114 protein-coding genes (2 of these 114 cut by a window edge) are annotated in these 113,482 nt (G+C 70.3%); 33 read left to right on the top strand and 81 right to left on the bottom strand.

Annotation, left to right across the window (positions count from 1 at the left end; translation table 11 throughout):
* On the bottom strand, nt 1-340 hold the 5' portion of the coding sequence (locus ORV05_RS24595; RefSeq protein ID WP_268754377.1) for a TetR/AcrR family transcriptional regulator. The gene continues 257 nt to the left of window position 1, outside the view; 340 of the gene's 597 nt are visible here — the first part of the coding sequence; the start codon lies at nt 338-340; its stop codon lies beyond the left edge, outside the window.
* 90 nt (nt 341-430) lie between these two features.
* On the opposite strand from ORV05_RS24595, the gene ORV05_RS24600 reads away from it, so the two are divergent.
* Nucleotides 431-1,423: an amidohydrolase family protein gene (locus ORV05_RS24600; protein ID WP_268754378.1), complete on the top strand. Its 993-nt coding sequence runs from the start codon at nt 431-433 to the stop codon at nt 1,421-1,423.
* Nucleotides 1,424-1,433: 10 nt separating this feature from the next.
* Here ORV05_RS24600 and ORV05_RS24605 read toward each other — a convergent pair whose 3' ends face one another.
* The 4 genes from ORV05_RS24605 to ORV05_RS24620 form a co-directional block, all read right to left on the bottom strand.
* Nucleotides 1,434-1,667 carry a hypothetical protein gene (locus tag ORV05_RS24605; protein ID WP_268754379.1) on the bottom strand — a complete coding sequence of 78 codons (234 nt, stop codon included), beginning with the start codon at nt 1,665-1,667 and terminating at the stop codon, nt 1,434-1,436.
* Between the two features lie 85 nt (nt 1,668-1,752).
* A complete protein-coding gene (locus tag ORV05_RS24610) occupies nt 1,753-2,199 on the bottom strand; it encodes a nuclear transport factor 2 family protein (RefSeq protein WP_268754380.1) in 447 nt (148 codons plus the stop codon).
* Nucleotides 2,200-2,209: 10 nt separating this feature from the next.
* Nucleotides 2,210-3,079: a TIGR03619 family F420-dependent LLM class oxidoreductase gene (locus tag ORV05_RS24615; protein WP_268754382.1), complete on the bottom strand. Its 870-nt coding sequence runs from the start codon at nt 3,077-3,079 to the stop codon at nt 2,210-2,212.
* Between the two features lie 112 nt (nt 3,080-3,191).
* Nucleotides 3,192-3,779, bottom strand: coding sequence for a DinB family protein (locus ORV05_RS24620; RefSeq protein WP_268754383.1), 588 nt, complete (start codon nt 3,777-3,779; stop codon nt 3,192-3,194).
* 165 nt (nt 3,780-3,944) lie between these two features.
* Here ORV05_RS24620 and ORV05_RS24625 point away from each other — a divergent pair, with 165 nt between their 5' ends.
* Nucleotides 3,945-4,748, top strand: a complete 804-nt coding sequence (locus tag ORV05_RS24625) for a hypothetical protein (RefSeq protein ID WP_268754384.1) — start codon at nt 3,945-3,947, stop codon at nt 4,746-4,748.
* 102 nt (nt 4,749-4,850) lie between these two features.
* Here the strand turns inward: ORV05_RS24625 and ORV05_RS24630 are convergent, their stop codons facing one another.
* On the bottom strand, nt 4,851-5,657 hold the full coding sequence (locus ORV05_RS24630) for an Fpg/Nei family DNA glycosylase (protein ID WP_268754385.1): 807 nt from the start codon (nt 5,655-5,657) through the stop codon (nt 4,851-4,853).
* Nucleotides 5,657-6,127 (bottom strand): ribose-5-phosphate isomerase, encoded by a 471-nt coding sequence (locus ORV05_RS24635; RefSeq protein WP_268754386.1) that lies wholly within the window; start codon nt 6,125-6,127, stop codon nt 5,657-5,659. Before ORV05_RS24635 ends, ORV05_RS24630 begins: the two co-directional genes overlap by 1 nt.
* An 88-nt stretch (nt 6,128-6,215) precedes the next feature.
* Here ORV05_RS24635 and ORV05_RS24640 point away from each other — a divergent pair, with 88 nt between their 5' ends.
* Nucleotides 6,216-6,911, top strand: a complete 696-nt coding sequence (locus ORV05_RS24640) for an MBL fold metallo-hydrolase (RefSeq protein ID WP_268754387.1) — start codon at nt 6,216-6,218, stop codon at nt 6,909-6,911.
* 18 nt (nt 6,912-6,929) lie between these two features.
* Here the strand turns inward: ORV05_RS24640 and ORV05_RS24645 are convergent, their stop codons facing one another.
* Together ORV05_RS24645 and ORV05_RS24650 are read right to left on the bottom strand one after the other, a co-directional pair.
* A complete protein-coding gene (locus ORV05_RS24645) occupies nt 6,930-7,379 on the bottom strand; it encodes a GNAT family N-acetyltransferase (protein ID WP_268754388.1) in 450 nt (149 codons plus the stop codon).
* 77 nt (nt 7,380-7,456) lie between these two features.
* Nucleotides 7,457-8,068, bottom strand: coding sequence for a mycothiol-dependent nitroreductase Rv2466c family protein (locus ORV05_RS24650; protein ID WP_268754389.1), 612 nt, complete (start codon nt 8,066-8,068; stop codon nt 7,457-7,459).
* Nucleotides 8,069-8,218: 150 nt separating this feature from the next.
* Here ORV05_RS24650 and pepN point away from each other — a divergent pair, with 150 nt between their 5' ends.
* Entirely contained in the window at nt 8,219-10,795 is a 2,577-nt protein-coding gene (gene pepN / locus ORV05_RS24655; RefSeq protein WP_268754390.1) for an aminopeptidase N, read from the top strand.
* 78 nt (nt 10,796-10,873) lie between these two features.
* On the opposite strand, the gene ORV05_RS24660 is transcribed toward pepN, so the two are convergent.
* The 3 genes from ORV05_RS24660 to ORV05_RS24670 all read right to left on the bottom strand — a co-directional run bounded on the left by ORV05_RS24660 (nt 10,874) and on the right by ORV05_RS24670 (nt 12,662).
* The gene (locus tag ORV05_RS24660; RefSeq protein ID WP_268754391.1) at nt 10,874-11,347 is read right to left on the bottom strand and encodes a DUF5130 family protein; all 474 of its coding nucleotides are present in this window, start codon (nt 11,345-11,347) and stop codon (nt 10,874-10,876) included.
* Nucleotides 11,334-11,573, bottom strand: a complete 240-nt coding sequence (gene ctaJ / locus ORV05_RS24665; protein WP_144586100.1) for an aa3-type cytochrome oxidase subunit CtaJ — start codon at nt 11,571-11,573, stop codon at nt 11,334-11,336. The genes ORV05_RS24660 and ctaJ overlap by 14 nt, the downstream gene beginning before the upstream one ends.
* Before the next feature lie 660 nt (nt 11,574-12,233).
* Nucleotides 12,234-12,662 carry an HNH endonuclease gene (locus ORV05_RS24670; RefSeq protein ID WP_456062020.1) on the bottom strand — a complete coding sequence of 143 codons (429 nt, stop codon included), beginning with the start codon at nt 12,660-12,662 and terminating at the stop codon, nt 12,234-12,236.
* A 433-nt stretch (nt 12,663-13,095) separates the two neighbouring features.
* Here ORV05_RS24670 and ORV05_RS24675 point away from each other — a divergent pair, with 433 nt between their 5' ends.
* The 5 genes from ORV05_RS24675 (at nt 13,096) to ORV05_RS24695 (ending at nt 17,547) form a co-directional block, all read left to right on the top strand.
* Nucleotides 13,096-14,085: a mechanosensitive ion channel family protein gene (locus tag ORV05_RS24675; protein ID WP_144586098.1), complete on the top strand. Its 990-nt coding sequence runs from the start codon at nt 13,096-13,098 to the stop codon at nt 14,083-14,085.
* Nucleotides 14,086-14,098: 13 nt separating this feature from the next.
* Entirely contained in the window at nt 14,099-14,488 is a 390-nt protein-coding gene (locus tag ORV05_RS24680; protein ID WP_144586109.1) for a globin, read from the top strand.
* A gap of 356 nt (nt 14,489-14,844) precedes the next feature.
* A complete protein-coding gene (locus ORV05_RS24685; RefSeq protein ID WP_268754393.1) occupies nt 14,845-16,005 on the top strand; it encodes a CDP-glycerol glycerophosphotransferase family protein in 1,161 nt (386 codons plus the stop codon).
* On the top strand, nt 16,002-16,727 hold the full coding sequence (locus tag ORV05_RS24690) for a phosphocholine cytidylyltransferase family protein (protein WP_144586096.1): 726 nt from the start codon (nt 16,002-16,004) through the stop codon (nt 16,725-16,727). The genes ORV05_RS24685 and ORV05_RS24690 overlap by 4 nt, the downstream gene beginning before the upstream one ends.
* A gap of 40 nt (nt 16,728-16,767) precedes the next feature.
* Nucleotides 16,768-17,547 (top strand): glycerophosphodiester phosphodiesterase, encoded by a 780-nt coding sequence (locus tag ORV05_RS24695; protein ID WP_268754394.1) that lies wholly within the window; start codon nt 16,768-16,770, stop codon nt 17,545-17,547.
* Between the two features lie 60 nt (nt 17,548-17,607).
* On the opposite strand, the gene ORV05_RS24700 is transcribed toward ORV05_RS24695, so the two are convergent.
* The 8 genes from ORV05_RS24700 to ORV05_RS24735 form a co-directional block, all read right to left on the bottom strand.
* The gene (locus ORV05_RS24700; protein WP_268754395.1) at nt 17,608-18,264 is read right to left on the bottom strand and encodes a hypothetical protein; all 657 of its coding nucleotides are present in this window, start codon (nt 18,262-18,264) and stop codon (nt 17,608-17,610) included.
* Nucleotides 18,257-18,682, bottom strand: coding sequence for an acyl-CoA thioesterase (locus ORV05_RS24705; protein WP_268754397.1), 426 nt, complete (start codon nt 18,680-18,682; stop codon nt 18,257-18,259). Before ORV05_RS24705 ends, ORV05_RS24700 begins: the two co-directional genes overlap by 8 nt.
* Nucleotides 18,683-18,686: 4 nt before the next feature.
* On the bottom strand, nt 18,687-23,663 hold the full coding sequence (locus ORV05_RS24710) for an NAD-glutamate dehydrogenase (protein ID WP_268754398.1): 4,977 nt from the start codon (nt 23,661-23,663) through the stop codon (nt 18,687-18,689).
* Between the two features lie 146 nt (nt 23,664-23,809).
* Nucleotides 23,810-27,055 (bottom strand): hypothetical protein, encoded by a 3,246-nt coding sequence (locus tag ORV05_RS24715; RefSeq protein ID WP_268754399.1) that lies wholly within the window; start codon nt 27,053-27,055, stop codon nt 23,810-23,812.
* Nucleotides 27,056-27,105: 50 nt separating this feature from the next.
* Nucleotides 27,106-28,782 carry an energy-dependent translational throttle protein EttA gene (gene ettA / locus ORV05_RS24720; RefSeq protein WP_268754400.1) on the bottom strand — a complete coding sequence of 559 codons (1,677 nt, stop codon included), beginning with the start codon at nt 28,780-28,782 and terminating at the stop codon, nt 27,106-27,108.
* Nucleotides 28,783-28,902: 120 nt separating this feature from the next.
* On the bottom strand, nt 28,903-29,325 hold the full coding sequence (locus ORV05_RS24725) for a single-stranded DNA-binding protein (protein WP_268754401.1): 423 nt from the start codon (nt 29,323-29,325) through the stop codon (nt 28,903-28,905).
* 159 nt (nt 29,326-29,484) lie between these two features.
* A complete protein-coding gene (locus ORV05_RS24730; protein ID WP_268754402.1) occupies nt 29,485-31,494 on the bottom strand; it encodes a cytochrome c oxidase assembly protein in 2,010 nt (669 codons plus the stop codon).
* 20 nt (nt 31,495-31,514) lie between these two features.
* On the bottom strand, nt 31,515-32,690 hold the full coding sequence (locus ORV05_RS24735) for an MFS transporter (RefSeq protein WP_268754403.1): 1,176 nt from the start codon (nt 32,688-32,690) through the stop codon (nt 31,515-31,517).
* Nucleotides 32,691-32,778: 88 nt separating this feature from the next.
* Between ORV05_RS24735 and ORV05_RS24740 the strand changes: the two genes are divergently transcribed.
* Both ORV05_RS24740 and ORV05_RS24745 read left to right on the top strand, forming a co-directional pair.
* Complete coding sequence (locus ORV05_RS24740; RefSeq protein ID WP_268759881.1) at nt 32,779-33,828, top strand: LacI family DNA-binding transcriptional regulator; 1,050 nt, start codon at nt 32,779-32,781, stop codon at nt 33,826-33,828.
* A gap of 196 nt (nt 33,829-34,024) precedes the next feature.
* Nucleotides 34,025-34,408, top strand: coding sequence for a peptidase inhibitor family I36 protein (locus tag ORV05_RS24745; protein ID WP_268754404.1), 384 nt, complete (start codon nt 34,025-34,027; stop codon nt 34,406-34,408).
* Between the two features lie 161 nt (nt 34,409-34,569).
* On the opposite strand, the gene ORV05_RS24750 is transcribed toward ORV05_RS24745, so the two are convergent.
* The gene (locus tag ORV05_RS24750) at nt 34,570-36,414 is read right to left on the bottom strand and encodes a glycoside hydrolase family 2 protein (protein ID WP_268759882.1); all 1,845 of its coding nucleotides are present in this window, start codon (nt 36,412-36,414) and stop codon (nt 34,570-34,572) included.
* A gap of 132 nt (nt 36,415-36,546) precedes the next feature.
* Complete coding sequence (locus tag ORV05_RS24755; RefSeq protein ID WP_268754405.1) at nt 36,547-37,287, bottom strand: PP2C family protein-serine/threonine phosphatase; 741 nt, start codon at nt 37,285-37,287, stop codon at nt 36,547-36,549.
* Between the two features lie 364 nt (nt 37,288-37,651).
* Between ORV05_RS24755 and yaaA the strand changes: the two genes are divergently transcribed.
* The 4 genes from yaaA to ORV05_RS24775 all read left to right on the top strand — a co-directional run bounded on the left by yaaA (nt 37,652) and on the right by ORV05_RS24775 (nt 42,455).
* Nucleotides 37,652-38,383, top strand: a complete 732-nt coding sequence (gene yaaA / locus ORV05_RS24760; RefSeq protein WP_268754406.1) for a peroxide stress protein YaaA — start codon at nt 37,652-37,654, stop codon at nt 38,381-38,383.
* 297 nt (nt 38,384-38,680) lie between these two features.
* Nucleotides 38,681-39,604, top strand: coding sequence for a serine protein kinase RIO (locus ORV05_RS24765; protein ID WP_268754407.1), 924 nt, complete (start codon nt 38,681-38,683; stop codon nt 39,602-39,604).
* Between the two features lie 217 nt (nt 39,605-39,821).
* A complete protein-coding gene (locus ORV05_RS24770) occupies nt 39,822-41,177 on the top strand; it encodes a DEAD/DEAH box helicase (RefSeq protein WP_268754408.1) in 1,356 nt (451 codons plus the stop codon).
* 105 nt (nt 41,178-41,282) lie between these two features.
* Nucleotides 41,283-42,455, top strand: a complete 1,173-nt coding sequence (locus tag ORV05_RS24775) for an 8-amino-7-oxononanoate synthase (protein WP_268754409.1) — start codon at nt 41,283-41,285, stop codon at nt 42,453-42,455.
* On the opposite strand, the gene ORV05_RS24780 is transcribed toward ORV05_RS24775, so the two are convergent.
* Both ORV05_RS24780 and ORV05_RS24785 read right to left on the bottom strand, forming a co-directional pair.
* Complete coding sequence (locus tag ORV05_RS24780; RefSeq protein ID WP_268754410.1) at nt 42,421-42,855, bottom strand: GNAT family N-acetyltransferase; 435 nt, start codon at nt 42,853-42,855, stop codon at nt 42,421-42,423. The two genes, ORV05_RS24775 and ORV05_RS24780, sit on opposite strands and share 35 nt — an antisense overlap.
* Nucleotides 42,856-42,867: 12 nt before the next feature.
* Nucleotides 42,868-43,698, bottom strand: a complete 831-nt coding sequence (locus ORV05_RS24785; protein WP_268754411.1) for a S1 family serine peptidase — start codon at nt 43,696-43,698, stop codon at nt 42,868-42,870.
* 151 nt (nt 43,699-43,849) lie between these two features.
* Here ORV05_RS24785 and ORV05_RS24790 point away from each other — a divergent pair, with 151 nt between their 5' ends.
* On the top strand, nt 43,850-44,716 hold the full coding sequence (locus ORV05_RS24790; protein WP_268754412.1) for a M15 family metallopeptidase: 867 nt from the start codon (nt 43,850-43,852) through the stop codon (nt 44,714-44,716).
* Nucleotides 44,717-44,781: 65 nt separating this feature from the next.
* Entirely contained in the window at nt 44,782-46,170 is a 1,389-nt protein-coding gene (locus tag ORV05_RS24795; RefSeq protein WP_268759883.1) for a mycothione reductase, read from the top strand.
* Here the strand turns inward: ORV05_RS24795 and ORV05_RS24800 are convergent.
* On the bottom strand, nt 46,161-47,381 hold the full coding sequence (locus ORV05_RS24800) for a CynX/NimT family MFS transporter (RefSeq protein ID WP_268754413.1): 1,221 nt from the start codon (nt 47,379-47,381) through the stop codon (nt 46,161-46,163). The two genes, ORV05_RS24795 and ORV05_RS24800, sit on opposite strands and share 10 nt — an antisense overlap.
* Before the next feature lie 26 nt (nt 47,382-47,407).
* On the opposite strand from ORV05_RS24800, the gene ORV05_RS24805 reads away from it, so the two are divergent.
* Nucleotides 47,408-48,103, top strand: coding sequence for a FadR/GntR family transcriptional regulator (locus ORV05_RS24805; protein WP_268754414.1), 696 nt, complete (start codon nt 47,408-47,410; stop codon nt 48,101-48,103).
* On the opposite strand, the gene map is transcribed toward ORV05_RS24805, so the two are convergent.
* The 6 genes from map to dxr all read right to left on the bottom strand — a co-directional run bounded on the left by map (nt 48,066) and on the right by dxr (nt 54,156).
* Complete coding sequence (gene map, locus ORV05_RS24810; RefSeq protein ID WP_144591542.1) at nt 48,066-48,923, bottom strand: type I methionyl aminopeptidase; 858 nt, start codon at nt 48,921-48,923, stop codon at nt 48,066-48,068. The genes ORV05_RS24805 and map overlap by 38 nt on opposite strands.
* 28 nt (nt 48,924-48,951) lie before the next feature.
* Nucleotides 48,952-49,806, bottom strand: coding sequence for a GNAT family N-acetyltransferase (locus ORV05_RS24815; protein ID WP_268754415.1), 855 nt, complete (start codon nt 49,804-49,806; stop codon nt 48,952-48,954).
* A 66-nt stretch (nt 49,807-49,872) separates the two neighbouring features.
* Entirely contained in the window at nt 49,873-50,442 is a 570-nt protein-coding gene (locus ORV05_RS24820; protein ID WP_268754416.1) for a Uma2 family endonuclease, read from the bottom strand.
* Nucleotides 50,443-50,525: 83 nt separating this feature from the next.
* Nucleotides 50,526-51,677, bottom strand: a complete 1,152-nt coding sequence (gene ispG, locus ORV05_RS24825) for a flavodoxin-dependent (E)-4-hydroxy-3-methylbut-2-enyl-diphosphate synthase (RefSeq protein ID WP_268754417.1) — start codon at nt 51,675-51,677, stop codon at nt 50,526-50,528.
* Nucleotides 51,678-51,723: 46 nt separating this feature from the next.
* Nucleotides 51,724-52,947 (bottom strand): M50 family metallopeptidase, encoded by a 1,224-nt coding sequence (locus ORV05_RS24830; protein ID WP_268754418.1) that lies wholly within the window; start codon nt 52,945-52,947, stop codon nt 51,724-51,726.
* Nucleotides 52,948-52,950: 3 nt separating this feature from the next.
* Nucleotides 52,951-54,156: a 1-deoxy-D-xylulose-5-phosphate reductoisomerase gene (gene dxr / locus ORV05_RS24835; protein ID WP_407652548.1), complete on the bottom strand. Its 1,206-nt coding sequence runs from the start codon at nt 54,154-54,156 to the stop codon at nt 52,951-52,953.
* Nucleotides 54,157-54,248: 92 nt separating this feature from the next.
* Between dxr and ORV05_RS24840 the strand changes: the two genes are divergently transcribed.
* The gene (locus ORV05_RS24840; RefSeq protein ID WP_268754420.1) at nt 54,249-54,518 is read left to right on the top strand and encodes a DUF2631 domain-containing protein; all 270 of its coding nucleotides are present in this window, start codon (nt 54,249-54,251) and stop codon (nt 54,516-54,518) included.
* Nucleotides 54,519-54,542: 24 nt separating this feature from the next.
* Here the strand turns inward: ORV05_RS24840 and rlmN are convergent, their stop codons facing one another.
* Complete coding sequence (rlmN, locus tag ORV05_RS24845; protein WP_268754421.1) at nt 54,543-55,664, bottom strand: 23S rRNA (adenine(2503)-C(2))-methyltransferase RlmN; 1,122 nt, start codon at nt 55,662-55,664, stop codon at nt 54,543-54,545.
* Between the two features lie 95 nt (nt 55,665-55,759).
* On the opposite strand from rlmN, the gene ORV05_RS24850 reads away from it, so the two are divergent.
* The gene (locus ORV05_RS24850) at nt 55,760-56,368 is read left to right on the top strand and encodes a PadR family transcriptional regulator (protein ID WP_268754422.1); all 609 of its coding nucleotides are present in this window, start codon (nt 55,760-55,762) and stop codon (nt 56,366-56,368) included.
* Here the strand turns inward: ORV05_RS24850 and ORV05_RS24855 are convergent.
* On the bottom strand, nt 56,326-57,141 hold the full coding sequence (locus ORV05_RS24855) for a class I SAM-dependent methyltransferase (protein WP_268754423.1): 816 nt from the start codon (nt 57,139-57,141) through the stop codon (nt 56,326-56,328). The two genes, ORV05_RS24850 and ORV05_RS24855, sit on opposite strands and share 43 nt — an antisense overlap.
* A gap of 82 nt (nt 57,142-57,223) precedes the next feature.
* On the opposite strand from ORV05_RS24855, the gene ORV05_RS24860 reads away from it, so the two are divergent.
* On the top strand, nt 57,224-58,069 hold the full coding sequence (locus ORV05_RS24860; protein WP_268754424.1) for a VOC family protein: 846 nt from the start codon (nt 57,224-57,226) through the stop codon (nt 58,067-58,069).
* A 13-nt stretch (nt 58,070-58,082) separates the two neighbouring features.
* Here ORV05_RS24860 and ORV05_RS24865 read toward each other — a convergent pair whose 3' ends face one another.
* The 5 genes from ORV05_RS24865 to rpsB form a co-directional block, all read right to left on the bottom strand.
* Nucleotides 58,083-58,973: a phosphatidate cytidylyltransferase gene (locus ORV05_RS24865; RefSeq protein WP_268754425.1), complete on the bottom strand. Its 891-nt coding sequence runs from the start codon at nt 58,971-58,973 to the stop codon at nt 58,083-58,085.
* Nucleotides 58,973-59,530 (bottom strand): ribosome recycling factor, encoded by a 558-nt coding sequence (frr, locus tag ORV05_RS24870; protein WP_268754426.1) that lies wholly within the window; start codon nt 59,528-59,530, stop codon nt 58,973-58,975. Before frr ends, ORV05_RS24865 begins: the two co-directional genes overlap by 1 nt.
* A 46-nt stretch (nt 59,531-59,576) precedes the next feature.
* Complete coding sequence (gene pyrH / locus ORV05_RS24875) at nt 59,577-60,317, bottom strand: UMP kinase (protein ID WP_268754427.1); 741 nt, start codon at nt 60,315-60,317, stop codon at nt 59,577-59,579.
* A gap of 155 nt (nt 60,318-60,472) precedes the next feature.
* Entirely contained in the window at nt 60,473-61,291 is an 819-nt protein-coding gene (tsf, locus tag ORV05_RS24880) for a translation elongation factor Ts (RefSeq protein ID WP_144590528.1), read from the bottom strand.
* Between the two features lie 71 nt (nt 61,292-61,362).
* Nucleotides 61,363-62,193: a 30S ribosomal protein S2 gene (rpsB, locus tag ORV05_RS24885; RefSeq protein WP_144590527.1), complete on the bottom strand. Its 831-nt coding sequence runs from the start codon at nt 62,191-62,193 to the stop codon at nt 61,363-61,365.
* A 388-nt stretch (nt 62,194-62,581) separates the two neighbouring features.
* On the opposite strand from rpsB, the gene ORV05_RS24890 reads away from it, so the two are divergent.
* Complete coding sequence (locus tag ORV05_RS24890) at nt 62,582-63,106, top strand: M23 family metallopeptidase (protein ID WP_407652550.1); 525 nt, start codon at nt 62,582-62,584, stop codon at nt 63,104-63,106.
* Nucleotides 63,107-63,136: 30 nt separating this feature from the next.
* On the opposite strand, the gene ORV05_RS24895 is transcribed toward ORV05_RS24890, so the two are convergent.
* From ORV05_RS24895 to ORV05_RS25000, 22 genes are all read right to left on the bottom strand, one after another.
* Nucleotides 63,137-64,051, bottom strand: coding sequence for a FliA/WhiG family RNA polymerase sigma factor (locus ORV05_RS24895; protein ID WP_407652796.1), 915 nt, complete (start codon nt 64,049-64,051; stop codon nt 63,137-63,139).
* Between the two features lie 369 nt (nt 64,052-64,420).
* Nucleotides 64,421-65,515 carry a tyrosine recombinase XerC gene (locus ORV05_RS24900; RefSeq protein ID WP_268754428.1) on the bottom strand — a complete coding sequence of 365 codons (1,095 nt, stop codon included), beginning with the start codon at nt 65,513-65,515 and terminating at the stop codon, nt 64,421-64,423.
* A gap of 142 nt (nt 65,516-65,657) precedes the next feature.
* A complete protein-coding gene (gene dprA / locus ORV05_RS24905; protein ID WP_268754429.1) occupies nt 65,658-66,884 on the bottom strand; it encodes a DNA-processing protein DprA in 1,227 nt (408 codons plus the stop codon).
* 85 nt (nt 66,885-66,969) lie between these two features.
* Complete coding sequence (locus ORV05_RS24910) at nt 66,970-68,481, bottom strand: YifB family Mg chelatase-like AAA ATPase (RefSeq protein ID WP_268754430.1); 1,512 nt, start codon at nt 68,479-68,481, stop codon at nt 66,970-66,972.
* Nucleotides 68,481-68,861 (bottom strand): YraN family protein, encoded by a 381-nt coding sequence (locus tag ORV05_RS24915; RefSeq protein ID WP_268754431.1) that lies wholly within the window; start codon nt 68,859-68,861, stop codon nt 68,481-68,483. The genes ORV05_RS24910 and ORV05_RS24915 overlap by 1 nt, the downstream gene beginning before the upstream one ends.
* A gap of 129 nt (nt 68,862-68,990) precedes the next feature.
* On the bottom strand, nt 68,991-69,314 hold the full coding sequence (locus ORV05_RS24920; protein WP_027946358.1) for a DUF2469 domain-containing protein: 324 nt from the start codon (nt 69,312-69,314) through the stop codon (nt 68,991-68,993).
* Nucleotides 69,311-70,075 (bottom strand): ribonuclease HII, encoded by a 765-nt coding sequence (locus ORV05_RS24925; RefSeq protein WP_407652797.1) that lies wholly within the window; start codon nt 70,073-70,075, stop codon nt 69,311-69,313. The genes ORV05_RS24920 and ORV05_RS24925 overlap by 4 nt, the downstream gene beginning before the upstream one ends.
* Nucleotides 70,076-70,141: 66 nt before the next feature.
* Nucleotides 70,142-71,074 carry a signal peptidase I gene (gene lepB, locus ORV05_RS24930; protein WP_268754432.1) on the bottom strand — a complete coding sequence of 311 codons (933 nt, stop codon included), beginning with the start codon at nt 71,072-71,074 and terminating at the stop codon, nt 70,142-70,144.
* Between the two features lie 24 nt (nt 71,075-71,098).
* Nucleotides 71,099-71,458 carry a 50S ribosomal protein L19 gene (gene rplS, locus ORV05_RS24935; RefSeq protein ID WP_268754433.1) on the bottom strand — a complete coding sequence of 120 codons (360 nt, stop codon included), beginning with the start codon at nt 71,456-71,458 and terminating at the stop codon, nt 71,099-71,101.
* A gap of 152 nt (nt 71,459-71,610) precedes the next feature.
* A complete protein-coding gene (gene trmD / locus ORV05_RS24940; protein WP_268754434.1) occupies nt 71,611-72,366 on the bottom strand; it encodes a tRNA (guanosine(37)-N1)-methyltransferase TrmD in 756 nt (251 codons plus the stop codon).
* A gap of 34 nt (nt 72,367-72,400) precedes the next feature.
* Complete coding sequence (gene rimM / locus ORV05_RS24945) at nt 72,401-72,919, bottom strand: ribosome maturation factor RimM (protein ID WP_268754435.1); 519 nt, start codon at nt 72,917-72,919, stop codon at nt 72,401-72,403.
* Nucleotides 72,920-72,929: 10 nt separating this feature from the next.
* Entirely contained in the window at nt 72,930-73,169 is a 240-nt protein-coding gene (locus ORV05_RS24950) for an RNA-binding protein (protein ID WP_017987579.1), read from the bottom strand.
* Nucleotides 73,166-73,588, bottom strand: a complete 423-nt coding sequence (gene rpsP, locus ORV05_RS24955; protein ID WP_268754436.1) for a 30S ribosomal protein S16 — start codon at nt 73,586-73,588, stop codon at nt 73,166-73,168. Before rpsP ends, ORV05_RS24950 begins: the two co-directional genes overlap by 4 nt.
* 164 nt (nt 73,589-73,752) lie before the next feature.
* The gene (locus ORV05_RS24960) at nt 73,753-74,538 is read right to left on the bottom strand and encodes a CPBP family intramembrane glutamic endopeptidase (RefSeq protein ID WP_407652552.1); all 786 of its coding nucleotides are present in this window, start codon (nt 74,536-74,538) and stop codon (nt 73,753-73,755) included.
* A 63-nt stretch (nt 74,539-74,601) separates the two neighbouring features.
* A complete protein-coding gene (locus tag ORV05_RS24965; RefSeq protein ID WP_268754437.1) occupies nt 74,602-75,330 on the bottom strand; it encodes a CPBP family intramembrane glutamic endopeptidase in 729 nt (242 codons plus the stop codon).
* Nucleotides 75,331-75,416: 86 nt separating this feature from the next.
* Nucleotides 75,417-76,481 (bottom strand): amidohydrolase family protein, encoded by a 1,065-nt coding sequence (locus ORV05_RS24970; protein WP_268754438.1) that lies wholly within the window; start codon nt 76,479-76,481, stop codon nt 75,417-75,419.
* Nucleotides 76,482-76,485: 4 nt separating this feature from the next.
* Nucleotides 76,486-78,015 (bottom strand): signal recognition particle protein, encoded by a 1,530-nt coding sequence (gene ffh, locus ORV05_RS24975; protein ID WP_268754439.1) that lies wholly within the window; start codon nt 78,013-78,015, stop codon nt 76,486-76,488.
* A gap of 373 nt (nt 78,016-78,388) precedes the next feature.
* The gene (gene ku / locus ORV05_RS24980; protein WP_268754440.1) at nt 78,389-79,306 is read right to left on the bottom strand and encodes a non-homologous end joining protein Ku; all 918 of its coding nucleotides are present in this window, start codon (nt 79,304-79,306) and stop codon (nt 78,389-78,391) included.
* A 37-nt stretch (nt 79,307-79,343) separates the two neighbouring features.
* On the bottom strand, nt 79,344-79,700 hold the full coding sequence (locus ORV05_RS24985) for a hypothetical protein (RefSeq protein WP_268754441.1): 357 nt from the start codon (nt 79,698-79,700) through the stop codon (nt 79,344-79,346).
* An 86-nt stretch (nt 79,701-79,786) separates the two neighbouring features.
* Entirely contained in the window at nt 79,787-82,102 is a 2,316-nt protein-coding gene (locus tag ORV05_RS24990; protein WP_268759888.1) for a [protein-PII] uridylyltransferase, read from the bottom strand.
* 9 nt (nt 82,103-82,111) lie between these two features.
* Complete coding sequence (locus ORV05_RS24995; protein ID WP_144592253.1) at nt 82,112-82,450, bottom strand: P-II family nitrogen regulator; 339 nt, start codon at nt 82,448-82,450, stop codon at nt 82,112-82,114.
* Entirely contained in the window at nt 82,447-83,832 is a 1,386-nt protein-coding gene (locus ORV05_RS25000) for an ammonium transporter (protein ID WP_268754442.1), read from the bottom strand. The genes ORV05_RS24995 and ORV05_RS25000 overlap by 4 nt, the downstream gene beginning before the upstream one ends.
* Nucleotides 83,833-84,114: 282 nt before the next feature.
* On the opposite strand from ORV05_RS25000, the gene ORV05_RS25005 reads away from it, so the two are divergent.
* The 5 genes from ORV05_RS25005 (at nt 84,115) to ORV05_RS25025 (ending at nt 88,343) form a co-directional block, all read left to right on the top strand.
* On the top strand, nt 84,115-84,972 hold the full coding sequence (locus ORV05_RS25005) for a putative RNA methyltransferase (RefSeq protein ID WP_268754443.1): 858 nt from the start codon (nt 84,115-84,117) through the stop codon (nt 84,970-84,972).
* Nucleotides 84,969-85,577 carry a (2Fe-2S)-binding protein gene (locus ORV05_RS25010; protein ID WP_268754444.1) on the top strand — a complete coding sequence of 203 codons (609 nt, stop codon included), beginning with the start codon at nt 84,969-84,971 and terminating at the stop codon, nt 85,575-85,577. The genes ORV05_RS25005 and ORV05_RS25010 overlap by 4 nt, the downstream gene beginning before the upstream one ends.
* Nucleotides 85,578-85,669: 92 nt before the next feature.
* Entirely contained in the window at nt 85,670-86,968 is a 1,299-nt protein-coding gene (locus tag ORV05_RS25015) for an O-acetylhomoserine aminocarboxypropyltransferase/cysteine synthase family protein (protein WP_268754445.1), read from the top strand.
* Nucleotides 86,965-87,450 carry a CoA-binding protein gene (locus tag ORV05_RS25020; protein WP_268754446.1) on the top strand — a complete coding sequence of 162 codons (486 nt, stop codon included), beginning with the start codon at nt 86,965-86,967 and terminating at the stop codon, nt 87,448-87,450. Before ORV05_RS25015 ends, ORV05_RS25020 begins: the two co-directional genes overlap by 4 nt.
* A gap of 71 nt (nt 87,451-87,521) precedes the next feature.
* Nucleotides 87,522-88,343, top strand: a complete 822-nt coding sequence (locus tag ORV05_RS25025) for an MBL fold metallo-hydrolase (RefSeq protein WP_407652554.1) — start codon at nt 87,522-87,524, stop codon at nt 88,341-88,343.
* Here the strand turns inward: ORV05_RS25025 and alc are convergent.
* From alc to ORV05_RS25045, 4 genes are all read right to left on the bottom strand, one after another.
* Nucleotides 88,279-89,322 carry an allantoicase gene (gene alc, locus ORV05_RS25030; RefSeq protein WP_268754448.1) on the bottom strand — a complete coding sequence of 348 codons (1,044 nt, stop codon included), beginning with the start codon at nt 89,320-89,322 and terminating at the stop codon, nt 88,279-88,281. The genes ORV05_RS25025 and alc overlap by 65 nt on opposite strands.
* Nucleotides 89,322-90,650 carry an allantoinase AllB gene (gene allB, locus ORV05_RS25035; RefSeq protein WP_268754449.1) on the bottom strand — a complete coding sequence of 443 codons (1,329 nt, stop codon included), beginning with the start codon at nt 90,648-90,650 and terminating at the stop codon, nt 89,322-89,324. The genes alc and allB overlap by 1 nt, the downstream gene beginning before the upstream one ends.
* Before the next feature lie 109 nt (nt 90,651-90,759).
* Nucleotides 90,760-91,638: a 2-hydroxy-3-oxopropionate reductase gene (locus ORV05_RS25040; RefSeq protein ID WP_268754450.1), complete on the bottom strand. Its 879-nt coding sequence runs from the start codon at nt 91,636-91,638 to the stop codon at nt 90,760-90,762.
* The gene (locus tag ORV05_RS25045; protein ID WP_268754451.1) at nt 91,635-92,420 is read right to left on the bottom strand and encodes a hydroxypyruvate isomerase family protein; all 786 of its coding nucleotides are present in this window, start codon (nt 92,418-92,420) and stop codon (nt 91,635-91,637) included. The genes ORV05_RS25040 and ORV05_RS25045 overlap by 4 nt, the downstream gene beginning before the upstream one ends.
* A 106-nt stretch (nt 92,421-92,526) precedes the next feature.
* Here ORV05_RS25045 and ORV05_RS25050 point away from each other — a divergent pair, with 106 nt between their 5' ends.
* From ORV05_RS25050 to pucL, 4 genes are read left to right on the top strand one after another with little or no spacing between them, the layout of a single operon-like run.
* Nucleotides 92,527-92,994: a helix-turn-helix domain-containing protein gene (locus ORV05_RS25050; RefSeq protein ID WP_268754452.1), complete on the top strand. Its 468-nt coding sequence runs from the start codon at nt 92,527-92,529 to the stop codon at nt 92,992-92,994.
* A 31-nt stretch (nt 92,995-93,025) separates the two neighbouring features.
* Nucleotides 93,026-93,496: a 2-oxo-4-hydroxy-4-carboxy-5-ureidoimidazoline decarboxylase gene (gene uraD / locus ORV05_RS25055; RefSeq protein ID WP_268754453.1), complete on the top strand. Its 471-nt coding sequence runs from the start codon at nt 93,026-93,028 to the stop codon at nt 93,494-93,496.
* Nucleotides 93,493-93,807: a hydroxyisourate hydrolase gene (gene uraH, locus ORV05_RS25060; protein WP_268754454.1), complete on the top strand. Its 315-nt coding sequence runs from the start codon at nt 93,493-93,495 to the stop codon at nt 93,805-93,807. Before uraD ends, uraH begins: the two co-directional genes overlap by 4 nt.
* Nucleotides 93,808-93,812: 5 nt before the next feature.
* Entirely contained in the window at nt 93,813-94,706 is an 894-nt protein-coding gene (gene pucL, locus ORV05_RS25065; RefSeq protein ID WP_268754455.1) for a factor-independent urate hydroxylase, read from the top strand.
* Between the two features lie 178 nt (nt 94,707-94,884).
* Here the strand turns inward: pucL and ORV05_RS25070 are convergent, their stop codons facing one another.
* From ORV05_RS25070 to ORV05_RS25100, 7 genes are all read right to left on the bottom strand, one after another.
* Nucleotides 94,885-96,246 carry a hypothetical protein gene (locus ORV05_RS25070; RefSeq protein WP_268754456.1) on the bottom strand — a complete coding sequence of 454 codons (1,362 nt, stop codon included), beginning with the start codon at nt 96,244-96,246 and terminating at the stop codon, nt 94,885-94,887.
* 41 nt (nt 96,247-96,287) lie between these two features.
* Nucleotides 96,288-96,845 carry a DUF3558 domain-containing protein gene (locus ORV05_RS25075; RefSeq protein WP_326938083.1) on the bottom strand — a complete coding sequence of 186 codons (558 nt, stop codon included), beginning with the start codon at nt 96,843-96,845 and terminating at the stop codon, nt 96,288-96,290.
* Nucleotides 96,846-96,882: 37 nt separating this feature from the next.
* Nucleotides 96,883-97,326, bottom strand: a complete 444-nt coding sequence (locus tag ORV05_RS25080; protein WP_268754458.1) for a hypothetical protein — start codon at nt 97,324-97,326, stop codon at nt 96,883-96,885.
* A 122-nt stretch (nt 97,327-97,448) separates the two neighbouring features.
* Nucleotides 97,449-99,737 (bottom strand): xanthine dehydrogenase subunit D, encoded by a 2,289-nt coding sequence (gene pucD / locus ORV05_RS25085; RefSeq protein WP_268754459.1) that lies wholly within the window; start codon nt 99,735-99,737, stop codon nt 97,449-97,451.
* The gene (locus ORV05_RS25090; RefSeq protein WP_268754460.1) at nt 99,734-101,065 is read right to left on the bottom strand and encodes an 8-oxoguanine deaminase; all 1,332 of its coding nucleotides are present in this window, start codon (nt 101,063-101,065) and stop codon (nt 99,734-99,736) included. Before ORV05_RS25090 ends, pucD begins: the two co-directional genes overlap by 4 nt.
* The gene (locus tag ORV05_RS25095; RefSeq protein WP_268754461.1) at nt 101,062-101,520 is read right to left on the bottom strand and encodes a (2Fe-2S)-binding protein; all 459 of its coding nucleotides are present in this window, start codon (nt 101,518-101,520) and stop codon (nt 101,062-101,064) included. The genes ORV05_RS25090 and ORV05_RS25095 overlap by 4 nt, the downstream gene beginning before the upstream one ends.
* The gene (locus ORV05_RS25100; RefSeq protein ID WP_268754462.1) at nt 101,511-102,374 is read right to left on the bottom strand and encodes an FAD binding domain-containing protein; all 864 of its coding nucleotides are present in this window, start codon (nt 102,372-102,374) and stop codon (nt 101,511-101,513) included. The genes ORV05_RS25095 and ORV05_RS25100 overlap by 10 nt, the downstream gene beginning before the upstream one ends.
* Nucleotides 102,375-102,710: 336 nt before the next feature.
* On the opposite strand from ORV05_RS25100, the gene ORV05_RS25105 reads away from it, so the two are divergent.
* Nucleotides 102,711-104,159 (top strand): PucR family transcriptional regulator, encoded by a 1,449-nt coding sequence (locus ORV05_RS25105; RefSeq protein ID WP_268754463.1) that lies wholly within the window; start codon nt 102,711-102,713, stop codon nt 104,157-104,159.
* Between the two features lie 50 nt (nt 104,160-104,209).
* On the opposite strand, the gene ORV05_RS25110 is transcribed toward ORV05_RS25105, so the two are convergent.
* The 3 genes from ORV05_RS25110 to aceB all read right to left on the bottom strand — a co-directional run bounded on the left by ORV05_RS25110 (nt 104,210) and on the right by aceB (nt 107,513).
* Complete coding sequence (locus tag ORV05_RS25110) at nt 104,210-104,659, bottom strand: hypothetical protein (RefSeq protein ID WP_268754464.1); 450 nt, start codon at nt 104,657-104,659, stop codon at nt 104,210-104,212.
* A gap of 63 nt (nt 104,660-104,722) precedes the next feature.
* Nucleotides 104,723-105,928, bottom strand: a complete 1,206-nt coding sequence (locus tag ORV05_RS25115; RefSeq protein WP_268754465.1) for a DUF6986 family protein — start codon at nt 105,926-105,928, stop codon at nt 104,723-104,725.
* 1 nt (nt 105,929) lies between these two features.
* Entirely contained in the window at nt 105,930-107,513 is a 1,584-nt protein-coding gene (gene aceB, locus ORV05_RS25120) for a malate synthase A (RefSeq protein ID WP_268754466.1), read from the bottom strand.
* A gap of 107 nt (nt 107,514-107,620) precedes the next feature.
* On the opposite strand from aceB, the gene ORV05_RS25125 reads away from it, so the two are divergent.
* Complete coding sequence (locus tag ORV05_RS25125) at nt 107,621-108,418, top strand: IclR family transcriptional regulator (RefSeq protein ID WP_268754467.1); 798 nt, start codon at nt 107,621-107,623, stop codon at nt 108,416-108,418.
* A 9-nt stretch (nt 108,419-108,427) separates the two neighbouring features.
* Here ORV05_RS25125 and ORV05_RS25130 read toward each other — a convergent pair whose 3' ends face one another.
* The 7 genes from ORV05_RS25130 to ftsY form a co-directional block, all read right to left on the bottom strand.
* Nucleotides 108,428-108,751, bottom strand: a complete 324-nt coding sequence (locus tag ORV05_RS25130) for a DUF4333 domain-containing protein (protein ID WP_268754468.1) — start codon at nt 108,749-108,751, stop codon at nt 108,428-108,430.
* A 58-nt stretch (nt 108,752-108,809) separates the two neighbouring features.
* Nucleotides 108,810-109,526 (bottom strand): hypothetical protein, encoded by a 717-nt coding sequence (locus ORV05_RS25135; RefSeq protein WP_268754469.1) that lies wholly within the window; start codon nt 109,524-109,526, stop codon nt 108,810-108,812.
* Nucleotides 109,523-110,038 (bottom strand): YbaB/EbfC family nucleoid-associated protein, encoded by a 516-nt coding sequence (locus tag ORV05_RS25140; RefSeq protein WP_268754470.1) that lies wholly within the window; start codon nt 110,036-110,038, stop codon nt 109,523-109,525. The genes ORV05_RS25135 and ORV05_RS25140 overlap by 4 nt, the downstream gene beginning before the upstream one ends.
* Nucleotides 110,035-110,529 carry a hypothetical protein gene (locus ORV05_RS25145; protein WP_268754471.1) on the bottom strand — a complete coding sequence of 165 codons (495 nt, stop codon included), beginning with the start codon at nt 110,527-110,529 and terminating at the stop codon, nt 110,035-110,037. Before ORV05_RS25145 ends, ORV05_RS25140 begins: the two co-directional genes overlap by 4 nt.
* Nucleotides 110,530-110,551: 22 nt before the next feature.
* Nucleotides 110,552-111,988: a putative T7SS-secreted protein gene (locus tag ORV05_RS25150; protein ID WP_268754472.1), complete on the bottom strand. Its 1,437-nt coding sequence runs from the start codon at nt 111,986-111,988 to the stop codon at nt 110,552-110,554.
* The gene (locus tag ORV05_RS25155) at nt 111,988-112,527 is read right to left on the bottom strand and encodes a hypothetical protein (RefSeq protein WP_268754473.1); all 540 of its coding nucleotides are present in this window, start codon (nt 112,525-112,527) and stop codon (nt 111,988-111,990) included. Before ORV05_RS25155 ends, ORV05_RS25150 begins: the two co-directional genes overlap by 1 nt.
* 125 nt (nt 112,528-112,652) lie before the next feature.
* Nucleotides 112,653-113,482, bottom strand: partial view of a signal recognition particle-docking protein FtsY gene (gene ftsY / locus ORV05_RS25160; RefSeq protein ID WP_268754474.1) — the 3' portion only. Its footprint extends 562 nt past the window's final position; the window shows 830 of its 1,392 coding nt (coding positions 563-1,392); its start codon lies off the right edge, out of view; its stop codon occupies nt 112,653-112,655.

The following is a 113,482-nucleotide window of genomic DNA, read 5'->3' on the forward strand; positions in this document are numbered from 1 at the left end:
GGAGCAGGGCCAGGAACGGGGCGGATGCCTGCCCGCCCCGAAGCGCGGTGAGCAGGTGCCCGGCGAGCCCGTCGAGATCCCGCGTGCCAGTGCCAGCGGTGTCGGTGATGTCGGCCGGGTCCGCGCCCTGGCTCAGCGACGCCAGGAACAGGGCGCGTTTGGTGCCGAAGTGGCGAAGGACCAGACCGTTTGCCGTGTCGGCGCGTCGGGCGATCTCGCGGATGGTCGCGCGGTCGTAGCCCTTCTCGGCGAACGTCGTCCGCGCGGCGGCCAGGATCGCCTCGCGGGAGGCCGCGGCGTTGTGGGCTCGCCTGCTCCGGGGCGGCGTGTCGGGCGTCACAGGCAAAAGTGTACCGGCGTCCAAAACTTCGGCGTAGAACAGCCTGGTAGCCAATGTGTACAGGCGTTCATTTCTGTGGGGTGATCGATCATGGTTCACACGGTTGTCGATGTGCACTCGCATCCGATCGTGGATTTCGGTGACGGCACGGATGCGGGTCTGGGCCTGCCGATCGGCGATCTGCCGCCCTGGAGCGCACACCGTCTGCTGGAGCTGATGGACGAGCACGGCATCGCCGCGACAGTGCTGTCGATACCGGACGCGGCCAACCGGATCACCGATCGGTCCCGGGCCGCCGAGCGGGCGCGCCGGTCGAACGAGTATCTCGCCGGGCTCATCGCGGAGCATCCGGCCCGGCTCGGCGGGCTGGCCGTGCTGCCCGGCCGCTCGACCGACGACAGCCTCGAGGAGATCGCCTACGCCCTCGACGTGTTGCACCTCGACGGCGTGTCCTTCTCGACCTCCGTAGCGGACGAGTATCTGGGGAGCCCGCGCTTCGATCCCCTCCTCGCCGAACTGTCGGCCAGGGAAGCCACCCTGTTCGTCCACCCGGTCGAGGCAGTGGCCGCCCGGCGGATCGACGGGGGGCTGAACCCGTCGATCTTCGAGTTCGTCTTCGACACCACCCGGATGATCGCCACCATGGTGGTGCACCGCGTCCACGAGCGCTTTCCCCGCCTGCGCGTGATCGCCACGCATGGCGGTGGGGCCATGCCGTACCTGGTTCGCCGCTTCCAGGTGCTGCAGAACGTGTTCGGTGCCGGCGAGGGGCGTGCGACCTTGACCGAGCAGGAACTCACCGACGGGTTGCGGTGGTTCTACTACGACCTCACCGCCGCCACCAGCCCGGCTCAGCTGCCCGCCATCCTCGACCTGCTGCCCGCGTCCCATCTGCTGGCCGGATTCGACCACCCGTTCATGCCGTCCTCGACCTACGCGGAGTCCCTCCGGCAACTGCGGCGCAGCCCGCTACTGACGCCAGAGGACCTCGGCCGCATCGCCCACGGCAATGCCGCCGCGTTGTTCCCTGCCCTGGCGGCCCGGTCCGCGATCGCGCCGACCTCCTCCGGCTCGACGGACTGACGCGGCTGCTTCACCGCAGCGCGGCCTCACATTCCCCGCACCGCGGCAATTTGCGCCAGTGGTGGGTGCGTTCCGAAGGGAGGCACCGCCTGCCGCAGCGCGAGCGCAGGCCGGTGCTCGGGTGGTAGTCGAGGGCAGGCGGCACCCAGTGCGTCGACACCGCCTCGGTGTCCGGCAGCCAGCCCCAATAACGCCCGAGAGAAACGGCGTCCGCGCGGGATGCCGTGGGAAACCTGCCATGCATGTCCGGCATGGTCGAGCCGGCGCTGCCGCGACGGACCATCGACGCACCGGTGGTAACACGGCGCTTACGCACGCGCGCGGATTGTTTACCCTTCGACGCGCCGTGCGGTGGCCATCGCGCGTTCCACCTCCCAGAAGGCGCGCATCGAGGTGACGAGCCCGTCGTCGCCGACCCGGTAGACGAACACGCCATCGGTGTCGACGCGGTAGCCGCCCGGCAGGAAGGTGGTGATGGTGCCGACGTTCGCCACCTCGCTGCCCGCCGCGTGCGAATCACGGATGACGAACCGGAAGCGCTCCACCTTGGCGATCGCGAGGTCCCAGAAGGCCGAAATGCCTTCGCGGCCGTGGTGCCCCTTGCCCTCCGGGTCGAAGCCCGAGGGACCGACGGGATCTTCGATCACGGCGTCTTCGGCGAACAGCGCCAGCCATTCGTCCTTCGCCCCGCGCACCACCGCGTTCATCGACCGCCACGCCGCCATCCGTGCGGGCGGTTGTTCGGCGGTGGCGTCCCAGCAGACTTCGATCGACATGCCCGCGCTCCTACAGGTTGGAGATGATCTCGTCGGCGAACTTCTTGATGGCGTCCTTCTTCGGACCGAGGGGGTCGCCGAACCCGACCCCCTCGAACACCCACGGCTGGGTGATCACGTCGGTCACCCCGATCTCGGCCTGCTGCCGGTAACCGTCCAGCCCGAACCGGTCGACGCACACGGCCTGGAACTCGAACTGCTCCTCGGCTCGCCCGTACTCGGCGCGCAGCGCGTTCAGCCGGGTGATCGTGTCCCGCAGTTCGTCGAACTTCATCATCGCGCTGGACCAGCCGTCGCCCACACGCGCCGCGCGCCGCAGCGCGACCTCGGTGTGCCCGCCGATGTAGAACGGCACGCGCTCGCTCGGCGCGGGGCTCATCTGCAGCTTGTCGAAGTCGAAGAACCGGCCGTGGTATTCGGCCATCCCGCCGTCGAGGATCAGCCGCAGCACCTCGATGGCCTCGTCGACCCGCTTGCCCCGGTTCGCGTACGGCGCTCCGCACCATTCGAACTCCTCCGGGGTCCAGCCCACGCCAAGGCCGAGCCCAAACCGGTTGCCGGTGAACGCGGCGACCGACCCCACCTGCCGCGCCAGCAGCACCGGGTTGCGGGAACCCAGCTTCAGTACCGAGGTGTAGAAGCGGATCCGCTCGGTGACCGCCCCCATCGAGGCGACCGCGATCAAGGGATCCGCCCACGGCGTCTCGGCATTCCAGAACCTGTTGCCATCCGGGGTATAGGGGTAGTCGGCCGACACCTTCTCCGAATAGAAGAGCGAGTCGGGCAGCACGACCGAGGAGAAACCGTTCTCCTCCGCCGTTCGCGCCAGCTCTCCGAATTGTTCGAGCGGGTTCATGGCGACCGAGACGCTGAACTTCATCCCCCGAGGCTATAACGTGTTCTAGTTTACGTCGAGAGCGAAAACAGCGGACCGGCTCCATGGCGGAGACGAAGCTACGGACATGGCGGACTCCTTTACCGGCCCGATCGCATCAGTGGCCGGCTTCGCGCGCCACGCGCTCCAGCCGGTCCCGGTAGCTGTCCCACCAGGCCTGATCGCCCGGCGGCAGGTTGTCGTTGCCCTGCTGCATCCCGGCGGCCCCGTCGATCAACTCCCGGACGACGTCGGCGTGCCCGGCGTGCCGCTGCGTCTCGGCGATCATGTGCACCAGGATCCGGTGCAGCGTGACCTCGCGCCGGTCGGCCGGCCACCAGGGCACCTGGCCGGTCGCGTCCAGCGCCAGCGCTTCGATGGTCGCGTCCGCATGGGCCCACGCCCGGCGGTACAACCCGATGATCTCGGTGCGAGACTCGTCGGCGGTGGCCCACATGTCGGCATTCGGTTCGGCGTCCTCGCCGAGCCAGGGCAGCGGCTGGTCGAACGGCCGTCCGAAGACCACGCCGAAGTACCCCAGTTCCGTACTGGCCGCATGCTTGACCAGTCCCAGCAGGTTGGTTCCCGTCGGTGTCAACGGGCGGCGCACGTCGTACTCCGGCAGTCCGTCAAGCTTCCACAGCAACGCTTCGCGGGCGGCCCGCAGGTAGCGGTGAAGATCCGCCTTAGGATCCGATTCGATCACGACCGGCAGTCTCCCACCGGCCACCGACAGAACCCGCGGGTGTCCGCAAAGGAACCATCCCTCGTCCCGGTACGTTGGCGCTATGTCCGGTTCGGCGTCGTGATGGGTGTGTTCACTGGCATTCGACGCCGTCCGGTTCGAGACACCAACCCGGGAGAGTGACCGATGGGCACCGCGATCACCCTGATCGTGCTCCTTCTCGTCATCGTTGGCGCCGTCGCCTACTTCGTGAAGTCGCAGGCACAGAACCGCCAGCGCCAACTGGACGACGCCAAGGCGGACGCGCGGCGGCTGGTCGAGCGCCTGGGCGGCCAGGTGCTCAACCTCACCGGCACCGACACCGCCTCACAGCAGGCCATGGCCGATGCGGCCGAGCGGTACACCGCGGCCGGATCGCAACTGGAGCAGGCCAGGACGATCGAGCAGGCCAGGCTGGTCAAGGAGACCGCACTCGAAGGGCTGTACTACGTGCGGGCCGCCCGGACCGCGATGGGCATGGATCCCGGCCCGAAGCTGCCCGAGGAAACCGAGCGGGAGCGCGCGGGCAAGGTGACCGAGCACCGCCAGGTCCAGATGGAAGGACACACCTACGAGGCCTCGCCGGAACCCGGCGCGAACACGCCCTACTACTACCCGGGTGGCCGCGTGGCCGGGCGCCCGGTGCCGCAGGGCTGGTACAGCGAGCCGTGGTGGAAGCCCGCGCTGGTCGCGGGCGCGTGGGGCCTGGGCTCGATGCTGCTGTTCAGCACCCTGTTCTCCGGCATGGGCGGGATCGCCAGCGCCGCGGCCTGGGAGTCCGGTTACGACGCGGGCCAGGAGGCGGCCCTGGACGACGCCGGTGGCGATTTCGGGGGCGACGGCGGCGACTACGGCGGCGGCGACTTCGGTGACCAGGGCGGCAACGACTTCGGCGACTTCGGTGGTGGAGATTTCGGTGGTGGGGACTTCGGCGGCGGGGACTTCTTCTGACCGGCGAAGTCGCACTTTTCGGTGAAAGTGCGGCGCTGGGCACGCCCAGCTGACGCCCTCAAGGTCGCCCCCGAGGGACCGTGAGACGTCCGGTCACGGCGGTCACGCCGGTTGGCAGACCGGGCACCAGTAGAGGTTCCGCCCGGCGAGTTCCCGGTGCGCCACCGGCGTGCCGCAGACCAGGCAGGGCTCCCCGGTCCGACGGTAGACGTAGACCTCGCCGCCGTGCCGGTCCCGGCGCGGCGCCCGGCCGGTCACCTCGGGCAGGTGCTCGGCGGCGACCGTGTCGATCCGGCCCGAGCGCACCCCGGCCCGCATCAGGCCGGCCAGGTCCGTCCAGATTTCCTTCCACTGCACGGCGTCGAGCTCGCGACCGGGCAGCATCGGCGAGATCCCGTGCCGGAACAGCACTTCCGCGCGGTACACGTTGCCGACCCCGGCCAGCACCGACTGGTCCATCAGCAGGGCCGCCACCGACGTCCGGGACACCGAGATCCGTTCCCAGGCCAGCTCCGGACGGGCGTCGCGGCGCAGCGGGTCGGGACCGAGCCGCGCCTTGATCGCGTCGACCTGGTCCGGGGTCAGCAGCTCGCACCGGTTCGGGCCCCGCAGATCCGTCCAGTGGGTGCGACCCACGAGCCGCATCCGCACCTGCCCCACGGGGAGCGCGACGGGCAGCGCCGCTTCGGTGAAGGTGCCGTACAGGCCGAGATGGACGTGGACGGCACCGAGATCGCCGTAGTGGTGGAACAGGTGTTTGCCGTGCGCCTCCGCCCGGACGAGCACGTGGCCGTCCACCCGCGGCGCGTCGGCGAACTTGCCCTGCGGGCTCGTCACCGCGACCGGCGCGCCCGCGTAGCGCCGCTGGTGCAGGCGGGCGAGCCGGTGGAGGGTGTGCCCCTCCGGCATCAGGCGGGCAGCGGCGGCGGGGTACCGGTGCGCTCGTAGTCGAGCATCTGCTGCACCCGGCGGCCGTGCCGCTCGTCGGGCGAGGGCGGGGTGTTCAGGAAGGCGTCGACGATGGCCTCGGCCTCTTCGACCGTGTGCATCCGCGCACCGATGCCGATCAGCTGGGCGTGGTTGTGCTCACGGGCCAGCTGCGCGATCTCCGGCTTCCAGGCCAGCGCCGCACGGGCGCCCTCCACCTTGTTGGCCGCGATCTGCTCGCCGTTGCCGGAACCGCCGAGCACGATGCCGAGGCTGCCCTCGTCGGCCACCACCCGCCGCGCCGTCTCGATGCAGAACGCCGGGTAGTCGTCGGCGGCGTCGTAGACGAACGGTCCGATGTCGGTCACCTCGTGGCCCTGCCCCTGGAGGTAGGCCACCAGATGGTTCTTCAGTTCGAAACCGGCATGGTCGGATCCCAAGTAGACACGCACGGCGTGGAGTCTGCCATCCCGCCCCCGGCCCGGCTCGCCGCGGGTACGGGCGGGACGGATGCCCGCACCGCCGCTACCGTCGGTGACCATGAGCTGGATCACGATCGCCAACGGGGTTTTCGCCCGCCGCTACGAACACCTCGACCAGACCCTCGGGCTCGTCGTCGGCGAGGATCGCTGCCTGGTGATCGACACCGGCGGCGACGAACTCCAGGGCGAGCGGCTCGCCGCGGCCGTACGCGAGCTGACACCCCTGCCCTGGCTGGTGGTGCTCACGCACGCGCATTTCGACCACTACTTCGGCACCACGGCGTTCCTGCCGTGCCCGGTGTGGGCGCACGAGCGATGCCGCACGGCGTTGCTGCGCGACGCCGAGGACGACCGGAGGGCGTGGGCACGGCGATTCCACGACGAACACAAGCCCGAGCTGGCCGAGCGGCTGCTCCAGGCCGAACTGGTGCTGCCCACCGAGTTGTTCACCGGCGAGGCCGGACTGGATCTCGGCGGCCGCCGGGTGCGGTTGATCCATCCGGGACCCGGCCACACCGATCACGACGTGGCCGTCTGGGTGCCGGATGCGGAGGTGCTCTTCGCCGGTGACCTGGTCGAGCAGGGTGCCCCACCCGCGGTGGGGCCCGACGCGGACCTGGCGGCCTGGCCCCGCGCGCTCGACGAACTGCTGGCCCTGTCCCCTCGCGTCATCGTGCCGGGACACGGGGAACCGGTGGACGCCGCCTTCGTCCGGGCGCAGCGGGACGAACTCGCGGCACGATCGGGCGACTAGGCTCCAGGCCAGCCCGGATCAGTCGCCCAGTGCCCGCTCGTAGCGCACGAAACCGCTGAACTTCGCGACCTTGTCGTAGAGGGCGCGTGCGGTGGCGTTGTCCTGTTGCGTGTGCCAGTACAGCCGGGGAAGCCCGCGCCCGCGCGCTTCGTCCGCCACGTACTCGATCAGTGCCCGCGCCGCGCCCCGGCCGCGCGCCGCCTCGTCCACGTACAGGTCCTGCAGGTAGCACGCTCCCTGGGACCAGAACTTGGCATGGAACAGGTAATGGGCGATTCCGACGACCTGTCCGCCGAGCCGCGCGACCGCGCCGTGCACCTCCTCGTCCCGCACCAGCCGCCGCCAGGTCTCGTCGTACCCGGCCTGCGCGGTCGGGGTGCGGTAGAAGTCCTTGTAGGCGCGGGCGAGCACCTCCCACCGTGCCCGGTCCCCGGCCCGCACCGGGCCGATCTCCAGCGCACCCTCCATGCCGCGGCTCCCTCCCGTTGCCCCGGCGACACCGCCGGGGACGGGCCGCGTCCGAAGAGGCGGCCCGTCACCGTTTCCTAGTCGAACTTCAGCTCACCCGTACGGGTTCGCTTCAGCTCGAAGAAGTCGGGGTAGCTCGCCAGCGCACGAGCGCCGTCGAACACCTTCACCGCGTCCTCGCCCCGCGGGATCGAAGTGAGCACCGGGCCGAAGAACGCGACCCCGTCGATGTGGATGGTCGGAGTGCCCACGTCCATCCCGACCGGGTCCATGCCCTCGTGGTGGCTCTTGCGGAGCGCCTCGTCGTATTCGGTGGACTCCGCGGCCGCGGCCAGCTCTTCCGGTGCGCCCACCGCCCGCAGTGCCTCCTTGATCACCGCGGGGATGTCCTTGTTGCCCTGGTTGTGGTGGCGGGTGCCGAACTCGGTGTAGTAGTCGCGCAGCGCCTCTTCGCCCTGGGCCTGGGCCAGCGCGATCGCGACGCGCACCGGACCCCACGCCTTGTCCAACAGCGCCCGGTAGTCCTCCGGCAGGTCCCGCCCCTCGTTCAGCACGGCCAGGCTCATCACCCGGAAGCGCAGGTCCAGCTCGCGCTGCGCCTCGACTTCGAGGATCCAGCGCGAGGTGATCCAGGCGAACGGACAAACCGGATCGAAATAGAAGTCGACACGGGTGCGCTCGGCAGCCATCGGTCTCTCCCTGTGCAGTAGTGGAATCCGCCAGGCATGATCAGCCTTCAACCCGCCCAACAGCCCATGTATGACGCTTGTTCCCCTGGGCATCCATGATTGGATAGCGGGATAACCGAAAACGACCATCGCTAGTGCTACGAGGTGCCTGTGCCCGCCCCTAACCTGACCCGCGACCAAGCAAAGCAGCGCGCCGAGCTGCTGGAAGTCGAGTCCTACGACATCGCTTTGGACCTCACCGACGGTCACGGCGGTCCCGGCGTCAAGACGTTCGGGTCGACCACCACGATCCGGTTCGCCAGTGCGCGCGCCGGGGCCGGCTCCTGGATCGACCTCGTCGCCGACCGGGTCCGGTCGGCGACGCTCAACGGCCGGGCGCTGGACGTGTCCGGCTACGTCGAAGACGAGGGAATCGCGCTGCCGGAACTGGCCGAGACCAACGAGCTGGTGGTCGAGGCCGACTGCCGCTATATGAACACCGGTGAAGGACTGCACCGGTTCGTCGACCCGGTCGACGACGCCGTCTACCTGTACACGCAGTTCGAGACGGCGGACGCCAAGCGCATGTTCGCCTGCTTCGACCAGCCGGATCTGAAATCGGTGTACCGCCTGACGGTCACCGCCCCCGGCGACTGGAAAGTCGTCTCCAACGCGAAGGTGGCTTCCGCCGAGAAGACGCCCGAGGGGGCGACCCGCACCGTCTTCGAGGTTTCCGAGCGCATCTCCACCTATCTGGTCGCGCTGATCGCCGGACCGTACGCGGAATGGCACGACCAGTACGTGGAATCCACGCCCGAGCGCGAGCTCGTCATCCCGCTGGGCGTCTACTGCCGCGCCTCCCTGGCCGAGCACATGGACGCGGACCGGCTGTTCACCGAGACCAAACAGGGCTTCGCCTTCTACCACCAGGCGTTCGCCACGCCGTACCCGTTCAGCAAGTACGACCAACTGTTCGTGCCGGAATTCAACGCCGGTGCGATGGAGAACGCGGGCGCGGTCACCTTCCTCGAGGACTACGTGTTCCGCAGCCGCGTCACCCGCTACGCCTACGAACGGCGCGCGGAGACACTGCTGCACGAAATGGCGCACATGTGGTTCGGCGACCTGGTGACCATGCGCTGGTGGGACGACCTGTGGCTCAACGAGTCGTTCGCGACCTTCGCCAGCGTGCTCGCACAGGCTGAAGCCACGGAGTACAAGCACGCCTGGACCAGCTTCGCCAACATCGAGAAGTCCTGGGCCTACCGGCAGGACCAGCTGCCCTCGACGCACCCGATCGCGGCCGACATCGTCGACCTGCAGGCGGTCGAGGTGAACTTCGACGGCATCACCTACGCCAAGGGCGCGAGCGTGCTCAAGCAGCTGGTGTCCTACGTGGGGCTGGACAACTTCCTGGCGGGCCTGCGGGTCTACTTCGGCAAGCACGCCTGGGGCAACGCCACGCTGGCCGACCTGCTGGCCGCGCTGGAGGAGGCCTCCGGGCGCGACCTTTCCGGGTGGAGCGCGCAGTGGCTGGAGACCACCGGCCTCAACTCGCTGCGCGCCCGCTTCGAAACCGGCGAGGACGGCCGGTTCACCTCGTTCGAGGTGGTACAGACCGGCGCGAAGCCCGGGGCGGGCGAGCTGCGCACGCACCGCATCGCCGTGGGCATCTACGACGACGAGAACGGCAACCTGGTCCGTGTGAACCGGGTCGAGCTGGACGTGACGGGCGCCGTCACCCCGGTCCCCGAGCTGACCGGCGCGGCCGCCGGGAAGCTGGTGCTGGTCAACGACGACGACCTGACGTACTGCACGATGCGGCTGGACCCGGGCTCGCTGACCACGCTGGTCGACCGGATCGCCGACATCACCGAGCCGCTGCCGCGCACCCTGTGCTGGTCGGCTGCCTGGGAGATGACCCGGGAAGCCGAGCTCAAGGCGCGGGACTTCCTCACGATCGTCTCCCACGGCATCCAGGCCGAAACCGAGGTCGGCGTGGTGCAGCGCCTGCTGCTGCAGGCCCAGACCGCGCTGAACTCCTACGCGCAGCCGAGCTGGGCGGCCGAGCAGGGCTGGCCCTCCTTCACCGCCCGGATCCTGGAGCTGGCCCAGGCCGCCGAGCCCGGCTCCGACCACCAGCTCGCCTACGTCAACTCCCTGAGCGGCTCGGTGCTCGACGAAGCCACGCTCGGGATCCTGGCCGGCTGGCTGGACGGGAGCGCGCCGCTGCCGGGGCTGACCGTGGACGCGGACCTGCGCTGGCGTCTGCTCACCGCGCTGGTGGCGCACGGCAAGGCGGCCGAGGCCGAGATCGACGCGGAACTGGCCCGCGACGACACGGCGACCGGGCGGCGGCACGCCGAAACGGCGCGGGCGCTGCGGCCGAACGCGGAGGCCAAGGCCGAGGCGTGGCGGCGGGCGGTCTACGACGACGAACTGCCGAACGCGCTCAGCAACGCCGTCATCGCGGGCTTCTCGCACCCGGGTCAGAAGAGCCTGCTGGCCGGGTACGTCGGCACCTACTTCGAGGTGATCGACGAGGTGTGGCAGCGGCGTTCGAGCGAGCGGGCCCAGCCCACCGTGATCGGGCTGTTCCCGGCCTGGGCGGTCGAGCAGGCCACCGTCGAGGCGGCCGACCGGTGGCTCTCCGACGAAACGCGGCCTGCCGCGCTGCGTCGCCTGGTGTCCGAAGGACGGGCCGGCATCGTGCGTGCCCTGGCCGCGCGCGAGTTCGACGAGAGCTGATCAAAGCTCGAAGAAGCGCGAAGGGAGCTCCGGCGCACTGCCGGAGCTCCCTTCGCCGCGAAAGCCGAGAAACACGACCTACGCGTGGCCCGCCTGGTCGGAGAGCATGCGGAGGCCGGACACCAGGCCGCCGACGAGGTCGCCTTCCTTGAAGGAGGCGACCATGCTCATCACGGCCAGTTTCGCGCCGCGGTCGGGCAGGCGCGGGAGCACCTCGGTTCCGGTGACGACCTCGACCACGCGCTCGCCGGGGGACACGGCGATCAGCACCGAGTTGCCCGCGCGCTCACCGATGGAGGCGTGCAGCTTCTCGGCGGTCACCCGGGTGTCGCCGCCGAGCTCGCCGAGGTAGACGCTGAAGTCGATACCGGTCTCGCGGCTGGCCAGGGTCAGCGCCTCGTCCAGCCGGGCCAGCTGGCTGGTGCTGAATGGGCTGGACGGCGGAGCGGGCTCGTACATCTTGGCCACGGAGCGTCGTCCGGTAGCGGTAACCGCCACCCCGAACTCGGGCTCGGCCGACTCGACCTGCTGAATCACTTCACCAGCTGCCACGGGCACCTCCTGCTGCCGTTCCCGACGCGGTGCCGGAGTTGAGGGGCCGATGCGCCCCGATGCCTTCGGGGTTACCGCTCCACCACATGGGGGGGTACTCCCACGGCTGTCCCGGCCGGTACCTGGGGGTCCCGGTCAGCTTCGAGCGCAGCGTCACCAGGGCGGTCACCGCGTAGATCGCCGCCGGGATCACCGCGAAGACCAGGATCGTCTCACCGATGTTCACGCCCAAGAGAGTAGCGGGCGGGCCCGGCCGCCGCCGAGGGCGGCGAGCGAGGCGTGCGCCACGAAAAGTCCCGGTCCCCCGTGTGCCACGGGCCGGTTCCCGCGATGAGCCGAAGCCCCCTCGCGCGAAAGGTGGCAACGCACCGTACAGCCGGCCCCACTGAGCGCGATCAGCTTGTTCCGGGGGTGAGATCCTCGTAGTTTTTCACCTGTACGGGCCTTGCGCCCCGCTCCCCTTCCCAATCGGTAGGCAATTCCGCCCCTGGAGGCCAGGCAATGATCGTCTTGACCACCCCCGCTCAGAGCAACAGCAACTACACTCAGTCACTGATCGTGGCCCCCCTGGAGAGCCGCGGCACGCGGGTCACCCGCGGCACCCGCGTCACCAGGGGCACCCGGGTGACCGCCGGCACGCGGGTCACGCGGGGGACGAGGGTCACTCGCGGAACCCGCGTCACCGCCGGCACGCGCGTCACTCGGGGGACCCGGGTGACCAGGGGTACGCGCGTCACCTGCGGCACGCGCGTGACCGCCGCCTGAACCAGGAAGCACGAAAAAGGAAAACCGCCGCGCCACGGACGATCCCCGTGCGCGCGCAGCACAGACGACGACGTCGGCTCGCCCCGGCCGCCTCAGGCAGCCGGGGCGCCGGTGCCTACGCTCAGGCGGCCACGCCGAGGTAGGGCCGCCACAACGGATCCGCTTCCCCGGAGTGCACGAGCAGCCGCCAATGCGGGCCGTGCGGCGCCGTGGGCACCACCCTCAGCTGCCAGCCCAGTTCCGACAGCAACTTGTCCGCCTTGCGGTGGTTGCACTTCGCGCAGCAGGCCACACAGTTCTGCCAGCTGTGGGGGCCGCCGCGACTGCGCGGGATCACGTGGTCGATGGTTTCCGCCCGCCCCCCGCAGTAGGCGCAGCGGTACCGGTCCCGATGCATCAGCCCGGCGCGGGTGAGCGGCACCTGGGCCCGGTAGGGCACCCGCACGTAGGTCGACAACCGGATCACCGAGGGCACCGGCAACGACACCGTGGCCGCGTGCAGCGTGAGCCCCGCCGGATCGCCGTGCACGACCTCCGCCTTGCCGCACATCACCAGCACCACCGCCCTGCGCAGCGACAACGCCGTGAGCGGCTCGTAGGTGGCGTTGAGCAGGAGTACCCGCCGCCGTCCCCAGCCGGGGGCGGTGCCGGCCGCCGGATCCCGGCCTCTACGCTGTCCCGGCGGGCGGCCACCCCGGCCGCCGCCACGAGAAGGTGGCCCACTCGGATGGTGACCGCTGGGTACGGTCCCGCCCGGATAGGCGCACAGGACTACCTCCGGCGCCTGCCCGGCCACGATGTGGTCGGGGGCGCCGAGGGGGATCGGTTGTCGGTCTGGCACTCGACCACCTCCACCGGTGCAGCCTTAGTCGACCACAGATCACCCCGGAAATGCACCTGTGTTAGAAGACATGTCCTGTGACATGCGTCCGGCGGGTGAGTGAAGCCGGGCCATCCCGGCGAGAAAGGGGCACGGCGACCACGTGAGCCAGCTGCTGACCGATCCCCCCCAGTGCATCAACGAGGTGGGCACCTGGTGCTACCAGGTGTTCAAGGTGACGCACAACGAGTGGCTGGCCGCCTCCGCGGGCTGGCTGGTGGCCAAGCCCCTCAAGATCCTGCTCATCCTGCTCGTGGCGGTGCTGATCCGGATCGTGCTCCGGAAGCTGATCGACCGGGTCACCGCTCTGCCCTCCGGCAACGGCCGCAAGCTGCCCGCGCTGCTGCGACCCCTGCGGGAGCGCGCGCCGGAACTGCTCGGGCCGGTGGTGATCGAGCGCAGGCGCCAGCGGGCGAAGACGATCGGCTCGGTGCTGAAGTCGATGACCTCGTTCGTGGTGTTCGGGCTCGCGTTCATCCAGGTGCTCGGCGAGCTCGGCTACGACCTGGGCCCCATCCTCGCCTCCGCCGGGATCGTCGGCATCGCGCTCGGCTTCGGCGCCCAGAACCTGGTCAAGGACTTCCTGTCCGGGATCTTCATGATGCTCGAGGACCAGTACGGCGTCGGCGACGTGATCGACATCGGGGAGGCCAGCGGCACCGTCGAGTCGGTCGGCCTGCGCATCACCACCCTGCGGGACGTCAAGGGCACCGTCTGGTACGTCCGCAACGGCGAGGTGCTCCGCGTCGGCAACTCCAGCCAGGGCTTCGCCAACGCCGTGGTGGACGTGCCGCTGAGCTACACCACCGACGTGGACCGCGCCGTCGAGGTGCTCAGCGCGGCCGCCGTCACGGCCGTGGCCGCCGAACCGCTGTCCACGCAGGTGCTGGAACAGCCCGAGGTGCTGGGTGTGGAGAAGGTCACACCGGAGAGCATCGAGATCCGCATGACGGTGAAGGTCCGGCCGGGCAAACAGTGGATGGTGCAGCGTGCGTTGCGGGCGCGGATGATCGCCGCACTCGAGGAAGCCGGATTCGAACCGCCGCTCGGCCGCTTCCTCGGCCAGGGCAACGCGAGCAGCACGGCACAATAGGGGGGTGTCCGAGATGAACGGTCAGGATCCGCAGACCTTCTACGAGGCCGTCGGCGGTGAACCGACGTTCCGCAAGATCGTCGCGCGCTTCTACGCGGAGGTCGCCGCCGACGAGGTGCTGCGCCCCATGTACCCGGAGGCCGATCTCGGACCCGCGGAGGAACGGCTGCGGCTGTTCCTCATGCAGTACTGGGGAGGCCCGCACACCTACTCCGAGCGGCGAGGCCATCCGCGGCTGCGGATGCGGCACGCGCCGTTCAGCATCGGCCCGCTGGAACGGGACGCGTGGCTGCGTGCCATGCGCATCGCCGTCGACGAGGCCGACCTGCCGAAACCGCTCGAAGAACAGCTGTGGCAGTACCTGCAAATGGCCGCCGACAGCATGATCAACACCTGGGGCTGACCCGCGTCGCATCTTCCCGCGCCGATGCCCCGCCGCCGGGGTATCCGCACCGCGCGCCGCCCCGGCGTACCCCGGTCTTGACGCCGATGGCACCTCCCTGCTGAAATCTGCGGCTTACGCAGGTAAACGATGGGTTTCACCCTGGTGTCTAGGTCTTGTAGGCCGGGTGTCCCACCCCTGAAGATGGGGGCGCCTGGAATCTCCTCGCGCCTCACCGTGTCCAACCCCTTCACCCGCCTGGGAGCCGCCGCGTGGGCTTCTTGTTCACTCGCCACGCCAGAAAAACTCAAGATCCGCATCGGTTCCTGGACAGTCCCGACGGGCCGGTTCCCGACGGCTACACCCCGGGGGAAGCCGTGCCCGGTGAGATCGCGGTGTACTTCGCCGACGACCCGCGCAAGCTCTACCAGCTGCGTCAGTGGCTCCCGGTGTTCGAACGGCTCGACGCCGAGCAGCCGCTGGTGATCATCACGCGCCATCCCCGGACCTACGCCGAACTCGGCGAGCTCACCGGGCTGCGCCGCGTGCTGGCACCGTCCTTCCCCGACCTGCAGAACCTGTACGAGAGCAGCGACTTCAAGATCGCCGTGTACGTGAACAACTCCGTGCAGAACTTCCACTCGCTGCGGCAGCGCCGGATACTGCACATCCACGTCAACCACGGCGAGAGCGACAAGGTCTGCATGGTGTCCAACCAGGTGAAGGCCTACGACCGCGTCTTCGTCGCCGGCGAGGCCGCGATCCACCGCCACCGTGCCGCACTGATCGGGTTCGACGAAGACAAGCTGGTGCCGGTCGGCAGGCCGCAGCTGGACCTGTCCCCCGAGCCGCTGCTGCCGGTGACCGACCGCCACACGATCCTCTACGCGCCCACCTGGGAAGGCGAGAACGCGTCGAACAACTACACCTCGGTGGACGTGTTCGGTCCCGAGATCATGGCGGCGGCGCTCGCGGTGCCCGGCACCCGGGTGATCTACAAACCCCACCCCCGGGTGTCGATCAGCCCGCTGCCGAGCATGAAGGCCGCGCACCAGCGCATCGTCGGGCTGCTCGAATCCGCGGCGCAGCGCGACCCCGGCGCAGGCCACCGCTTCATCCCGTCCGGCGACATCCTCGCCGTGTTCGAGGGCTGCGACCTGATGATCACCGACGTCTCGTCGGTCGGCCTGGACTTCCTATACCGCCGCGTCAGCCGCCCCCTGGTGATCGCGGACCGGTACGACAACGCCACGCGCCTGCTCTCCGATGCCCCGATCAGCCGGTGCGCCGACGTCATCGCCCCCGGCACGGTCGCCGGCCTCACCACGACCCTGACCGAACGGCTGACCTCCGACCCGCACCGCACGGCGCGGGAAACCATGCGCAAGTTCTACTTCGGCGACCTGGCCCCCGGGGAAAGCACCCAGCGCTTCCTCGCCGCCATCGCCGAGGGGGCCGCCACCCGCGACCGCCTGCTCAGCCGCCTGGACGCGAGCCTCGCCGTCCTGCTCAACGAAACCACCGGGAGGTCAGCATGAGGAACGACGAACTGCAGGTCGTGATCCTGGCGGCGGGCATGGGCACCAGACTCGGCAGGCCGCTGCCCAAGCCGCTGACCCCGCTGGCCGACGGACGCAGCATCCTCCACCAGCAGCTCGGCAACCTGGCCGCCGCCTTCGGCGACCGCGTGAAGGTCACCGTCGTGGTCGGTTTCCGCCCGGACCAGATCATGGCCGCCGCCCCCGACGTCCGGTTCGCCTTCAACGAGCGCTACGAGCACACCAACACGAGCAAGAGCCTGCTCAAGGCGCTGCGCGGAACCTGCTCCGGCGGGGTGCTGTGGCTCAACGGCGACGTGGTGTTCGACCCCGAGCTGCTGCTCGAGATCGCGCCGGTGATCGCCCGGGACGAGACTTTCGTCTGCGTGAACACCGCCGCGGTGGGTGAGGAAGAGGTGAAATACACCGCAGACGTCGACGGATACGTGCACCGGCTGTCAAAATCGGTGATCGGCGGGCTCGGTGAGGCCGTCGGCATCAACTACATAGCGTCGGCGGACAAGCCGGCGCTGGTCAAGCACCTCGAGGCCTGTGACGACACCGACTACTTCGAACGCGGGATCGAGACCGCGATCGAGGCGGACGGACTGCGGGTGCGGGCGCTGGACATCTCCTCCTACTTCGTGGTGGAGGTGGACTTCGCCGGCGACCTCGAGCGTGCCAACGTGGAGGTGAGCAGGACCGTCACGTCCGCCGCGTGATGCCCCGCCGGGGCGCCGCGCAGCGGCGTCTCGGCGCGTTATGGACGGCAACAGAGTTTTCGGCCGGAGCCCCGTGCTCATCGGGCATCGGGGCTGCGGCCGGGGAACCGTCAACGGCCATCAGGAGAACACCCTCGGTTCCTTCCTCGCCGCGGTGGACGCCGGCGTCGACTGGGTCGAGGTGGACGTCCGGCGGACGTCCGACGATCAGCTCGTAGTCGTGCACAATCCCGCGGGGCCCGACGGGGTCTTCTACGCCGACATCACCGCGCGGGAGGCGGCAGCCCGGGGCGCGCTGCGGCTCGAGGCGCTGCTGGCGGCGCTCCCCGGCTCGGTAGGTGTCGACTTCGACGTGAAGACGTCGATGGAGGACGCCACCCGGGACAGGACGGGCACCACGATGGGGCGGCTGGCCTCCATCGCGGTCCGCGAGGCACGCCGCCGCGAAGTGCTGATCACTTCCTTCGACCCGGGTGCGCTCGACATCGCCCGGCAGCTCGCGCCCGGGGTGGCGCGGGGCCTGCTCACCTGGGTCGACTTCCCCATCGGGCACGCGGTCGCCGCGGCCGGGCACCTCGACGTGCAGGTGCTCGCGCCGCACTGGGGATCGCTGCGCCCGAACGACAAGGAACCGAAGGCGCTGCAACGGCCACTGGACTACGTGGTGGACCTGGTGCACGAGAGCGGGCGGGAGTTCCTCGCCTGGTGCCCGGGGCTCAAGTTCGCCCAGCGGCTGCTGGACGCCGGCGTGGACGCCCTGTGCGTCAACGACGTGCCGACGGTGGTGGCTTCCCTCCTGGCGGCACCAGCCACGGCGTAACCGCCACTCGGGGCCGCGAAGGGATTCCCTTCGCGGCCCCGGGCGTCGTGGCAGGAGCAGCTAGAACAACAAGGGCAGCAGAGCCTGGCGACGGCGAAGCACGGCGCCGTACCGGGCGTCCAGCCGAAGCCAGGAGGCCGTCGCGCTCACGCGCACCCTGTCGTCCGGAATCGACGAGTCGACAAATCCCATGCCGGACAGGGCGAACAGGCAGCGCATCGGGATCTTGACCTCGATCCCGTCCCCCGCCACGGTGAGCACGGTCTGGTCCATCAACGAGGCCGGTGGCGTGCCGTGCGGGCCGGCGTTCTCGCGGGCCAGCCGGACTCCCCGGTCGGTGAGCTCGCCGATCACGGAGGCAGGCACGGTGTCCACGACGCGCCACTCGCCGCCGGTGGGCAGTTCCCCCCGCCACAGCAGATCCCGCGGCGGCCCCGGATCCATCCGCTCACCCCCGGCCACGGTCAGCGCCGCCAGCAACTCGTTGCCGGAAACCGTCACGTCGCCCGGGCTGATCTCGCCGTGCACGGCGCGGGTCGCCAGCACATCGAACGGCGTCGCCACCCAGGCCTCCAGCACCCCGTCACCCCGGTTCCGCAGCCGGAGGGCGCACTGGCCGTCCAGCCGCACCGCGCGGGCCACGAAGGCGCCCAGCGTCTCGCGATCTGCCGGATCGGCCATGCGCAGTTCGGTCCCGGTGCTGGTGCGCTCACTCATCGGCGGTCTCCGTCAGCCTGGTGGCCAGAAAGGCCCGTTCGGCCTCCGTCAGGCGGCGCGGACGACCGGTGCTGAGCTCGTACGGAGCCAGCACGGTCTCGGCGGTCACCGAGGGCTTGCCTTCGGCCAGCGGTCCACTGTAGACGCGATAGTCCAGGGTCAGCGACGCGAATTTGAGCTCCCGCAAGAAGATTTCCACGCGGATCTCCTGACCGTCCACCACGATCGGGCTGTGGTAGTGCACGCCGAGCCGCACCACCACCATGCCCTTGGCAAACTCGGCCAGCCCGGCCCGGCCCGCCTCGTCGAACAGCAGCGGCACGCGGGCCTCTTCGAGCAACGTCACCAGATTCGCGTGGTTGACGTGCCCGAAGACATCCATGTCCGACCAGCGCGGCCGGACCATCGCCACATACACCCGCTCACCTCACCGTGCTACGCAACTGCCGCGCCGCGACCGACAGCGTCGCCAGGTCGAGACGGCCGGAACGGCCGATCTCGTCGAGCGCGACCCGCGCCCGAGCCAGCCGCGAGGCGTTCGCCTTCTCCCACTGCGCGATCTTCTCTTCCGGCGTGTCGTCGGAATCGCTGTGGCGCAGGGCATCCAGGGTGATCGCCCGCAGCGACGAGTAGACGTCGTCACGCAACGACAGCCGAGCGAGCGCGTGCCACCGGTTCCCGCGCTCCAGCGCGCTGATCGAGGTCAGCAACTGATCCACGTTCAGGTGTTCCGACAGCGCGTAGTACAGCTCCGCGGTCTCCTGCGGGCTGCGCTCCGCCGGGACCCGCGCCTCCCGCTCGGCCAGTTCAGTGACCTCGATGATGTCGAGCAGGCCGTAGGCGTTCAGCAGTGTCGCGACCCGGTTCGCCAGCTCGCGCGGCACCCCCTGCGCGGCCAGCCGGTCCGTCCGGTCCGCGACCTCCTCGGCTTCACGGCCCCGCAGCAGTGCGCTCACCTGCGGCACCAGTGCCGCGACCGTGCTGCCGAACCGGTTGATCTCGGCGCCGACCGCCAGCGGCTGCGGCCGGTTGCCGAGGAACCAGCGGGCGGCGCGGTCCAGCAGGCGCCGGGACTCCAGCAGCATCCCGTCCGCGACCTCGGTGCGCACCACCGTGTCCAGCCCGTCGATCGCCGACCACAGCGACGGCAGGTCGTAGACCCGGGCCACCACGGTGTAGGCGCGGATGGCGTCGGTAGCGGTCGCGTTCAGCTCCTCGGCGAGGCGGAACGCGTAGGAGACGCCCGCCCCGTCCACCACCTCGTTCACCAGCAGGGTGCTGATGATCTGCCGCCGCAGCGGATGCTCGGAGATCCGGTCGGGGAAACGCTCGCGCAACGGCAGCGGGAAGTACTCGGGCAACCGGCGCGCGAAGACCTCCGCGTCGGGCAGTTCGCTGGCCAGCAGCTCGTCCTTCAGAGTGAGCTTCACATGGGCCAGCACGGTCGCCAGTTCCGGCGAGGTGAGGCCCTTGCCCGCCTTCTCCAGCTGCCGGAACTGCGCCTGGCTCGGCAGCGCTTCCAGTTCCCGGTCGAGCGCACCGGCGTCCTCCAGCGCCGCCACCAGCCGCTCGTGCACCGAGATCATCTGGGGGGCGTGGGCCCGGCTCACCCCGAGCACCGCGTTCTGCCGGTAGTTGTCCCGCAGCACGAGTTCCCCGACCTCGTCGGTCATCTCGTGCAGCAGCGCGTTGCGCTGCTCCCGCTCCAGGCCGCCGGTGGTCACCAGGTGGTCCAGCAGGATCTTGATGTTGACCTCGTGGTCGGAGCAGTCCACCCCGGCGGAATTGTCCAGCGCATCGGTGTTGATCTTGCCGCCGTTGCGGGCGAACTCGATCCGGCCGCGCTGGGTGAGCCCCAGGTTGCCGCCCTCCCCGACCACCTTGACCCGCAGGTCCTTGCCGTTGACCCGCACCGCGTCGTTGGCCTTGTCACCGGCGTCCGCATGGGTCTCGTCCTGCGCCTTGACGTAGGTCCCGATCCCGCCATTCCACAGCAGATCGACCGGCGCGAGCAGAATCGCCCGGATCAGTTCCGCGGGCGAAAGCTTTTCCACGTCCTCGTCCAGCCCCAGCGCGCGGCGCACCTTCGGGGTGATCGGGATGGTCTTCGCGCCGCGCGAGTAGACGCCGCCACCCTCGCTGATCAGCGAGCGGTCGTAGTCCTCCCACGACGAGCGCGGCAGTTCGAACAGCCGCTTGCGCTCACGGAACGACGAGGCCGCGTCCGGATCGGGGTCGAGGAAGATGTGCAGGTGGTTGAAGGCGGCCACCAGCCGGATGTGCTCCGACAGCAGCAGCCCGTTGCCGAAGACGTCCCCGGCCATGTCGCCGATGCCGACCACGGTGAAGTCCTGGGCCTGGGTGTCCACCCCCAGCTCGCGGAAGTGCCGCTTCACACTCTCCCACGCGCCCTTGGCGGTGATGCCCATGGCCTTGTGGTCGTACCCGACGGAACCCCCCGAGGCGAACGCGTCGCCCAGCCAGAAGCCGTAGGAGGCCGACACCTCGTTGGCGATGTCGGAGAACGTCGCCGTGCCCTTGTCCGCCGCCACCACCAGGTAGCTGTCGTCGCCGTCATAACGCACCACGTCGCGGGCCGGGACCGTCTTGCCCTCGACGAGGTTGTCGGTGAGATCCAGCAGACCCGAGATGAACATGCGGTAGCAGGCGATGCCCTCGCTCAGTTGCGCGTCGCGGTCCACTCCGGGATCCCCGGTGGGGGCGGGCGGCCGCTTGACCACGAACCCGCCCTTCGCGCCCACCGGCACGATCACCGCGTTCTTCACCGCCTGGGCCTTCACCAGGCCCAGGATCTCGGTGCGGAAGTCTTCCCGCCGGTCCGACCAGCGCAGACCGCCTCGGGCGACCGCGCCGAAACGCAGGTGCACGCCCTCCACCCGCGGCGAGTACACGAAGATCTCGAACCGCGGCCGCGGCTCGGGCAGGTCCGGGATGGCCTGCGGGTCCAGCTTGAGCGCCAGGTACGGGCGCGGCCTGCCCTCGGCGTCGGTGACGCGGTAGTTCGTGCGCAGGGTGGCCCCGATCAGTGCCAGCAGCTGCCGCAGGATGCGGTCCTCGTCGAGGCTGGTGACCGCGTCGATCATCGTGGAGATGTCCGCGATGATCGCGTCGACCTGCAGGTCGTTTTCCGGATCGGTGGCGAGGTCGAAGCGGTGCTCGAACAGGCGCACCAGCGCCTTCGCGATGTCGGTGTGCGACAGGACCGAGTTCTGGATGTACTCCTGCGAATACGGCGTCCGGGCCTGGCGCAGGTACCGCGAGTAAGCCCGCAGCACCGCCGCCTGCCGCCAGGTCAGGCCCGCGCTCAGCACGAGCGCGTTGAACCCGTCCACCTCGCACTCGCCGCGCCACGCCGCCGCGAAGGCGTCCTGGAAACGCACCTGCAGATCGTGCTCGGCCTCCGCCGAGGACACCGCGAGCTCGTCCAGCCCGATCCTGAGCCCGAAGTCGTAGATCCAGGAGCGCATCCCGTCCTCGCGGCGCAGCTCGTAGGGCCGCTCGTCGACGACCTCGACTCCCATCCGCTGCAGTACCGGCAGCACCGCGGACAGCGTGACCCCCTCCCCCAGGAGGTAGAGCTTGAAGCGCCGCTCCCCCGGTTCGGCGCCGGAGGGCACGTAGAAGGACATCGCGAGATCCTGCTCGCTGGACAGCGACTCCAGGCGCCGCAGGTCGGCAAGCGCTTCCCCGGCGGTGAAATCTTCCTTGTACGCCTCGGGGAACACGCCCGAGTACCGCTGCCCGAGCTCGGTGGCCGACTCCTCGCCGAGCGGCCCCACGGGCCTGCCGTCCTCGTCGGTGCGCACCCGGCGTTCGGCCAGGATCGCCTCCACCATCAGGTCGTCCCAGCTGCGGACCGCTGCGTTGAGCCGCTCCTGGATGCGCAGGATGTCCGGCTGGATCCGGTTCGCCGGATCGGTGTGCACGATGAAGTGCACCTGTGCGAGCGCGGTTTCCCCGACCCGGGTGCCGTACTCCAGGTGGGTGCCGCTCAGCTCGGCGAGCAGCACCTCCTGCATGGCCAGGCGAGAGCGAGTGGTGTACCGGTCGCGCGGCAGGAACACCAGGCACGAGTAGAAACGCCCGTAGGGATCCCGGCGCAGGAACAACCGGAGCCGACGGCGGTCCGACAGCGTGATCGCACCGATCGCCGTGGCGAAAAGGGAATCACGGTCGGCGGAGAACAGGTCCGCCCGGGGCCAGTTCTGCAGCACCTCCAGCATCCGCTGCCCCGAGAACGACTCCATCGGATAACCGGCACGGTGGATCACGTCCCGCACCTTCCGCGACACCACCGGGATGTCGAGCACGTCCTCATGCAGCGCGCTCGTGGTGAACATGCCGAGGAAGCGGTGCTCCCCGCTGACGTTTCCGCGCTCGTCGAAGGTTTTCACGCCCACGTAGTACGGATAGACCGGACGGTGCACAGTGGACGGAGCGCTGGCCTGGGTCAGCACGAGCAGCGTCGGGGCGAGCGCGTGGGCCAGTGTGTCCGGACCGGCGGTGAGGCTGCGGGCCGCCAGGTTGTCGTGGCGCAGCACGCCCAGCCCGGAAGCCAGGGACGCGCGCAGGGCGAGGTCCTCGTCGCCCGGCTCGCCTTCGACGAGTTCGTATCGGCGGTAACCGAGGAAGGTGAAGTGCCCGTCGGCCAGCCACCGCAACAGGGCGCCGCCCTCGGCCACCTCCTCGGGGTCCACCGGCGGAGGCGTGGTTTCGAGGTCGGCCGCGACGTCGAGCGCGGCCTGCACCATCTTGTCGGTGTCCTCCACGACCTCCCGCACGTCACCGAGCACCGACGTCAGGTGCGTGTCGAGTTCCCGCGACCGGTTCGGGTCGGTGATGCGGTCGATCTCGACGTACATCCAGGACTCCGCGGCCGCCCCGGCCGGCGGCGTGGCCACGTCCGCGTTCGGGTGGATCTCCAGGAGTTTGCCCGTGATGTCCCGGCTGACCACCACGATGGGATGCACCAGCCGCTGCACCTGGACGCCGTCCCGGGCGAGCTTCGCGGTCACCGAGTCGACCAGGTAGGGCATGTCGTCGGTGACGATCTGCACGACCGTGGCCTCACGGGTCCAGCCGTCCTCGGCCGTGGTCGGGTTGAACAGGCGCACGGCGGGGCGGCCCGGGACGCGCTGCCCGGCGAACTGGCAGTGGGACCGCACGGCGCCCACGAGGTCCACCGGGTCGTCGCCGAGCACTTCTTCGGCCGGAAGGTGGCGGTAGTAGAGGCGGATGAGGTCGGCGATGTCCGGAGCGTGCCGTGCGGCGGCCTCGATCAACTCGTCCCGGATGTGTTCCGGGGTCGCCGATCGCTGCGGGGCGGTGTCTCGCCCTGTCGTCGCGCCGAAACGGGGGGAAACTCCTGTCGAGCTCATTTCAGGCCAACTCTCCACTGAGCCTTGATCACGCGCGATAGTGCCGGACAACCTCACCCTAGTGTGAGGCGTCCCCGGCCTGTTTCTAGTCCTGGGGACGCGTCCCGCCGCTCCAGGGCGGCGAGAGCGCCTCCTCGGATGCCAACCTAGCCATCCGTGCGGTGACGGCCGTCTCCGGTGACCCCGCCTCCGTTGCGACGATGCCCGTTCACCGGGCGGGGTTCGTCGCTCCCCTGGTTCCCCAGCCGTTTGACCAGCGCGGCGGCGCTGGCGGTGCCCGCCTGATGCTCGGCGAGTGCCCGCGCGAGCAGGTCGGCAAGGCCGGCATCCGGCGGCAGGTCGTCCTCGAAGGCGGACCGATCGGCCGAGAAGGGCCCGCCCAGCTCCCCATCTTCGATACGCGGTGCACTGGTGAACGGCGTCGCCGATGCCGCACTGAGCGCACTGTCGGTGTAGTCCTCGAACGGTTCGAGCGAGGGCGGCAGTTTCAGGCGCGGCAGCCAGTTGTCCGCTGTGGCCGGTGCTTTCTCATCCGGCGCTTCCCCATCCGCGGCCTTATCGCCGGGGGCGGCCTCCGGTTCCTCTCCGGACCGCTCGAGCAATGCCTCGATCGCGGTCTGCCCGTGCTTCTCTTTCGAGCCCTCTTCACTGCCGTCGCGGGCGTTCCCGGTTCCGGCCGTGTCGGGTTCACCGGCGCTACGACCGGGTGCTTCGCCGTTCGCGTCGGTGCTGTCGCGATCCTCGCCGCTCGGCCCGCCGGGCTCCCCGGGCACCCTCGATGCCCTCTGCGAAGCGGTTTGCCCGGCATCAACTCCGGCACCGGCTCCAGCGCCAGTCTCCGAACCCGCACCCTCTTCCCCGGCGCGGGCCTCCGATGCGGCACGCGGTACCCCGCCGGATTCGCCCGGTGCCTCGTCGAACCGTCCAACACCCCCGACGACAGCCGACACAGGCTCGACCGTCGCTTTGGAGCCCTCGGCCTGCGCCCGCGGCCCGGGCGCCACCGGCCGTTCCTGCGAGGCCCGCTCTTCGGGCTCACCGCCGGCACCGGCCGGTCCATGCCCATTCCGCTCCTCGGTGCCGTCCCGGTCCCGGGGCGGTTCGATACCCCCGGCCGGGCCCGCGCCGGCGGCTCGCCGCCGGCCGCCTCCGGAACCGGTGGAAATTCCGAGCCGGTCCAGCACCGATCGTGCCGCCACGGAACCGTGTTCGGCGTCGTGCCGGGTCTTCGCCCGCACCGCCTCGTCCCGCGACGGGCGAGGTTCGTCCTGATGCGGGTCGACTTCGGCCTTCCACATCGACATCGGCGGCACACGCGGAGCGGGTTCGTCCGCCGGCGCCGGTGCCAGCGGAGGATCCACCTCCGCCGTCGTCGTCATCAGCCGGACCGGCAGAGGCCTCACCACGGCCGGTGTCGTGTCGGCCCCGGAGGGGGTGCCCGATCGCTTGTCCTGCCGCGCGTCCCCGCTTTCCCGGGTGCCTTGCACCTCCCCCGAGTCCCGGTTGTCCCGGTCCCGGCCGTCCCGGGAGCGACGTGTGTTCCCGCCGTCCCCGCTGTCGGCCGCAGCCCCGGTGTCGGCCTCCCCAGCGTCGGCCTTGTAGCGACGTCCGGTCTCACCGCCCACCCGGTCCCGGTCCCCGGCAGTGTCCCCAGCAGTGTCCCCAGCAGTCTTCCCGGCGGCGCCTCCAGCGGCCCCCACAGTGACGCCGGTCTTGCTCTCGGCGTTGCTGCGGGCGCTGCCTTCGGTATTGCCGTCCCCGTCTTCATCGGGTTTGTACCGGCGGCCCCCGGTCCTGGGCCGTTCCGCGGCGACGTCCTCGTCCGGCCCTCGCCTCGGCAACCGGACGAGCGACTCGCCCTGCCCAGGCCCGGAACTTTCCCCGTCCTCACTGGTGATCTTGTAGCGGCGGCGCCTTTCACCGGGCTCGGCAGCACCGTCGTCACCGGCCACCGCCACCGGCCGTTCCGCCGCTACCGGCTCAGCTGCCCGGCTCGTGCCCGCTGCGGGCCTGCCACCCTCGAGTTCGGGCTCTCGATCCCCATGACCGGCCGCCGCGTCCTCTTTCGTCCTGTGCCCGTTGACAGGAGCGGGGTTGTCACGCCGTCGGCGTCCGCCACCGTCTTCGCCGTCCACACCGGCGTGGCTGCCCGGAACCACGGACTGGACGGCGGCCCGTATCCGCGCCGGCACCGGTTCCTCGGACGGTGCGAGTCCGGCAGGGGATGCCGCGGTCCCCGATTCCGCCCCCAGAATCTCGTCGAGGTCGACCGCGGCGTGGCCCGCCTGACCGAACTCCCCCGTGAGCAGTCCCGTGGCCTGGCCCCGCGCCCGGGCATGCAGGTGCTCACTCGCCCGGCTCTGGCGCAGGCACTCGAGCGCCTCGGACAGTCTCCCCGTCCGTTCTTCCACATGGGCCAGCTCGGTCCACAACCGGGCGGTGAGTGCATGCAGGCTGTGCCGCTCGGTGCTGTGGATCCCATCGCGCAACAGCCCCGCGGCGGCCTCCACCGAACCCGCGGGCAGGAGCACGCGGGTGGCCACGGCCATCCGGAGCCAGCCCAGCGGCGCGACCGAGGCGGCTCGCTCGGCCTCCTGCAGCACCGGCTCCGCGAGTTCGAGTGCGTTGGCCGCGTCACCCCGGTCGAGCAGCGAGCAGACCAACTGGAGAACCAGCCGGTTCCGCACCACGCCGCCGTCACCCTGTGGGTCGTCGAGTTGTTCGAGCAACCCGAGCCCGGTCCTCGCCGCGTCGGCGGCCCCCATCACGTCACCGTGCCGACGGCGATGGGCGGAGATCCCCACCCGCACCAGCGCCCGTGACAGCAGGCGAGTATCGCCGTCCAGGCTTTCGTCCGCTCCGCAGAGCCGGTCCGCTTCGGCAAGCGTCCGGTCCAGTTCGGCCTTGCGGCCGAACTGCGACAGGCAACCGACCAACTGGGTCAGCGCGGCCGCGCGCGCTGCTCCCGAGAACCCCTCGACGGCGAACACCGGCCGCAGCGAGGCGAGCGCGATCAGCGGCGAGCCCACGCTGCGGGCGCACACCGCAAGGTCGGTGCGCAACTCGGCCGCCAGGATCGTCTCGCCGAGGTCTTCCGCGGCACGCAGAGCGGCCACGGCCCGGCCCACCGTGCTGGCCCTGAGCCCGAGCCGCACTCGTGCGGACACCACGAGGCTTTCCGCTCGCACCCAGAGCTTGTCCAGCCCCGCCGCTTCGGCGAGCGAAGCGGCTCGCTCGCCGAAGATCATGCTCAGCTCCGGTGCCCGGAGGCGGAGCCCGGCAGCCCGCCGGAGCAGTTCCTCGATCGGGTAGGTCTCACCGATTCCCGCCGGACCCGGCTCGGCGGTGCGAGGTGCGGGCGGGCTGGGTCTGGTGTGCTTGATGGCTACCACTCACGACTCCGCTTCAGTGTCGGCTCAAGCGTGCTCGCACGAATGCGCGCTCAGTCGCGCGTCAGCTTCCGGTGCGTCACCCGGTGTGGCCGGGCCGCCTCCGCTCCCAAGCGATCGATCTTGTTCTTCTCGTATCCCTCGAAGTTTCCTTCGAACCAGAACCACTTCGCCGGGTTCTCGTCGTCCCCTTCCCAGGCCAGGATGTGCGTGGCAACCCGGTCCAGGAACCACCGGTCGTGCGAGATGACCACGGCACAGCCGGGGAACTGCTCGAGCGCGTTTTCCAGCGATCCCAGGGTTTCCACGTCCAGGTCGTTGGTCGGCTCGTCGAGCAGGATCAGGTTCCCGCCCTGTTTGAGCGTCAGCGCCAGGTTCAGGCGGTTGCGCTCGCCACCGGAGAGCACCCCGGCAGGCTTCTGCTGGTCCGGCCCCTTGAAGCCGAACGCCGAGACATACGCGCGGGACGGCATTTCCGTCTGGCCGACGTGGATGTAGTCCAGCCCGTCGGAGACGACCTCCCACACCGTCTTCGCAGGGTCGATCCCCGCCCGGGTCTGGTCCACATAGGACAGCTTGACCGTCTCACCGATCTTGACCTCACCCGAATCCGGGTTCTCCAGGCCGACGATCGTCTTGAACAAGGTCGTCTTACCGACACCGTTCGGCCCGATGACGCCGACGATGCCGTTTCGCGGCAGGTTGAACGACAGGTCCTCGATCAGCAGCCGGTCCTCGAAGCCCTTGCGCAGGTGGTCGACCTCGACCACCACCGAACCCAGCCGGGGCCCCGGCGGGATCTGGATCTCTTCGAAGTCGAGCTTGCGGGTCCGCTCGGCTTCGGCCGCCATCTCCTCGTAGCGGTCGAGACGGGCGCGCGACTTCGTCTGGCGGGCCTTGGCGTTGGAGCGCACCCACTCGAGCTCGGTCTTGAGCCGCTTGGCGAGCTTCGCGTCCTTCTTGCCCTGCACCTCGAGCCGTTCGCGCTTCTTCTCGAGGTAGGTCGAGTAGTTACCCTCATAGCCCACGACCCGGCCACGGTCGAGTTCCATGATCCATTCGGCGACGTTGTCCAGGAAGTACCGGTCGTGCGTGACGGCCAGAACGGCACCGGGGTACGTTGCGAGGAACTGCTCCAGCCACAGCACGCTTTCCGCGTCCAGATGGTTGGTGGGCTCGTCCAGCAGCAGCAGATCGGGCTTGGACAGCAGCAGCTTGCACAGCGCGACCCGGCGACGCTCACCACCGGAAAGGTGCGTGACCGGCTCGTCCGGCGGTGGGCAGCGCAGCGCGTCCATCGCCTGTTCCAGCTGCGAGTCCAGGTCCCAGGCGTCCGCGTGGTCGAGTTCCTCCTGGAGGCGGCCCATCTCCTCCATCAACTCGTCGCTGTAATCGGTCGCCATCAACTCGGCGATCTCGTTGAACCGGTCGAGCTTCACCTTGATGTCGCCAAGGCCCTCCTCGACATTGCCCCGGACCGTTTTGTCGTCGTTGAGCGGGGGCTCCTGCAGCAGGATGCCGACCGACGCTCCAGGCTGCAGGAACGCATCCCCGTTGCTTGGCTGATCGAGCCCCGCCATGATCTTGAGCACGGTGGACTTGCCGGCACCGTTCGGCCCCACGACGCCGATCTTGGCGCCCGGGTAGAACGCGGTGCTGACATCATCGAGGATGACCTTGTCCCCGACGGTCTTGCGCACCTTTTTCATGGTGTAGATGAACTCGGCCATAAGGTCGATCGTAGAGCGATGCGGTCGGAGACCGTACGCCGGTCACCATCCATGGACTCAGTGTTACCTCCCGCTTACCCGGAAGGCAGGCGGGGCAGCGAACCGACCAGCCAGAACGACTCACGCGACCGGCACCGCATCGGCCACCACCGACGGGCAATCGCCAGCCCCCGCGGTCTGCGACGACCCGCGCCCACCATCCTCGCCGCGCTGGATCGGAGCCGTCGCGAACGCCAGATTCGGACCGATCGCACAAGCCTCAACCTCAGGTACAACCCGAGCCTGTCCGCTGTCCGCGAACTGGCAGTACAGCCTGCCGTTGACGATCACCGGATCGCCCTTGTGCAGCGAGGAGTGGACTCCGCGGGCCAGCCTTCGCCAACAGGTCACCCGCACCGACAGCGGGCGCCCGTCGACCCACTGTTCCTTCCCCTTGTCGAACCGGCGTTCGCTGCTGCGCACCCAGAAAGTGACCAGCTCGTGCCTCTGCGCACCCGCACGCTTGATCTCCGGCTCGGTGAGCACCGTGCCGACCACCGTCACCGGAGTCTCCCCCACTGCCATCGCCCTCTAGTCCTTCCCTCGTGCCGGTTTCCGTCCGTGCCACCAGCGTGCCCGGACGGCCGGGGCCGCGGGAAGAAGCAATCGCCCGGCCTGTGGACAACCGGGGTCCTGTGGACAACCGGCCCGGGAGAGACCCCTTCAGACCGATTTGCGGGACTGTGCGGGGTTGGCCAATTGCCTGAGCATCGCGTTGTAAGCCTCGAGATCGGCGTCGCCGTCCCGTTCCGCGCGGCGGTCGTTGCGCTTGGCCTCGCGCTCGTCGGCCCGGGCCCACTGCACCAGCAGCGCGATCAGCACCAGCAGCACCGGTAGCTCGCCGGACGCCCAGGCGATCCCGCCGCCGAGCCGCTGATCGGAGAGCAGATCGTGCACCCAGGGCAGGTTGAGCGAACGGTAGAAGGTCTCGCCGATCACGGTCTGCTTCGACATCAGGATCACGCCGAAGAAGGCGTGGAAGGGCATGGCGGCCAGCACCATGCCAAGGCGGCCGAGGTAGGGCAGCCGCCGCGGCGCGGGGTCGACACCCAGCACCGGCCAGTAGAAGACGTAACCAGCCAGCAGGAAGTGGGCGTTCATCAGCAGGTGTGCCCAGTGGTAGTCGAGCGCGACGGCGAACAGGCCGGAAAAGTACAGGAGGTAAAACGCGCCGACGAACTGCAGCAGGGCCACGACGGGATTCGTGAGCACCTTGGCGACCGGCGAGTGCACCGCGGCCAGCACCCATTCCCGGGGTCCGGGAGGCGAGTCCTTCCCCGCGGCGGGCAGGGCACGCAGTGCGAGCGTGACGGGCCCGCCCAGCACGAACAGCACCGGCGCGACCATCGACAGCAGCATGTGCCCGCCCATGTGGACGCTGAACATGGCGGGCGAGTACCGGCCCAGCCCGGACGAGGTCGCCATCAGCAGCACGAAGCACCCGGCAAGCCACGAGACGGTGCGGCCCACCGGCCAGGCGTCACCCCGGCGGCGCAACCTGCGCAGCCCGACGAGGTAGAACACGGCGAGCAGGATCGCCAGGGTGCCGTACACGAGGTCGAACCGCCACGCGAACAGCAGCCGCAGCGCGGTCGGCGCGCCCGGCAGGTCGTAGCCGATGAGGAGTTCCGTGGTGGACGGCTGGACGAGGCTGCCGGCGGGCGGGGGCGTCCGCGCCAGCGCGGTGGCGAGCCCGATCGTCACGAACATGATCAGCAGCTCGACCGCGGCCAGCCGCAGCAGCTGGCCCCCGCCCTGGCCGTCGACGAGTTTCCGAACCCCGTGCGCACGCTGCTGCTGCCCGAACACGCCGAGCACCAGCAGCGCGACCGTCTTGGCGAGCAGGAGCAGCCCGTAGTCGCTGGTGAACAGGTCGCCCGGCGACACCCGGACCAGCGCGTTGATGATGCCCGAGACCGCCATCACGATCCAGCACACCAGCGCGAGCCGCGAGAACCGCTTCGCCGCGAGCGTGAGGTTCGCCCCCTTTCGCCAGCCGTGCGCGAGCAGGGCGAACAGACCGCCGACCCACAGCGAAACCGCGACGAGGTGGTACAGGAGGCTGTTGGTGGCCAGATCGTGGGAACCACCGCTCGCGGAATGCCCGGTCACCGCGACCGGCACCAGTGCGGCGAGTGACACGAAGAACAACACCGCGGTCCAGCCCCAGGACAGTGCCAGGCGGCAGCCCACCGCGACCAGCAGCACGATGGCCGCCGTGACCAGCCAGGCCTTGGGCTGCTCGATCGCGTCGATGAGGTTGAGGAGAACCGGCGGGGAGAACACCTCGGTGAGCGGTTTCCCGGCCCCGTCGGCGGCGGTGAACAGCACGGAAGCCAGTGCGGAGCCGAACCACACCCAGGCGGCGATGCCCGCGGTGCGCAGGGCGGCGTAGCCGTCACGGGTGACCGTTCCGGATTGCTGGGGCGGTACCAGGAACGCCGCCAGCAGGAGCGAACCGACGGTGACCACCGAAGCGGCATCCGCCAGCACGCGGACGACTCCGACCCCGTACTGCGTCACCACGCCCGGATCGGGCAGGCCGGCGATGACGTAGGCGGTGCTGCTGGACAGGGCGACCAGCGCGACCGCGATGAGTGCGGCCAGGGTCACGCTCACGGTCAGCAGCGGCAGCACAGCGGCCCTGCGTCGGGAGGTAGCTTCAGACTCCACGCTACGAGAGTAGGCCCGTCTCAGGTGGCCGGTTCGAGCGCGGTGAGCTCGCGGTGACGTGCGCGACCTGCGGCGACCGCGGCCGGGGCGATGAGCGCGGCCACCAGCCCGGCCAGGACGAAGGCCGCCGACAGCGAACTCCCCTGGGCCACCCCGCCGATCAGCGGTGGCCCGATGAGGAACCCGCTGTAGGCGACCGTGGTGACGAAGGCGATTTCCCGTTCACCACCGCTGTCGTCGGCGCGCCTGCCCGCCGCCCCGGCCAGGCTCAGCGCTATCGGGAACGAGGCCGCCAGCCCCGCACCGGCGAGCGCGAACCCCACGAAGGCCGGCCAGGGCACCGGTACCACGGCGGCGGTCACGAGCCCGCTGCCCGCGAGCACGGCACCTGCGACGAGTGTCGCGGCGGAGCCCAGTCGCTGCTGGACCCACGCTCCCCCGAGCCGGGTCACGGCCATGGTCAGGGAGAACCCGGCGTAGGCGAGAGCGGCCGAGCCCTCGCCCATGCCGTGTTCGGTGACCATCAGCAGGGCGGACCAGTCCGCACTGGCCCCCTCCGCGATGGCCGAGCACAACGCCACCGCAGCCAGCAGCCACAGCACGGGCCGGCGGGCCGGGGCGACCCTGGGCCCGGCCTGGTTCCGCTCCTGCCGGGGCACGGCACGGGGCAGGCCCCGCACCACGAGCAGGAGCGTCACCACGACGACGATGGCGGCCACGGTGAAGTGCCGGACCGGTGACCAGTGGGCGGCCGCGGCGAGACCGGCGGCGGCCGAGGCGGCCATTCCCCCGAAGCTGAAGCCGGCGTGGAACACGGGCATGAGCGGACGGCCCGCACGACGTTCCGCGCCGACCGCGGCGATGTTCATCGCGACGTCGAAGGCGCCGACCGAGACCCCGAGACCGAACATCATCACGCCCAGTGCGGGAACCGACCCCGCGAGCCCGAGAAGCGGCAGGAGCACGCAGGACAGCAGCGTGGAACCGGCTATCGCGGCGCGAGCACCGGTGCGCTCGACCAGCCTCCCGGACAGTGAGGCGACGATGAGCATGCCGACGGTCAGGCACAGTAGTGCCAGGCCGAACGGGCCCGGCGAGGCGTGCAGCTGCGCGGAAATCGCGGGCACCCTGGGGGCCCACGAGCCGTACAGCGCGCCGTTGAGGGCGAACACCACGAACACCGACACCCGATCCATACGCCACCTCCTTGCCCCACAATGTCTTAAGCGCTTCAGAATGTCCACCCTCTAGACTGCACGGGTGAGCGCACGCCGCCGACCGACACTGGACGACGTCGCCGATGCCGTCGGTGTCTCACGCGCGACGGTGTCGAACGCCTACAACCGGCCCGACCAGCTGTCCGCGGAACTCAGGCGTGAGGTGCTGCGCGCGGCCGAGCGTCTCGGCTACACCGGACCGAACCCGATCGCGCGCAGCCTGGCCACCCGCCGCACCGGGGCGATCGCGTTCATGCTCGACACCGGGCTGTCTGCGGCCTTCTCCGATCCCGCGCTGTCCATCACGCTGGACGCGCTCGCGGCGACGGTCGATCCGGAGGGCCTCGCACTGCTCCTGCTGCCCGGTGGCGACGACGGTGGACCCCGGGCCGACCGGGTCCTGACCGCGCAGGCCGACCTCGCGGTGGCCTACTCCCTGGCGGACGGGGCGCCCGCGCTGCGGGCGGTCCAGCGGCGCGGCCTGCCCCTGGTGGTGATCGACCAGCCCGTCGTCCCCGGTTCGGCCCGGGTCGGCATCGACGACCGGGGCGGTGCGGCGGCCGCGGCCCGGCATCTGCTCGAACTGGGCCACCGCCGCTTCGCCATCCTGTCCGCCCAGTGCCTTTCGGCACCGCGAGGCGGCCCTCTCACCGCGGCGGAGGCGGCCCGCAGCCGGTTTCTCGACAACCGGCAGCGGCTGAGCGGTTATCTCGACGCGATCGAAGCCGCCGGCCTGGACCCGGGTGCGGTACCGATCTGGGAAACGTCCGGGCTGTCCAGGGACGAGGCGATGACCGGGGCTCGCCGCCTGCTCGACCGCGAACCGCGGCCCACCGCCCTGTTGTGCATGTCCGACGAACTGGCGCTGTCCGCGCTCGCCGCCGCCCGGCAACTCGGCCTCACGGTGCCGGGCGAGGTGTCGATCGTCGGTTTCGACGACACACCGGCTGCGGGCTGGGCCGATCCTCCGCTGACCACCGTGCGCCAGGACCTGGTGCGCAAGGGACGGCTGGCGGGCGAACTGGCGCTGAAACTGCTGGCGGGCGGGCGAGCGCCGGAACCGGCCACTTTGGACGTCGAACTCGTCGTGCGGGGATCGAGCGGGCCCGCGAAATAACAGGCTTACCTGCCGCGGGCAAGTAGTTCGGCGAAAATGTGGACAACCTCCGCCCGATCGAGCGATCGGAACCCTACTTATCCACAGAAGTAGAAATGCCTGCTGACAAAGGCAGCCTGACCGGCCATCGTGGAGGACATGCGACGACGGTGGCTTCTCCGGCCGCCGGGACACCAATTACTGGGGAGGGAAAATCATGCATGTACGCGCTTTTCTGCCGAGACTGCTCGTGCTCGCGGTGATAGGAATACTGGCGGGCGGCGGTGTCGCCGAAGCCGCAGGCCCCGGTATGCCGGTGGACTGCCATCAGGGCGAATTCTGCGTATGGGCGGAGGAATCCTTCGGCGCACAGGTCGAACGACTGGATCTGCGGACCGCCAATCCGGAGGAATGCGTGCTCCTTCCCGGAGAGCTGGCAGGGAAGTCTTTCGTCAACCTGATGGACCGCGAAGTCACGGTGTACCAGGACTCGGAATGTTCGACCGAAGGCGATTTCACCACCTATCCCGGCCAAGGCACCTTCGTGCCCCGCGCCCCCTTTCTGGTGCGGGCCGTGACCATCTGGGATCCGGGCGCGTAGACGTGGCGGCCGGTCATCGCTCCTGGGGACCTCGAGTTCGGTGACCTGCCGTCCGGGGCCGCTTCCCGACGGCCCCGACCCGCGGGTGCGCCCCCGCCCCCTTTTCGGGCGCACCCGCGGGTTCCCCACCCACTGCCTCACAGGGGGTGTTCGAGTGGCTGTTACTCGCCGTCGCCCCGCGGCATGATCTCCTCACGGTAGGCACCGATCTCCTCGCCGGGAAGCGCTCGCGCGGGCCTGGTGAGGATGGCCCGGATCTTCGCCGGATCGGCCTTCGGCACCCGGTCGGCGGTCAGCAGGCCGTTGGTCTCCTGCTCGGTGTCGGTGAGCTGGGTGTAGCAGAAACCGGCCAGGGCAGGGGAATCGAGCACCGCGGAGACCAGTTCGTCGAGTTTGTGCACGAGCCCGGCCGCATCGGCCACAGTGGAGTACCCGAACCACTTGTCGCCGGCCTGAGGGGCATAGGACAGGCCACCGAACTCGGTCAGCATGACCGGGCGATCGGCCGTGATCTCGCCGAGCACGAGACGGCGACCACCGGGACGCCCCTCGGCCAGGGTCTTCCGCACCGCGTCAGGGTCGCCGTAGCGCCGGCTGAGGGAGACGCCAAGAGGGGCGTAATCGTGGACACCGTAGATATCGGCCTCGGTGATTTCCCAGCCGTCATTGGAAATCACCGGGCGAGTGGGGTCGACGGCCTTGGTGAGGTGATACAGCGAACTCGCGAAATGCGCCTGGGCGGGAACGGCTGCGATGTCGGGAACCCCCCAGCTCTCGTTGAGGGGAACCCAGGTGACGATGCTCGGATGGCTGCGGTCACGGCGAAGGATCTCCAGCCAGTCGCGCGTCAGCCGTTCGATGGCGGTCGGCCCGAACTCGTAGGCGTTCGCCGCTTCCCCCCACACGAGCAGGCCGAGACGATCACACCAGTAGAGAAAGCGAGGATCTTCGACCTTCTGATGCACCCGGACACCGTTGAAACCGAGTTCCTTGATGAGTTCGACCTCACGCCGCAGCGCCCCGGCATCGGGCGCCGCCAGGTGCGACTGGGGCCAGTAGCCCTGTTCGAGCACCATACGGGGGAAGTAGGGCACCTGGTTGAGCAGGAACCGTCCGTCGGCCACCCCGACCTCGCGGATGCCGAGATAGCTGGCCACCACGTCTTCCGGCCCGTCCGCCGGTTCCACCCGCACCCCCGCATCCACGAGCACCGGATGCTCGGGTGCCCAGAGCAGCCGGTGACGATCCTGCCCGTGCCGGAGCGCGGGCACCGCCACCGGAAACCGGAACCGCCGGTGATCGACCCGGACGGCCTGTTCGGCAAGCGTTTCCCCATCGAGGCGGAGCAACACCCGCACGGTGACGGGATTCTCCGGGTGACTCGACAGTTCGCCCTCACAGACGACCGAGGCGCCCGGCACGTCGGCGATCCACTGCACCTCCCGCAGATGCAGATCCGGCACCACCTCGGCCCACACCGGCTGCCAGATCCCAGTCGTCCGGTGATACCAGATGTCGTGCGGTTCCTCACGCCAGTCCTGCTTACCGCGCGGCTGGGTGGCGTCGTCCGGCTGGTCCTCGACTCGGACCACAATGGACTGTGCGCCGCCGTCGAGACGGAGCGCATCGGTGATGTCGAGTGTGAACGGGGTGTGCCCGCCCTCGTGCCCGCCCACGGGCACCCCGTTGACCCAAACCGAAGCGGCGTAGTCCACGGCGCCGAAGTGCACCACGAACCGGTATCCCGGCGGGGGTGCCGCCGTGTCGAACTCGCGCCGGTACCAGACCACCCGCCGCGGCTGGGGAGCGTGAACACCGGACAGTTCGGACTCGGGCGGGTAGGGCACCGTGATGGTCCGGTCGAAGGCCTCGTGGCCGGCGTACCATCGGTCGGCCAGCCCGGCATCCCCGTCGTCGAAGGCGAATCCCCACCGGCCACAGAGATCCATCCAGTCCTGCCGGACGAGATTCGGGCGCGGGCAGAGGTCCTCGGGTTCCACGGCCATCACCCTGGCCAGGGTACGCAACCACGCTCGGCCGGGCGAGTCGCCTCGCCCGGCACGCCCCGCCTGGCCCGGTGCGCGCCCGCGCCGTTCACGAAGATCGTCCCGGCTCCACCGCAGGCGGCACGACCGCGCTCAGGAGATGTCGCCGACGATGCAGGTGATGTTGTCCGGGCCTCCGCCGGCGTTGGCGATCTCGACGAGCTTGGCCACCGTCGCTTCGGGATCTTCGACCGTCGTCAGCACTTCGGTCAGGAGCTCGGCCGGGACAACGTCGGAGAGGCCGTCCGAGCAGATCAGGTAGCGGTCGCCGGCGCGGGCCTCCACGGCGAAGATGTCCGGTTCGGCCTCGCCGCCGCTTTGCAGTGCGCGAGTGAGCACCGAGCGGCTCGGGTGCGTCATGGCCACCTCGGGCGTGATCCGCCCCTGGTCGACCAGCTCCTGCACGACCGTGTGATCACGGGTGATCTGCTCCAGCACGCCGTCACGCAGCCGGTAGGCACGGGAATCACCGACATGGGCCACCAGGAACCGGGTGCCGTCCCACAACAGGGCGGTCAGCGTGGTACCCATTCCCTGCAGGAGCGGGTCCTCCTCGACCAGGGTGCCCAGCCTTCGCACCGCGTCGCCCACCATTCCGGCGAGCGCGTCGGCGAGGCTCTCTTCGACCGTGTCCTCGGCCAGCCGCCGGTCGAGCTCGGTGACCGCGGCGACGGCGGCCGAACTGGCGACCTCGCCCGCCACGTGCCCGCCCATGCCGTCGGCCACGGCGAGCAGCCGCGGACTGGTATAGACCGAGTCCTCGTTCGCATCCCGCCGCCGTCCGACATCGGTGGCGACGGCATACCGGAGCGTCAGCGACCCACTGGGTTCCATATGTGAAGTAAAGCAGTGGCCGGACGGCGACGGCAGCGCACTCACCCCCCGCCACCGCCATGAGCCCGCTCACCTGCGGATTCAGGCCGCGGGCAGGTTCATCAGGAACCGCACTCGGGTCCATTTCGGAAACAACGCCTCATCATCGGAAACGCCGGACAACCCGGGCCCACACGGGGAACCCCCGCCCGCCGCCCGGCATGCGGCTCCCATCGCTCATGCCGTCGCCCCAGCGCGATGAACACGTTCGTGCACAGCACGTTCGAGTGCGCCCTCTCACACCTTGGGGTGAAAACACCCGTACACGTCGGCCCGCACGACGGCCCACTCCGGTGCGGTGCCCGCCACCGGTTAGCCTGCCCCTGTGCTGGTGCTGCTCCCTCCGTCCGAGACGAAGGCGCCCGGCGGGGACGGTCCGCCGCTGGACTTCGACCACTTCTCCGCGCCGGAGCTGAACCCGGTCCGCCGCAAGCTCGCCGACGCGCTCGTCGAACTCGCCGCCGACCTGCCCGCCAGCCTGACGGCGCTGGGCCTGTCGGCCCGCCAGGAAGACGAGGTGACCCGCAACGGCACCCTGTGGTCGGCTCCGACACTGCCCGCCCTGGAGCGTTACACGGGTGTCCTCTACGAAGCCCTCGACGTCGGTGGTTTCAGCAAGGCGCAACTCGCCAAGGCGGAGCAACGGCTGGCCGTGGCCTCGGCACTGTTCGGCATCGCCCGGGGCTCCGATCGCATCCCGGCATACCGGCTTTCCGGGGGGAGCACGCTGCCTTCGATCGGTTCGCTTCGCGCGTTGTGGCGTCCTGCCCTGGAGCCGGTGCTGGCGGCGAGTGACGAACTGATCGTCGACCTGCGCTCCGGAGCCTATGCGGCGCTCGCCCGGGTCGAGCACGCGGTCACCGTGCGTGTGGTGACCCGGGGCGGGCGGACCGTGAGCCATCACAACAAGGCGTACAAGGGGAAGCTGGCGGCAGCACTGGCGAGGAGCCCTCGGGAACCGTCCACAGTGGAAGGTCTACTCGGCGTGGCGTCGCGGGCGGGCATCCGCCTCGTGCGCAGCGGCGAGAACGAACTGGACCTCGTGATCGAGAACTGAAGTTCCCGTTCCGGCACGGCACCAAGTCCGGTGCAACAGGTTTCGCCGCGGCCGCGCGCTCTCCGACTGACAGGCAGCCGCGGCCGGTGCTAGGGGCAACGGGGCACCGGCCGCGCCCGGTAAATCGCTTGCCGCCCCGCAGCACCCTCGGCCATGATGACGTGACCAGCGGAAAGCGCAGAAGAGGAAAGGAGGCCGCCATGACTGTCGCCGAGTCCGGTTTTGCCTGCTTCCCCCTTCCGCCCGCCCCGCCCGGCTGATTCCGCCCGGTGGGGCCCCGCTCGAGGAGAACCCACCGTGCGCGAGCACAAAGATCTTTCCCCGCGCCGCCGCCGTCGGCGCTTCACTGACGAAGACCCGGCCTACACCCGTCGTGGCCGGCTCACGGAGGCCCAGCGAGCACGGCTCGCCGAGTTGCGTGAGGAGGCCTGGGCGCAACCGGAAATCCCGGGCGGCGGTGACCGCCTCTCGACCTGGGATTCCGGGGTTCGCGGCCCTGAACCGCACCCGTACTGGCTGGTGACCGAACTGGCCGCGGTCGACACCGAACTCGGTATCCTCAAGTCCGGCAAGGAAGCCGACGTGCACCTGCTGCGGCGGGCCTTGCCCGACGGTTCCCGGGAGTGCCTGCTCGCCGCCAAGCGCTACCGGTCGGCCGAACACCGGCAGTTCCACCGTGATGCCGGTTACCTCGAGGGCCGAAAGCTGCGGCGGTCCCGCGAAAACAGGGCGATCGCGCGGCGCAGCGCTTTCGGCCTCAACCTCATCGCCGAACAGTGGGCGGCCGCCGAGTTCACCGCATTGTGTCGCTTGTGGACACTCGGGGTCCCGGTCCCCTATCCCGTCCAGCGCGACGGGACCGAGTTGCTACTGGAGTTCCTCGGCGACGAACGGGGTGAAGCCGCGCCCCGCCTGGCCGGGCTGCGTCCGGCCCCCCGCGACCTGGACGATTTGTGGTGGCAGGCGGGCAGGATCCTCGACCTGCTGGCCGGGGAAGGGATCGCCCACGGGGACCTGTCCCCCTACAACGTCCTTGTGCACGAAGGCAGGCTGGTGCTGATCGATCTGCCGCAGGTGGTCGATGTGTTCGGCAATCCCGCGGGACCCGAGTTCCTCGCCAGGGACGCGCGCACGCTCGCGACCTGGTTCGTCTCCCGCGGCCTTGACATCCACATCCCCACGGTGATCGACCGGTTACGGAGGCGGGCCGGTCTGCGGTGAACGTGACCGTTCCGGTAGACTGATCACAGACCGCGACAGGCAGCGTCGACAAGTGTTGTTCCTCGCAGCCAAGCCAGTTTCGGGCTCGCGGTAATCCACCCACCAACGGCGTCAGCAATGCGCCGGGTCCGTCCCTGTGAACGCCCAGGACAACACTGTGCCCTGCTGTGCAGGCCATTGGGCCTCCTTGCGACGTGCCACGTCCGAGAGGCAGTTAGTGAGTATCACTGTCGAGACCACTTCGGTGACCTCGTTCGCCGACCTGAACCTGCCGGAGCCACTGCTGGTGGCCCTGCGGGAGGCCGGTATCGATGCGCCGTTCCCCATCCAGTCGGCCACCCTCCCCGACGCGCTCGCCGGGCGCGACGTGCTGGGCCGGGCGCAGACCGGCTCCGGCAAGACGCTGGCCTTCGGCCTGGCGCTGCTGGGCAGGCTGGGTGGCGGGAAGGCGCGCCCCAAGCGGCCGCGGGCCCTCGTGCTCGTGCCCACTCGCGAGCTGGCGATGCAGGTCGCCGACTCGCTGACCCCGCTCGCCAAGTCCCTGGGCCTGTGGTGCCGGACCGCCGTGGGCGGGATGGCCTTCAGCCGCCAGGCCGAGGTGCTGGCCCGCGGGGTCGATCTGCTCATCGCCACCCCGGGACGGCTGTCCGACCACGTGCGGCAGGGCACCTGCGTGCTCTCCGACGCGCAGTTCGTCGCCCTCGACGAAGCCGACCAGATGGCCGACATGGGCTTTCTCCCCCAGGTCCGGGAGATCCTGGACCTGACCCCGCAGGGCGGCCAGCGGCTGCTCTTCTCGGCGACCCTCGACGGGGACGTCAAAAAGCTGGTGGACGCCTACCTGACCGACCCGGTCGAGCACTCGGTCGCGCCGGTCACCGCGAGCGTGGACACCATGGACCACTACGTGCTCCAGGTCTCGCACCAGGACAAGCAGGCCATCGTCACCGAGATCGGGGCCCGCGAGGGCCGGACGATCATGTTCGTACGCACCAAGCACCACGTCGACCGGCTCACCGAGCGGCTGCGGGCCAAGGGAGTCCACGCCGGCGCGCTGCACGGCGGCAAGACGCAGGGCCAGCGCAACCGGGTCCTCGCCGACTTCAAGGAAGGCCACACCCCGGTGCTGGTCGCCACCGATGTCGCCGCCCGTGGCATCCACGTCGACGATGTCAGCCTGGTGCTGCACGTCGACCCGGCCGCGGACCACAAGGACTACCTGCACCGGGCCGGACGGACGGCACGCGCCGGGGCCTCCGGCACGGTCGTCACGCTGATCACCCACGACCAGCGCCGAATGGTCCGGCGGATGACCGACCGGGCCGGGGTGCGGGCCGAGTCGGCCGTTGTGCGTCCGGGTGATGCGGAACTGGCCCGGATCACCGGGGCTCGCGAGCCGAGTGGTGAGCCGGTGATCGAGCGTCGCCGCGAGCCCTCCCCGCGCCGCTCCGGCGGTCCCCGCGGTGAGTGGCAGGGCGGCCGGTCCCGCGGCTTCGGCGGGCCCCGCCAGTCGCGCGACGGTTTCCGTCCGCGGCGTACCGGGCACGGTCCGGCGCGCCGCAAGCACGACTGATCCTTTCCGTGGTGACGAGGGCCACCGGCAGCCTGCCGGTGGCCCTCGTTCGCTGTCCGGGTGGCCTGAAACAGCGCTGCGGGCACGCCTTGAGAGGATGCTCGAGTGGACGCGAGCGAAGGTGCGGGAGCGCAGGTTTTCGACTGGCTGGACGCGGAGGCTGGCCGCCGGGCCGAGGCGGGCCTGAGCCGCAGGCTGCAGCCCCGGAGCCCGGTGAACCCCGAACTTGACCTTGCCGGTAACGACTACCTCGGCCTCGCCAGGGACAAGCGCGTGGCCGGTGCGGCCGCCGCGGCCGCACTGCGCTGGGGCGCCGGGGCGACCGGCTCCCGGCTGGTCACCGGCTCCACGGAACTGCACGCCGAGCTGGAGCACGAGCTCGCCCGCTTCTGCGGCACCCAGGCCGCCCTGGTGTTTTCGTCGGGTTTCACCGCGAACCTCGGCGCGGTCACGGCCCTGTCCGGCCAGGAATCGGCCATCGTCACCGATCGCTACATCCACGCCTCGCTGATCGAGGGGTGCCGGTTGTCCCGTGCCGACGTCGCGGCCGTGGCGCACGGTGACCCCGCCGCCGTGAAGCACGCGCTGTCCACCAGGCGCAAATCCCGGGCACTGGTGGTCACCGACTCGGTGTTCTCGGTTGACGGCGATCTCGCCCCCCTGGCGGAACTGTCCGCTGCCTGCCGCGCTCACGGTGCGGCCCTGCTCGTGGACGACGCACACGGCTTCGGGGTACTGGGGGAGGGCGGGCGGGGTGCGGTCCACGCGGCCGGACTGTCCGGCGAACCGGATGTGGTCACCACCATCACACTGTCGAAATCCCTCGGCGCTCAGGGGGGCGCCGTACTCGGGCCGCGCCGCGTGATCCGGCATCTGGTGGACACCGCCCGCAGCTTCATCTTCGACACGGGACTCGCCCCCTCCAGTGCTGCGGCAGCGCTCGCCGCCCTCGGTGCGCTCAAGGCGGAACCGGGCCTGCCGGGCAGGGTGCTGGACAACGCGGCACGCCTGTACGGCCAGTTGAGCGATGCCGGGTTCGCGGTCACCGAGCCGCAGGCCGCGGTGGTGTCGGTGCGCGCACCGTCGCCCGAGGATGCGGTGGCCTGGGCGGCCCGCTGCGCCGAGCAGGGGGTCCGTGTCGGCTGTTTCCGGCCTCCGTCGGTACCTGACGGCGTCTCCCGGCTGCGGCTGACCGCGCGCGCCGATCTGTCGGAGTCCGAAGTGGACACCGCGGTGAAGGTGATCAGTGCGACGGCCCCACGCGGCGCCACATCGTGATGTGCGGGATGCCGTCCTCCTCGAACTCTTCGCCCTCCGGCCGGTAGCCGAACTTCGCGTAGAACCCCTGCGCGTAGGTCTGGGCGTCGAGCACACTGTCGGCCGTGCCGATGTAGTCGAGCGCGGCCGCCATCAGCCGCGCCCCGAGCCCCTGCCGTCGAGCCCGGCGCGACGTCGCGACCCGGCCGATGCGATAGTGCCCGCCGGGTTCGGTGAGGATGCGGAGACAGGCATCGATGCCCTCCTCCCCCGCGATCCAGAGGTGACGGGTGCCGGGCAGCAGGTCACGGCCGTCGAGTTCCGGATAGGGGCAGGCCTGCTCGACGACGAACACGTCGACGCGCAAGCGGAGGAGGTCGTACAGCTGCGAAGAGGTCAGTTCGGTACCGGCGAGGTTCACCGGCCCTGACTATCAGAACAAGGAATCCAGCCGGGCCGCGGCCCTGATTTCGTCGCTGTAGCTGGCCACTCGCGTGTACACCCCGGGCTTGCCTGGCTTGGCGCAGCCGTCTCCCCAGGAGACGATGCCGATCAGGGTGTCACCGACCAGCAGCGGTCCGCCCGAGTCGCCCTGGCAGGCGTCGATCCCGCCGTCCGGGTAACCGGCACAGACCATGGAGCGGGCGTCGTAGTTCGGATAGCTGTCGGCGCAACCGGTATCGCTCGCCACGGGCAGTTCCGCGCGACGCAGGTACTCGGAGCGCGATCCGCCGTCGGTGGTGCGGCCCCAGCCGACCACGGTCGCGGTGGTCCCCTCGGCATAGAGCCTGGGATCGTTCTGTCCGGGCAGCGAAACCGGCTGGTAGGGCACGGCCCGGTCCAGGGTCAGCACCGCGACGTCGTCGCCTTTGCCCGGATCGCTGAATCCCGGCTCGACCCAGACCTTGGCGACCCTGGCAGTCATGCCGTCGTCGGTGCGCTCGTCCTGCCTGCCTGCGACGACGCGAATCTCGGACCGGCTGAGCGCGCGGGCGCAGTGGGCTGCGGTCGCGACCGCGGTGTGGCTCACCAGAACGCCACCGCAGAACTGGTAACCCCTGCGGTCGGTCAGGTACACCGCGTACGGGAAGTCGGTGATGGAGGCCTCCGTGCCACCGACGATCCGGGGACGCACCGTGGCCGAGGGACCGGACGGCCCCGAGGAACTGGCCGACGCCGACGCGATCGGGAACGCCACGGCTATCGCGACGGCGGCCGCGAGCAGCAGGCGGAACTTGCGGTCACGTCGAGCGTGTCTGGCCATGCGGATACCCCTCTGCGACTTTCCCCTATGGTTGCGCTGGGAATCCAGGTGACTCCCGAGCGTGAGAATGCAACGAGTGACACGGTAGTGGATTAGACCGCGAGGCGCTGTCGCTGGATCAGGTGGTCTCCTGGTCTGCCAAGCTGGGCCTGTGCGAATCTCCCCGATGATCGCCGCACTGCTGACCGTGCCGGTCCTGGCCGCGCCCGCCGCGTGCGCGGTGTCGGAGAGGACCGCACCACCGCCGGCTCCTTCACCGGCCGGCACCACCGCCTCTGCTCCGGCGAGCACGTCCCTCACCACCGCCTCCTCCCCCGCGCCGGCACCGTGGACCGTGGGCGCGCGGCCACTGCCCCGCCGCCCGGACGGATTCGGCCAGGTGGAACCGACCCCGGAAGTGCTCAGGACACGTGACCTCCCCACCCGTGACCTCCTGCCGCCCCCGGCCGCCGGGCGGTACGCCGCGACCATCCGGCCCGTGCCCGCCGACGTGCTCGCCCGCAGCACCTGGCAGAGCACGTGCCCGGTGCCTGCGAGCGGCCTGCGCTACCTGACCATGTCCTTCTGGGGTTTCGACGGCCGCGCGCACACCGGCGAGATGCTCGTCAACGCCTCGGTCGCGGAGGCGGTCACGCGGGTGTTCGGTGAGCTGTTCGGGGCACGGTTCCCGATCGAGGAGATGCGCATCACCAGCCCGGCCGAACTGGGCGCGGCGCCGACCGGTGACGGGAACAACACCAGCGCCTTCGTCTGCCGTCCCGCGCGCGGCCAGACCCGCTGGTCGGCCCACGCCTACGGCCTGGCGATCGACCTCGACCCGTTCTGCAATCCCTACACCAAGGGCGATCTCGTGCTGCCCGAACTCGCCTCGGCCTACCTCGATCGCTCCTGGCGACGCCCCGGGATGGTGCTCGCGGGCGACGCGACGGTACGGGCCTTCGCGGCGATCGGCTGGAGCTGGGGCGGAGCCTGGCACGAGCCGGTCGACCGCATGCACTTCACGGCGACGGGCGACTGAGGGGAACAAGCACCGTCCCGGACCGGTTGGCAGGAACGAACGCGATGACGGCAAAGGATGGCACAGTGCCCCACTACGACCTGGTGATCGTCGGTACCGGCTCCGGGAACTCGATTCTCGATCCGCGGTTCGCCGACTGGAAGACGGCGATCGTGGAGAAGGGGGTCTTCGGCGGCACCTGCCTCAACGTCGGCTGCATTCCGACGAAGATGTTCGTGCACACCGCCGACCTCGCGGCCACCCCGTCGGTCAGCGACCGGTTCGGTGTGGAAGAGGAACTGGTCGCGGTGCGCTGGCGCGAGGTGCGCGACCGGATCTTCGGCCGGATCGACCCGATCGCGGCAGGCGGCCGGGAGTACCGGATCGGCCACCCGGACAACGCGAACGTGACGGTGTACGAGGGCGAAGGCCGCTTCACCGGGCACAAGGAGCTCACGGTGACGACCGCCGGGGGCACCGAGACCCTCAGCGCGGACCGGTTCGTGCTCGCCGCGGGCGGACGGCCGGTGATCCCGGACGTCGAAGGACTGGACGAGGTGGGTTACCTCACCTCGGACACCGTGATGCGGCTCGATGAACTGCCCCGGCACCTGCTGATCCTGGGCAGCGGTTTCATCGCGGCCGAATTCGCGCACGTGTTCGCCTCCTTCGGGGTGGAGGTCACCGTGATCGCCCGCTCGGGCGCGCTACTGCGCTACGAAGACGAGGAGATCAGCCGGCGGTTCACCGAACTGGCGAGCCGGCGGTACGACGTCCGGCTGAACCGGCGGACCCTGCGGGCACGCCGTGACGGCTCCGGGGTGACCCTCGAACTGGAAGGCGGTGAAACGGTGCGCGGCGATCAGTTGCTGGTCGCCACCGGGCGCAGGCCCAACTCCGACCTGCTCGACGTGGCCGCCACTGGAGTGACCACTGTGGACAGTGGCCACGTGGAGGTGGACGCGCACCAGCAGACCTCCGTCGAGGGGATCTACGCGCTGGGCGACCTGTCCTCGCCCTTCGAGCTCAAGCACGTGGCCAACCACGAGGCCAGGGTCGTGCAGCACAACCTGCTGCACCCCGGCGAACCGATCGAGGCCGATCACCGTTTCGTGCCGCACGCGGTGTTCTCGTCCCCGCAGGTCGCCTCGGTCGGCCTGACCGAGCAGCAGGCGCGGCAGCGGGGGCTGGAGTACGTGACCGCCACTCAGGACTATGCCGGAATCGCCTACGGCTGGGCGATGGAGGACACGAGTGGTTTCGCCAAACTGCTCGCCGATCCTGCCACCGGCCTCCTGCTCGGCGCGCACATCATCGGCCCGAACGCGGCGACGGTGATCCAGCCGCTGATCCAGGCGATGAGCTTCGGGCTCGACGCGCACACCATGGCGCGGGGCCAGTACTGGATCCACCCCGCACTGCCCGAGCTGATCGAAAACGCACTGCTGAACCTGCCGGTGAAGGGTCAGAGGTAGCGGGGACGGCCGGCCAGCACACCGAACACCAGCTGCCCGGCCACCACGGTGAGCACCATCGCAAACGGCACCGTCCAGCCCCCGGTGAGGTCGTGCAACAGGCCGAACAGAAACGGGCCAGCCGCGGCGAGCAGGTAACCGAGCCCCTGCGCCATCCCGGACAGGCGGGCGGTGTCGTGCGAGGTGCGGCTGCGCAGTGCGATCGTGGTCAGCGCGAGGGAGAACACGCTCATCCCGATGCCGATGAGGACGGACCACAGCACCGGTGCCGCACCGGGCGCGACCATCACCCCGGTCACCCCGGCGAAGCCGCACCCGCCGAGCCCGAGAATCCACCAGCTCTGGCTGCCCTGCCGGGCCGCCAGCGGCGGCACGACCAGGCTGACCGGGAGCCCGAGGACGGAGACCAGGCCGAGCAGCAGGCCCGCGTCACCGCGGCTCACTCCGGCGTCCATCAGCACCTGCGGCAGCCAGCCCATCACGATGTAGGCCAGGCAGGCCTGGAAGCCGAAGAACAGCGTCACGGTCCACGCGAGGCCGTTGCGCAACAGGGACCGGCCGGCCTCACCGTGCGCTCCTTGGGGCACCGGCGGCGAGGGGCGGCCACGAGCGGCGGCGAGCCACACCACGAGCGCGAGACCGGACAGTGCCGCCCAGGACGCCAGTGCCGGCCGCCAGCCACCGAGAGCGGTGTCCAGGGGCGGGGTCGCGGCGGAGCCGAGGGCGCCACCGGCCTGCAGCGCCCCGGTGTAGAGCCCCGTCATCAGCCCGACGCGGGCCGCGAAGGACTCCTTCACCACCACGGGGATCAGCACGTTCGCCAATGCGATCCCGGCGGTGGCGACGAGGGTGCCGCCGAGCACCACCAGCGGGCCGTCCAGCACCCGCAGCACCAGTCCGGCGGTGAGCAGCGCCAGTGCCGTGGCGACCGCACCCCCGAGCCCGATCCGCCGGGCCACCCAGGGCGCGGTCGAACCGGCCGCCGCGAAACAGAGGCCGGGCACCGTGGTGAGGGCACCGGCCCAGGTCGAGGAGGCACCGAGCGTTTCCCGCATCTCGTCGAGCACCGAGCCGACCGAGGTGACCGCCGGACGCAGGTTCACCGCGGCGAGCACGACGGCGACCCCCAGGAGGACACCGCCGGCGAGCACCCGGCGCACGGAAGGCTGTTGCACGGTTATGTCGGCCACACTGGCTACTATGGCAGACATAGGATGATCGGGTGAAGGGATCAGGTGTGCCGCTAGCCACCACCCGGCGGGCCGGGCTCGTGGACCAGGTGATCGAGCAACTGAAGGGCGCCATCGCCGGGGGCGAGTGGCCGGTGGGCCACCGCATTCCGACGGAGAGCGTCCTCGCCACCACCCTCGGCGTCGGCCGCAACACCGTGCGGGAAGCCGTCCGCGCGCTCGCCCACGGCGGCCTCCTCGAAGTACGGCAGGGCAACGGCACCTACGTCCGGGCCACGAGCGAGGTGTCCGGCGCCCTCCGCCGCCTGTGCGGCACCGAGCTGCGCGAGGTCCTGCAGGTGCGGCGCAGCCTCGAAATGGAGGGCGCACGCCTGGCCGCGACCGCGCACACCCCCGAGGAACTAGCCGAACTCGGCGCGCTGCTGGACGAACGCGAGCGCGCGCAGCGCGAGAACTCGCTCGAGGACTTCGTCCGCGCAGATGCCGGCTTCCACCTCAAGGTCGTCCAATGTGGACACAACACGCTGCTCACCGAGCTCTACCGCGGCCTCACCGAGGTGGTGGCGGCCAGCGTGGCCACCACCTCCCACGATCACCTCGACGAGCGGACCGAGATCGGCCACCACGGCCTGCTGGCCGCGATCGCCGACCGCGATCCGGACCGGGCCGCCGCCGAAGCCGGCGGCTTCCTCGACCAGTTGCTGCTCAGGGAAGAGTCAGGATCTCCGCGCCCGTCTCGGTGACGACGATGGTGTGCTCGAACTGGGCCGTCCACTTCTTGTCCTTCGTGGTGACGGTCCAGTCGTCGTCCCAGACGTCGTAGTCGATCGTGCCGAGCGTGATCATCGGCTCGATCGTGAACGTCATGCCCTGCTCGATCACCGTCGTCACCGACGGTTCCTCGTAGTGCAGCACGGTCGGTGCGGTGTGGAAGGCGGGTCCGACACCGTGACCGGTGAAGTCCCGCACGACGCCGTAGCCGAACCGCTTGGCGTAGGACTCGATCACGCGGCCGATCACGTTCAGCTGACGCCCCGGGCGCACCGCCTTGATCGCCCGCATAGTGGCCTCGTGCGTGCGCTCGACGAGCAGTCGCACCTCTTCCGACACGTCGCCGGCCAGGAAGGTGGCGTTCGTGTCACCGTGCACCCCACCGATGTAGGCGGTGACGTCGATGTTGCAGATGTCGCCGTCCTCGATCACCGTCGAGTCCGGGATGCCGTGGCAGATGACCTCGTTCAGCGAGGTGCAGCAGGACTTGGGAAACCCGCGGTAGCCCAGGGTCGACGGGTAGGCGTGGTGGTCGAGCAGGAATTCGTGCACCACCTTGTCCACGTCTTCGGTGGTGTTGCCGGGTTTGACGGCCTTGCCGCCCTCCTCCAGCGCCTGCGCCGCGATCCGGCCCGCGATCCGCATCGCCTCGATGACCTCGGAAGTGCGCACACCATTGCCGTTGTCGCGCTTCGGTGCCGGCTTGTCCACGTACTCGGGGCGCGGAATGCTGGCTGGGACGGGCCGACGGGGCGTCTGGACGCCGGGCTTCAGTGGGGCACGCTGGGACATACCTCCACCCTACGGCGTGCCCGGAAAATCAGAACAGGACCGTGGCGTAGCGGCCGACCTGGCGGAAGCCGATCGCCCGGTAGGCGGCCAGCGCGGGACTGTTGAAGGAGTTGACGTACAGGCTGGCGGTACGGCCCAATCCGTTGACCAGATGGCTCACCACCGCCGCGGTCCCGGACCTGCCCAGGCCGTGGCCTCGCCGGTCCGGACGCACCCAGACCCCCTGGATCTGGCCCACGGTACGGGAAAGCGCGCCGATCTCGGCCTTGAACACGACTTCGCGGCCCTCGAACCTCGCGAACGCGCGCCCGCTCGCGATCAGCTCGGCCACGCGGGCACGGTAGCTCGCGCCGCCGTCTCCCGCGCACGGGTCCGCCCCCACCTCTTCGATGAACATGGCGATCGCGGCCGGCAGGTACTGCTCGATCTCGCTCGGCCGCACCGGACGGACCAGGGGATCCACCGCCACCTCCGTCCGGCCGTCCATCGCCATCAGCGGCTGGTCCTCGCGAACCTCCCGGGCGGGGCCCCACTCCCCCGCCAGCTGGTCCCACAGCCCGAGCACCTGCTCGGCCGGACCGACGAGAGAGGAACAGAGGCGCTGGCGGCGCAGCGCACGGTCGGCGAAGGAACGCAGCGCGGACGCGTTGCCGCGCAGGGGGATCAGGTTGGGGCCGGAGAAGCACAGACCGGGCAGCCGCCCGGAACCCCAGCCGCGGTAGTCGGCCGCCCACAGCTCACCGCCGAGCCGCCACGGATCGAGACCGGCGACCTCGACGCGAGCGCTCACCATGCAACTCGCCACGGGGTCGGCCGCGAGAACGGCACGGACCGCCGCGAAGTCCCGATCACCGAGCAGCCGTGCACCGGCAAGCCGCAACACATCGTCCAGACTGCCAGATGACCCCCCGGCACGGGCAACCGGCCGCCCCGACACCATGGCGCCGTCCTAGAACCGCGTGGTGTCCAGTCGAAGACCGAACGGCTCGCCGACCTCGACTTCACGGCCGAAGGGCACCCGGATCGTCTTGCCATACACGCCGTCCACCGGTTCCGAGAACAGCGAAACGGCCGGACCGTCCTCATCGAACTGGTCGATGAGCAGATACTGCGGGATCGGGCCGTGCGCGTAGGCCCACTTCTTCTTCGAGCGGTCGTGCCGGGCGTTGCCGCGGGAGGTGATCTCCACGGCCAGCAGGACGTGTTCCGCGGGAACCGGGTCCGAGCTCTCCGGGATCACGTCACGCGGCACCACGCACAGATCGGGCACGTAGATCCCGCCGATCCGCTCGATCCCCACACCCAGGGTCTGGAAGACACCGCAGCCTTCCGGTTTGCTCCCCACCAGCGCCTCATGCACGTGATCGGCGATGAGGTTGTGCGGTCCCCCCGGCGGCGGCGTCATCTGGATCCCCTCGACGGTGAGCTCGGGCCGCCATCCCTCCGGCACCTCGAGTTCGCGCCAGGTCTCCAGCAGGTAGTTCCAGCTCAGCGCGGAATCCGTGAAAGCGACGCTCACGACCCCACCCCGTTTCTGCGCTCGACGACTGCCCCCAAGGATAGCGGCAAGGGCGCCCGAGAAGCGCCCACCGAGCTCCGAGCCTAACTCACCGTGACGACGGGCTGACCGCTTCCTTCCGCCTCGCCGTGCTCCTCCGCGATGCGCATGGCCTCTTCGATCAGGGTCTCCACGATCTGGTGCTCGGGCACGGTCTTGATCACTTCGCCCCGGACGAAGATCTGCCCCTTGCCGTTGCCGCTGGCCACCCCGAGGTCGGCCTCGCGCGCCTCACCGGGGCCGTTCACCACACAGCCCATCACGGCCACCCGCAGCGGCACCTCCAGGCCCTCCAGGCCCGCCGTCACCTCGTCGGCCAGCTTGTACACGTCCACCTGAGCGCGGCCACACGACGGACAGGACACGATCTCCAGCTTGCGGGGGCGCAGGTTCAGCGACTGCAGGATCTGCGCGCCGACCTTGACCTCCTCCACCGGAGGCGCGGACAGCGAGACGCGGATCGTGTCGCCGATGCCCTGCCGCAACAGGGCTCCGAAGGCCACCGCCGACTTGATCGTGCCCTGGAACGCCGGGCCCGCCTCGGTGACGCCGAGGTGCAGCGGGTAGTCGCACTGCTCGGCGAGCAGCTCGTACGCCCGCACCATGACCACCGGGTCGTTGTGCTTGACCGAGATCTTGATGTCGTGGAAGTCGTGCTCGGCGAACAGGGACGCCTCCCACAGCGCCGACTCCGCCAATGCCTCCGGCGTCGCCTTGCCGTACTTCTTCAGCAGGCGGGGGTCCAGCGAACCCGCGTTGACCCCGATCCGGATCGGGGTGCCGTGGTCCTTGGCGGCCTGCGCGATTTCCTTGACCTTGTCGTCGAACTTCTTGATATTGCCCGGGTTCACCCGGACTGCCGCGCAACCGGCCTCGATCGCGGCGAAGACGTACTTCGGCTGGAAGTGGATGTCGGCGATCACCGGGATCTTCGACTTCTTCGCGATCGCGGGCAGCGCCTCCGCGTCGTCCGCCGAAGGGCAGGCGACGCGCACGATGTCGCAGCCCGCCGCGGTCAACTCGGCGATCTGCTGCAGCGTGGCGTTGACGTCCGCGGTCAGCGTGGTGGTCATCGACTGCACGGAGATCGGGTGTTCGCTGCCCACACCCACCGAACCCACCATCAACTGCCGGGTCGGGCGCCGTGGCGCGAGTACGGGAGGGGGAAGGGCGGGCATGCCCAGGGCGACGCTCATGGAATCCTCTACGGCCTACAGACGGCTGCGTACTCGATCAGCCTACCTACTGCAGACGGATCGGGTTGACGATGTCAGCCGTCACGGTGAGCAGCGTTACCGCCCCGCCGAGGAACACGATGACCATCGTGATCGCCGACAGCTTCGTGTAGTCCACCGGCCCGCCCGCGGCCTTGCCGCGCAGCCCGCGCTGCCAATCCCGGATCCGCTCGTACCAGGTGACCGCGATGTGGCCGCCGTCCAGCGGCAGCAGCGGCAGCAGGTTGAACACGCCGACGAAGAAGTTCAAGCTGGCCAGCAGGAGCAGGAACAACGGCCAGACCCCGGCTTCCACCGCCTCGCCGCCGATCCGGCTCGCGCCGACCACGCTGACCGGGGTGTTCGGATCCCGCTCGCCACCGAAGATCGCGTGCACCACCGCGGGGATGCGCTGCGGGAACTCCAGGAGCCGGTCCCAGGTCTGCACGAACATGTCCGAGGTGAACGATCCCGCCGCACCGAAGGCGGCGACCGGGCTGTAGTGCAGCGACTGCGCCATGACGACGCCGATCGCGCCGTTGCGGACGATCGTGGGCGCACCCTTCGGGTTGGCCGGGTCGGTGACCGGGCGGTCCACCTTCACCACGTCGACCGTCAGGGGGATGACCTGCCCGTCGCGCCGCACCTGCAGGGTGACCGGCCCGGACAGCGGTTTGATCCGGGCGGTCACGTCGGAGAAGGTGGGAGTGGCCACCCCGCCCACCGAGACGATCTCGTCGCCGGGCTTGAGCCCCGCGGCCTTCGCCGGAGCCGGGTCACCCGGCTGGCAGTCCGGCGAGGCCGCCTGGCTGGCCGTCGTGGCATTCGTCACACAGTCGGCCACCGAGTCGATCTGCGGTTTGCCCGTGTTGTTCGGCAGGCCCATCGTGGCCGCCATCACGTACAACACGAGGAAGCCGAGGATGAAGTGCGTCACCGACCCGGCGGCCAGCACGACGGTGCGCTTCCAGGTCTTGTACCGCCACATGGCCCGCGGCGCCTCGTCGGGGGTGACCTCGTCGAGGGCCGTCATCCCGGCGATGTCGCAGAAACCACCGAGCGGGATCCACTTCAGGCCGTACTCGGTCTCACCCCGGCGGAACGAGAAGACCTTGGGTCCGAAACCGATGAAGTAGCGGCGGACCTTCATCCCAAAGGCCTTCGCGGTGAGCATGTGCCCCGCCTCGTGCAGCGCGACGGACACGCAGATGCCCAGCGCGAAGAGCACGACTCCGAAAATGTAGGCGAGCAAGCCCTACTTCCTCTCCTCAGCGATTTCAGCGGCGCGGGCGCGCGCCCACCGTTCCGCGGCGAACACATCCTCCAGGTCGCGGGGTTCGCGGCGCCACTCGTCAGCCTCCTGAACCACCTGTTCAACAGTGTCCACGATGGAGGTGAAGCGGGCGTTCTGCGCGAGGAAGGCGGCCACCATCGTCTCGTTCGCGGCGTTGAACACCGCGGGCAGGCAGCCGCCGGTCGTCCCGGCGTGACGGGCCAGTTCGACGGCGGGGAAGGCCTCGGCGTCCAGCGGTTCGAAGGTCCACGCCGAGGCCTGGTCCCAGCGGCACGGCTGGGCCGCCCCCGGCACCCGGTCGGGCCAGTGGAGGGCCAGCGCGATCGGCAGGCGCATGTCGGGCGGGCTGGCCTGCGCCAGCGTCGAGCCGTCGGTGAAGGTCACCATCGAGTGCACGATCGACTGGGGGTGCACGACCACGTCGATGCGGTCGCAGGGCACGTCGAACAGCAGGTGAGCCTCGATCAGCTCGAGCCCCTTGTTGACCAGGGTGGCCGAGTTGATGGTGATCAGCCGCCCCATCGACCAGGTGGGGTGGGCCAGGGCGTCGGACACGCTCACCCCGGCCATCTCGGCTCTGCTGCGGCCGCGGAACGGCCCGCCGGAGGCGGTGAGCACCAGGCGGTCGACCTCGTCCGCCCGGCCACCCCGCAACGCCTGCGCCATCGCGGAATGTTCGGAGTCCACCGGCACCAGCTGGCCCGGCCTGGCCGCCTTGAGCACCAGTGGTCCCCCGGCGATCAGGGACTCCTTGTTGGCCAGTGCCAGCATCGCGCCGGTGTCCAGCGCGCGCAGCGTGGGCTCGAGCCCCTGGGAACCGGGCATCCCGTTGAGCACCACGTCCACCGGCACGGCGGCGATGAGTTCGGTCACCGCGTCGGCGCCGGCGAAGATCCGCGGCAGGCGGAACTCGCCCCGCGCGTACCCGCGGCGCTGCGCCTCGGCGTACAGCGCTAGCTGCAGATCCTCGACCGCGGTCGGTTTGACGACCGCGACCGCCTCCACCTCGTGGGCCAGGGCCTGGGCGGCGAGCGCAGCCGGATCGCCACCCCCGGCGGCGATGCCCGCGACGCGGAACAGGTGGGGATTACGGGCGGCGACGTCCAGTGCCTGCGTGCCGATGGACCCGGTGGAACCGAGCACGAGGACGGTGCGGGGTGTGTTCATCGCGACCATTGTCCCGAACCGCCCGCCGGGCGCGCCCGGGGCATGTGGGATTATCGCGAGTGCAGGTTCCGGCAGGTTGTGGAGGAGTGATCGTGGCAGGCAAGACGGTGGAGAAGCGGAAGCATTCCGGCGTCGGCACGGTGGACCCCCGCGACGAGCCGTCGGCGGCCTGGGGATGGCATGGCACCTTCCCGAAGGCCACCCGGATCGCCGGCTGGGTCACCGCGATCCTGTTGTTCGTGATGATCTACAACAACCACGAGAACAACACCGAGAACGTCTGGCTGATCGGTCTCGGCGTGGCCGTGATCATCGGGCTGCTCATCGACCTCAAGCGGCAGCGCACCGCCTGGCGGCGCTGACCGCACCCGCGGCCTGCGCCCGGCTCAGCCCTCGGCGGCGAGCTGGCCGCAGGCCGCGGCGATCTCCTGGCCTCGCGTGTCCCGGACCGTGCAGGCCACTCCCCCCGCGTTGACGCGGCGCACGAACTCCCGCTCGACGGCCTTCGGACTGGCGTCCCACTTGCTGCCCGGTGTCGGGTTCAGCGGGATGACGTTGACGTGCACGAGTTGGTTGAGGTGCTTGCGCAGCCGCTTGGCCAGCAGGTCCGCGCGCCACGGCTGGTCGTTGACGTCCCGGATGAGCGCGTATTCGATCGAAACCCGCCGTCCGCTGGTGTCGGCGTAGTAGCGAGCCGCCTCGAGCACCTCGTCCACTGACCACCGGTTGTTCACCGGGACCAGCGTGTCACGCAACTCGTCGTCCGGCGTGTGCAGGGACACCGCCAGGCGCACCTGGAGCTTTTCATCCGCCAGCCTCCGGATCGCCGGCGCCAGCCCGACCGTGGAGACGGTGACCGAACGCTGCGAAATGCCGAGCCCACCGGGGGCGGGGTCGGTGATGCGGCGGACCGCGGCCACCACTCGCTTGTAGTTGGCCAGTGGCTCCCCCATGCCCATGAACACGATGTTCGACAGGCGGCCCGGGGTCGGCTTCCCGTCCGGCCCCGGCATCAACCCGTCCCGCATCACCGCGGCGGCGGCCCGGACCTGGTCGACGATCTCGGCCGTGGACAGGTTGCGGTCCAGCCCGCCCTGCCCGGTGGCGCAGAAGGGGCAGGCCATCCCGCACCCCGCCTGACTCGAAATGCACAGCGTGGCCCGATCCGGGTAGCGCATGAGCACGCTCTCCAGCAGCGTGCCGTCGTGCGCCCGCCACAGCGTCTTCCGCGTGGTGCCCTCGTCGCAGGCCACCGCGCGAACCTCGGTCAGCAGCGGCGGCATCAGCTCCGCGACCAACCGATCGCGGGAGGCGGCCGGGATGTCCGTCATCGCCGCCGGGTCGACCGTGAGGCGCGAGAAGTAGTGATTCGACAGTTGCTTGGCGCGAAACGGCTTCTCGCCGAGTTCGGCGACCGCTTCCGCTCGCTCGGCGACGGTGAGGTCGGCCAGATGGCGGGGCGGCAGTCCGCGGCGAGGCGCCTCGAAGACCAGGGGGAGAGCAGTCATAACCGTTCCAGTGTCGCACGAACCGGCCCCTTGCCGAGCGACTGTTTCCGATATATCGTGAACATGTCGGAACATAACGAGGAAGGAGATCCGACATGCGATACCGAGCTTTTCCCTTCCCTCCGGATCCGGAGGGACGCAGGGCCTTCGGGCCGCGCGGCCGCGGTGGATTCGGCGAGTTCCCGCCCGGCTGGGGTCCCGGCGGCTCACGCCGCGGACACGGCCGTCCGCACCACCCCGGTGGCCGCCGCGGACGGCGCGGCGACGTGCGTGCGGCGATCCTCGCCCTGCTCGCCGAACAGCCACGGCACGGCTACGAAATCATCAGCGAGATCGCCGAGCGCAGCGGCGGGTTCTGGCGCCCCAGCCCGGGGTCGATCTACCCGACCTTGCAACTGCTCGCCGACGAGGGCCTGGTGATCAGCCACGACGAGGGCGGCAAGAAACTGTTCGAACTCACCGAGGAAGGCCGGGCGGCCGCCGGACGGCAGGACGAAACCCCGCCGTGGGAGCAGATCGCCCACGAGGTCGACCCGTCCGAAGTGAACCTGCGCAAGGCAGGCGCCACCCTGATGGCCGCCGCGATCCAGGTCTCCCAGGCCGGCACCCCCGGCCAGAAGAAACGAGCGGTCGAGGTACTCAACGAAGCCCGGCGTTCCCTCTACGGGATCCTGGGTGAAATCGACTCCGAAGACGACGAGTGACCCGGCAGCACGAGGCCGGTGGGCTTCTCGCGGACGTGTACGCGATAGTCCACCGGCACCGTGAAGCCGTTCGCGGGATCATCGTTGCGTCGTAGGACATCGGCGATGGCGCGCGCCGCCACCGCCGGACTGAATTCGATCTTCAGCACGGCTTCCAGCTCGGCGCGTTCGGCGAACCACCATCGCGTGGCGACGCGCCGGCAGCGGAAACCCTGACCGGCGAAAAACGCTTCCACCGCCGCCGGGTCGTAGTGCGGCAGGTCCTCGCGCATCCATCGGCCGTACGGCTCTCCGGTCACGTCGAGATCCACGATCACCAGCGAACCGCCCGGACGCAACACCCGGTCCGCTTCCCGCAGGCCCGGTTCGCAGCCCGGCCCGAAGAAGTAAGCGGTGCGCGCGTGCACGACATCCGCGCACCCCTCCGGCAGCGGCAACCGCTGTGCCGGACCGCCCAGCACCTCCACGTTGCGCAGTTCGCCGACCCGCCGTTTTGCCCGCAGCAGCAACGGTTCGTGCGGTTCGACCCCGACCACCGACCGCGCCGCCGAGGCGAACACCGGCAGGTGGAAGCCGTCACCGCAACCGACATCCACCACGTCCCGGCCGGCCCAGGCCGCCTCCTCCGCGATCACCCGCCAGATCGCGCCGTCCACGTCCTGCGCGCGGTTCTCCCGCTCGTAGACGTCCGGGTAGTACCAGATGTTCGGACTCGGTACCACGGCCCCGTCGCGGAGCTTCGCCTTCAGCCCGCGACGGGCGGCCTTCCACATGGGAACCAGCATAAGCGAGCGGAATCCGGGGAAACGCGCATCGAGCGGCCGTAGCATGGGCAGCGGAACACTGGAGGACGTCATGACTTTCGGTTCGCCGCTGCGCCGATCCCTTCCCACACCGGGAACGCCCTGCTGGGTGGAGCTGGCCACCGGCGACGAAGACACCGCCCAGCGCTTCTACGGCAAGCTGTTCGGCTGGAGCTTCCACGCCCACCGTGATCCGTCCACTCCCACCGGCCGGTATTTCATCGCGACTCTCGGCGGCAGTCAGGTCGGCGGCCTCTACCGGAGCGCGGGGGGCTCGGCCCCACAGTGGACCGTCAACATCTCCGTGCACAACACCGCGGGCGCCGCGGAATGGGTTGCCCGGCTCGGCGGCATGGTGACCCTCGGGCCGGTCGGTATCCCGCGCCGGGGCAGCGTGCTGCACGCGATGGATCCGGCCGGTGCCCCGCTCGTGCTCTGGCAGCCACCGCCGGACTGGGACTTCGGTACCGGAGTGCCGAACACCTTCGCCACCGCCGACCTCAACACCCACGACGGGGCCACCGCCGACGCCTTCTTCGGCCGCCTGTTCCGGTACAGGTGCCTGCAGATCGGGGACCACCACGGCATCGACTACGCGGAATGGCAGTTGGAGCACCAGCCGGTGCTGTACCGGTACGTGATGGGGCCCGAGTATCCGGCGGACACTCCGCCGCACTGGATGGTCTACTTCGCCGCCGATCCGGCGGTCGGGGTCGACGCCACGGCCGGACACGCAGTCATGCTCGGCGGCCGGATCGTGGTCGGCGCCTACGACTCCCCCTGGGGTCGCATCGCCGTCGTCGCCGACCCCGACGGGGCGGTGTTCTCGATCGTCGACCGGAGCGAAGTGCTCCAGGAGTGGGGCCGGGCCGAGGTCGACGACCCCTACGACGACTGAACCCGAGCCGGGTTCACCCCACGAAGGCCGACAGCAGCGCCCAGGAAACAACGGCCGAAGGCAGCAGCGAGTCCAGCCGGTCCATCAGTCCGCCGTGCCCGGGCAGGAGGGTGCCCATGTCCTTGATGCCCAGATCCCGCTTGATCAGCGACTCGACGAGATCGCCCAGGGTCGCGGTGAGCACGATGGCGGCACCGAAGATCACCCCCTGCCACACCAGCCCGTCCAGCAGGAACGACACCGCCAGTGCGCCGCCGGCGATGCCCGCGATCATCGACCCGGAGAAGCCCTCCCACGTCTTCTTCGGACTGATCGTCGGCGCCATCGGGTGCTTTCCCTTGAGCACGCCGGCCACGTAGCCACCGGTGTCCGAGGCGACCACCGCGATCATGAAGGTCAGCACCCGGCCGACCCCGTCGTGCGGCGGCACCAGCATCGCGGCAAAGGAAGCGAACAGCGGCAGGTAGGCCGCCGCGAACACCGAGGCGGTGATGTCGCGCAGATACCCCTGCGCCCCGCCGGGAAGCCGCCACAACAGGCAGGCCAGCACCGTGATCACGAACGCGATCAGCGCCCCGGCCCGCCCGTACGGCCAGGCCAGCCAGATCATCGCCTGACCCCCGACGAGCAACGGGACCAGCGCGAGCCGGATGTCGGCGGCGCGGCGCAGGGCCTGCGCGAACTCGAAGGTCCCGGCCGCGACCGCCAGCGCGATGATCCCGATGAACAGGTACCGCACGGTGAGCAGCGAGACGAGAATCGCCGCGCCCAACACCACCCCGACCGCGATGGCCGCCGGCAGGTTACGGCCGGCTCGCGACGGTTTCTTGGCCGGCTCGGCGGGTTCCACCGGCTCCGGAGAAGACATCGGCGCCTTCTCGCGCTCTTCGCTCACCTGGGCCATCAGACCTCGAGTAGCTCGGCTTCCTTGTGTTTGACGAGCTCGTCAATCTGGTTGACGTAGTTGTCGGTGAGGTGCTGCAGTTCCTTCTCGGCGCGGGCGACCTCGTCCTCACCGGCCTCGCCGTCCTTGGCGATCCGGTCCAGCTCTTCCTTGGCCTTGCGGCGGACTCCACGGATGTGCACCTTGGCGTCCTCACCCTTGCTCTTGGCCATCTTGACCATCTCGCGCCGCCGTTCCTCGGTCAGCTGCGGGATGACGACCCGGATGATGCTGCCGTCGTTGCTCGGGTTCACGCCGAGGTCCGAGTCACGGATCGCCTTTTCGATCGCGGCCAGCTGCCCCTGGTCGTAGGGCTTGATGATCGCCATGCGCGCCTCGGGGATGTTCACCCCCGCCACCTGGTTGAGCGGCATGGTCGAGCCGTAGGCCTCCACCATCACCCGGGAGAACATCGACGGGTTGGCCCGGCCGGTCCGCACCGACGACAGATCCTCCTTGGCGAAGGACACCGCTTTTTCCATCTTCTCCTCGGCATCGAGAAGGGCTTCGTCGATCACGGCTGCTCCCGTTGTCTCTCAGTTGTCTCCTGTGATCCCACCAGGACTAGGCGTCGGGCCCGTCGGCGGGGGTGCTGACCAGTGTGCCGATCCTCTCACCACGAACCGCACGCGCGATGTTCCCCTCGGTGAGAAGGTTGAACACGATAATCGGCATGTTGTTGTCCATGCAGAGGCTGAAGGCGGTCGCGTCGGCGACCTTGAGCCCGCGCTCGAGCACCTCGCGATGGGTGATCTCGTCGAACATCTTGGCGGTGGGGTCGCTCTTCGGATCGGCGGTGAAGACACCGTCGACGGCCTTCGCCATGAGCACCGCTTCGCAGCCGATCTCCAGCGCCCGCTGGGCGGCGGCGGTGTCGGTGGAGAAGTAGGGCATCCCGACGCCTGCGGCGAAGATCACGACCCGGCCCTTCTCGAGGTGCCGCTCCGCACGCCTTGGAATGTAGGGCTCGGCCACCTGGCCCATGGTGATCGCGCTCTGCACCCGCGTGGGCACGCCTTCCTTTTCCAGGAAGTCCTGCAGGGCGAGACAGTTCATCACGGTGCCGAGCATCGCCATGTAGTCGGCGCGATCCCGGTCCATACCGCGCTGGGACAGCTCCGCGCCGCGGAAGTAGTTGCCGCCGCCGATGACCACGGCCATCTGCACGCCCGTCCGCACCACGCCGGCGATCTGCTGGGCCACCGAGTGCACGACGTCCGGATCCACGCCCAGCGATCCCCCGCCGAGCATCTCGCCACCCAGTTTCAGCAGTACCCGCCGGTAACCGCCGGCCTGATCCGCCATGTCACCGGCCCCGTTACGGGGGCCATCCCCCACCTCAGTCACGCCCGCCTCTTCTCCGCTGGTACCGCTGCTGTGCCTGCCTGGCCCGTTCGTCACCGTGCCCCGTCCCCGACATCGCCGGAGACGGGGCACGGTCACATTTCAGCCGCCAGGCCTTACTGCTGGCCTACCTCGAACCGGGCGAACCGCGTCACGGTCACGCCGGCCTCGTCGAGCAGCTGCTTCACAGTCTTCTTGTTGTCGGTCACCGAAGGCTGCTCCAGGAGCACGACGTCCTTGTAGAACGCGTTCACCTTGCCCTCGATGATCTTCGGCAGCGCCTGCTCCGGCTTGCCCTCGGACCGCGCGGTCTCCTCCGCGATACGACGCTCGTTGTCCACGAGCTCGGCCGGAACCTCTTCGCGGGTCAGGTACTTCGGCTTGAGCGCCGCGATCTGCAGTGCCGCGCCCCGGGCCGCGTCGGCGTTGTCCCCGGTGTACTCCACCAGGACACCGACCGCCGGAGGCAGACCCGCACCACGCCGGTGCAGGTAGGTCTCGACGGTGCCGTCGAAGGCCACGACCCGGCGCAGGACCAGCTTCTCACCGATCTTCGCCGAAAGCTCCTGGATCGCGTCGTTGACGCTCTTGCCGCTCTCGATCTCGGCGGCACCCAGCTTCTCGGCGTCATCGGGGCGGGCGCTCTTGGCCACCGCCACGATCTTCTCGGCCAACTGCTGGAACTGCTCGTTCTTGGCGACGAAGTCGGTCTCCGAGTTGAGCTCGACCAGAACGCCGCCGTCACCGGCGACCAGCCCTTCGGCGGTGGCCCGCTCGGCACGCTTGCCGACGTCCTTGGCACCCTTGATGCGCAGGAGTTCGACGGCCTTGTCGAAGTCGCCGCCCGACTCCTCCAGCGCCTTCTTGCAGTCCATCATGCCGGAACCGGTGAGCTCACGGAGACGCTTGACGTCTGCCGCGGTGTAGTTCGCCATCGTGCGTTGTCCGTTCCCTTCGGAAAAGTTCTGGGGGCGCGTGCCGCCGTCGCGGCGGCACGCGCGTTCGATCAGGAGGAGGCGGTCTGCTCGGCCGGCTTCTCGCCGCCCTCGCCACCAGCCAGCAGTTCCTTCTCCCACTCGGCCAGCGGCTCGTCCGAGGCCACACCGGGCTCCGGCTTGTCCTGGCCCTCCGGAGCGGAGCCGTTGCGGCCCGAACGGGCCAGCAGGCCGGCCGCCGCGGCCTCGGCGACCACCTTGGTCAGCAGCGCCGCGGAGCGGATCGCGTCGTCGTTACCCGGGATCGGGTAGTCGACCTCGTCCGGGTCGCAGTTGGTGTCCAGCACCGCGACCACGGGGATGTTCAGCTTGCGCGCCTCGCCGACGGCGATGTGCTCCTTCTTGGTGTCCACGATCCACACGGCGCTGGGCACCTTCGCCATGTCGCGGATACCGCCGAGGGTCTTCTCCAGCTTGTCCTTCTCGCGGGTGAGCGTCAGGATCTCGCGCTTGGTCAGCCCCTGGAAACCACCGGTCTGCTCCTGCGACTCGAGTTCCTTCAGACGCTGAAGCCGCTTGTGCACGGTCTGGAAGTTCGTGAGCATGCCGCCGAGCCAGCGCTGGTTGACGTAGGGCATGCCCACGCGCTGCGCCTCGGAGGCGATCGCTTCCTGCGCCTGCTTCTTCGTGCCGACGAACATGATGGTGCCGCCGTGCGCGACGGTCTCCTTGATGAACTCGTAGGCACGGTCGATGTAGGTCAGCGTCTGCTGCAGGTCGATGATGTAGATGCCGTTGCGCTCGGTGAGGATGTAGCGCTTCATCTTCGGATTCCAGCGGCGGGTCTGATGCCCGAAGTGCACGCCGGAATCGAGCAACTGCTTCATGGTGACGACGGCCATGGCCGGATTCGCACCTCTTCTGTCTTGAGCGTGCCGGGATGAGCCGGCCCGCATGGTCGGTTTGCCGCCGCCGGCCGGGTGGCCGGCGACCCTGGTGCCGTGCCGATGCCCGGACCCCGAGAGAAGCCGCGCTTCTCGACGGAGACCGCCGGGCGCCGCGTGTCCCGCCACCGGCCGATCCGAAGGAACGATGCCGGGAACAGGACCTGCACATACACGCGAAGTCGACCTGTGCCAGCACAGGCCGCGCAAACAGTGTACGCCCAGCCACCCTCGGGCTTCAGCACGGGCAACGGGAACCGGCAGGGTTGTCCACACCGCCCGAGTTGTCCACAGATTCCGGTTATCCCCTGGCGGTCCGGACCCGCCCGCCGCGACAGTGGATCACGTGACCACCCTGTCCGTACTCGCCCTGACGATGGCGCTCCTGTCGGGAGCGTCGGGCACCGCCGCCGCGCCATCGTTCCCGCTCACCCCGCTCGCCGGACCGGAGCCCCGGTTCTCCTGGCCCCTGTCCCCCGAGCCCTCCGTGACCAGGTCCTTCGACGCACCCGCGGACGAGTACGGCGCCGGGCACCGCGGCGTGGACCTCGGCGCCACACCCGGACAGCCCGTGCTCGCGGCGGCGGAGGGCGTCGTGGTGTTCGCCGGTCAGGTGGGGGGCCAGGAAGTGCTGTCGATCGATCACGACGGGGGCCTGCGGACCACCTACGAGCCCGTCGCTCCCACCGTGGCGCCCGGCACGCAGATCTTCCAGGGGCAGCCGATCGGTACCGTCGCCCCGGGGCATCCAGGGTGTCCTCAGGCCGCCTGCCTGCACTGGGGCGTCCGGCGGGGCGGGGAATACCTCAACCCGCTGGCGCTGATCCGCACCGCATCGGTGATCCGACTGAAACCATGGAACCCGCCCTGATACCCGCTCACGGCCCGGGCGCTGGCTGGTTCAGACCCCCGCCTGCTCGGTGAGGCGGGCGCGGAGGCGCAGCACGGCCCGGGTGTGGAGCTGGCTGACCCGGGATTCGGTGACGCCGAGAACCTTGCCGATCTCGGCGAGGGTCAGGCTCTCGAAGTAATAGAGGCTGACCACGATCCGGTCGCGCTCGGTCAGCTGGGCGATCGCCTCGGCCAGCTGGCGCCGGTTGTCCCGGTCGACCAGGACCGCCACCGGATCGACGGCGCCGTCGTCGGGCAGGGTGTCCACCAGTGACCCGCTGTCCTTGCCCGCCGCGACCAGGTCCTCCAGGGCGACGACACTGGTCAGCCGCAACTGGCCGTAGAGATCGCGGAGTTCGTCGAGGCCGATGCCGAGTTCGTGGGCGAGTTCCACGTCGGTGGGGGTGCGGTGCAGCCGCGCGCCGAGTCGTTCAAGGGCCCGCTCGGCTTCCCGGAGCCGGCTGCGCACCACGCGCGGCACCCAGTCCTGGGAGCGCAGGTCGTCGAGGATGGCGCCGCGGATGCGCTGCATGGCATAGGTCTCGAAGCGCAGGCCCCGCTCGGGATCGAACTTCTCGATCGCGTCGATCAGGCCGAAAATGCCGGACTGGACGAGATCGCCGACGTCGACGTGAGTGGGCAGCCCCGTGCCCACCCGGCCTGCGACGTACTTGACGAGCGGCGCGTAGTGCAGGACGAGCCGTTCACGCAGCCGCTGATGCGGGTTCGCGCGAAACTCCCGCCACAGCGCCTGGATCGCGGCATCCACCCCGTTCGGCGTGCCGGCGGCCTTGCCCGGCTCATCGTCTGGCTCGGCGTCCGCGGCCTCGTTGGAACCGGGCGGCTCGGAGCCGGCAGCAGCGCCGGCGACGGCGGCTGCCGTGTCGTCGGCCTGGGGGTCCGCGACGGCATCCGACTGGGACATGGCGGCGTTGTCGGCGAGAGGGGGCACTGTGCCTTCAGACGGCTGGGGCATTTCCGCTCTGTCCTCGGCCGCCCCGGTTTCCCCTGCGTCCTGACTGTGATGGGTGGCGTGGCTGCCCTCGGCCTCCGCGGTCTCCGGCGAGGAGGCGGGACGAGGGGTGAGCTCGGCCGAGGAGGCCTGCCCCTGCCGGATGGCGGGTGCGCGGCGATCGCCGTTCGGGCAGGTGCCCGAACGGCTCACGTCGGTCAAACGCACGTCGGCTGTCACTGGACGGCCGCTCTCGACAACGGGCTCAGTTCGGTCTCCGGGCTCAGGTCTGGTCGGTGGTGGTGAAGGCGGGCCTCCCGCTCCCGCCGCTCGCTCCCGCGGTTACCGGGCACGAGGGTGGGCTCGGTCGTGGATCGCCTTCAACCGCTCGACTGTCACGTGAGTGTAGAGCTGGGTCGTGGCAAGCGTAGCGTGACCGAGTAATTCCTGAACGCTGCGAAGATCCGCCCCGCCCTCCAGCAGGTGAGTTGCGGCGGTGTGCCGCAGGCCGTGCGGTCCCATGTCCGCGGCACCCGGCACCGAGCCGACAGCGTCGTGCACGAGCCGCCGGACCGCCCGGGGATCGATGCGACGCCCACGGATCCCCAGGAACAGCGCCGTGGGGTCCGCTTTCCCCACGGCAGAGAACAGGGCAGGCCTGCCGGTGCCGAGCCACACTTTCAGGGCAGTTTCGGCCGGAATCCCGAACGGGACGACCCGCTCCTTGCCGCCCTTGCCGAGGACCCGCACGACACGCGCGGCGAAATCGACATCGTCGACGTCCAGACCACACAACTCGGACACGCGGACACCGGTCGCGTAGAGCAGTTCGAGGATCGCGTGGTCACGCAGGCCCTGCGGGTCGGCTTCAGCGGCTCCCGACTGCGAGGCCCGCATCACCTCGGCTGCCTCGGCAGGACCCAGCACCGCGGGGAGGACCCGGTGTGCCCGCGGTGCGACCAGGCGCGCCCCGGGATCGTTTTCCAGGACACCGACCCGCTTGGCCCAGGCGGTGAACGTGCGGGCCGCGGCCGACCGGCGGGCCAGGGTGGTGCGGCCGGCTCCCCGGGCACGCTGGTCGGCGAGCCAGGCCCGGAGCGCGGTGATGTCGAGCCCGGCCAGCACCTCCGGCCCGTCACCAGTTCTGCACCCGTCCGGTCTCCGGTTTCCCACTTCCGGGGGTTCTTGCCCGGCCGAATCGCGGGCGGGGAAACCATCCTTCAGGGCGACGCCGAGTCGGGTGGGTTCGTCGTCTCCGGCGCCGGTGAGGAATCCCAGCAGCGAGGTCATGTCACCCACATAAGCCAGGACGGTGTGTTCGGACAGGCCCCGCTCCAGGCGCAGGTGCCGCTCGTAGCGGGTCAGAAGGTCCGCCACCGACGGCGGCAGCGCTTCGCGTAGCCGTCGCAGGTCGGCGCGGTCTTTCGAGCCCCCCACGGTTACGCCGGAACCAGCGGCTCGACCGGCATCTCCCTATCTTTCGAGCGCAAAGTGCGCTCTGCGAACAGAAATTCGCTGGTTTCGCGCCTTCTCAAGGTTCTGGCCATGCCTCTCACGCTGAGTGAAGCCGCCCCCGCGGTCAAGCATCGCCACGCCGCCTCTTGTCGTCCGGAGCACCTCCTTGTCTCTTCGGCTGCCCGTGCCCGGCCTCCGTTCGCGTCCTGCCGCGGGGCTTGCTCAACTGCCATCCACTCTCTCCGTGTTCGGCGAACCCCTCCAGTTCGAGCGCCGGCAGGACGGCACGAACCCGGGAAATCGGTACCCCGGACTCGGTGGCGATCTGCTCGGCGGATTTGCCGCGGCGCCGTTCAAGGGATTCGTGCACCCGGAGCGCGTCGGCGCCGAGGCCGTCGGTGGCGCGGGCTCGCGGCTTCGCCCTGTCCGGTGTCTGGGCGCTCAGCCTGCCCACGACGTCGACCACATCCTCGATGGAGCCGACGAGGGTCGCGGCGGAGTCCCGGATCAGGTCGTGGCAGCCGACCGATACCGCGGAGGTGACCGGACCGGGCACCGCCATCACCACCTTGCCGAGGACACCGGCGCTGGTCGCGGTGTTGCGCGCACCGCTGCGACGGCCAGCCTCCACCACCACGGTGCCTTCGCTGAGCGCGGCGATCAGCCGGTTGCGGACCAGGAACCGGTGCCGGGCCGGCGGGGTCCCCGGAGGGTATTCGCTGATCACGAGACCACCCTGCCCGGCGATCTTGTTCAGCAGCACCACATGCCCCGCGGGATAGCCGGCATCCAGTCCGCAGCCGAGCACCGCGACCGTCACTCCGTCCGCCGCGAGCGCGCCGCGATGTGCCGCCCCGTCGATCCCGTACGCCGCTCCGGAGATCACTGCGTGTCCCCGGGCGGCCAGGCCATAGGCGAACTCCCCGGCCACGTTCTCGCCGTAGCCGCTGGCCGCCCGCGCGCCGACGATCGCCACGGCCGCTTCGGCCGCTTCATCGAGGCGCGACTCCCCGCGCACCCACAGCCCGAGCGGTGGAGCCGCACTGGCGATTCCGCGGCTGTGGGCAAGCTGCAAGGACAGCAAGGGCCAGGCGGGCCACTCGTCGTCCTCCGGGATCACGAGGCGGGCACCCAGGCGCCCGGCGGCCGCGAAATCGTCCCGCACGAGATCGAGTTCGCGGCGAGCCCCGGTCTCTTCGGCGACGCGCTGCGGGCAGGTTCCCTTCCGGACGGCATCCGCGGCATCCACCGGCCCCACCTCGGCCACGAACACCGCCAGTGCTGGTGCCGGTGGCTCGGCCACGCGCACCAGGTACGCACGGGCCAGCCGCTCGGGAGACAGTCCGCTCATGACGGCCTCCTGCCACAGTGCCGTCGCGGGACTGCCCCGAGGCAGGAGCAACCCCGTTCCCCCGCGGTCCGGACGAGGATGACGCTCATGCCGCGCTCCGCTCGCGGAAATCCAGTGCCGCGGCGACCTGATCCGCGTCCGGCCGAGACTCTTCGGCCAGGTCGGCCAGGGTCCAGGCGATCCGGAGGCAGCGATCGGCCCCGCGGGCGGTGAGGATGCCGCGATCGAGGCCGCGATCCAGCAGCGCCGTTGCCTTGGGCGGAAGCGCGAACTCCCGGCGCAGGACGGGGCCGGGCACCTCCGCATTGGTCCGCCAGCCGTGCCCGGCCCAGCGGGCGGCCGCGCGTTCCCGGGCCGCCAGCACCCTTTTGCGCACGACTTCGGTAGCCTCGGGCGCGGAGCTCTCATGGGTGGTCATGGCGGTGATCGGACGCATCCGCACGCGCAGATCGACTCGATCGAGCAACGGACCGGACAGTTTCGCGAGGTAGCGACGCCGGACCGAGGGAGCGCAGGTGCAGTCGGTCTCCCTGGCCGGCGCACAGGGACACGGGTTGGTCGCCAGCACCAGCTGGAAGCGGGCCGGGTACCGGACCGATCCCTTCGTCCTGGCGATCCGGACCTCACCGTCCTCCAGTGCGGTGCGCAGTGAGTCCAGGACGTGTCCGCCGAACTCGCAGGCCTCGTCGAGCAGCAGGACTCCCCGGTGGGCACGGCTGATCAGCCCGGGCGCCGCCAGGCCGCTGCCGCCCCCGATCAGCGCGGCCAGCGACACCGAGTGGTGCGGGGCGACGAACGGCGGGATCTTCACCATCGGCGTCCGGCGGGACAGCGATCCGTGCACCGAGTGCACCGCGGTCACTTCCAGCGACTCCGCCGGGGACAGCGGGGGGAGCAGACCGGGCAACCGCTTCGCCAGCATCGTTTTCCCCACCCCGGGCGGACCGGTCAGCAGCAGGTGATGGCCGCCCGCCGCGGCCACCTCCAGCGCCCAGCGGGCTTCCGGCTGGCCGATCACATCGGCCAGATCCGGCACCGCCTGTGGCTCGCCCTCCCCCGGCGGATCCGGCGGGACCAGCGCCTCTTCGTCGCGCAGCCAGGCGACCACTTCGGCCAGCCGGGCCGCACCGAGCACTTCGACCCCGTCGACGAGTGCGGCCTCGAACAACGAACCGACCGGCACCACGGCGCGCGTGAAACCCTCGTTCCGCGCGGCCAGCAGACCCGGCAGCACGCCGCGGATCTCGCGGATCCGCCCGTCCAGCGACAGTTCGCCGAGCAGCACCGTGCCCGCCAGTCGGGTCGAGGGCACCTGACCGCCTGCGGCGAGCACGGCGACCGCGATCGCCAGGTCGTAGCCCGAACCGAGTTTCGGCAGGTCGGCGGGCGAGAGCCCCAGGGTGAGCTTCTCCCCCGGCCAGGCCTGCTGCGAATTGCGGACCGCCGAACGCACCCGGTCCTTGGCCTCCCGCAGCCCGGCGTCGGGCAGTCCGACGAGCTTCATGCCGGGCATACCGCCACCGAGATCGGCTTCCACCTCTACGACCCGTCCGTCGATGCCGAGCAGGGCCACCGACCAGGCATGTCCCAGGGCCATCAGAACGCCCCCGGGTAGTGCCTCAGCCTGAGTTCGCCCGCCGGTGCGGCGAGGATCGCGACCACGTCGAACCGGATCGAGCACCAGCCCACGCCGAAGCTGCGCAGCCACTGTCCGGTGATCCGCCGGATGCGGGAAACCTTCTCCGGGGTCACCGCCTCCGCGGGATGGCCGTAGTTCTCACCGGCCCGGGTCTTGACCTCGCAGACCACGAGCAGGTCACCGTCGGTCAGGACGAGGTCGAGCTCGCCTTCGCGGCAGCGCCAGTTCCGTGACAACACCACGAAGCCGAGTTTCTGCAGGTACTGCGCCGCCAACTGCTCACCGCGGCGGCCCAGCCGCAGGTGCGGCGCGCCCATCGGTCGTGCCACGGTGCTCATCACTGTTACCCCCTGGGTGTCGGAACCATCGCGTGCTGACCACGCTGCCAGTTCCGGCAAAAGGGGCACCAGTGGCAATTTCGGCGCCTGTGGACAACCCACCCCCTGTGGACAACAGGGGGGCGCCGGTCACCCGGAGAACGGACCGTCCTCCGGTAACCGGAGGTCGGGCTTCTCCAGTTCCTCGACGTTGACGTCCTTGAAGGTGATCACCCGGACGTTCTTGACGAACCGGGCCGGCCGGTACATGTCCCAGACCCACGCGTCGGACATGCGTACCTCGAAGTACACCTCGCCACCGCCGTCGCGGACCTGAACGTCCACCGCGTTGGCGAGATAGAACCGCCGCTCGGTCTCCACCACGTACGAGAACTGGCTGACGATGTCGCGGTACTCCCGGTACAGCGACAACTCCATCTCTGTCTCGTACTTTTCGAGATCCTCTGCGCTCATGGAATCCGCGCCCCTCCTCGCGAGCTTGACCGGTATCCGGCGGCGGAACCCTCATTCTGACTCACACCGTCGGCCGGGGCATCCACCGGCGGGTCCAGCTGCCCCAATGCCGCCGCACTCAACATCACGCGATGCGGTGGCCGTCGCCCGTGCGCGGCCGCCGCGGTCGCCACGTTGGCGTACGACCATCGATGTACCTCACTCGGACCGTGTTCGGTGAGTGCCGCGCCGTGTTCGACCGTGCTGTACCCCTTGTGCACATCGAATCCGTACCGGGGATCCGCACCGTGCAGATCGGCCATGATCCGGTCCCGGGTGACCTTGGCCAGCACCGAGGCGGCCGCCACGCACGCGACCGCCCGGTCCCCCTTGATCACGGCCAGGCTCGGCGCCGGCAGCCCCGGCACCCGGAAGCCGTCGGTCAGCACGTAACCGGGGCAGGTCCGCAGACCCGCGACCGCCCGCCTCATGCCTTCGATATTCGTCACGTGGATGCCAAGCGCATCCACCTCCGCGGGCGGGATCACCACGATCGAGTAGTCCAGTGCCCTGGCCAGGACCCGGTCGTAGACCCGGTCGCGCGCCAACGGGGTCAGCAGCTTGGAATCGGTGAGCTCGGGAAGCCGTGCCGCATCACCCGGCCTGAGGACGCAGGCCGCCACCACCAGCGGGCCGGCACAGGCGCCGCGACCCGCTTCGTCCACCCCCGCCACGGGCCCCAGCCCACGCCGCTCAAGCGCGGACAGCAGACCCCACGGCATCTCCCCCCGGATCACCGCACGGGGTGGCCGGATGGTGGCCGCGAGCGCCGAAGAGCTCCCCACTGGCTACCGCTTTCGCTTGACCGCCCTGCGTACCCCGGTCCCGAACCGACGGCTGAGGGCCAGCGTGGGCCACGCTGCGACGAGACCGAACCCGAGCGGCACGCCCTGTTGCCAGCCCGGAGCACTCAACCCCAGCACGGCGGGCTGCGCGTTCTCCTGTGGGTTCGTATCGCTCACGCCACCCCAGCGGCCCGGGGGAAGCACGATGAACCGGGCCTTGCCGATCACGTTGGCGACCGGCACGACGCCGTTGACTCCACCATTTCCCTGGTAGCGCGAGTCCATGGAGTCGTTGCGGTTGTCCCCCATCACCCAGAGGGTGCCCTCGGGCACCTTCACCGGGGAGAAGGGTTCCTGCCGCGGATTGTTCGGGTCCACCCAGTGGATGTAGGGCTCGTTGAGGGACTTGCCATCGACGATGACCCGGTTCTGCGCGTCGCAGCACTGGACGGTCTGGCCGCCGACGGCGATGATCCGCTTGACGAAGTCACGCTCGTCGGGAGGGGCCAGGCCGAATACCGCACCGACGTTCTGGAAGAACCGCACGACCGGATTGCTCGACCGTTCGACCGGGGCCTCTCCGGCCACCCAGGGATCGGGGCCCTTGAAGACCACGACGTCGCCGGGGCCCGGCGTACTGAAGTCGTAGGTGATCTTGTCGACCAGGACCTTGTCGCCGTAGCACCCGGTGCAGCCGTGCAGGGTCGATTCCATCGATGCCGACGGGATCGTGTAGACCCGGGCGAAGAACTGCTGGAAAACGAAGGCCAGAACCAGCGCCACGACGATCAGGATCGGCAGTTCGACCCAGAAGGAACGCTGTTTCTTGGGCTGGCGCCGAGCGCGATGCCCACTTCCACCGGTCCCGGCGTCTTCCTCGACAGCCGATCGTTCCGGCTCGTCCTCAGCAGCACTCGAGGGCACAGGTTCAACCACTTCGCCAGGCTACTCAGCCGCGCGTCAAGACGCAGTGGGGGCTTCGCGGCGCTCCTTGATCTTGGCGGCCTTGCCACGCAGCTCGCGCAGGTAGTAGAGCTTGGCGCGCCGCACGTCACCGCGCTTGAAGACCTCGATACGCGCGATGTTGGGCGAGTGCACCGGGAAGGTGCGCTCCACGCCCACACCGAAGGAGACCTTGCGGACGGTGAAGGTCTCCCGGATGCCGCCACCCTGGCGGCGGATGACCACGCCCTGGAAGATCTGGTTACGCTCGCGGTTTCCCTCGATGACGCGAACGTGCACCTTCAGCGTGTCACCCGGGCGGAAGTGCGGGATGTCGGAACGCAGCGACTGAGCGTCCAGGGCGTCCAGGGTGTTCATCGGTGAGCCGTCCTCGTCCTTCGTCTGTCTGGCGTAAATCCGGGCACGGACCTGCTGCGAAAGCGATCGACCCGGGGGCTGGCAAGGCAGCGCGCGCAGTGCCATGGCCGCGCGCGAACCGGTCAAGTATTACAGACCCGATCGCGGCCGGATCACCCGGCCCGCCGCTGCTCCCCGCGAAGGCGATCGAGCACGGCCTGATCGTGTGCGTCCAGGCTACCCTCCGGCAGCCGGTCCAGAAGCTCGGGGCGCCGCCTGGCCGTCCGTTCCAGTGCCTGGTCACGGCGCCAGCGGTCGATCAGCGCGTGGTTTCCCGACCGCAGCACCTCGGGCACCGCCAGCTCGCGCCACACCTCCGGCCTGGTGTAGCTCGGCCCCTCCAGCAGCCCGTCCGAGAACGAGTCCTGCTCGGCCGAAACCGGGTTGCCCAGGACACCGGGCAGCAGACGCACGGTGGCCTCGACCATGACCAGCACCGCCGCCTCGCCACCAACGAGGACGTAGTCACCGATCGAGACCTCGTCGACCGGCATCCGGCGCGCGGCATCGTCGATCACGCGCTGATCGATGCCCTCGTAGCGTCCGCAGGCGAAGACCAGGTGTTTCTCCCGCGCGTAGGCCCGGGCCATCTCCTGGGTGAACGGCCGCCCGGCCGGCGTCGGGACCACCAGCCTGGTCTCTTCGTCACAGACCGTGTCCAGCGCGTCGCCCCAGACCTGCGGCTTCATCACCATGCCGGGACCACCGCCATAGGGTGCGTCGTCCACGGCGCGGTGCACGTCATGGGTCCATTCCCGCAGGTCGTGCACGCCGACCTCGATCAGGCCCCGGTCGATGGCACGGCCGAGCAGCGCCGCCCTCAACGGGTCGAGGTACTCGGGGAAAATCGTGATGACGTCTATCCGCACGGCCTGAGCGTATCCACCGGCCCGGTGGTCCCCACTACTCAACGTCGTCCAGGAGGCCTTCGGGCGGGTCGAGCACCACCCGGCCACCGGCCACGTCGACCACCGGGACGATCTCCCGGACGAACGGCACCAGCACGGTGCGCCCCTCGCGATCGAGCGACAGCAGTTCGCCACCGGGCGCGTGGACGATCTCCTGCACGGTGCCGGCGACCGTCCCATCGGTGAGTTCCGCGCGCAGGCCCTCGAGTTCGTGGTCGTAGAACTCGTCGGGATCCTCGGTGGGCGGCAGATCCGCGGTATCGGCGAGCAGCAGAGCGCCCCGCAGCGCCTCGGCGTCGTCGCGGGAACGGATCTGCTCGAAAGTCACCAGCAGCCGCCCGCTGTGAGCGCGGGCGGCTGCGACGGTGAGCGGGCGGGTGCTGCCGTCGCGGTGCCGCGCGAGCAGCGAGCCACCCTCCCGGAAACGCTCCTCGGGCGAGTCCGTGCGCACGTCCACGGCGAGTTCACCGCGGATACCGTGCGCCTTCGCGACGCGCCCGACCACAACTTCCACGGTGGAGGGCTCAGCGATCGGTGTCGACGACGTCCACCCGGACGCCGCGGCCGCCGATGCCACCCATCACCGTGCGCAGCGCGGTGGCGGTACGCCCGCCGCGCCCGATGACCTTGCCGAGGTCGTCCGGGTGAACGTGGACCTCGAGCGTGCGGCCGCGCCGGGTCGTGATCAGGTCGACCCGGACGTCGTCCGGGTTGTCCACGATCCCGCGCACCAGGTGCTCGAGGGAGTCGGCGAGGAAACTCACGCCTCTTCCTTGCCCGCCTCGTCGGCCTTCTTCGGGGCCTTCTTCTTCGGCGTGGTCGCCTCGCCGGACGGCTCCTCACCGGCGGCGGCCAGCGCGGCGTTGAACAGGTCCTGCTTGGACGGCTTCGGCTCGGCGACCTTCAGCGTGCCCTCGGCGCCCGGCAGGCCCTTGAACTTCTGCCAGTCACCGGTGATCTCGAGGATCCGCTGCACCGGCTCGGTCGGCTGCGCACCGACACCCAGCCAGTACTGGGCGCGCTCGGAGTCGACCTCGATGAAGCTCGGCTCCTCCTTCGGGTGGTACTTGCCGATCGTCTCGATGGCCTTGCCGTCGCGACGGGTGCGGGCGTCGGCGATGATGATGCGGTAGTACGGCGCACGGATCTTGCCGAGGCGCTGGAGCTTGATCTTGACGGCCACGGGTGTGGGTACTCCTTGGTTTTCTCGGTGCTCGCTGTGTCGGGACACGATCCGAGTGGGGAAACGGACACGGGTACCCGAAGCTTGGGGTCGCCACGGCACGGTGAGAGGGTCCGGCCGCAGCAGGCAAGTGTCAATTGTGCCAGACGGGCTCGGTGGGGGCCCTAGAGGGTCATCAGGCCCAGGCTGGTGAGCAGGGTCGCCAGCGCGGGGAGGAAGTTGTTCACCTGGTGGACCACGATGGCCGCGGGGAGCCTTCCGGTGAGCAGGCGCGCCAGGCCGATCGGCAGCGCGATCACCAGCAGCAAGGTGGTGCGCAGCGGTTCGAGGTGGCTGACCGCGAACAGCGCGGTGGACAGCAGGAACGCCGCCAGCCTGCCGTACTTCTCCGCGCCCCAGTGCAGGCGCTCGACCGCGCCCCACAGCAGACCGCGGTAGATGATCTCCTCGCAGACCGGCCCGAGCAGCCACAGGTAGCCGAACATGATCACCGCGGCGGTGACCGACATCGGCTGGTTCTCCACCAGTGCGCCGATGGCCGAGGTCGCGTTGCTCCTGCCCACCGCGTGAGACCAGACGACGGCGCTCACGGTGGTGAGCACCAGCCCGAACGCGCCGAGCTTGAGGCCGAGCTTCAGGTCTGACCAGCTCCACTCCAGACGCAGGTCGAGCACCGGCCCGTTTCCCCGCCAGAGGGTGATCAGGACCGCGGCCAGCGCGGCGAGCAGGGTCGGGATGATGGTGCCGATCAGGACGTCACGGACCGGAGTGGCCTGGCCCGCGGCCGGGGGGCCGAGCAGAACGCTGACGAACGCGGCCGAGGCCAGCAGCACCGCCTCGACGAACAGGAACGCACCGAAGCCCCAGCGGTGCCCCGGATGGGCCTGACCGCCGGACAGGCTCAGCGGGCCGAGGGTGACGGCCGGGTCGTCCGGTTGCGTCGTGGTCAAACCCAGCCTCCGTCTCATCCAGCCGAACCATCTGCCGAGCCTAGTCCCCATCGTGGGTCCCGTTCAGGAAGCGGTGAACAGCAGGATCGCCGGCGGCAGGTTGTTGGCGGCGTGGGCCACCAGGCTGGCGCCCGCCCGGCCGGTCCGCAGCCGGGCCAGCCCGATCGCCAGTCCCTGGCCCAGGAGGGCGACCGTGCGGGTGGGTTCGCCGTGCAGGTAGGCGAAGACCACCGCGGTCAGCACGAGGATGACCCAGCGGGGAAGCCGGTGCCGCTCAAGCGCGTTCCACAACGCGCCCCGGGTCAGGAGTTCCTCGGCCAGCGGCGCCGCCACGACCACGATGGCCGCGGCCAGGACCAGCCAGCCGGTGTCGTCACTGTCGACTCCTTCCGCCAGCTCCGTCAGCGGGGAATCGGATACCCGGTCGACTCCGTACAAACCGAGCACCAGAAGGTTCAGCGAGTACCCCACGAACAGGGCTAGCCCGCCGCACGCGAGCCCGACCTTGAGATCCCGGCGCGAAGGCCACCAGCCGAAGTCCGCCGCCGGCCCCTCACCCCAGCGGCGCGAGGCCAGCACCGGCCCGAGACCGAGCAGCAGGGTGGGCAGGAACGCCAGCGGGAGCATCGGGCCGATGTCGAGCAGTTCGAACGGATCGCTGCCGGTGCCGCCAGGGCGCAGGACGGTAAGGGCGGCCGTCGCGACGTGGTAGAGGCCGAGCCCGGCGAAGAAGGCGATGAAGCCCCAATGTGCTCCGAAAACCACGCGGTTCACCCGCGTCTCGCCCGCCACCCCTTCAGGTTAGTGGCGCACCGCGATCAGGCGTACCCAGGGCGTGACCGTGAAGGGGCAGACGGTGTGCTTCACCCAGCCGGGGGTCAGCCGACGAGCGCGCCCCGCAGGACGATGTGGCGTGGTGTGCGCAGGACCGCCAGATCCTCGCGCGGGTCGCCGTCGAAGACGAGGAAGTCGGCCGGGGCGCCCTCGGCGATGCCGGGGTGGCCGAGCCACTCCCGCGCCGCCCACGACGCCGCCCCCAACGCCTGCTCGCGGGACATCCCGGCCCGCCACAGGGCTTCGATCTCGTCGACCAGCCGCCCGTGCGCGATCATGCCGCCCGCGTCGCTGCCCGCGTACACCGGAACTCCCGCCTGAAGTGCCGAGGACACCATGTCCGCCACTCCGGCGTGCAGCGCACGCATGTGCGCGGCATAGCGGGGGTAGCGCCCCGCCTTGTCGGCGATCCCGGGGAAGTTCTCGATATTGATCAGGGTGGGCACCAGGGCGATCCGGCGGCGCGCCAGTTCGGCGAGCAACTCGGGCGAAAGGCCGGTGCCGTGCTCGAGGCAGTCGATCCCGGCGTTGATCAGGCCGGGCAGCGCGTCCTCGCCGAAGACGTGTGCGGTGACCCTGGCCCCGGCCTCGTGCGCGACCTTGACCGCCTCGGCCAGCACGTCGTCCGGCCACAGCGGCGCCAGGTCGCCCACCGAGCGGTCGATCCAGTCGCCGACGAGTTTCACCCAGCCGTCCCCGTCGGCGGCCTGCTCGGCCACCGCCGCGGGCAGCTCCTCGGGGGAACCGAGCTCGATGCCCAGCCCAGGGATGTAGCGCTTGGACAGTGCGAGGTGCCTGCCCGCACGGATGATCCGGGGCAGGTCCGCCCGCGCCTGCAGCGGGCGGGTGTCGATCGGCTGCCCGCAGTCGCGGATCAGCAGGGTGCCCGCGTCCCGGTCGGCGAGCGCGTTCGCCACCGCCTCCTCGACCGTGGACGGGCCGTGCACACCGATGCCGGGATGGCAGTGCGCATCCACCAGGCCGGGTACCAGGAACCCGTCGGAGGCCACGGTGGCGGCACCGGGCACCGGTTCGAAGGTGATCCGCCCGTCACGCACCCACAGGTCCCGCTGCCCGCCGTCGGGCAGCACCACGCCGGAAAAGTGCATGACGTTACTTGTTCTTGGGGAGCTTGAACTTGCTCGGGTCGAAGCCCGGCACGTCGTTCAGCCCGCCACCGAGCTGCGACAGGTCCGGGCCGCCAGTGCCCGGCGGCAGCATCGGCATGCCGGCGGGGAAACCTCCGCGCATCTTCGGCTGCGTCGGGCCGCGTCCCTTGCCCTTCTTGCCCTTCTTACCCTTCTTGCCCTTGCTCCCGCCGCCCCCGCCGAAACCGAAGCCGAACCGGCCGGCCATCTGCTGCATCATCTTGCGGGCTTCGAAGAAGCGGTTGACCAGGTCGTTGACCTCGCGCACGGTGACGCCGGAGCCCACCGCGATCCGCTGCCTGCGGGACCCGTTGATGATCTTCGGGTCGGCCCGCTCGGCCGGGGTCATCCCCCGGATGATCGCCTGGAGCCGGTCGAGGTGCTTGTCGTCGACCTGGGCCAACTGCTCCTTCATCTGGCCCGCGCCCGGCAGCATGCCGAGCAGGTTGCCGATCGGGCCCATCTTGCGGACCGCGAGCATCTGCTCGAGGAAGTCCTCCAGGGTCAGCTGCCCGGTACCGAGCTTGGCGGCGGCCTTCTCCGCCTGCTCGGCGTCGAAGGCCTGCTCGGCCTGCTCGATCAGGGTGAGCAGGTCACCCATGCCCAGGATCCGGCTGGCCATCCGGTCCGGGTGGAAGATGTCGAAGTCGTCGAGCTTTTCGCCGTTGGAGGCGAACAGGATCGGCTGGCCGGTGACCTGCCGCACCGACAGCGCGGCACCACCGCGGGCGTCGCCGTCGAGCTTGGTGAGCACCACGCCGGTGAAACCGACGCCGTCACGGAAGGCTTCGGCGGTGGTCACCGCGTCCTGGCCGATCATCGCGTCGACGACGAAGAGCGTCTCGTCCGGCTTCACCGCGTCCCGGATGTCGGCGGCCTGCCGCATCAGTTCCTCGTCGACACCCAGACGACCCGCCGTGTCGACGATGACCACGTCGTGCTGCGCGTGCCGGGCCTCCTCGACACCGCGGCGCGCCACGTCCACCGGGTCGCCGACGCCGTTGCCCGGTTCGGGGGCGAACGTGGTGACCCCGGCCCGCTCGCCGACCACCTGGAGCTGGGTGACCGCGTTGGGGCGCTGCAGGTCACAGGCGACCAGCAGGGGCGCGTGGCCCTGCTTCTTGAGCCAGAGCGCGAGCTTGCCCGCGAGCGTGGTCTTACCGGCACCCTGCAGACCGGCGAGCATGATCACCGTCGGCGGGTTCTTGGCGAGGTTGAGCCGCCGGGTCTCGCCGCCAAGGATCCCGATGAGCTCCTCGTTGACGATCTTGACGACCTGCTGCGCGGGATTCAGCGCGCCGGAGACCTCGGCCCCCTTCGCCCGCTGCTTGATCTGCGCGATGAACTCGCGGACCACGGGCAGCGCGACGTCGGCCTCCAGCAGCGCGATGCGGATCTCGCGCGCCGTGGCGTCGATGTCGGCGTCGGTCAGCTTGCCCTTGCCCCGCAGTGTCTGCAGGGCCGAGGTGAGCCGGTCGGAGAGGGTGTCGAACACGGGGGTGCACGCTCCAGCTGGTCGTGGTTGCTCCGCAGACCAGGGTAGCCGCCCGCCGCACCGGGCCTGCCAGGGCGGCGCGTGCGGGTGGCTCGCCCCCTCGCCGAGCCACCCGTACGCCTGCCCCCCCCCGGCGGCGCCGTGAGCCGCGCGGCCTCGCCGGACCCCCAGTACCGGGCGGGAACGCCCACGGTGACGGCGGGGTTCAGCCTGCCCGGCGAGAGGGTGCGGGAGGCAGCGTGAAGACACCCAAGTAGGCGTAGGTAGATCTACTCGGGCGGCCTCGCTCCGGCCTGCCGGCACGGGTGAAACGACCCGGGTGCCGGTGCGTGACGCGACTGCTACGGCTTTTTCCCGGCTTTTTCGACCCTGGTCAGCGACGGGACTTCGCAGCGGTGCCCGGCTTGGCCGCGGCCTTCGCGGCGCTCGAGGCCGCCCCGGCCGCCTTGTCCTCGGCCGCCTTCGCCTTCCGCACCGATTCGGACGTGTCCTGAGCCTCGCCGTCCCGGTCCTCGCCGGTGCGGGCGTGCGCACCCTCCTGCAGCGCCGCGAGCAGCTTCTCCACCCCCTCGTCCTGGGCCGCGGCGGTGGGCCGGACCACTTCGTGCCCCTCGACCTTCGCCTCGATCAGCGCCGTCAGCGCCGCGGTGCTCTCGTCGCCGTGGCGGGCCGGATCGAAATCCCCGGCGAGGTTCTCGATCAGGCGGGCGGCCGCCCGCACCTGCGCCAGGTGCAGGTCGACCTCCTCGTGCAGGAAGGGGAAGTCGGGGGTGCGCACCTCATCGTGCCGCCGCAGGGTGTCCAGCATGATCACCTGGTCGCGCACGCGCAGTGCGCCGAGGGTTTCGCGCTGCCGGATCGCCACCTTCACCAGCGCGGCCTTCTCCGCCTGCTGCAGGGCCTCGCTCAGCAGGACGTAGGGCTTGGTGGAAACCACCTCGGGTTCGAGGTAGTAGGTCCTGATCAGATACCGGGGGTCGATCCGGGCGGGCGGCACGAAACCGAGGATCTCCATGGAGCTCGCGGTGGGCAGCGGCAAGGAGGCGAGTTCTTCCTCGGTCAGCACGACCACGTCGCCGCCGGGCAGCGCGTAGCCCTTGCCGACCTCTTCGGCGGGCACCTCCTCCTCGCCCGGCCCGCACACCTCGCAGACCCGCTGGTACCGGATGCGGCCGCCGTCGGCGGTGTGCACCTGGTGCAACGGGCCGCGACGGTCCTCGGTGGCACTGTAGGCCCGCACCGCGATGGCGTAACCGCCGAAACCGATGGTGCCTTTCCAAACACTCCGCATCCTGAAATGGTATCGACCAGCACAGGTGTGCGAATAGCTACAAACGGGTGTCGGGCCCGGCGAATTCCACCAGCACCCGGGCCAGCGGTGCGCTTTCGGCGAGCGCGTCGGCCGAATAGCCGAAGGCGCCCGCCGCCGCACGGAGGACCTCGCCGAGCGCGTCGATCTCGGGCGAGGGGGCCGCGGCGAGAACGCCGTGGCGCGCGCCTTCGACCCGGTCGGACAGCCGGATCAGCGCACGGGACAGCGAACGCTGGGCGGTCACGAGGTCGCCGAGGAGGGGGATGAGATCCCCGGCCTCGGTTCCCCCCGCGCCGTCGATTTCGGCGGCGCAGGCGCGGAGGTGGGACGAGGCCACCGTCACGGGCAGGAGGGTCGGCTCGAGCTCCGGCATGGCGGTCATCCTGCCACCGGGGGACGGCCGGGCCCGCCACGACACACGCGCGCGGCCGGACACCCCCCGGATGGGTGTCGCGCGGCTCAGGCGGCGGCGGCCAGCACCGCCTGTTCCACGCGCGACCGCCACGCCTGGTCCAGCTTCCCGCTCGCCGGGGCGACGGCGAACGAGTCGACCACTGCCGCGCCGAGGGTCGCCACCCTCGCCCACCGCACCACGGCCCCGCACGACTGCAGGGCGTCCGCGACCCGGTACAGCAGCGCGATCCGGTCGGTGGCACGCAGTTCCAGCACCACGGTGGTGGAACCGGCGGTCTCGTCGTCGAACCACAACACCTTCGGCCTGGCCACCGAACGGATCGGCAGCTGGTAGTCCCGTTCCTTGGCCGCCAGCTTCTCTTCCAGGACCAGCCTTCCCGCCACCGCGCGGCCGAACTGCTCACGCAGCAGGGCACTGTCCGGCAGCGACCCGAACTTCGGCGAGGCGGTGAAGATGCCCGCCCTGCCCTCGCCGTGGCTGCGCAGCATCGCCGTGTGCACTTCCAGCGAATGCAGGGCGAGCACACCCGCCGCGGGCGCGAGCAGTTCCCTGCTCGCAGGCACCGCCAGCACCACCGTGGCCGTGTTCCCGTCGGAGGTGATCAGCGCCTCGCCCCGGCCGGAGCGCACCGCCGCGGCGATCAGCTCGCGGTGGCTTTCCTCCAGCGGCTCGGGCGGCAGGAATCCCTTGCCCTGCATCACCTGGCGACAGCGCGACACCAGGGTGTCGATCAGTCCGGCCTTCCAGTCGGTCCACATGCCCGGACCGGTCGCCACCGAGTCGGCCTCGGTCAGCGCGTGCAGCAGTTCCAGCAGCACCACGTCGTTGTCGACCGTCTTGACCACACGGTTGATCGTGGTCGGCTCTTCGATGTCGCGCCGCGTGGCGGTGTGGGCCAGCAGCAGGTGGTGCCGCACCATGGCCGAAACCGTGGCGGCATCGGGCTCCGGCAGCCCGATCCGCCGGGCCACCTGCAGCGAGATCGCCGCCCCCAGTTCGGAGTGATCGGCCTCCCGGCCCTTGCCGATGTCGTGCAGCAGCGCGCCGAGCAGCAGCAGGTCTGGCCGCGACACCGTGGTGGTGAGCTTTGCCGCGGCGACACAGGTTTGGACCAGATGCCGATCCACCGTCCAGGCGTGCACCGGCGAGCGCGGCGGCAGATCGCGGATCGCCCCCCATTCGGGGAACAGCCGGGCCCACAGCCCGGTCCGGTCCAGTGCCTCCACCGCGTCGATGAGCCCCTCGCCCGCGCCGAGCATTTCGGTGAGCGCGTCCTGCGCGTCCCGGGGCCACGGGGTCCGCAGCTCCGGCGCGGAATCGGCGAGCGTGCGCAGGGTGCCGTGGGAGATCGGGACCCCGGTGCGGGCCGACGCGGCGGCGACCCGCAACAGCAGCGTGGGATCCTTGGCGGGCACGGCGTCCCGCGCCAGCGCCACCTCGTTGCCGTGCAGCACCACCCCCTCGTCCAGCGGGGTCCGGTTCGGGCGCCGCCCGAACCGGCTCTTCGGGACGTCCGAAGTGGACCGCAGGGCCACGTCCACGGCGTAGCCGACCGCGCGCCCCGCCCCGGCGAGCTTGCGTGCCAGCGCGAACCGGTCGCCGAAACCGAGTTCGGCGGCCACCAGCTCGGCGTCCGCGGCGCCCAGGATGTCCCGGTTGCGGCGCAGCTCCCGGCGCAGCTCGGTGCGCACGTCCAGCAGGAGTTCCTTGGCCGCCACCAGCTCCTCCCCCGGCCGGTCGATGAGCTGGGCCGCGGCCAGCGCCCGCAGCACACCGAGGTCGCGCAGCCCGCCCTTGCCGTGCTTGAGGTCGGGCTCCGCCGACTGCGCGATCTCACCGGAGAGCTGCCAGCGCTTGCGGGTGGATTCGACCAGTTCGGGCAGGCGCTTGCGGGCGGTGCGCCGCCACTGGTCCCTGGCCGCGCCCGCCAGCCGCTCCGCCAGCGCGGAATCCCCGGCCAGGTAACGCGCGTCGAGCAGGCCCATGGCGGTCCGCAGATCCTCCGACGCCACCTGCAGGGCCTCGGCCGGGGTGCGCACGGAGTGGTCGAGGCCGATCCGCGCGTCCCACAACGGGTACCACAGCGCGTCGGCGATTTCGCCGACGCGGGGGTTCTGGTTGTGCACCAGGACCAGGTCGAGATCGGAGAACGGCACCGTTTCGCGCCGTCCGAGCCCGCCGACGGCGACCAGCGCGACACCGGGTTCAGCGGTGTCGACGCCGGCCGCCGCGGCGGCCTTGTTCAGCCAGAACTCGTACAGGTCGACCAGCGCGGCCCGCAGCGCCGCCGCGCCGAGCCGCCCGTGACGGCCCTCCAGCAGCAGGTTGGCCGCCTTGACGAGTTCCCCCCCTAGAGCCAGTGCCATCGCCTACAGCGCGTCCGTTCCGCGCTCGCCGGTGCGCACCCTGACCACGGTCTCCACCGGGGTCACCCACACCTTGCCGTCACCGATCTTGCCGGTGTGGGCGGCGTTGACGATCGCCTCGATGACCTTCTCCACGGTGGTGTCGTCGGTGACGACCTCGACCCGGAGCTTGGCCACGAAGTCCACGGCGTACTCGGCGCCCCGGTAGACCTCGGTGTGGCCCTTCTGGCGGCCGTAGCCCTGGACCTCGCTGACGGTCATGCCCAGCGCGCCCAGCTGCTCGAGTGCGGCACGAATGTCGTCCAGGGTGAACGGCTTGACGATCGCGGTGATCAGCTTCATGCCTTGCTTCCTTCCAGGGTCACGTTCTTCGGCGCCAGGGAAACCGGGGTGCCGGGGCCGTGGCCACCGAGCAGGGAACCGCCGAAGTCGTAGGCGCTCTCCGCGTGCTGCGCCTCGTCGATGCCCGAAACCTCGTCCTCCTCGCTGATCCGGAAGCCGCCGGCCTTCTTGATGACGAAGCCGATGATCAGGGTGATCACGAAGGAGAAGGCCAGCACCGTGAAGGCCGCGATCGCCTGCTTGCCCAGCTGGGCGAAGCCGCCGCCGTAGAACAGGCCGTCCGCGCCCGCGGAGTTGACCTTGGTGGTGCCGAAGAACCCGATCAGCAGGGTGCCGATGATGCCGCCGACGAGGTGAACGCCGACCACGTCGAGCGAGTCGTCGAAGCCCAGCTTGTACTTGAGGCCGACGGCCAGCGCGCAGACCGCACCGGCGATGACGCCGATGGCGATCGAGCCGAGCGGGGTGACGAAACCGCAGGCCGGGGTGATCGCGACGAGGCCGGCGACCGCACCGGAGGCCGCGCCGAGGGTGGTGGGCTTACCGAACCTGATCTGCTCGACGAGCAGCCAGCCGAGGACGGCGGCCGCGGTGGCGACGGTGGTGTTGGTGAAGGCGACACCGGCGAGGTCGCCCGCGGTCAGCGCGGAACCGGCGTTGAAGCCGTACCAGCCGAACCACAGCAGGGCGGCGCCCAGCAGCACGAACGGCACGTTGTGCGGGCGGCCGGTGTCCTTCGGCCAGCCCTTGCGCTTGCCGAGCACGATCGCCAGCGCGAGGCCGGCGGCACCGGCGTTGATGTGCACCGCGGTGCCACCGGCGAAGTCGAGCGCCTTGAGCTTGCTGGCGATCCAGCCGCCCGCCGAGTCGACACCCATGAAGCCGTCGAAGGAGAACACCCAGTGCGCGACCGGGAAGTAGACGATGGTGACCCACAGGACCACGAACAGCGACCAGCCCCAGAACTTGACGCGGTCGGCGATCGCACCGGAGATCAGGGCCGGGGTGATGATCGCGAACATCAGCTGGAACATCGCGAACGCGAGCACCGGGATCGCGTCGTTGCCGGGCCAGGCCACGGCGGGTGAGGAGTCGGTCGCCGCGACCGCGTACCCCGCGAGCTTGCCCCAGGTGTCGGCGAAGCCGGCGTTGTGGAAGTTGCCGATCAGGCCACTGAAGGCGTCGGAGCTGAAGGACTCACCGAAGCCGTAGAGCACCCACAGCACGGATACGATCGCCAAGCAGATGAAGTTCATCATGAGCATGTTGAGCACGCTCTTCACGCGAACCATGCCGCCATAGAAGAACGCCAACCCTGGTGTCATGAGCATGACCAGCGCGGCGCTGGCCAGCACCCATGCGGTGTCTCCCGCGTTCAGCACATCGTCCTCCCGGTTACGAGGTATTGACGCGAGTTTTTATTCGGGGTGTTTCACCGGGCGGCGTGCCGCGTTTCACCGAGGTGAACTGTGATCCCCGGGTTGTTACGAGCGTGTTTCCGGTCACGCCACCACCGGGCGACATTCACGAAACGTCGTTGTCAGATACTTTCCGTGAATGGATCACGGTCCGCGAGGGCTCCCCGCTTCGCTGCTCCGTCCGGGAGGACCCGGCCCCGTGCGGGTCTCGCCGAGCGTCACCGGCGGCTCTGGTGTGATGGGGCCATGACGCCGACCGCTCCCGGCACCACCGGCCTGCCCGCGCCGGTCGTGCGGGCCCTGCGCTGCTCGGTCTGCTCGGAGGAGTTGCGGCCGGAGCACCGGAGCCTGCGCTGCCCCCGCGGTCACGCCTTCGACCTCGCGAAACAGGGGTATGTGAACCTCCTGCACGCCAAGGTGCCCGCCGGTACCGCCGACACCGCGGACATGGTGGCCGCGCGGGTCGCGTTCCTCGCCGCCGGGCACTACGCGCCGGTGGCCGAGCGCGTCGCCGAGCAGGCCGCCCGGCTCACCCGATCGGGTCTGATCGTCGACGCGGGGGCGGGTACCGGCTACTACCTCGCCCGCGTGCTCGACCGGCTGCCCGCGGCGACCGGGCTCGCGCTCGACGTTTCGGCCCTCGCCCTGCGGCGCGCGGCCCGCGCGCACGAGCGGCTGGGGGCCGCGGTGTGGAACCTCTGGCGGCCCTGGCCGGTGGCCGACGGGACGGCCTCGGTGGTGCTGAACGTGTTCGCGCCGCGCAACGGGCCGGAGTTCCACCGCGTGCTGCGCCCCGGCGGCGGCCTCGTCGTGGTGTCCCCCCAGGCGGGGCACCTGCGCGAACTGGCCTCCGTGGTCGACCTGCTCGAGGTGGACGACCGCAAACAGGAGCGGATCGAAGCCACCCTCGGCGGGTACTTCGAACTCGTGGCGAGGGAGCCGTACACGAGGACGCTCACGCTCACTCCCGACGAGGTGCGCCAGGTGGTGGGCATGGGCCCGAACGCACACCACCCCGAGCGGCTCACCCGGCTGGACCGGCTCGACGAGCCGCGCGAGGCCACCCTGTCGGTCGCCATCACGACGTATCGGCGGGTGCCGTGAGCACGGTGCCCGGCACGGCGCTCGCCGACCCCGGCTGGGTGCGGGGGCAGATCGCACTCACACGGCGGCGTCACGGTCCGGCGAAGCCGCCGGTGCTGGGCACGATCTGGTGGTACTCGGCCTCTTCGGTCCTGGTCGCGCCCGCCATCGAGGGGTTGATGCGGGCCGGGCACCCGGCCGACCCGGCGCTCGACGCGCTCGCCGTGAGCCTGCTCGAAGACGGCACCCTCCTCGGCGCGACCTCTTCCCGTCCCCTCCGTGGCGAACTGGGACCCGCGCTGGCCGCCGCGATCCATCCCGTGATCGCGGCCGTCGAGTCGGTCAGCGGCGCCCGGGCCGCGGCGCTGCGGGCCGTCGCGACCGATTCGATCGCCAACCGCCTGCTGTGGGCGGGGCAGCCGGAACGGGCCCGGGAGGTCGCCGCACCGCTGGTCGCCTCGCTCGGGGGCCTGCCGCTTCCCCGCTTCACGGAGGTCGCCGGGACCGTGGTGGTGCGCCGGGCCTCCTGCTGCCTGCTCTATCAGGCCGGGCAGCCGAAATGCCTCAGCTGCCCGAGGCAGGTCCCCGCCGACCGGCTGCGGCGGTTGCGTGAAGCGCTCGGCTGAGTCCGGCAGCGGCGCGCGAGGAGCGGGGAACACGGGCGATCAAGGCCTGGGAACCATGGCCCGTGACGGTCCCACTGGGTAACGTCACTGGCGTGAGTGAACGAAGCTGGGGCTTCCGGACCCGGGCCCTGCACGCCGGCGGCCTGCCCGACGCCGCGACCGGTGCCAGGGCGGTACCGATCTACCAGACGACGAGCTTCGTGTTCGAAGACGCGGCGGACGCGGCGAACCTCTTCGCACTCCAGAAGTACGGAAACATCTACTCGCGCATCGGCAATCCGACGGTGGCCGCCTTCGAGGAGCGGATCGCCAGCCTCGAGGGCGCGATCGGCGGGGTCGCCACCGCCAGCGGCCAGGCCGCCGAGTTCCTCACCTTCTCCGCGCTGACCGAGGCCGGGGACCACATCGTCGCGGCGAGCGGCCTCTACGGCGGCACCGTGACCCAGCTCGACGGCACGTTGCGGCGCTTCGGCGTGGACACCACGTTCGTCGCGGGAGACACCGCTCAGGACTACGCGGCCGCGATCACCGACCGCACCAAGCTGATCTTCACCGAGGTGATCGGCAACCCCGGCGGGACCGTGGCGGACCTGTCCGCCCTGGCCGATCTGGCGCACGCCCACGGCATCCCGCTCGTCGTGGACGCCACGCTCGCCACGCCCTACCTGTGCCGTCCGATCGAGCACGGCGCCGACATCGTGCTGCACTCGGCGACGAAGTTCCTCGGCGGGCACGGCACCACACTCGGCGGGATCGTGGTGGAGTCGGGCCGGTTCGACTGGGGCAACGGCAGGTTCCCACGGATGACCGAGGCGGTGCCCTCCTACGGAGGGCTGAAGTACTGGGAGAACTTCGGCGAGTACGCGTTCTGCACCCGGCTGCGCGCCGAACAGCTGCGGGACATCGGCGCGGCGCTGTCCCCGCATTCGGCCTTCCTCCTGCTCCAGGGGGTGGAAACGCTGCCGCAGCGGATGGACGCGCACGTGCGCAACGCCCAGGCGGTCGCCGAGTTCCTCGACGCCGACGACCGGGTCGCGTGGGTGGCCTACGCCGGGCTGCCCGGCCATCCGCACCACGACCGCGCGAAGAAGTACCTGCCGCAGGGTCCGGGCGCGGTGTTCTCCTTCGGCGTCAGGGGTGGCCGCCCCGCGGGCGAAAGGTTCGTCGAATCGGTCGAACTGCTGTCGCACCTGGCCAACATCGGCGACGCGCGTTCGCTGGTCATCCACCCCGCCTCCACCACGCATCAGCAGCTGTCCGAAGAGCAGTTGCGCGCCGGCGGGGTCGGGCCCGACCTCATCCGGCTCTCCGTCGGGCTGGAAGACGTCGAAGACATCCTGTGGGACATCGACCAGGCACTGGCGGCGGCGTCGAAGGCGGTGACGCGGTGACCGGCACCTGGACCTCCCCCACCGCGCGGCAGCGGCGGGCGATCCTGGACCGCACGGAGTCGGTGACCCTCGTCGGCGCCTCGGACAATCCCGCGCGCCCCAGCTACTTCGTGGCCACCTACCTGCTGTCCTCCAGCCGCTACCGGGTCACCTTCGTCAACCCCCGGTTGAAGGAACTGCTCGGCCACCCGGTGTACCCCGCGCTGGCGGCCGTTCCGGGCGGGCTCGACCTGGTGAGCGTCTTCCGCAGGCACGAGGACCTGCCCGGGGTGGCCGAGGAAGCGATCGAAGCGGGCGCCCGCACCCTGTGGCTGCAACTGGGCCTGTGGCACGAACCGGTGGCCGAACGCGCGAGCGGCGCCGGGCTGGACGTCGTGATGGACCGGTGCGTGAAGATCGAGCACGCCCGGTTCGCGGGCGGGCTGCACCTGGCGGGGTTCGACACCGGAGTGATCAGCTCCCGGCGCCCGTTGCCCCGCTGAGGCATCCTTCCCCGGCGGGAAAAGCGTGGTGGCGGAGGAAGAATCGGCGGAGGGAGCCTGTTGTGGCGGGTATGACGGATGATCTTCGAGTGTCGTTTGCCGGCGGGCCGACCGCGCTGCTCGAACTCGCAGGCAAGCGGCTGCTGACCGATCCGACGTTCAGCCCCGCGGGAGTGCACGAGAGCGCCCCCGGCCGTCCCCTCACCAAGACCGAGGAGCCCGGCCTCTCTCGCGAGGACATCGGCGAGGTCGACGCCGTGCTGCTCTCGCACGACCAGCACGCCGACAACCTCGACCCGGCCGGCCGCGCGCTGGTGGGCGAGGTGCTGCTCACGCTGACCACGCGCAGCGGCGCGAGCAGGCTCGGCGGCACCGCCCAGGGCCTTCCGCCGTGGGCGATGGTCGCGCTCGGCTCACTGGAGGTCATCGCGGTCCCCGCGCAGCACGGCCCGCCCGGCTGCGAGTCGGTGACCGGCGAGGTGACCGGTTTCGTGCTGCGGGGCCGGGACCTGCCAACGGTCTACGTCTCCGGCGACAACGCGTCGCTGGACTTCGTCCGCGCGATCGCCCGGCGGATCGGGCCGGTGGACGTGGCGCTGCTGTTCGCGGGCGCGGCGCGGACCTCGCTGTTCGACGGAGCCCCACTGACCCTGACCAGCGAGGCCGCCGCCGAAGCGACCCGCATCCTCGGCGCCCGCCACGTCATCCCGCTGCACACGCGGGGCTGGGCCCATTTCAGCGAGGGACCGGACTCGGTGCGCAAGGCCTTCGCCAACGCCGGGCTGAGCGAGCGGCTGCACATGCTCGAACCCGGCGAGTCCCTGGTGCTCACCGGTCCGTGGAAGACGCAGAAGACACAGAAGACGCAGAGGATGCCTCGAACCGTGCGCTGAAGGCGGCCCGTCCCGGCCCGGTCAGCCCGCCGTGCAGGCGCAGCCGGGCCATCCCGCCGTCGGGGAAGATGTCGAGCCGCAGGTGCGTGAGCGCCCGGCCGGGATCGACCGGGAACCGGTGGCGGGTGTCCGGCTGCAGCCGGGTGCGGGGCAGGACCTCGAACCAGGCGCCGGGGGCATCCGGGTCGGTCGTGCCCGACAGCGAGGCCCAGCCCGGTGCGTTGCCCTTGAAATGGCTGGTGTCCAGTTCGGCCAGGCGGGGCACCCCTTCCGCGGCGAGTTCGACGACCACCCAGTCGTTGCCGTCGTCGCGGCGGCGTGCGGTCTCCCAGCCCTCCCCCATCACGGTGGCGGATCCGGGCGAGATGAGGTTGCTCGGCGCGGAGTAGAACATGTTGCTCGCCGCCACCACGCGGGCGCCGTTTTCCAGTGCGGCGAGGTCGAACGAGGCCAGGTCGAGCAGCCGGGGATCGGCCACGGGCGTGCCGTGCACACGGAAGCGCGCCACTCCGCCGTCCGGGTAGATCGTCAGCCGCACATGGGTGAACCGGTGCCGGTCGGCCACGGCGAAGAAGTTCTCGCTGTCACCGGCCAACGGCGAGCGCGGCACGATCGTCGTCCACTCCAGGGCGGCCAGTTCCTCCGGGCTGGGATAGCCCGCCACGGCGATCGCCTCCACCGAGGCGAAGGGCGGGTAGTTGCCGGTGAAGAAGGCGGTGTCCACGATCACGCCGGACACCACCCCGGGCAGGCCGAGCCGTACCACGGCCTGGTCGTGACCGGGCTCGCGGCGCCGCCGGGTCTCCCAGCCGTCGTAGATCTGTCCCTTGTGGCCGAAGCTGTACGGCCGGAACTCGGCCGGTGCCGGTTTGATCAGGTTCTCCCGCTCGGCGAACAGTTCGTCGTTGGCCCACACCACGCCGCCGCCTGCCCGCCGTGACGCCAGGTCCGGCTCCCTTGTCCACTCAGGACGGTCCACTACACGCTCCCTCGCACCAGTAACTCACCTCGCGGCTGTTCGCCGGTGACCTCCCGGCCCCGCAGCCAGGTGCCGCGCACCACCCCGGCCAGCGGCCTGCCGTGGTAGGCGCTGACCGGATTGCGGTGGCGCAGCTTCGCCGCATCCACCACGAACGCCTCGTCCGGGGCGAACACGCAGAAATCGGCGTCGGCACCCACCGCGATGCGGCCCTTGCGGCGCATCCCGGTCAGCTCGGCGGGCCGCCGGGCCATCCAGCGGACCACGTCGGCGAGGCCGAAACCGCGTTGCCGAGCCTGGGTCCAGACGGCGGGAAGGCCCACCTGGAGTCCGGCGATGCCGCCCCACGCGGCCCCGAAATCCCCGGCGTCGAAGCGTTTCAGCTCCGGCGTGCAGGGCGAGTGGTCGCTGACCACGCAGTCGATGACGCCCTCGGCCAGGCCCCGCCACAGCAGTTCCCGGTTCTCCGACTCCCGGATCGGCGGGCAGCACTTGAACTGGGTGGCGCCGTCGGCGATCTCCTCGGCGGTGAAGCTCAGGTAGTGGGGGCAGGTCTCCACGGTCAGCGCGACCCCGTCCCGCCGCGCGCTCGCGATCATCGGCAGGGCATCGGACGAGGACAGGTGCAGGATGTGCACGCGCGCGCCGGTACGGCGGGCCAGCTCGATCACCCGCGCGATGGCGAAGTTCTCCGCGCCACGGGGCCGGGACCGGAGGAAATCGTGGTAGTGCCTGCCGTGCGGCCGTGGCGCGTGGTCGATCGTCCCGGCGTCCTCGGCGTGCACGATCATCGTCGCACCGAGCGCCCGCAACCGGCGGAGGTCCGCTTCGAGCTCCTCCTCGCCCAGCGGCGGGAACTCGTCCACGCCGGAATGCAGCAGGAAACACTTGAACCCGAACACCCCGGCCTCGTGCAGCGGGGCCAGTTCGCTCCCGTTGCCGGGAATCGCGCCACCCCAGAAACCGACGTCCACGTGCACGCGGCCCGCGGCCGTCTCGCGCTTGACCTGCAGCGCCGCCCCGTCGACGGTGGGCGGCAGGCTGTTCAGCGGCATGTCGACGATCGTGGTGACCCCGCCCGCGGCCGCCGCGCGGGTGGCGGACTCGAAACCCTCCCATTCGCTGCGGCCGGGATCGTTGACGTGCACGTGCGTGTCGACCAGGCCGGGCAGCAGGACCTCGTCCCCGCCCAGCTCGATCACCCGGTCCGCGGTGAGGCCGGCGGCAGGCGGTTCGACGGCGACGATCCTGCCGTCCGTCACGCCGACGTCGCACGCCTGCTCACCCGCGGGCGTCACCGCGCGCCGCGCCCGGAAGACCAAGTCCACGGATTCCTCCTCACCCGGCGAATTCGACCACGTTAGCCAGAGAAGTGCCATGGCGGCGTTTTCTGTGCGCTCGATCATGATTTCGGCCCGCGCCGCGGCCGGGACCGCCTCATTCCCGCCCGGAAAGCCGGGCGACGAGCTGGACCAGGGCGCTGTGGTCGAGACCACCGTGCCCCTGCGCGTCGAGCGCCGCCATCAGCTGGGCCACGGCCGCGCCCAGCGGGATCACCACCCCGGCCTCGCGCGCGGCGGTGAGCGCGATGCCGAGATCCTTGTGGTGCAGTGCGACCCGGAACCCGGGGGTGAACTCGCGGGCGCGCATCGCCGGGCCCTTGCGGTCAAGCGCGGTGCTGCCCGCCATGCCTCCCGCCAGTACCCGGAACGCGGTCTCGGTGTCCAGCCCGTGAGCCTCGAGGAAGACCAGCGCTTCGGCGATGAGTTCGAGAGTGCCGGCGAGGATGAGCTGGTTGGCCGCCTTGACGGTCTGCCCGGCCCCGGCGGGGCCGACGTGGATCACGGTGGCGCCGACCGCGTCCAGGACGGGACGTGCGGCGTCGAACGCCTCGGCGGTACCCCCCGCCATGATCGACAGTGTGCCCTCGACGGCGCCCTGCTCCCCGCCGGACACCGGTGCGTCCACCATGGCCAGGCCGCGTTCGGCGGCCGCCTCCGCGAGTTCCCGCGCCACGTCGGGGCGAATGGTGCTGCAGTCGACGAGCAGCGCGCCCTCGCGGGCGTGCGCGAGCACCCCGTCTTCGCCGAGTACGACCCCGCGCACGTCCGGCGAGTCGGGCAGCATCGTGAGCACCACGTCCGTGCCGGTCACGGCCTCGGCGACGCTGCCCGCCGCCCGGCCGCCCGCCCGCACCAGCCGGTCCGCCTTGGACGGTGTCCGGTTGTGTCCGGTGACCTCGAAGCCGGCCCGCACCAGGTTGACCGCCATCGGGCCGCCCATGATGCCCAGCCCGATGAAGCCGACGCGCGTCATCGCCGCCCCCTCAGCCATCCGAACGATTCGGCACTCGCTCCGGCCGGTACGTACTCCAGTCCGACGTAACCCTCGTAACCGGCCTCGGCCAGGCCGGTCAGATATCCCTCGATGTCCAGTGATCCGGTTCCCGGCTCGTGGCGGCCGGGGGCGTCGGCGAGCTGGACGTGGCCGATGCCCGCCGCACGGCCGGCGATGACGGCCGCCGCGTCGTCGCCGTTCACCGCGAGGTGGTACACGTCGAGCAGCAGGGCGAGGTTGTCCCGGCCCACCTTGTCGATCACGGCGAAGGCGTCGGCCGCGGTGCGCAGCGGGTAGGCCTCGACGGCGGAGAGCGGTTCGAGGACCAGCCGGGCACCGATCCCGGCAACCCGCGCCGCGACCTCGTCCAGAGTGGACAGTGCGTGCTCGTCCTGCGCCGCCGGGTCCACGCCGGGGAGGCGGTTGCCGTAGAGCGCGTTGAACGTGCGGCAGCCGAGGCGTTCGGCGATGCCGACGGCGATGGCCACGCTGTCGGCGAGTTCGGCCTCACGGCCGATCCACGAGATCAGCCCGCGGTCCCCGGCGGCCATGTCCCCGGCGAAGAAGTTCAGGCTCGCCAGCGTCATCCCGGCGTCGGCCACCGAACGGACGAAGGCCTCGACCTCGCGGTCGGCCGGGGAGGCCGTTTCGAAGGGCCACCAGTACTCGACCGCGGTGAACCCGGCCGCCCGGGCGGCCTCGGCGCGGGCGAGCAGCGGGAGCTCGGTGAACAGGATCGACAGGTTCACGTCGTAGCGCATGTCCTACCCCGAAATTTCATATTGCGGAATTATGTTTCCGTATAATGAGACTAGCTTCGCGACCTTCCGCACGTCAATCGACCGGAAAGGGGCTACCGTGCCAGGCGTGAAACTGAAGGCGGAGTTCACCACCGAACCGTTCCGCGGCGAAGGCGAACCTCCGCCGCATGCCGTGCGCGCCCGCGAGGCGGCCTCGGCCGCCGGCCTGACCGTGGACTTCGGCCCGCTCGGCACCACGGCCCGCGGCGAAGCCGGCGCCGTGCTCGACGCACTGCCCGCCATCGCCCGCGCCGCGCTGACCGCCGGTGCCACCCGCCTCACCCTGCAGCTTTCCACCGAAGAGGCCCGCGGGCCCGCCGAGCCCGCGGTACAGCCGCTCGACCGCCTCATCCGGGAGGTCGAGGCCGAACTCGGCGGCAGGCTCGCCGAACTGGATCGCCAGGACAAGCAGCGCGCGGTCCGCCTGCTGGAGGAGCGAGGGGCCTTTACCCTGCGCAAGGCGGTGGTGACGATCGCCGAAGCACTGGGCGTCACCCGGTTCACGGTCTACAACTACCTGAACCGCGAAGCTTGACTTCAACAAACTGTTGAAGGAGGATTCGCTCGTGCCCCTCGATCTGGCCGGATTCAACACCACCCCCGTCGACCAGGCCGCCACTCTGCTCACCGGCTGTCTCGAGGTGCCGCGCTGGGTGGACACCGTCGTGGACGGGCGCCCCTACCCCAGCCTCGCCGCACTGCGGGCGGTCGCGGCCGAAATCACGCTGACCCCGGAGGAAATCCGCCGCGCGATGGCCGCCCATCCCCGCATCGGAGAGCGGCCCACCGCACTGTCCCGTTCGGAGCAGTCCGGAGTGGACAGTGCGGCCGCTGACCGGTTCCGCACGGCCAACGCCGAGTACGAGCAACGGTTCGGGCACGTCTTCCTGATCCGCGCCGCCGGGCGCAGCGGAGAGGAGATGCTGGCCGCACTGCGCGAGCGGATGCGCAACGACCCCGAAACGGAACTGGCCGTCGCGGGCCGCGAACTCGTCGAGATCGCCCTGCTGCGGCTGGAGAAGGCGGTGACGGCATGAGCCTGGTGACCACGCATGTCCTCGACGCGGCCGCAGGCCGCCCCGCGACGGGCATCCCCGTGCGGCTGGAGGCCCGCGGCACCGTGCTCGCACGTGGGCTGACCGACGACGACGGCCGCGTCCGCGAACTGGGCCCCGAACGGCTCGACCCCGGGGTGTACCGGCTGGTCTTCGACACCGCCGCCTACCTCGGGCCCGACGGTTTCTTCCCCGAAATCACCGTTTCGTTCCGCATCACCGACCCGGAGGCACACCACCACATCCCGATCCTGCTCAGCCCGTTCGCCTACAGCACCTACCGAGGGAGTTGATCGCCGTGGCCGTCAAGCTGGGACCGAACCAGTACGGCAAGGCCGAAGTCCGGATGGTCACCGTCGACCGCAGCGGGCCCGTGCACCACATCAAGGATCTGACCGTGTCGACCGCCCTGCGCGGCGATCTCGAGGCCACCCACCTGACCGGCGACAACTCGGTCGTGGTCGCCACCGACACGCAGAAGAACACGGTCTACGCCTTCGCGAAGGAAAGCCCGGTCGGGGAGATCGAGGACTTCGCACTGCGGCTGGGCCGCCACTTCGTCGGCGCGTTCGGCCACATCACCGGCGCCCGCGTCCTGATCGACGAGCACGGCTGGGACCGGATCGAGGTCGCCGGGAAACCCCACGACCACGCCTTTTCCCGCTCCGGGGACGAGAAGCGCACCACCGCGGTGACCGTGGACGGCGACCGGGCCTGGGTGGTGTCCGGGCTGCGGGACCTGGTGGTGCTCAAGTCCACCGGCTCGGAATTCCACGGTTTCCCGCGCGACAAGTACACGACACTGGCCGAGACCGACGACCGCATCCTCGCCACCGCCGTGAGCGCCCACTGGCGCTACCTGGGCGTCGAAGACATCGACTGGCGCGGTGCGTTCGGCGATGTCCGGCAAACCCTGCTGGAGGCGTTCGCGAGCCTGCACAGCCTGTCCCTGCAGCAAACGCTGTACGCGATGGGCGAAGCGGTGCTCGAACGACGGCCCGAGGTGGCCGAGATCCGCTTGTCGCTGCCCAACAAGCACCACTTCCTGGTCGACCTCACCCCGTTCGGGCTCGGCAACGACAACGAGGTGTTCTTCGCCTCCGACCGCCCGTACGGACTCATCGAGGGCACCGTCCTGCGGGACGACGCCGAAGACGCCGGACTCGCCTGGCACACCCTCCCGGCCTTCTGACCAGCGGGGCCGCCCGACGGATCGGTCCGCGGGCGGCACACATCGACCGGTAGGGGCTGCGGGTTGCTGTGAGGAGTCCCCTCACAGCCGATAGGGCCAGGGTCGTGCCCTCAAGGTGGCCTTGAGGGCGACCTTCAGACGGCGCGCCGTACGAAATCGGGACACAGGCTTGCCTGGGCTACAGGCCGATGACCGGTGGCACGGTCCTTTCGTCGGTGCCGAAAACCTCGTCACCGTCTTCGGCGAGCAGGAACTTGGTCTCGTGCTCCTCGTCCTCGCCGCCCTGGCCTCGGCCACCGTGAGCGCCGCCACCCATCCCGGACATCCCGGCACGCCCGGCCGCACCGGACGCACCCGCCGGCCCGGCCGCGCTCGAAGCGCCCGGCCTCGCCGCGAAGCCGGGCTCACCGGCACCCACCCGGTTACCGGCTTGCAAGGGACCGCCGGAACCCGCGCCACCGCCGCTTCCGCCGATCCCGCCGCCACTGCCGATCCCGCCACTGCCAAAACCGCCACCCACCGGGCCGAACCCGGCGCCGGTGGACCCGTTCGACGGGTCGTAACCACTCCCCCCGCTGGGACCGAAGGAAGTCGGCGAAAAGGCGGGCGGCTGGTAACCCGGGTTGCTGCCGCCCGGGGTGGTGTAGCCCGAAGCAGCGGTCAAGTCATTGCGGGACGGAACGGTGTAGGACGGCATCTGATAGCCGGGCGAGCTTGTCGCCCCGCCGGGAGCGCCTGTCACACCACCCGGCGAGCCTGTCACGGTGCCCGGCATTCCGGCCGTCGGGTGAATCGACGCGGCCGGAGGCACGTAGTTGGTCACCGGTGGAGCCTGATACCGGCCGGAATTGCCTCCGGTATCCGTCCGCCCCGGGACGTTGACATCCTGCTTTCCGCCGGTGTCCTGCCGTGTTTGCTCGAGCTGGAAATCGCTGACCTGAGCGTCCTGCGCGTCCGGCAACTGCCCGTAGTCGATCTGGACCGACTGGCTCACCACGGAACTGCTCTGGTGATACTGGTCGTAGAGCTGCCGGTTCTGCTGAACTTGCTGGTGGTACTGGTCGACCGCCTTCTCGGCGTCCGTCGTCCAGGGGACGAAGTTGTCGTACCAGTTCTTCTCCGGCGGCGGATCCGCCAGTGGCTGCAGGGAATTGCGGATCTGGTCGAAGGTGTCGGCCTGCGTCTGGATGTGCTGCCCGTTCGACGACAACGTCCGCGACGCGTCGTCCGCGGACAGCGCCAGCGGCCGGATGAACTCCCGTGCCGCATCCGCCCCCTGCCCGCTCCACGCCGACTCCAACCGCTGCACCAGGTCGTGCGAGCCATCGGAGATCCTTGTTTGAGCACCAGTCTGCCCCTGGACCACCTGCGCCGCGTCATGCAGGTCACTGGAGCCAGCGCCACTCTGGATCTTCTTGACAATCTCAGCGATCGTCATGGCCTGCGCGTCCGGAATCTCCTTCAACACGCTCGCGACCCAGTTGGCGGCATCATCGATCTGGCGCTCGAACCACTGCTCGGCCTCACCGACCGCCCCCACGGCTTCCTTGTACCGGTCTCCCACCCACGACCAAAGGCTCATTACGCCGCCGCTTTCAGATTGCTCAGCACTTTCCCTGCGATATCTACGGCCGCATCACAGGGATTCATCTTGCGGTACCGGTTGCTGCCGACCACAAAACCGACGTCATAAGCGAGGGTGTCGGTGACTCCAACCGCAACATGGCAATCTGTAACCGGTGACGATTCGGTCGAGTTGTAGGCAAGCGCCGGGTAGCCGCCAACCTGCAGGACCTGACGGTAGGCGTCTCCCTGCTGTTGATCGTAGACTTGACTTACGCCGCCGGATACATTAGTCATGTAGCCAACCCCTACAATTGCACCTGTTGACGTTTTTTGCCAATGACATACAGGGCCCGTAGCATCGTCGGCATGTTCCGGCGCAGGAGCCTCGCCAAGCAACTGCGCGAGCTGACCACTGGTTAGTGCACCATCACAGGGATGTTTGGCCATCGCGGACACTGGGAGAGGATTCGTCACCTTCGACGAAGAGGAAACGCTCGAGTTCGGTGCAACCACTGAAGCAGAACTCGACGGTGTACCAGCGACAGTATGTGGCGAACAGCCTTGGAGTAGCACTAGACCAAAAACTCCGGTAGCTACACCAGGAACCTTGTCATCCGTAAGCCCCCTCGCCCGTGCGCTGCACGGTCCCGGCCGCCTCTTCGTCGGCCTCCACCGTATCTCCAAGCGCCTTCTGCATCTTATCGGTGATCGTATTCAAGTATGCTATCTGCCGCCGTAAGTGCCCCACGTAGTATTGCCCGCCCTTGTTCACACTGGCAGTAGCAGCCACACTGGCAGGATCAAAGGCTGGCGGACGTACATTCGCCAGTCGAGGAGCACTTTCCTGCGCCTTGGTGATCTCGTTCAGCAGGTTCTGGGCACGCTTGAGCGTGTCTTCCATCTCCTCGCGGTTCATGCTGATCACGCCCGCCGAGCCGCTGCCACCGGCCGTGCCCCCCGGCGCCCCACCCGCGAACGCCTGGCCCCAGTTGGCCTTGACCGCCGTGCTCTGTTCTCCGGTCACCACGAACTTGACGTCGTCCCACCAGCTCATGCCGTCCCCCTGACGAAAGCTCCGACTGGGGTTAAAGGGTACTGACCGCAGCAAGGCGCGGTGGGCAGAACACGGAAAGTCACCACTGCGGCCCCGGCCGCAGTGGTGTGGACAACCGCGGCTCAGGTCCCGGTGATGTGCTCGGGGCGCACCGGGACGCGGGTGAGCGCCCGGCCGGTGGCGGCGCGGACCGCCGCGACGATCGCCGGAGTGGACGAGATGGTGGGCGGCTCCCCGACTCCCCGCAAACCGTAGGGTGCGTTCGGGTCGGCCTCCTCGAGCACGTCGATCCTCATCGGCGGCATGTCGAGCACGGTCGGGATGAGGTAGTCGGTGAACGAGGGGTTGCGGATCCGGCCGCCGGAGATCTGGATCTCCTCCATCACCGCGAGCCCGAGTCCCTGCGCGGAACCGCCCTGGATCTGGCCCAGCACCGCCTGCGGGTTGAGCGCCTTGCCGACGTCCTGGGCGCAGTCGAGCGAAACCACCTTTACCAGGCCGAGTTCGACGTCGACGTCCACCACCGCGCGGTGTGCGGCAAAACCGTACTGCACGTGCGCGTTGCCCGCCCCGGTCTCCGGGTCGAGCGCTTCGGTGGGCCGGTGCCGCCACTCGACGGTCTCGTCGAGTTCGCCGGAACCGAGCAGGTCCACCAGATCGGCCACCACGCCGTCCTCTGTGGACAGCAGTTTGCCGCCGGCGAGGCTGAACCGCCCGGCGCGGCCGAAGCGGCTTTCGGCATGGCGGAACAGCGCCGAGCGCACGGCCACGCAGGCGGCCCGCACCGCCCCGCCGGTCACGTAGGTCTGGCGCGAGGCCGACGTGGACCCCGCGTTGCCGATCGTGGTGTCCATCGGCAGGATCGTGACCCGCTCGACACCGAGTTCGGTCCGCACGATCTGGCCCAGCACCGTCACCAGGCCCTGCCCCACCTCGCACGCCGCCGTCTGCACCGTCGCCGCGGCCTCACCCCCCACCACGCCCAACCGGACCCGGGCGGTGGAGTAGTCGTCGAAACCTTCGGAAAAGCAGATGTTCTTGATGCCGACGCCGTAGCCGACCCCGCGCACCACTCCCTCGCCGTGCGTGGTGTTCGAGACCCCGCCGGGCAGGGTGCGCAGATCGCGCTCCCCCACCGGTTCCGGCGGGAGCGGCAGGTTCTCCAGCCGCCGCAGCAGTTCCGCCACCGGGGCAGGCGAATCCACGGCCTGGCCGGTGGGCAGCACCGATCCTTCGCGCATCGCGTTGCGCAGGCGCACTTCCACCGGATCGAGCCCGCAGGCCTGCGCGAGCCTGTCCATTTGCGACTCGTAGGCGAACGCGGCCTGCACCGCGCCGAACCCCCGCATCGCACCGCAGGGCGGGTTGTTGGTGTAGGTGCCCCAGCAGTCGATCACCACGTTCGGCACCTCGTACGGCCCCACCCCGAGGGTCGCGGCATTGGCCACCACCGCCGGAGTGGACGACGCATACGCCCCGCCGTCGAGATAGATCTTCGCCTTGACGTAGACGAGCCGTCCGTCCCGGTCCGCGCCGTGCTCGTAGTGCAGCCTCGCCGGGTGCCGGTGCACGTGACCGTAGAACGATTCTTCGCGGTTGTAGACCATTTTCACCGGTTTCCCGGTGTGCAGGGCGAGCAGGCAGGCGTGGACCTGGATGGACAGGTCCTCCCGGCCGCCGAACGCCCCACCGACACCGGCCAGCGTCAGGCGCACCTTCTCCTCGGGCAGCCCGAGCGCGGCCACGATCTGCCGCCGGTCGACGTGCAGCCACTGGGTGGCCACGAACAGGTCCACCCCGCCGTCCTCCGCCGGGATCGCCAGTCCCGATTCCGGCCCGAGGAACGCCTGGTCCTGCATGCCGACCTCGTACGATCCGGTGACGACCACCTCGGCGTGCGCCCCGGGGTCGCCGCAGCGGATCGGCACGTACCGCACCACGTTCCCACCCGGATGCAGTTCCGGTCCTTCCCCGGCGACCGCGCGCTCGGGATCGGTGACGGGCTCGGCGACCTCGTAGCCCACGCGGATGCGGGCCAGCGCCCTTCGCGCCGTTTCCGGGTGGTCGGCCGCCACCAGCGCCACCGGTTCGCCCTGGTAGCGCACGACGTCCTCGGCCAGCACCGGCTGGTCGGGGTGTTCCAGTCCGTACCGGTTGAGCCCCGGCACGTCCCGGTGCGTCAGCACGGCGTGGACCCCGGGCAGTGCCAGGGCCTCGCCGAGGTCGATCCCGGTGATGCGGGCGGACGGGTGCGGGCTGCGCAGGGTCGCCCCCCACAGCATGTCCTCGTGCCAGAGATCGGAGGAGTAGGCGAACTCGCCGCTGACCTTGGCCACCCCGTCCGGACGGCGAGGGCTGCCGCCGATCCCGGTGCCGGTGCCCGCCGTGACCGCGGTTTCCGACGTGGTCATCGCAACCTCCTGCTCGCCGCGGCCAGTTCAACGGCTAGCGCCCGCTCGTCCGTGGTGCGCAACCGCCCGCCCTCCACCACCGTTTCGCCGCCCACCATCAGCAGTTTCACCGGCGGGGTGGCGCCGAGGACCAGCGCCGCCACGGGATCCTCGATCCCGGCGTAGGCCAGGCCGGACAGCTCCCACACCACGAGGTCGGCCAGCTTGCCGGGCTCGAGTGAGCCGAGTTCGCCGTCCCGCCCCAGGCACCGAGCGCCGCCCGTGGTGCCCATCCACAGCGCTTCGCGCACGGTCAGCGCCGTGGGGCCGCCGCGCTGCCGGGCCTGCAGCAGCGCCTGGTGCAGTTCCTCCCCGAGCCCCCCGGACTCGTTCGAGGCCGCACCGTCCACGCCGAGCCCGACCGGCGCGCCCGCGTCGAGCAGATCCCGCACCGGAGCGATCCCGGTGCCGAGCCGCCCGTTGGAGGTCGGGCAGTGCGCGGAGCCGGTCCGCGTCGCGCCGAACCGGCGGATCGCCTCCGGTGCCAGGTGCACCGAGTGGGCCAGCCAGACGTCCTCACCGAGCCAGCCGAGCGCCTCGGCGTATTCGGCCGGGGTGCAGCCGAACTCGGCCAGGCACTGCTGTTCCTCGTCCAGGGTTTCGGCCAGGTGGGTGTGCAGCCGGACGCCCTTGCGGCGCGCCAGTTCCGCCGCTTCCCTCATCAGCTTCTCGGTCACCGAAAACGGGGAGCACGGCCCGACCGCGATCCGGATCCGGGCCCCCGGCGACGGGTCGTGATAGGCGTCGATGGCCGCTTCTGTGCCGAGGAGCGCGGCCTCGGTGTCCTCGACGAGGTTGTCCGGAGGCAGCCCGCCGTCGGCGACACCGCGGTCCATCGAGCCGCGCACGAGGTGGGCCCGCAGCCCGACCCGCTCGGACGCGGCCACGAGCGCCGCGATCTGGTCACCCCCGTCGCGGGGGAAGACGTAGTGGTGGTCGGCGACGGTGGTGCACCCCGTCAGCGCCAGCCTGGCGAATCCCGCGCTGGCCGCGGTGTGCGTGATCCCGGCGTCGAGCCCGCCCCACACCGGGTACAGCTCGACCAGCCACTGGAACAGGGTCGAATCGGCGGCGAGCCCGCGGGTGGCCCACTGGTAGAGGTGGTGGTGCGTGTTCACCAGCCCCGGCGTGACGAGGCAACCGCTCGCGTCGATGGTCACGTCCCCCTCGCCGGGGCCGTCCCCGACCGCCACGATCCGGTCACCCTCGACCACGACGTGTCCCGCGGCGTACTCGGTGCCCCGGGCGTCGACGGTGGCGACGGCCGCGCCGTTGATCACCGTCCTCATCGCTTCGCCGCCGTCCGGACCGCTTCGAGGATCTTCTCGTAACCGGTGCAGCGGCACAGGTTCCCGGCCAGTGCTTCGCGGATCTCCTCGTCGGTCGGGTCGGGCACGCGCGCGAGCAGGTCGTGGGCGGCGACGACTAATCCCGGCGTGCAGAACCCGCACTGCACCGCCCCGGCATCCACAAAGCACCGCTGCACCGGGTGGAGCGCGCCGTCGTCGGCGAGGCCCTCCACGGTGCGCACGCCGCGGCCCTCCGCCTGACCGGCCGCGACCAGGCAGGCGCACACCGGCACGTCGTCGAGGTACACCGTGCAGGAACCGCATTCCCCCTGCTCGCAGGCGTTCTTGGCGCCGGGGAGGCCGAGGCGCTCCCGCAGCAGGTACAGCAGGCTCTCCCCCTCCCACACGCCGTCGGCCTCGCGGGCCTGTCCGTTCACGGTCACGTTCACGCGCATGCCTGTCCCCGTTCCACGATGTCCTGCCAAGCCCAGGTCAGGCTCCGCCGTGCCAGCACGGCCAGCGCGTGCCGCCGGTAGGCCGCGGTGCCGCGGACGTCGTCGATCGGCTCGGCCGCGGCGGCGACCAGTTCGCCGAAGCGCCGTTTCACCGAATCCCGCAGCGGGACCGGCGCGTCCCAGGGCAGTTCGCCGGTGAGGAACTCCTCCGCCGTGGGTACCCGGCGCGGTGTGGGAGCGGCCGAACCGATCGCCGCTCCCACCCGGCCCGGCTCGAGGGCGAGCGCGAACGAGCACACCGCGATCACCATCGCGTTGCGGGTGCCGACCTTGGCGAACTGCTGAGGACCCGCCGCGGGCGGCAGGTGCACGGCCGTGATGAGCTCGTCCTCGGCGAGGGCATTGCGCTTGACGCCGAGATAGAACTCCTCCGCCGGAATCAGCCGGGTCCCGCGCACCGAGGCGGCCTCGATCCGGGCTCCGGTGGCCAGCAGCACCGGATGCGTGTCCCCGGCCGGGGACGCGGCGCCGAGGTTTCCCCCGACCGTGCCCCGGTTGCGGATCTGGGGCGAGCCGACGGTGCGGGCGGCCAGGGCCAGCCCGGGCAGCCGCTCCCCCAGCTCGGTGATCAGCCGGGTGTAGGGCACCGCGGCGCCGAGCCGGATGCCCTCGCCGGAGGTGGACCACTCGGCCAGCTCACCGATCCCGCCCAGGTCGAGCAGCGCGGCCGGACGGCGGCGGTCGAAGTTGAGCTCGACCATCACGTCGGTCCCGCCCGCGAGGGGAAGCGCATCCGGGCGTCCGGCCTTGAGGGCCAGCGCTTCGGCCAGCGTCGAGGGTCGCAGGAAGTCCACGTGGCCAGTAGACCGCCCGCGCGCCGGGGCGGCAACGGCACCGGACGACGAACCCGCAGGCCCCGCCCGCCCGCCGTTCGTACTTTCCCACAACTCGGGTGACAACCAGGAAAACCGGCCGTGAGGGGACCCCTCACAGCAACCCACAGCCCCCTTTTTTGCCGGCCCGTCACCCCCGTTGGAGGGGCTGGGGCGAGCCGTGAAGGGTCCCCGGTCAAATCGACTGTGAAGGGACCCTTCACGGCCAACGCCCGACCGGGTGCCGGGGTGGGGGCGGCTGTGGGGGGCGTCACGGCGCGGGCCTGTGGGGGGCGGAAAAGTATGATCGCCGGTGTCATGACCCTGGTGAAAACCCTGCTGGACATCCCGGAGCTGCGCCTGCGGCTGCGGACCGGGTCCGCCCTGCTCGACCGCGAGGTCAGCCGCATCTACGTCACCGAACTCCCCGACCCGAGCCGCTACGTCTCGGCGGGCGAGGTGGTGCTCACCGGCCTGCTCTGGTGGCGCAGCCCCGGCGACGCCGAGCCGTTCGTCTCCGCGCTCGCCAAGGCGGGAGTGGCCGCACTGGCGGCCTCCGGAGCGGACACCGGCGGGATTCCCGAGGACGTGCTGACCTCCTGCGCGCGCCACCGCATCCCGCTGATCGAGGTCCCCGCGGACTTGTCGTTCGCGGTGGTCACCGAACGGGTGGTGCTGGCGCTGGCCGCCGGCCGGGGCCGCGAACCCGGTGGCGCGCGCAAGCGGCTGCTGTCCGCGGCCGGCGCCCCGCTCCCCGACCTGCTGCGCCAGGGTGCCGAGGAACTCGGCACGGCCTGCTGGGTCGTGTCCGCCACCGGCCGCCTCGTCGCCGGGACCGCTCCGGCGCCGCCCGAGGCCACCTGGTTCGTGCCGGGACGGGACGCGGCCGTGCACGGCGGCTTCACCCTGCTGCCGGTCGGCGGCCGGTTCGCCGTGCCGTGGGTGCTCGCCGTTCGCGGGACCGAGCCCGGGGAACTCGCCGAGGAACTGGCCGGGCTGCTCGGCCTCGCCCGGGCGCGGGCCGACCAGGTCCGTCGTTCCGACAACCGGATGGCGGAACCGCTGTTCCAGGCGCTGGAGACCGGCACGGGCGACGTGGTGTCCGCGGCCGTCGCGGCCGGGCTGCGCGAACCGGCCCGGGTGGTCCTCCTCCGCACTCCCGGCGAGGAGACCGGTCTCGACTCCGAACTCCTCGCCGAGCTGGTCGAACCGGCCGCCGCGGTTCCGGCCGGGCGGATCGGCCGGGACGCCTGCGCGCTCGTCCCCGACGACGAGCACTGGCCGGAGGACTGGACGGGGCGCACCCGCGCCGCTCTGTCGAATGTGGACAGTGTGATCGGCTTTTCCCGGGCCTTCGTCGGTCTCGGCGGCCCGGTCGCCCTGGACGGTCTCGGCGGCGCTGTCCAGGAAGCACGCTACGCCCTCGAACTCGCCGCGCGGCGCGGCGAACGGATCTCCGTGGTGGCGGGTGCCGACATCCCCGTCCACCGGTTGCTCGTCGCGGGCACCCCCGACGAACTGCGCCGCAGCGTGCGGGACCGGATTCTCGGTCCGCTCCTGGCCTACGACACGGCGCAGGGCACCGATCTGGTCCGGACCGTGCGCCTCTACCTGGAATGCTCCAGCTCCCCGACGGCGGCGGCGAAGGCGCTGCACGTCCACGTCAACACCCTGCGCTACCGGATCGCGCGCGCCTCCGAACTGCTGGGCGCGGACCTCACCGACTTCGCCACCCAGGTCGACGTCTACCTCGCCCTCCAGGCATGAAACGGGCCCCCCGGCCCACGCCGGAGAGCCCGTTTCGCCGACCGGAAACGTCAGATGGAGTACTCGACGTTCGCCAGGCCGATGTTCATGCTCTTCACCCGGATCTCGACCATGGACAGGGTGTTGCGCGGCCAGGAGATGTAACCCGAGTTGCTCTTGCCGCAGCCGATGGACTGCCAGTTGTCCGGGTTGGCGGCCTTGCCCATCCGCGCCTCGACGCAGGCGTACTGCTGGGTCCCCGGCTGGGCGCTCCAGGTGATCTTGATCCGGCCCGGCCAGTTGGCGGTGTTCGGCGAGGTGTAGGAGCACACCTTCGACCCCTCGGTCCAGTGCCCGGGCAGGCCGCTCACCCGGCCGGTGCAGAGGGAGGACACCGCCTCGCTCTGCCCGGCCGTCGCCACCATGACGCCCGCGGACATCACCGGCACGGCCAGCACGGCCCCCAGCGCGGCCAAAAAACGCCTGACACGAATACGAGACAGTTTGTTTGTTGTTGACATGATCAGGAACCTACCGCCGAAGGTCTGAACCACACCTCGGCCATTCGGACGAATGCCCTCACACTAACGGGTGATAGCGCGCCGTCGGTAGGCGTCAAGACGGGCCCGCGGCAACGGCATCTCACCCTCGTCGAGGGCACCGCAGTCGAGCCCCCGGCACAGGAAGGCCGCCAGGGCCTGGGCCGTGGCCGGCTCGTCGAGCACACCGCTGTCGGCCGCCTCGGCGTAGTCGCGCAGCCGCACCGCGGCGGCGGGCAGGCCCTCGCGGAAGAAGCCGTAGGTCGCGGCATAGCGGGTCGGCAGTTGATGCGGATGCAGGTCCCATCCCTGGTAGAAACCGCGTTCCAGGGAACGTCTCACGAGCCCGAGGTGCTCGCGCCAGGCTTCGGCCACCGCCTCCCCGACCGGCAGCCGGTTGGTCGACCCGTCCGACAGCCGCACCCCCGTTCCGGCGGCGCCGACCTGCATGACCGCCTTCGCGAAATCGGCGGCCGGATGCGCCATGCTCTGGTATGCGGCGGCGATGCCGAGACCGGCGCTGTAGTCATAGGTGCCGTAGTGCAGTCCGCTGCACCGGCCGCGGGCCGCGGTGACGATCCGGGCCACCGCGACCGTGCCATCGGCGTCCACAATGGACTGCGAGGTCTCGATCTGCACCTCGAAGCGCAACCGGCCCTCCGGCAGGCCGTATGCCCGCTCCAGCTCGGCGAGCACGTCCGCCGCGACCGAAACCTGTTCGACCGCGGTGACCTTCGGCAGGGTCACCACGAACCCGTCCGGCAGCGGACCGGTCTCCAGCAGCCCGGCCAGGAACAGGTCGAGCGTGCGGATGCCCCGCCGCCGGGTGGCCTGTTCGAAACTCTTGAACCGGATACCGCAGAAGGGGGTCGCACCGGCCGTGCGGGCCAAGGTCCGGCCGCAGGCCAAGGCCGCCGCGTCCTCTTCTTCGTCCCCGGGATGCCCGTAGCCGTCCTCGAAGTCGACCCGCAGATCCTCGATCGGTTCCGTCTCCAGCTTGCGGGCCACGCGGACGGCGAGTTCCGGGGCCAGGCCCAGCTCGCCGCCCCGGTCGGCGAAGATCTTCCCGGCCCGCTCGCCCCAGTCGGCGACCAGGCCCGGCCCGTACGCGCTCGCCGGCACGTACACGGTGTGCACCGGTTGCCGTCCGGCCGGCTCCCCGGGATACCGGGCCGCGACGCGGGCGTCCACTTCGGACAGCCGCGCGTCGGCGGCGGCATAGGTCCGCTCGGTGAGCCGGCCGGACGCCATGTCAGGAGATCCGCTCGTAGGCGGGCAGGGTCAGGAAGTCGACGAACTGCTCGGCGAGCGCGACCTCCTCGAACAGCTCGACCGCCGGGGCGAGCAGCTCGCCCGGGATCTGGCCGTCCAGCTCCTTGCGCACCTCGTCGAGCACGGTGCGGACCAGCTCGCGGGTGACCTTCTCCCCGTTGTCCAGCTGCGTGCCGTTCTGGACCCACTGCCAGATCTGCGACCGCGAGATCTCGGCGGTCGCCGCGTCCTCCATCAGGTTGTGGATCGCGGCGGCACCGTTCCCGCCCAGCCAGGAGGCGATGTAGCGCACGCCGACGTCGACCGCGCCGCGCAGGCCGGCCTCGGTCGCCGCGCCCTCCGTGGCCGCCACGTTGAGCAGCTGGTCCGCGGTCACCCGCACCTCGTCACGGGTCCGGTCGAGCTGGTTCGGCTTGTCGCCGAGCACCTTGTCGAACTCCTCGCGGCAGATGCCGACCATGCCGGGGTGCGCCACCCAGGAACCGTCGAACCCGTCACCGGCCTCGCGGGCCTTGTCGTCCCGGACCTTGGCGAAGGCCTTCTCGTTGACCTCCGGGTCCTTGCTCGGGATGAACGCGGCCATGCCGCCGACGGCGAACGCGCCGCGCTTGTGGCAGGTGCGCACCAGCAGTTCGGTGTAGGCCCGCATGAACGGCGCCGTCATCGTGACGCTGTTGCGGTCCGGCAGCACGAACTTCTCGCCCGCGTCACGGAAGTACTTGATGATGCTGAACAGGTAGTCCCAGCGGCCCGCGTTGAGGCCCGAGGCGTGCTCACGCAGTTCGTAGAGGATCTCTTCCATCTCGAAGGCCGCCGGGATGGTCTCGATCAGCACGGTGGCGCGGATGGTGCCGTGCTCGATGCCCAGGCGTCGCTCCGCGTAGGTGAACACGTCGTTCCACAGGCGCGCCTCGAGGTGGCTCTCCATCTTCGGCAGGTAGAAGTACGGGCCCTTGCCGGAGTCGAGCAGCGCCTGGGCGTTGTGGAAGAAGTAGAGACCGAAGTCGACCAGGGCGCCGACGCCCTTGCGGCCACCGAAGGTGATGTTGCGCTCGTCGAGGTGCCAGCCGCGGGGGCGGACCACGATCGTGGCGAGCTCGATGTCGTCCCGCAGGGCGTAGTGCTTGCCGCCCGAGTCGAGTTCGATGGTGCCGCGGATGGCGTCGGACAAGTTGATCTGCCCGCCGACCACGTTGTGCCAGTGCGGGGTGTTGGCGTCCTCGAAGTCGGCCAGCCAGACCTTCGCGCCGGAGTTCAGCGCGTTGATGGTCATCTTGCGGTCGGTCGGGCCGGTGATCTCCACGCGGCGGTCCCGCAGCGCGGCGGGTGCACCCGCGACCTGCCACTCCGACTCACGGACTTCCTTCGTCTCGGGCAGGAAGTCCAGCCTGCCGGTGCGCTTGGCCTCCTCGCGGCGCTTGCCCCTGGCCTCGAGCAGGGCATCCCGGCGCGCCGCGAAGTTGTCGTGCAAGCCGGCCAGAAACTCCAGCGCCTCCGGGGTGAGGATCTCGGCACCACGCTCGACCGGGCCGCCGAGCACAGAGACTTCGGAGACTTCAGACATGCTGCAACACTCCATGTTGATCGGTGGAAAAGACGGATGTACGGACTGCTTTTTCTACATCCCGGAGTATAGTTTCTGCATAGCGGAAGCTCAACGCGAGGAGATCCGTGGCTGACGACAGCGACACGAGCACTACCGCGAAGGCATCCCGCGACGGCGGTGTGCAGTCCCTCCGGCGCGCCTTCGAACTACTGGAGCACCTCGCCGACACCGGCGGCGAGGCGAGCTTGTCGGAACTGGCCGCCAGTTCCGGGCTGCCGATGCCCACCATCCACCGGCTGATCCGCACCCTGGTGGCGCTGGGGTACGTGCGGCAGAACAGCAACCGGCGCTACGCGCTGGGCGCGCGCCTCATCCGCCTGGGGGAAAACGCGAGCATGCAGTTCGGCACCTGGGCGCGGCCGCTGCTCGCGGAACTGGTGGAAGAGGTCGGCGAGACGGCCAACCTCGCGGTACTGGAACGCGACGAGGTGGTCTACGTATCGCAGGTCCCCTCGAAGCATTCGATGCGGATGTTCACCGAGGTGGGCCGCAGGCTGCTGCCGCACGGCACCGGGGTGGGCAAGGCGATCCTCTCGCAACTGCCCGCCGACGAGGTCCGCGCACTGCTGAAGCGCACCGGCATGCCCGCCTACACCGCGCACACGCTCACCGATCCGGACGAGATGCTGGCCCAGCTCGACAAGATCGCGGCCCAGGGCTACGCCGTCGACGAAAGCGAGCAGGAGCTCGGCGTGCGGTGCGTGGCCGTCCCGCTGACCGGCACGCCCGCACCGGCCGCCATCTCCGTCTCGGGTCCCGAAGGCCGCCTCACCAAGGAGGCCGTGTCCCGCATCGCGCCCGCCGTGCAGCGCATCGCCGCCACCCTTTCGGCCCACCTGGCCGGGGAGGACCTGAGCGCCTGAGCGCGGGTATCAGCGCATCGGCTGCCGATCGACCTGGGCCTGGTAGTGCGCCTTGCCGTTCTCGTAGGAGGTGACGGTCGCGGTGAGGCCGTAGCGGACGGATCCGGCGGTCAGCACGCACCGCGCCGTCTCCCCGGCCTTCGCCTTGATCGCACCAGGGCACTCCACGGCGTCGGGCCGCTGCCCCACGGACTTCTGCAGCGCGTCGGCGATGCCCTGTTCCAGTGACGTCTTCGAGATCGTCGCCCCGCCCCCCTGCACGGACGCCGAGCAGGCGGTGACCAGCGCCAGGGCCGCACCAACGACGATCAGCGAGAGGGCACGAGTTGTCACGATGGGCTCCTGATTCCGTTGAGCGGTGGCGATGGCAGTGGTGGTGCGGGCCTGGCCCCTACGCCCAGACCGACGCCGGAATGAGATCGAGAAGGTCGCAGCGGAGGTCCAGCGCGGGCACGAGCTCGGCCGGGTCCCGGTGATCATCGATGATGTCGTGCAGGTCGAAGTGGTCACCGTAGACGGCGAATCCGGTCACCTGCCGCGGGGCGTTCATCAGGAAGTTCACCACCTGCGGGGTGAGCACGGCCCGCGCGAACGGCTCGCTCTCGGTGGTGATCTCGAACCGCTCGTCGAACCCGGGATGGCCGAGCTGCATGTCCCGCTGGCCGATCGCGGACCGGATCCTGCTCTGCGCCCGGATCACCTGACGCACCGTGAGCGGGGGCCGCCCCTCTGGGAGACGCATCCACACCGCGCCGGTGGGGAACCGCTGCCCCTTGTGCCGGACATCGAACTCGGCGATCAGGAACGGCCGTCCCCGGTGCACGCCCGTGATCACGTGGCGCGCGCCGAGGGCCTCCGGGGGAGCCACCAACGGCTCCAGCGGGTTGCGCAGTTTGAAAGCGGGCTGGGCGTTGAACACGTCGGCGTAGGAGTCGTTGCGCTCCTCGTAGATCCACCCGCGTTTCGGCAGCTCGTCCCGCAGCCGCGCGAGGATTGCCTGCTCGTCCCGGCCGTTCGACCGGTTGATCGCGAGCACCATCCAGGTGATCCCCGCCGCCATCAGCAGCGTTCCCCCGACCGCGATCGCGATGACCGCTCCGGCACTCACCGCGCCGACCCGCCCCCGAGCACGTTGAAGTCGTCGAAGTAGCCGTCCTCGTAAACCGGTTCGGGGCGCGTGCGAGGCGTGGTGCCGACCGGGGACGGACCGGTCCGCGGCACCGGGCCCGGGTCCGGGTCCGCCGGACGCTGGTCGCCGAACAGCCGCTCGTCGGTGTCGAGGACCCGGTCGAGCAGTTCGGTGTCGCCGAGGCCGCGTCGCACCACCTCGGCCTGCCGCCGTGCGGCGGCGGCGCGGGCGGCGGCGATCGTCTGCATCACCGAGGCGGCCAGCGCCTGCGGGGCGATGCCTCGGATCTGATCGCCGAACCGGACCTCCTTGACCTCGCCCCCGGGCCCGGCGACGACCGTCACCGCCCCGTCGGGCGAGCCGGCTTGCGCCGTCACGTCCTTGAGCTCGCTCGCCATCTGACGGTAGGTCTCGGCGCGACGCCGGTTGTCCGCGGCGGCGGTGTCGATCGCCTCGATGCGCCGCAGCAACTGCTCGGCGTACCCGCTCATGAATTCCCTTCCTCGGGCCGGATGGTCGAAAGGAACTGCTGGAAGTCGCCGACGACCTCCTGGTACTGCTCGGCCAGCGCGCTCAGCACGATCTGCAGCACCGCGTACCGGCTCGGGTCGCGGGTGTCGTGCATGCCGAGGAACACCTGCAACTGCACAAGCTGCTCGGGCCGGTTGTTCAGCAGGAGCGTCATCCGGACGGCCTGGGTCAGCCCGGGCACCTGTTCCGAGCCCGACTCCTTGCGCTTGCCGATCTCGACGTCCGGCGCACCCCGGCGCAACCGCTCGACGGCCTCGTCGGCCAGCCGGGTGAGCGGCACGTTCGCCTCGTGGAGCTCGCCGGAAATCGTGATGTTGGGGGTGAAGCCCTTCAGGGCAGGCGGCCGCAGCGCGACGAAGGCGGCCTCACCCGCATCGACCTGGTCCGGCGGCACCGACCGCCAGCCCGCGGGCAGCGAGAACTGGATCGGCACCGGAAGCGCGGTTACCACACCTTCTCCGTCTCCGTTGTCATCAGAACAGGCCGCCGACCAAATCGCCCACGGCCTTGGCGGCATTCCCGAGGCCGTCGCCGACGGCATCGGCCGCTTCGGCGACGCCGTGGCCGACATCCGACGCGAACTCGCCGACGTCGTTCGCCACGTCCTTCACCGTATCGACGACCTCGCCCGGGTCGACGGCGAAGTCGAAGCCGATCTTGCCGCCGACACCGAGACCGAGCCCGACCGATGCGCCGACGTGGAACTTGCCGTCGTCGCCCATGCCGAACTGGCCGCTCGCCTCCGCGCCGACACCGGCCCACGCCTCACCGTGCACACCGGCGCTGACACCGGCCACCTCAGCACTGGCCTCACCCTCGACCTTCGCCCCGGCGAACGCCTCCGCGCCGCCCTGGATCCCGGTCCAGCCGACGTTGCCTTCGGCGCTGGCCTTGGCACCGATCAGGCCCTCGGCCGAGCCGGACACCCCGGCGTGCTGACCCCACTTGACCTCGCCCTCGGCACTGCCCTTCGCGAGGTAGGCCTCCGCGCTCGCGGAACCGCTCACGCCCAGGGCACTGACGGTCGCGCTCGCCTTCGCGTCCGCCCCGAGCACCGAGCCTTCGAGCTTCCCGGTGCCGGACCACGACCCGTCCTTGAACTCGCCTTCGACACCGCCGTCCAGCAGGGACACCCCGGCCGAGGCCGCGTAGGTCTTCTCGCCGATGTCGAAGCCGAGCGCCTTGAGCGTCTCCCCGATCTTGTCGTGGAGCATCCCATCGGACTGCTCGTCGCCCCACTGAGCCTGGTAGCTCTTGCCGCCCTTGCCCTTCTGCCAGCCGCCCGGGTCGGTCCACTCGCCCTTTTCCGGGTCCCACTTCGACTTCCGCCGCCGGTCGGCGCCGAACTCGTACCCGTCGCCGATGTCCTTCTTGTAGCCGCCTTCGCCGTCGGACTTCATGCCGAATGCCTGCGCCACCTCGCCGCCGACGGCCGCCAGCTTGTCGCGCGCGTTGGCCAGGACGCTCTGCGCTTCCTGGGCGAGTCCGGTACCGGGATCCTGGAACGGCGCGAGGAACTGCCCGGCGGCGGAGGCCTGCGTGGCCTGCGCGTCGTACTGCTGGGCGGCGACGCGGGACGCGGCCTGGGCCTGCGTGTACATCTCGATGGCGCGCTGGGCCTCCGCCTGCGCCCACGTCAGCACGTCCCCGTAGTCGGCGAGCGACTGGCCGCCCCGGCCGAGCAGGTCGACCGTGTCGAACCACTTCGGCGGCTCCTGCCCGAACGCCTCGCGGAACGCGTTCGCCCCCTCGCCGGTCCACTGGCCGGGGTCGACGCCCGTCAGGCCGTCGCCGGCGGCACCGATCCGGTCGATGTTCGCGACCAGCTCACGCAGGTCGCCCGCGATCAGTTCCGGTTCGCCGGGGATCAGGTCCCTCGGGTCGGTGGTCTGCCCGAGCTCGGCACCCATCAGAACACCATCCCGTTGTCGTCCCCGGGATTCAGCCTGCTGGAGATGTCGTCTTGCGGGGACAGTTGCCGCGAGCGCCCGGGGCTCATGATCCCGGCCGTGCCGTCGCCGCCGGTGCCGGCACCCGCGTTCTTGAGCGGACCGGTCCAGCCGCCGCCGACCATGCCGCCGTCGGCCTGGCCGCCGCCGATCCGCGACTCCCAACCGCCCTGCACCATGCCGGGGTTGTCGAAGGCGCCGCCACCGTCGATCAGGTCGCCGACCCCGCCGATCGCCCTGCCGGCTTCCGAGTCGCGCTCGACGTACTGCACGGCGGCCTTCTTCAGGCCCTCGCCGTGCTCCTCCGCCTTCGCGTGCAGTTGCTCGACGCGGCCGCGCATGTCCTCGACGAATTGCGCCCAGCCCCGCTGCACGCCCGCGTGCCCGTAATCGCCGCTCGGGCCACGCCAGGCGAGGCCGAGTACGCCTCCGACGACGTCAGCGATGGTGTTCGCGGTCTCGCGCAGCTCGTCCGGTATCGCACCGAACCCAGCCGTCATGACGAAATCCCCCAGGGCAAGTCCGATCCGAGCGCCGCGGTGTCCCGCGGCGCCGGGTCAGACTGCCGAACGGCTGTGGCGTTTGAAGGTGTTTTGCCCTTTTCTCACCCTTGTGGGTGATCAACTCAGCCGAGCAGGGCGTCCACGAAGGCCGCGGGTTCGAACGGTGCGAGGTCGTCCGGGCCCTCCCCGAGCCCGACCAGCTTGACCGGAACGCCGAGTTCACGCTGGACCTGGAAGACGATGCCGCCCTTGGCGGTGCCGTCGAGCTTGGTCAGCACGATGCCGGTCACGTCGACCACCTCGCCGAACACGCGCGCCTGGGCCAGGCCGTTCTGCCCGGTGGTGGCGTCGAGCACGAGCAGCACCTCGTCGATCTTGGCCTGCTTTTCCACCACCCGCTTGACCTTGCCGAGTTCGTCCATCAGGCCGGTCTTGGTGTGCAGCCGGCCCGCGGTGTCGATCAGCACCGCGTCCACCCCGGTCTCGACCCCCCGCTTGACCGCGTCGAACGCGACCGCCGCCGGATCGCCGCCCTCCTTGCCGCGGACCACCTCCGCGCCGACCCGCTCCGCCCAGGTCTGCAGCTGGTCGGCGGCGGCGGCGCGGAAGGTGTCGGCCGCGCCGAGCAGCACCTGGCTGCCCTGCCCGACCAGCACGCGCGCGAGCTTGCCGGTGGTGGTGGTCTTGCCGGTGCCGTTGACCCCGGCGATCAGCACGACCGCCGGCTGCTTCCGTCCGTCCACGGTGTGCGGCAGGGCTCTCACGGCTCGTCCGGCCTCGGTGGTGAGCGTGTCGGTGAGCACGTCGTGCAGCACGGCGCGGGCCTCACCCGAGGTGCGCACGGCGCGGCTGCTCAGTTCCGCCCGCAGGCGTTCCACGATCTCGGCCGTGGTGGCGGCACCCAGGTCGGCCACCAGCAGCGTGTCCTCGACGTCCTGCCACGAGTCCTCGT

Source organism: Amycolatopsis cynarae (genome assembly GCF_026802195.1).
GTDB lineage: Bacteria > Actinomycetota > Actinomycetes > Mycobacteriales > Pseudonocardiaceae > Amycolatopsis_E > Amycolatopsis_E rhizosphaerae.

What these genes read in the sequence shown, in the direction of transcription:
- ORV05_RS24600 (WP_268754378.1), top strand. Translation starts at nt 431, where the DNA reads ATGGTTCACACGGTTGTCGATGTGCACTCGCATCCGATCGTGGATTTC.
- ORV05_RS24605 (WP_268754379.1), bottom strand. Translation starts at nt 1,667, where the DNA reads ATGCATGGCAGGTTTCCCACGGCATCCCGCGCGGACGCCGTTTCTCTC.
- ORV05_RS24610 (WP_268754380.1), bottom strand. Translation starts at nt 2,199, where the DNA reads ATGTCGATCGAAGTCTGCTGGGACGCCACCGCCGAACAACCGCCCGCA.
- ORV05_RS24615 (WP_268754382.1), bottom strand. Translation starts at nt 3,079, where the DNA reads ATGAAGTTCAGCGTCTCGGTCGCCATGAACCCGCTCGAACAATTCGGA.
- ORV05_RS24625 (WP_268754384.1), top strand. Translation starts at nt 3,945, where the DNA reads ATGGGCACCGCGATCACCCTGATCGTGCTCCTTCTCGTCATCGTTGGC.
- ORV05_RS24630 (WP_268754385.1), bottom strand. Translation starts at nt 5,657, where the DNA reads ATGCCGGAGGGGCACACCCTCCACCGGCTCGCCCGCCTGCACCAGCGG.
- ORV05_RS24640 (WP_268754387.1), top strand. Translation starts at nt 6,216, where the DNA reads ATGAGCTGGATCACGATCGCCAACGGGGTTTTCGCCCGCCGCTACGAA.
- ORV05_RS24645 (WP_268754388.1), bottom strand. Translation starts at nt 7,379, where the DNA reads ATGGAGGGTGCGCTGGAGATCGGCCCGGTGCGGGCCGGGGACCGGGCA.
- ORV05_RS24650 (WP_268754389.1), bottom strand. Translation starts at nt 8,068, where the DNA reads ATGGCTGCCGAGCGCACCCGTGTCGACTTCTATTTCGATCCGGTTTGT.
- ORV05_RS24670 (WP_456062020.1), bottom strand. Translation starts at nt 12,662, where the DNA reads ATGTGCGGCAAGGCGGAGGTCGTGCACGGCGATCCGGCGGGGCTCACG.
- ORV05_RS24680 (WP_144586109.1), top strand. Translation starts at nt 14,099, where the DNA reads ATGAACGGTCAGGATCCGCAGACCTTCTACGAGGCCGTCGGCGGTGAA.
- ORV05_RS24690 (WP_144586096.1), top strand. Translation starts at nt 16,002, where the DNA reads ATGAGGAACGACGAACTGCAGGTCGTGATCCTGGCGGCGGGCATGGGC.
- ORV05_RS24695 (WP_268754394.1), top strand. Translation starts at nt 16,768, where the DNA reads ATGGACGGCAACAGAGTTTTCGGCCGGAGCCCCGTGCTCATCGGGCAT.
- ORV05_RS24700 (WP_268754395.1), bottom strand. Translation starts at nt 18,264, where the DNA reads ATGAGTGAGCGCACCAGCACCGGGACCGAACTGCGCATGGCCGATCCG.
- ORV05_RS24710 (WP_268754398.1), bottom strand. Translation starts at nt 23,663, where the DNA reads ATGAGCTCGACAGGAGTTTCCCCCCGTTTCGGCGCGACGACAGGGCGA.
- ettA (WP_268754400.1), bottom strand. Translation starts at nt 28,782, where the DNA reads ATGGCCGAGTTCATCTACACCATGAAAAAGGTGCGCAAGACCGTCGGG.
- ORV05_RS24735 (WP_268754403.1), bottom strand. Translation starts at nt 32,690, where the DNA reads ATGGATCGGGTGTCGGTGTTCGTGGTGTTCGCCCTCAACGGCGCGCTG.
- ORV05_RS24745 (WP_268754404.1), top strand. Translation starts at nt 34,025, where the DNA reads ATGCATGTACGCGCTTTTCTGCCGAGACTGCTCGTGCTCGCGGTGATA.
- ORV05_RS24750 (WP_268759882.1), bottom strand. Translation starts at nt 36,414, where the DNA reads ATGGCCGTGGAACCCGAGGACCTCTGCCCGCGCCCGAATCTCGTCCGG.
- ORV05_RS24755 (WP_268754405.1), bottom strand. Translation starts at nt 37,287, where the DNA reads ATGGAACCCAGTGGGTCGCTGACGCTCCGGTATGCCGTCGCCACCGAT.
- ORV05_RS24785 (WP_268754411.1), bottom strand. Translation starts at nt 43,698, where the DNA reads ATGGCCAGACACGCTCGACGTGACCGCAAGTTCCGCCTGCTGCTCGCG.
- ORV05_RS24800 (WP_268754413.1), bottom strand. Translation starts at nt 47,381, where the DNA reads ATGTCTGCCATAGTAGCCAGTGTGGCCGACATAACCGTGCAACAGCCT.
- map (WP_144591542.1), bottom strand. Translation starts at nt 48,923, where the DNA reads ATGTCCCAGCGTGCCCCACTGAAGCCCGGCGTCCAGACGCCCCGTCGG.
- ispG (WP_268754417.1), bottom strand. Translation starts at nt 51,677, where the DNA reads ATGAGCGTCGCCCTGGGCATGCCCGCCCTTCCCCCTCCCGTACTCGCG.
- dxr (WP_407652548.1), bottom strand. Translation starts at nt 54,156, where the DNA reads ATGAACACACCCCGCACCGTCCTCGTGCTCGGTTCCACCGGGTCCATC.
- rlmN (WP_268754421.1), bottom strand. Translation starts at nt 55,664, where the DNA reads ATGACTGCTCTCCCCCTGGTCTTCGAGGCGCCTCGCCGCGGACTGCCG.
- ORV05_RS24850 (WP_268754422.1), top strand. Translation starts at nt 55,760, where the DNA reads ATGCGATACCGAGCTTTTCCCTTCCCTCCGGATCCGGAGGGACGCAGG.
- ORV05_RS24855 (WP_268754423.1), bottom strand. Translation starts at nt 57,141, where the DNA reads ATGTGGAAGGCCGCCCGTCGCGGGCTGAAGGCGAAGCTCCGCGACGGG.
- ORV05_RS24860 (WP_268754424.1), top strand. Translation starts at nt 57,224, where the DNA reads ATGACTTTCGGTTCGCCGCTGCGCCGATCCCTTCCCACACCGGGAACG.
- ORV05_RS24865 (WP_268754425.1), bottom strand. Translation starts at nt 58,973, where the DNA reads ATGGCCCAGGTGAGCGAAGAGCGCGAGAAGGCGCCGATGTCTTCTCCG.
- pyrH (WP_268754427.1), bottom strand. Translation starts at nt 60,317, where the DNA reads ATGGCGGATCAGGCCGGCGGTTACCGGCGGGTACTGCTGAAACTGGGT.
- tsf (WP_144590528.1), bottom strand. Translation starts at nt 61,291, where the DNA reads ATGGCGAACTACACCGCGGCAGACGTCAAGCGTCTCCGTGAGCTCACC.
- rpsB (WP_144590527.1), bottom strand. Translation starts at nt 62,193, where the DNA reads ATGGCCGTCGTCACCATGAAGCAGTTGCTCGATTCCGGCGTGCACTTC.
- ORV05_RS24895 (WP_407652796.1), bottom strand. Translation starts at nt 64,051, where the DNA reads ATGTCCCAGTCGGATGCCGTCGCGGACCCCCAGGCCGACGACACGGCA.
- dprA (WP_268754429.1), bottom strand. Translation starts at nt 66,884, where the DNA reads ATGAGCGGACTGTCTCCCGAGCGGCTGGCCCGTGCGTACCTGGTGCGC.
- ORV05_RS24910 (WP_268754430.1), bottom strand. Translation starts at nt 68,481, where the DNA reads ATGGCCCTGGGACATGCCTGGTCGGTGGCCCTGCTCGGCATCGACGGA.
- ORV05_RS24915 (WP_268754431.1), bottom strand. Translation starts at nt 68,861, where the DNA reads ATGAGCACCGTGGCACGACCGATGGGCGCGCCGCACCTGCGGCTGGGC.
- ORV05_RS24920 (WP_027946358.1), bottom strand. Translation starts at nt 69,314, where the DNA reads ATGAGCGCAGAGGATCTCGAAAAGTACGAGACAGAGATGGAGTTGTCG.
- ORV05_RS24925 (WP_407652797.1), bottom strand. Translation starts at nt 70,075, where the DNA reads ATGCCGTGGGGTCTGCTGTCCGCGCTTGAGCGGCGTGGGCTGGGGCCC.
- rplS (WP_268754433.1), bottom strand. Translation starts at nt 71,458, where the DNA reads ATGAACACCCTGGACGCCCTGGACGCTCAGTCGCTGCGTTCCGACATC.
- ORV05_RS24970 (WP_268754438.1), bottom strand. Translation starts at nt 76,481, where the DNA reads ATGCACTTTTCCGGCGTGGTGCTGCCCGACGGCGGGCAGCGGGACCTG.
- ku (WP_268754440.1), bottom strand. Translation starts at nt 79,306, where the DNA reads ATGCGGAGTGTTTGGAAAGGCACCATCGGTTTCGGCGGTTACGCCATC.
- ORV05_RS24985 (WP_268754441.1), bottom strand. Translation starts at nt 79,700, where the DNA reads ATGCCGGAGCTCGAGCCGACCCTCCTGCCCGTGACGGTGGCCTCGTCC.
- ORV05_RS24995 (WP_144592253.1), bottom strand. Translation starts at nt 82,450, where the DNA reads ATGAAGCTGATCACCGCGATCGTCAAGCCGTTCACCCTGGACGACATT.
- ORV05_RS25005 (WP_268754443.1), top strand. Translation starts at nt 84,115, where the DNA reads ATGACGCCGACCGCTCCCGGCACCACCGGCCTGCCCGCGCCGGTCGTG.
- ORV05_RS25025 (WP_407652554.1), top strand. Translation starts at nt 87,522, where the DNA reads ATGACGGATGATCTTCGAGTGTCGTTTGCCGGCGGGCCGACCGCGCTG.
- ORV05_RS25040 (WP_268754450.1), bottom strand. Translation starts at nt 91,638, where the DNA reads ATGACGCGCGTCGGCTTCATCGGGCTGGGCATCATGGGCGGCCCGATG.
- ORV05_RS25045 (WP_268754451.1), bottom strand. Translation starts at nt 92,420, where the DNA reads ATGCGCTACGACGTGAACCTGTCGATCCTGTTCACCGAGCTCCCGCTG.
- uraH (WP_268754454.1), top strand. Translation starts at nt 93,493, where the DNA reads ATGAGCCTGGTGACCACGCATGTCCTCGACGCGGCCGCAGGCCGCCCC.
- ORV05_RS25080 (WP_268754458.1), bottom strand. Translation starts at nt 97,326, where the DNA reads ATGAGCTGGTGGGACGACGTCAAGTTCGTGGTGACCGGAGAACAGAGC.
- pucD (WP_268754459.1), bottom strand. Translation starts at nt 99,737, where the DNA reads ATGACCACGTCGGAAACCGCGGTCACGGCGGGCACCGGCACCGGGATC.
- ORV05_RS25090 (WP_268754460.1), bottom strand. Translation starts at nt 101,065, where the DNA reads ATGAGGACGGTGATCAACGGCGCGGCCGTCGCCACCGTCGACGCCCGG.
- ORV05_RS25095 (WP_268754461.1), bottom strand. Translation starts at nt 101,520, where the DNA reads ATGCGCGTGAACGTGACCGTGAACGGACAGGCCCGCGAGGCCGACGGC.
- ORV05_RS25105 (WP_268754463.1), top strand. Translation starts at nt 102,711, where the DNA reads ATGACCCTGGTGAAAACCCTGCTGGACATCCCGGAGCTGCGCCTGCGG.
- ORV05_RS25110 (WP_268754464.1), bottom strand. Translation starts at nt 104,659, where the DNA reads ATGTCAACAACAAACAAACTGTCTCGTATTCGTGTCAGGCGTTTTTTG.
- ORV05_RS25115 (WP_268754465.1), bottom strand. Translation starts at nt 105,928, where the DNA reads ATGGCGTCCGGCCGGCTCACCGAGCGGACCTATGCCGCCGCCGACGCG.
- aceB (WP_268754466.1), bottom strand. Translation starts at nt 107,513, where the DNA reads ATGTCTGAAGTCTCCGAAGTCTCTGTGCTCGGCGGCCCGGTCGAGCGT.
- ORV05_RS25140 (WP_268754470.1), bottom strand. Translation starts at nt 110,038, where the DNA reads ATGAGCGGGTACGCCGAGCAGTTGCTGCGGCGCATCGAGGCGATCGAC.
- ORV05_RS25150 (WP_268754472.1), bottom strand. Translation starts at nt 111,988, where the DNA reads ATGGGTGCCGAGCTCGGGCAGACCACCGACCCGAGGGACCTGATCCCC.
- ORV05_RS25155 (WP_268754473.1), bottom strand. Translation starts at nt 112,527, where the DNA reads ATGACGGCTGGGTTCGGTGCGATACCGGACGAGCTGCGCGAGACCGCG.